The 115343-nt window shown below is 43.5% G+C and carries 99 protein-coding genes, 7 tRNA genes and 3 rRNA genes (2 of these 109 cut by a window edge); 82 read left to right on the plus strand and 27 right to left on the minus strand.

Annotation, left to right across the window (positions count from 1 at the left end):
- From DXX92_RS01310 to DXX92_RS01390, 17 genes are all read left to right on the plus strand, one after another.
- A 16S ribosomal RNA gene (locus tag DXX92_RS01310) occupies positions 1 to 1372 on the plus strand; it begins 171 nt to the left of the window's first position.
- Positions 1373 to 1464: 92 nt separating this feature from the next.
- Positions 1465 to 1540 (plus strand) — tRNA-Ala (locus tag DXX92_RS01315).
- A 128-nt stretch (positions 1541 to 1668) separates the two neighbouring features.
- Positions 1669 to 1745: transfer RNA gene (locus DXX92_RS01320), tRNA-Ile, on the plus strand.
- Positions 1746 to 2133: 388 nt separating this feature from the next.
- Positions 2134 to 5010 (plus strand): 23S ribosomal RNA (locus tag DXX92_RS01325).
- A gap of 104 nt (positions 5011 to 5114) precedes the next feature.
- A 5S ribosomal RNA gene (rrf, locus tag DXX92_RS01330) occupies positions 5115 to 5229 on the plus strand.
- Together the 16S, 23S and 5S rRNA genes with 2 tRNA genes alongside form the textbook arrangement of a ribosomal RNA operon.
- 386 nt (positions 5230 to 5615) lie before the next feature.
- Positions 5616 to 6812, plus strand: a complete 1197-nt coding sequence (locus DXX92_RS01335; RefSeq protein WP_115998777.1) for an outer membrane beta-barrel protein — start codon at positions 5616 to 5618, stop codon at positions 6810 to 6812.
- 50 nt (positions 6813 to 6862) lie between these two features.
- Positions 6863 to 7345 carry a polysaccharide biosynthesis/export family protein gene (locus DXX92_RS01340; RefSeq protein ID WP_116002254.1) on the plus strand — a complete coding sequence of 161 codons (483 nt, stop codon included), beginning with the start codon at positions 6863 to 6865 and terminating at the stop codon, positions 7343 to 7345.
- Entirely contained in the window at positions 7342 to 9504 is a 2163-nt protein-coding gene (locus tag DXX92_RS01345; protein ID WP_115998778.1) for a GumC family protein, read from the plus strand. Before DXX92_RS01340 ends, DXX92_RS01345 begins: the two co-directional genes overlap by 4 nt.
- Before the next feature lie 101 nt (positions 9505 to 9605).
- A complete protein-coding gene (gene murB / locus DXX92_RS01350; protein WP_115998779.1) occupies positions 9606 to 10631 on the plus strand; it encodes a UDP-N-acetylmuramate dehydrogenase in 1026 nt (341 codons plus the stop codon).
- A complete protein-coding gene (gene birA / locus DXX92_RS01355) occupies positions 10631 to 11629 on the plus strand; it encodes a bifunctional biotin--[acetyl-CoA-carboxylase] ligase/biotin operon repressor BirA (RefSeq protein ID WP_115998780.1) in 999 nt (332 codons plus the stop codon). The genes murB and birA overlap by 1 nt, the downstream gene beginning before the upstream one ends.
- Positions 11619 to 12383, plus strand: coding sequence for a type III pantothenate kinase (locus DXX92_RS01360; protein WP_115998781.1), 765 nt, complete (start codon positions 11619 to 11621; stop codon positions 12381 to 12383). The genes birA and DXX92_RS01360 overlap by 11 nt, the downstream gene beginning before the upstream one ends.
- Positions 12384 to 12556: 173 nt before the next feature.
- Positions 12557 to 12632: transfer RNA gene (locus tag DXX92_RS01365), tRNA-Thr, on the plus strand.
- 42 nt (positions 12633 to 12674) lie between these two features.
- A tRNA-Tyr gene (locus DXX92_RS01370) sits at positions 12675 to 12759 on the plus strand.
- A 30-nt stretch (positions 12760 to 12789) separates the two neighbouring features.
- A tRNA-Gly gene (locus tag DXX92_RS01375) sits at positions 12790 to 12864 on the plus strand.
- 19 nt (positions 12865 to 12883) lie between these two features.
- Positions 12884 to 12959, plus strand: a tRNA-Thr gene (locus DXX92_RS01380).
- Positions 12960 to 13032: 73 nt separating this feature from the next.
- The gene (gene tuf, locus DXX92_RS01385; protein ID WP_115998782.1) at positions 13033 to 14217 is read left to right on the plus strand and encodes an elongation factor Tu; all 1185 of its coding nucleotides are present in this window, start codon (positions 13033 to 13035) and stop codon (positions 14215 to 14217) included.
- Between the two features lie 665 nt (positions 14218 to 14882).
- Positions 14883 to 15851, plus strand: a complete 969-nt coding sequence (locus tag DXX92_RS01390) for a prolyl hydroxylase family protein (protein WP_115998783.1) — start codon at positions 14883 to 14885, stop codon at positions 15849 to 15851.
- Positions 15852 to 15919: 68 nt separating this feature from the next.
- On the opposite strand, the gene DXX92_RS01395 is transcribed toward DXX92_RS01390, so the two are convergent.
- Complete coding sequence (locus DXX92_RS01395; RefSeq protein WP_115998784.1) at positions 15920 to 16543, minus strand: YrbL family protein; 624 nt, start codon at positions 16541 to 16543, stop codon at positions 15920 to 15922.
- Between the two features lie 267 nt (positions 16544 to 16810).
- On the opposite strand from DXX92_RS01395, the gene DXX92_RS01400 reads away from it, so the two are divergent.
- From DXX92_RS01400 to DXX92_RS01465, 14 genes are all read left to right on the plus strand, one after another.
- Positions 16811 to 16887: transfer RNA gene (locus DXX92_RS01400), tRNA-Trp, on the plus strand.
- A gap of 84 nt (positions 16888 to 16971) precedes the next feature.
- A complete protein-coding gene (secE, locus tag DXX92_RS01405) occupies positions 16972 to 17352 on the plus strand; it encodes a preprotein translocase subunit SecE (protein WP_115998785.1) in 381 nt (126 codons plus the stop codon).
- A gap of 3 nt (positions 17353 to 17355) precedes the next feature.
- Positions 17356 to 17934, plus strand: coding sequence for a transcription termination/antitermination protein NusG (gene nusG / locus DXX92_RS01410; RefSeq protein ID WP_115998786.1), 579 nt, complete (start codon positions 17356 to 17358; stop codon positions 17932 to 17934).
- 207 nt (positions 17935 to 18141) lie between these two features.
- Complete coding sequence (gene rplK / locus DXX92_RS01415; protein WP_115998787.1) at positions 18142 to 18570, plus strand: 50S ribosomal protein L11; 429 nt, start codon at positions 18142 to 18144, stop codon at positions 18568 to 18570.
- Between the two features lie 4 nt (positions 18571 to 18574).
- Entirely contained in the window at positions 18575 to 19270 is a 696-nt protein-coding gene (gene rplA, locus DXX92_RS01420; protein ID WP_115998788.1) for a 50S ribosomal protein L1, read from the plus strand.
- A 353-nt stretch (positions 19271 to 19623) separates the two neighbouring features.
- On the plus strand, positions 19624 to 20118 hold the full coding sequence (gene rplJ, locus DXX92_RS01425) for a 50S ribosomal protein L10 (protein WP_115998789.1): 495 nt from the start codon (positions 19624 to 19626) through the stop codon (positions 20116 to 20118).
- 84 nt (positions 20119 to 20202) lie between these two features.
- A complete protein-coding gene (gene rplL, locus DXX92_RS01430; RefSeq protein ID WP_115998790.1) occupies positions 20203 to 20571 on the plus strand; it encodes a 50S ribosomal protein L7/L12 in 369 nt (122 codons plus the stop codon).
- 334 nt (positions 20572 to 20905) lie between these two features.
- The gene (rpoB, locus tag DXX92_RS01435) at positions 20906 to 24934 is read left to right on the plus strand and encodes a DNA-directed RNA polymerase subunit beta (protein ID WP_115998791.1); all 4029 of its coding nucleotides are present in this window, start codon (positions 20906 to 20908) and stop codon (positions 24932 to 24934) included.
- A gap of 102 nt (positions 24935 to 25036) precedes the next feature.
- Positions 25037 to 29272: a DNA-directed RNA polymerase subunit beta' gene (rpoC, locus tag DXX92_RS01440; RefSeq protein WP_115998792.1), complete on the plus strand. Its 4236-nt coding sequence runs from the start codon at positions 25037 to 25039 to the stop codon at positions 29270 to 29272.
- A gap of 413 nt (positions 29273 to 29685) precedes the next feature.
- Complete coding sequence (gene rpsL, locus DXX92_RS01445; protein ID WP_074499547.1) at positions 29686 to 30060, plus strand: 30S ribosomal protein S12; 375 nt, start codon at positions 29686 to 29688, stop codon at positions 30058 to 30060.
- Between the two features lie 84 nt (positions 30061 to 30144).
- A complete protein-coding gene (gene rpsG, locus DXX92_RS01450) occupies positions 30145 to 30618 on the plus strand; it encodes a 30S ribosomal protein S7 (RefSeq protein WP_115998793.1) in 474 nt (157 codons plus the stop codon).
- Positions 30619 to 30816: 198 nt separating this feature from the next.
- Positions 30817 to 32913, plus strand: a complete 2097-nt coding sequence (fusA, locus tag DXX92_RS01455; RefSeq protein WP_115998794.1) for an elongation factor G — start codon at positions 30817 to 30819, stop codon at positions 32911 to 32913.
- Positions 32914 to 33084: 171 nt separating this feature from the next.
- Positions 33085 to 34269, plus strand: a complete 1185-nt coding sequence (gene tuf / locus DXX92_RS01460) for an elongation factor Tu (RefSeq protein ID WP_115998782.1) — start codon at positions 33085 to 33087, stop codon at positions 34267 to 34269.
- A gap of 1047 nt (positions 34270 to 35316) precedes the next feature.
- Positions 35317 to 36333 carry an energy transducer TonB gene (locus DXX92_RS01465; RefSeq protein ID WP_115998795.1) on the plus strand — a complete coding sequence of 339 codons (1017 nt, stop codon included), beginning with the start codon at positions 35317 to 35319 and terminating at the stop codon, positions 36331 to 36333.
- 18 nt (positions 36334 to 36351) lie between these two features.
- On the opposite strand, the gene DXX92_RS01470 is transcribed toward DXX92_RS01465, so the two are convergent.
- The gene (locus DXX92_RS01470; protein WP_115998796.1) at positions 36352 to 36828 is read right to left on the minus strand and encodes a Crp/Fnr family transcriptional regulator; all 477 of its coding nucleotides are present in this window, start codon (positions 36826 to 36828) and stop codon (positions 36352 to 36354) included.
- 220 nt (positions 36829 to 37048) lie between these two features.
- Complete coding sequence (fusA, locus tag DXX92_RS01475; RefSeq protein WP_115998797.1) at positions 37049 to 39133, minus strand: elongation factor G; 2085 nt, start codon at positions 39131 to 39133, stop codon at positions 37049 to 37051.
- A gap of 446 nt (positions 39134 to 39579) precedes the next feature.
- Here fusA (DXX92_RS01475) and DXX92_RS01480 point away from each other — a divergent pair, with 446 nt between their 5' ends.
- From DXX92_RS01480 to DXX92_RS01540, 13 genes are all read left to right on the plus strand, one after another.
- Positions 39580 to 41523, plus strand: coding sequence for a RecQ family ATP-dependent DNA helicase (locus DXX92_RS01480; protein WP_115998798.1), 1944 nt, complete (start codon positions 39580 to 39582; stop codon positions 41521 to 41523).
- 271 nt (positions 41524 to 41794) lie between these two features.
- Positions 41795 to 42106, plus strand: coding sequence for a 30S ribosomal protein S10 (rpsJ, locus tag DXX92_RS01485; protein ID WP_115998799.1), 312 nt, complete (start codon positions 41795 to 41797; stop codon positions 42104 to 42106).
- 14 nt (positions 42107 to 42120) lie between these two features.
- The gene (gene rplC, locus DXX92_RS01490) at positions 42121 to 42759 is read left to right on the plus strand and encodes a 50S ribosomal protein L3 (RefSeq protein WP_115998800.1); all 639 of its coding nucleotides are present in this window, start codon (positions 42121 to 42123) and stop codon (positions 42757 to 42759) included.
- Between the two features lie 18 nt (positions 42760 to 42777).
- The gene (rplD, locus tag DXX92_RS01495; RefSeq protein WP_115998801.1) at positions 42778 to 43383 is read left to right on the plus strand and encodes a 50S ribosomal protein L4; all 606 of its coding nucleotides are present in this window, start codon (positions 42778 to 42780) and stop codon (positions 43381 to 43383) included.
- On the plus strand, positions 43380 to 43682 hold the full coding sequence (rplW, locus tag DXX92_RS01500) for a 50S ribosomal protein L23 (RefSeq protein WP_115998802.1): 303 nt from the start codon (positions 43380 to 43382) through the stop codon (positions 43680 to 43682). Before rplD ends, rplW begins: the two co-directional genes overlap by 4 nt.
- A gap of 11 nt (positions 43683 to 43693) precedes the next feature.
- Positions 43694 to 44518: a 50S ribosomal protein L2 gene (rplB, locus tag DXX92_RS01505; protein ID WP_115998803.1), complete on the plus strand. Its 825-nt coding sequence runs from the start codon at positions 43694 to 43696 to the stop codon at positions 44516 to 44518.
- Positions 44519 to 44549: 31 nt separating this feature from the next.
- Positions 44550 to 44828, plus strand: coding sequence for a 30S ribosomal protein S19 (gene rpsS, locus DXX92_RS01510; protein WP_115998804.1), 279 nt, complete (start codon positions 44550 to 44552; stop codon positions 44826 to 44828).
- A gap of 11 nt (positions 44829 to 44839) precedes the next feature.
- Positions 44840 to 45172, plus strand: a complete 333-nt coding sequence (rplV, locus tag DXX92_RS01515; RefSeq protein WP_115998805.1) for a 50S ribosomal protein L22 — start codon at positions 44840 to 44842, stop codon at positions 45170 to 45172.
- 11 nt (positions 45173 to 45183) lie between these two features.
- A complete protein-coding gene (rpsC, locus tag DXX92_RS01520; RefSeq protein ID WP_115998806.1) occupies positions 45184 to 45876 on the plus strand; it encodes a 30S ribosomal protein S3 in 693 nt (230 codons plus the stop codon).
- Between the two features lie 10 nt (positions 45877 to 45886).
- Entirely contained in the window at positions 45887 to 46300 is a 414-nt protein-coding gene (gene rplP, locus DXX92_RS01525; RefSeq protein ID WP_115998807.1) for a 50S ribosomal protein L16, read from the plus strand.
- Positions 46300 to 46491, plus strand: coding sequence for a 50S ribosomal protein L29 (gene rpmC / locus DXX92_RS01530; RefSeq protein WP_115998808.1), 192 nt, complete (start codon positions 46300 to 46302; stop codon positions 46489 to 46491). Before rplP ends, rpmC begins: the two co-directional genes overlap by 1 nt.
- Positions 46491 to 46739, plus strand: coding sequence for a 30S ribosomal protein S17 (rpsQ, locus tag DXX92_RS01535; RefSeq protein ID WP_115998809.1), 249 nt, complete (start codon positions 46491 to 46493; stop codon positions 46737 to 46739). The genes rpmC and rpsQ overlap by 1 nt, the downstream gene beginning before the upstream one ends.
- Before the next feature lie 669 nt (positions 46740 to 47408).
- Positions 47409 to 48539 (plus strand): ABC transporter substrate-binding protein, encoded by a 1131-nt coding sequence (locus DXX92_RS01540; protein WP_115998810.1) that lies wholly within the window; start codon positions 47409 to 47411, stop codon positions 48537 to 48539.
- Between the two features lie 133 nt (positions 48540 to 48672).
- Here the strand turns inward: DXX92_RS01540 and yiaA are convergent, their stop codons facing one another.
- Positions 48673 to 49116, minus strand: coding sequence for an inner membrane protein YiaA (yiaA, locus tag DXX92_RS01545; protein WP_115998811.1), 444 nt, complete (start codon positions 49114 to 49116; stop codon positions 48673 to 48675).
- Positions 49117 to 49306: 190 nt separating this feature from the next.
- A complete protein-coding gene (locus DXX92_RS01550) occupies positions 49307 to 50065 on the minus strand; it encodes a helix-turn-helix domain-containing protein (protein WP_115998812.1) in 759 nt (252 codons plus the stop codon).
- A 136-nt stretch (positions 50066 to 50201) separates the two neighbouring features.
- Between DXX92_RS01550 and DXX92_RS01555 the strand changes: the two genes are divergently transcribed.
- A complete protein-coding gene (locus tag DXX92_RS01555; protein ID WP_245961377.1) occupies positions 50202 to 50582 on the plus strand; it encodes a hypothetical protein in 381 nt (126 codons plus the stop codon).
- A gap of 81 nt (positions 50583 to 50663) precedes the next feature.
- Positions 50664 to 51434 (plus strand): DUF2145 domain-containing protein, encoded by a 771-nt coding sequence (locus DXX92_RS01560; protein ID WP_115998813.1) that lies wholly within the window; start codon positions 50664 to 50666, stop codon positions 51432 to 51434.
- A 65-nt stretch (positions 51435 to 51499) separates the two neighbouring features.
- On the opposite strand, the gene DXX92_RS01565 is transcribed toward DXX92_RS01560, so the two are convergent.
- Positions 51500 to 53683, minus strand: coding sequence for an OsmC domain/YcaO domain-containing protein (locus DXX92_RS01565; RefSeq protein WP_115998814.1), 2184 nt, complete (start codon positions 53681 to 53683; stop codon positions 51500 to 51502).
- Between the two features lie 158 nt (positions 53684 to 53841).
- On the opposite strand from DXX92_RS01565, the gene DXX92_RS01570 reads away from it, so the two are divergent.
- The 18 genes from DXX92_RS01570 (at position 53842) to rplQ (ending at position 62858) form a co-directional block, all read left to right on the plus strand.
- A complete protein-coding gene (locus DXX92_RS01570) occupies positions 53842 to 54033 on the plus strand; it encodes a hypothetical protein (protein ID WP_115998815.1) in 192 nt (63 codons plus the stop codon).
- 327 nt (positions 54034 to 54360) lie between these two features.
- Positions 54361 to 54729: a 50S ribosomal protein L14 gene (rplN, locus tag DXX92_RS01575; protein WP_115998816.1), complete on the plus strand. Its 369-nt coding sequence runs from the start codon at positions 54361 to 54363 to the stop codon at positions 54727 to 54729.
- A gap of 12 nt (positions 54730 to 54741) precedes the next feature.
- On the plus strand, positions 54742 to 55056 hold the full coding sequence (gene rplX / locus DXX92_RS01580; RefSeq protein ID WP_115998817.1) for a 50S ribosomal protein L24: 315 nt from the start codon (positions 54742 to 54744) through the stop codon (positions 55054 to 55056).
- 14 nt (positions 55057 to 55070) lie between these two features.
- Positions 55071 to 55610, plus strand: a complete 540-nt coding sequence (gene rplE, locus DXX92_RS01585; protein ID WP_115998818.1) for a 50S ribosomal protein L5 — start codon at positions 55071 to 55073, stop codon at positions 55608 to 55610.
- Positions 55611 to 55621: 11 nt separating this feature from the next.
- Positions 55622 to 55927 carry a 30S ribosomal protein S14 gene (rpsN, locus tag DXX92_RS01590; protein WP_115998819.1) on the plus strand — a complete coding sequence of 102 codons (306 nt, stop codon included), beginning with the start codon at positions 55622 to 55624 and terminating at the stop codon, positions 55925 to 55927.
- 13 nt (positions 55928 to 55940) lie between these two features.
- Positions 55941 to 56333: a 30S ribosomal protein S8 gene (rpsH, locus tag DXX92_RS01595; protein ID WP_116002256.1), complete on the plus strand. Its 393-nt coding sequence runs from the start codon at positions 55941 to 55943 to the stop codon at positions 56331 to 56333.
- A gap of 11 nt (positions 56334 to 56344) precedes the next feature.
- Positions 56345 to 56878 carry a 50S ribosomal protein L6 gene (gene rplF / locus DXX92_RS01600; RefSeq protein WP_115998820.1) on the plus strand — a complete coding sequence of 178 codons (534 nt, stop codon included), beginning with the start codon at positions 56345 to 56347 and terminating at the stop codon, positions 56876 to 56878.
- A gap of 9 nt (positions 56879 to 56887) precedes the next feature.
- Positions 56888 to 57241 (plus strand): 50S ribosomal protein L18, encoded by a 354-nt coding sequence (rplR, locus tag DXX92_RS01605; protein ID WP_115998821.1) that lies wholly within the window; start codon positions 56888 to 56890, stop codon positions 57239 to 57241.
- Between the two features lie 9 nt (positions 57242 to 57250).
- A complete protein-coding gene (gene rpsE / locus DXX92_RS01610; RefSeq protein WP_115998822.1) occupies positions 57251 to 57757 on the plus strand; it encodes a 30S ribosomal protein S5 in 507 nt (168 codons plus the stop codon).
- A 6-nt stretch (positions 57758 to 57763) separates the two neighbouring features.
- Positions 57764 to 57943 carry a 50S ribosomal protein L30 gene (gene rpmD, locus DXX92_RS01615; protein WP_115998823.1) on the plus strand — a complete coding sequence of 60 codons (180 nt, stop codon included), beginning with the start codon at positions 57764 to 57766 and terminating at the stop codon, positions 57941 to 57943.
- A gap of 2 nt (positions 57944 to 57945) precedes the next feature.
- The gene (gene rplO / locus DXX92_RS01620; RefSeq protein WP_115998824.1) at positions 57946 to 58380 is read left to right on the plus strand and encodes a 50S ribosomal protein L15; all 435 of its coding nucleotides are present in this window, start codon (positions 57946 to 57948) and stop codon (positions 58378 to 58380) included.
- 8 nt (positions 58381 to 58388) lie between these two features.
- Complete coding sequence (gene secY / locus DXX92_RS01625; RefSeq protein ID WP_115998825.1) at positions 58389 to 59711, plus strand: preprotein translocase subunit SecY; 1323 nt, start codon at positions 58389 to 58391, stop codon at positions 59709 to 59711.
- A 19-nt stretch (positions 59712 to 59730) separates the two neighbouring features.
- A complete protein-coding gene (gene rpmJ / locus DXX92_RS01630; protein ID WP_074496180.1) occupies positions 59731 to 59847 on the plus strand; it encodes a 50S ribosomal protein L36 in 117 nt (38 codons plus the stop codon).
- A 150-nt stretch (positions 59848 to 59997) separates the two neighbouring features.
- Entirely contained in the window at positions 59998 to 60354 is a 357-nt protein-coding gene (gene rpsM / locus DXX92_RS01635) for a 30S ribosomal protein S13 (protein WP_115998826.1), read from the plus strand.
- Between the two features lie 14 nt (positions 60355 to 60368).
- On the plus strand, positions 60369 to 60758 hold the full coding sequence (rpsK, locus tag DXX92_RS01640; RefSeq protein ID WP_076420861.1) for a 30S ribosomal protein S11: 390 nt from the start codon (positions 60369 to 60371) through the stop codon (positions 60756 to 60758).
- 22 nt (positions 60759 to 60780) lie between these two features.
- Entirely contained in the window at positions 60781 to 61401 is a 621-nt protein-coding gene (gene rpsD / locus DXX92_RS01645; RefSeq protein WP_115998827.1) for a 30S ribosomal protein S4, read from the plus strand.
- A gap of 24 nt (positions 61402 to 61425) precedes the next feature.
- Complete coding sequence (locus tag DXX92_RS01650; protein WP_115998828.1) at positions 61426 to 62415, plus strand: DNA-directed RNA polymerase subunit alpha; 990 nt, start codon at positions 61426 to 61428, stop codon at positions 62413 to 62415.
- Positions 62416 to 62453: 38 nt separating this feature from the next.
- Complete coding sequence (gene rplQ, locus DXX92_RS01655) at positions 62454 to 62858, plus strand: 50S ribosomal protein L17 (protein ID WP_115998829.1); 405 nt, start codon at positions 62454 to 62456, stop codon at positions 62856 to 62858.
- Between the two features lie 280 nt (positions 62859 to 63138).
- Here rplQ and DXX92_RS01660 read toward each other — a convergent pair whose 3' ends face one another.
- Both DXX92_RS01660 and DXX92_RS01665 read right to left on the minus strand, forming a co-directional pair.
- Positions 63139 to 65268: a response regulator gene (locus DXX92_RS01660; protein ID WP_181901668.1), complete on the minus strand. Its 2130-nt coding sequence runs from the start codon at positions 65266 to 65268 to the stop codon at positions 63139 to 63141.
- Between the two features lie 312 nt (positions 65269 to 65580).
- Complete coding sequence (locus DXX92_RS01665) at positions 65581 to 66480, minus strand: cytochrome-c peroxidase (RefSeq protein WP_245961378.1); 900 nt, start codon at positions 66478 to 66480, stop codon at positions 65581 to 65583.
- 240 nt (positions 66481 to 66720) lie between these two features.
- On the opposite strand from DXX92_RS01665, the gene DXX92_RS01670 reads away from it, so the two are divergent.
- Both DXX92_RS01670 and DXX92_RS01675 read left to right on the plus strand, forming a co-directional pair.
- Positions 66721 to 67620: a phosphoribulokinase gene (locus DXX92_RS01670; protein WP_115998832.1), complete on the plus strand. Its 900-nt coding sequence runs from the start codon at positions 66721 to 66723 to the stop codon at positions 67618 to 67620.
- Positions 67621 to 68874: a hypothetical protein gene (locus DXX92_RS01675; protein ID WP_115998833.1), complete on the plus strand. Its 1254-nt coding sequence runs from the start codon at positions 67621 to 67623 to the stop codon at positions 68872 to 68874.
- A 95-nt stretch (positions 68875 to 68969) separates the two neighbouring features.
- On the opposite strand, the gene DXX92_RS01680 is transcribed toward DXX92_RS01675, so the two are convergent.
- From DXX92_RS01680 to DXX92_RS01730, 11 genes are all read right to left on the minus strand, one after another.
- The gene (locus DXX92_RS01680) at positions 68970 to 69374 is read right to left on the minus strand and encodes an OsmC family protein (RefSeq protein WP_115998834.1); all 405 of its coding nucleotides are present in this window, start codon (positions 69372 to 69374) and stop codon (positions 68970 to 68972) included.
- 69 nt (positions 69375 to 69443) lie between these two features.
- Positions 69444 to 69791, minus strand: a complete 348-nt coding sequence (locus DXX92_RS01685; RefSeq protein ID WP_115998835.1) for a DUF3802 family protein — start codon at positions 69789 to 69791, stop codon at positions 69444 to 69446.
- Between the two features lie 354 nt (positions 69792 to 70145).
- On the minus strand, positions 70146 to 70946 hold the full coding sequence (locus tag DXX92_RS01690) for a DUF1338 domain-containing protein (protein ID WP_115998836.1): 801 nt from the start codon (positions 70944 to 70946) through the stop codon (positions 70146 to 70148).
- A 357-nt stretch (positions 70947 to 71303) separates the two neighbouring features.
- Positions 71304 to 72773 carry a succinylglutamate-semialdehyde dehydrogenase gene (gene astD, locus DXX92_RS01695; protein WP_115998837.1) on the minus strand — a complete coding sequence of 490 codons (1470 nt, stop codon included), beginning with the start codon at positions 72771 to 72773 and terminating at the stop codon, positions 71304 to 71306.
- 74 nt (positions 72774 to 72847) lie between these two features.
- A complete protein-coding gene (gene astA, locus DXX92_RS01700) occupies positions 72848 to 73864 on the minus strand; it encodes an arginine N-succinyltransferase (protein ID WP_115998838.1) in 1017 nt (338 codons plus the stop codon).
- Positions 73865 to 74047: 183 nt separating this feature from the next.
- Positions 74048 to 75262, minus strand: coding sequence for an aspartate aminotransferase family protein (locus DXX92_RS01705; protein ID WP_115998839.1), 1215 nt, complete (start codon positions 75260 to 75262; stop codon positions 74048 to 74050).
- A 458-nt stretch (positions 75263 to 75720) separates the two neighbouring features.
- Complete coding sequence (locus tag DXX92_RS01710; protein WP_115998840.1) at positions 75721 to 76866, minus strand: HDOD domain-containing protein; 1146 nt, start codon at positions 76864 to 76866, stop codon at positions 75721 to 75723.
- A gap of 93 nt (positions 76867 to 76959) precedes the next feature.
- The gene (locus DXX92_RS01715; RefSeq protein WP_115998841.1) at positions 76960 to 77550 is read right to left on the minus strand and encodes an anthranilate synthase component II; all 591 of its coding nucleotides are present in this window, start codon (positions 77548 to 77550) and stop codon (positions 76960 to 76962) included.
- A 340-nt stretch (positions 77551 to 77890) separates the two neighbouring features.
- The gene (locus DXX92_RS01720) at positions 77891 to 80134 is read right to left on the minus strand and encodes a TonB-dependent receptor (protein ID WP_115998842.1); all 2244 of its coding nucleotides are present in this window, start codon (positions 80132 to 80134) and stop codon (positions 77891 to 77893) included.
- 361 nt (positions 80135 to 80495) lie between these two features.
- Positions 80496 to 82379, minus strand: a complete 1884-nt coding sequence (gene pxpB, locus DXX92_RS01725; protein ID WP_115998843.1) for a 5-oxoprolinase subunit PxpB — start codon at positions 82377 to 82379, stop codon at positions 80496 to 80498.
- A 58-nt stretch (positions 82380 to 82437) separates the two neighbouring features.
- Positions 82438 to 83172 carry a 5-oxoprolinase subunit PxpA gene (locus tag DXX92_RS01730; protein WP_342768022.1) on the minus strand — a complete coding sequence of 245 codons (735 nt, stop codon included), beginning with the start codon at positions 83170 to 83172 and terminating at the stop codon, positions 82438 to 82440.
- Between the two features lie 381 nt (positions 83173 to 83553).
- Between DXX92_RS01730 and DXX92_RS01735 the strand changes: the two genes are divergently transcribed.
- Positions 83554 to 84750, plus strand: a complete 1197-nt coding sequence (locus DXX92_RS01735) for a sensor histidine kinase (protein ID WP_147301912.1) — start codon at positions 83554 to 83556, stop codon at positions 84748 to 84750.
- A 69-nt stretch (positions 84751 to 84819) separates the two neighbouring features.
- Positions 84820 to 85356, plus strand: coding sequence for a response regulator transcription factor (locus DXX92_RS01740; protein WP_115998845.1), 537 nt, complete (start codon positions 84820 to 84822; stop codon positions 85354 to 85356).
- A 7-nt stretch (positions 85357 to 85363) separates the two neighbouring features.
- Here the strand turns inward: DXX92_RS01740 and ybaK are convergent, their stop codons facing one another.
- Together ybaK and DXX92_RS01750 are read right to left on the minus strand one after the other, a co-directional pair.
- The gene (gene ybaK, locus DXX92_RS01745; protein ID WP_115998846.1) at positions 85364 to 85831 is read right to left on the minus strand and encodes a Cys-tRNA(Pro) deacylase; all 468 of its coding nucleotides are present in this window, start codon (positions 85829 to 85831) and stop codon (positions 85364 to 85366) included.
- Between the two features lie 42 nt (positions 85832 to 85873).
- Positions 85874 to 87829, minus strand: a complete 1956-nt coding sequence (locus DXX92_RS01750; RefSeq protein ID WP_115998847.1) for a hybrid-cluster NAD(P)-dependent oxidoreductase — start codon at positions 87827 to 87829, stop codon at positions 85874 to 85876.
- A gap of 260 nt (positions 87830 to 88089) precedes the next feature.
- Between DXX92_RS01750 and mpl the strand changes: the two genes are divergently transcribed.
- The 7 genes from mpl (at position 88090) to DXX92_RS01785 (ending at position 98844) form a co-directional block, all read left to right on the plus strand.
- Positions 88090 to 89538, plus strand: a complete 1449-nt coding sequence (gene mpl / locus DXX92_RS01755) for a UDP-N-acetylmuramate:L-alanyl-gamma-D-glutamyl-meso-diaminopimelate ligase (RefSeq protein ID WP_116002258.1) — start codon at positions 88090 to 88092, stop codon at positions 89536 to 89538.
- On the plus strand, positions 89538 to 90191 hold the full coding sequence (locus DXX92_RS01760; protein ID WP_115998848.1) for a flavin prenyltransferase UbiX: 654 nt from the start codon (positions 89538 to 89540) through the stop codon (positions 90189 to 90191). Before mpl ends, DXX92_RS01760 begins: the two co-directional genes overlap by 1 nt.
- A gap of 348 nt (positions 90192 to 90539) precedes the next feature.
- Positions 90540 to 93701 (plus strand): amidohydrolase family protein, encoded by a 3162-nt coding sequence (locus DXX92_RS01765; RefSeq protein ID WP_116002259.1) that lies wholly within the window; start codon positions 90540 to 90542, stop codon positions 93699 to 93701.
- Between the two features lie 451 nt (positions 93702 to 94152).
- The gene (locus DXX92_RS01770) at positions 94153 to 96198 is read left to right on the plus strand and encodes an alkaline phosphatase D family protein (protein WP_245961379.1); all 2046 of its coding nucleotides are present in this window, start codon (positions 94153 to 94155) and stop codon (positions 96196 to 96198) included.
- 47 nt (positions 96199 to 96245) lie between these two features.
- The gene (locus DXX92_RS01775) at positions 96246 to 96674 is read left to right on the plus strand and encodes a PaaI family thioesterase (RefSeq protein ID WP_115998850.1); all 429 of its coding nucleotides are present in this window, start codon (positions 96246 to 96248) and stop codon (positions 96672 to 96674) included.
- A 32-nt stretch (positions 96675 to 96706) separates the two neighbouring features.
- Complete coding sequence (locus DXX92_RS01780; protein ID WP_181901669.1) at positions 96707 to 97726, plus strand: MBL fold metallo-hydrolase; 1020 nt, start codon at positions 96707 to 96709, stop codon at positions 97724 to 97726.
- A 32-nt stretch (positions 97727 to 97758) separates the two neighbouring features.
- A complete protein-coding gene (locus DXX92_RS01785) occupies positions 97759 to 98844 on the plus strand; it encodes a ferredoxin--NADP reductase (RefSeq protein WP_115998852.1) in 1086 nt (361 codons plus the stop codon).
- 192 nt (positions 98845 to 99036) lie between these two features.
- Here DXX92_RS01785 and DXX92_RS01790 read toward each other — a convergent pair whose 3' ends face one another.
- From DXX92_RS01790 to DXX92_RS01805, 4 genes are all read right to left on the minus strand, one after another.
- The gene (locus tag DXX92_RS01790) at positions 99037 to 101136 is read right to left on the minus strand and encodes a spermidine synthase (protein WP_115998853.1); all 2100 of its coding nucleotides are present in this window, start codon (positions 101134 to 101136) and stop codon (positions 99037 to 99039) included.
- Positions 101137 to 101323: 187 nt separating this feature from the next.
- Positions 101324 to 102484: a hypothetical protein gene (locus DXX92_RS01795; protein WP_115998854.1), complete on the minus strand. Its 1161-nt coding sequence runs from the start codon at positions 102482 to 102484 to the stop codon at positions 101324 to 101326.
- A 54-nt stretch (positions 102485 to 102538) separates the two neighbouring features.
- Positions 102539 to 102991 carry an NfeD family protein gene (locus DXX92_RS01800; RefSeq protein WP_115998855.1) on the minus strand — a complete coding sequence of 151 codons (453 nt, stop codon included), beginning with the start codon at positions 102989 to 102991 and terminating at the stop codon, positions 102539 to 102541.
- 19 nt (positions 102992 to 103010) lie between these two features.
- Positions 103011 to 103949 carry a slipin family protein gene (locus tag DXX92_RS01805; RefSeq protein ID WP_115998856.1) on the minus strand — a complete coding sequence of 313 codons (939 nt, stop codon included), beginning with the start codon at positions 103947 to 103949 and terminating at the stop codon, positions 103011 to 103013.
- Positions 103950 to 104220: 271 nt separating this feature from the next.
- On the opposite strand from DXX92_RS01805, the gene DXX92_RS01810 reads away from it, so the two are divergent.
- From DXX92_RS01810 to DXX92_RS01825, 4 genes are all read left to right on the plus strand, one after another.
- Positions 104221 to 105237 (plus strand): nuclease-related domain-containing protein, encoded by a 1017-nt coding sequence (locus tag DXX92_RS01810; protein WP_147301913.1) that lies wholly within the window; start codon positions 104221 to 104223, stop codon positions 105235 to 105237.
- Positions 105238 to 105513: 276 nt separating this feature from the next.
- Entirely contained in the window at positions 105514 to 107358 is a 1845-nt protein-coding gene (locus DXX92_RS01815) for an assimilatory sulfite reductase (NADPH) flavoprotein subunit (RefSeq protein ID WP_115998858.1), read from the plus strand.
- Complete coding sequence (gene cysI, locus DXX92_RS01820) at positions 107358 to 109124, plus strand: assimilatory sulfite reductase (NADPH) hemoprotein subunit (RefSeq protein WP_115998859.1); 1767 nt, start codon at positions 107358 to 107360, stop codon at positions 109122 to 109124. The genes DXX92_RS01815 and cysI overlap by 1 nt, the downstream gene beginning before the upstream one ends.
- The gene (locus tag DXX92_RS01825; protein ID WP_115998860.1) at positions 109117 to 109905 is read left to right on the plus strand and encodes a phosphoadenylyl-sulfate reductase; all 789 of its coding nucleotides are present in this window, start codon (positions 109117 to 109119) and stop codon (positions 109903 to 109905) included. Before cysI ends, DXX92_RS01825 begins: the two co-directional genes overlap by 8 nt.
- A gap of 81 nt (positions 109906 to 109986) precedes the next feature.
- Here DXX92_RS01825 and DXX92_RS01830 read toward each other — a convergent pair whose 3' ends face one another.
- On the minus strand, positions 109987 to 111141 hold the full coding sequence (locus DXX92_RS01830; RefSeq protein ID WP_115998861.1) for an AraC family transcriptional regulator: 1155 nt from the start codon (positions 111139 to 111141) through the stop codon (positions 109987 to 109989).
- Positions 111142 to 111347: 206 nt separating this feature from the next.
- Between DXX92_RS01830 and DXX92_RS01835 the strand changes: the two genes are divergently transcribed.
- Both DXX92_RS01835 and DXX92_RS01840 read left to right on the plus strand, forming a co-directional pair.
- Positions 111348 to 111785, plus strand: a complete 438-nt coding sequence (locus DXX92_RS01835; RefSeq protein WP_147301914.1) for an SRPBCC family protein — start codon at positions 111348 to 111350, stop codon at positions 111783 to 111785.
- Between the two features lie 18 nt (positions 111786 to 111803).
- On the plus strand, positions 111804 to 112613 hold the full coding sequence (locus DXX92_RS01840; RefSeq protein ID WP_116002260.1) for a sterol desaturase family protein: 810 nt from the start codon (positions 111804 to 111806) through the stop codon (positions 112611 to 112613).
- Positions 112614 to 112626: 13 nt separating this feature from the next.
- Here DXX92_RS01840 and DXX92_RS01845 read toward each other — a convergent pair whose 3' ends face one another.
- Positions 112627 to 113538, minus strand: a complete 912-nt coding sequence (locus DXX92_RS01845) for a TIGR03899 family protein (RefSeq protein WP_115998863.1) — start codon at positions 113536 to 113538, stop codon at positions 112627 to 112629.
- Positions 113539 to 113800: 262 nt separating this feature from the next.
- Between DXX92_RS01845 and DXX92_RS01850 the strand changes: the two genes are divergently transcribed.
- Positions 113801 to 115343 carry the 5' portion of a bifunctional diguanylate cyclase/phosphodiesterase gene (locus DXX92_RS01850; RefSeq protein ID WP_342768024.1) on the plus strand. The gene runs 710 nt beyond the window's last position, so only the first 1543 of its 2253 coding nucleotides appear in the window; its start codon is at positions 113801 to 113803; the stop codon falls past the right edge of the window.

The following is a 115343-nucleotide window of genomic DNA, read 5'->3' on the forward strand; positions in this document are numbered from 1 at the left end:
ATACCGCATAATGTTTACGGACCAAAGCGGGGGACCTTCGGGCCTCGTGCCAAAAGATTAGCCCAAGTGAGATTAGCTAGTTGGTGGGGTAAAGGCCTACCAAGGCGACGATCTCTAGCTGGTTTGAGAGGATGATCAGCCACACTGGGACTGAGACACGGCCCAGACTCCTACGGGAGGCAGCAGTGGGGAATATTGCACAATGGGGGAAACCCTGATGCAGCCATGCCGCGTGTGTGAAGAAGGCCTTCGGGTTGTAAAGCACTTTCAGTCGTGAGGAAAGGTTAGTAGGTAATATCTGCTAGCTGTGACGTTAGCGACAGAAGAAGCACCGGCTAACTCCGTGCCAGCAGCCGCGGTAATACGGAGGGTGCGAGCGTTAATCGGAATTACTGGGCGTAAAGCGTGCGTAGGCGGTTTGATAAGCCAGATGTGAAATCCCGGGGCTTAACCTCGGAACTGCATTTGGAACTGTTTGACTAGAGTACTGTAGAGGGTGGTGGAATTTCCAGTGTAGCGGTGAAATGCGTAGAGATTGGAAGGAACATCAGTGGCGAAGGCGGCCACCTGGACAGATACTGACGCTGAGGCACGAAAGCGTGGGGAGCGAACAGGATTAGATACCCTGGTAGTCCACGCCGTAAACGATGTCAACTAGCTGTTTGTGTTCTTGAAACGTGAGTAGCGTAGCTAACGCGCTAAGTTGACCGCCTGGGGAGTACGGCCGCAAGGTTAAAACTCAAATGAATTGACGGGGGCCCGCACAAGCGGTGGAGCATGTGGTTTAATTCGATGCAACGCGAAGAACCTTACCATCCCTTGACATCCAGAGAATTTTCTAGAGATAGATTAGTGCCTTCGGGAACTCTGAGACAGGTGCTGCATGGCTGTCGTCAGCTCGTGTTGTGAAATGTTGGGTTAAGTCCCGCAACGAGCGCAACCCCTATCCTTATTTGCCAGCGAGTAATGTCGGGAACTCTAAGGAGACTGCCGGTGATAAACCGGAGGAAGGTGGGGACGACGTCAAGTCATCATGGCCCTTACGGGATGGGCTACACACGTGCTACAATGGCGTATACAGAGGGCAGCAAGACCGCGAGGTGGAGCGAATCCCAGAAAGTACGTCGTAGTCCGGATTGGAGTCTGCAACTCGACTCCATGAAGTCGGAATCGCTAGTAATCGCGAATCAGAATGTCGCGGTGAATACGTTCCCGGGCCTTGTACACACCGCCCGTCACACCATGGGAGTGGGTTGCAAAAGAAGTGGCTAGTTTAACCTTCGGGAGGACGGTCACCACTTTGTGATTCATGACTGGGGTGAAGTCGTAACAAGGTAACCCTAGGGGAACCTGGGGTTGGATCACCTCCTTATCTTGAAGTAAAACGCACCATGTTGAGTGTTCACACACATTGCATTGATAACGAACGTATAAGAAGTAACCCTTTACTGATGCAGTAGATGAGGGGCTATAGCTCAGCTGGGAGAGCGCCTGCCTTGCACGCAGGAGGTCAGCAGTTCGATCCTGCTTAGCTCCACCACTTATCATCAGTACTGGCTCGAACAAAGAGCGCACCCCGCCACGTATTGAAAGCGGTGAGGTCGGCCTGTTTTTTTCAAGTCTGCCCAGACCTAGTCATAGGTGAAGGTGAACTCTTGAAACAATTAAAGGTCTGTAGCTCAGCTGGTTAGAGCGCACCCCTGATAAGGGTGAGGTCGGCAGTTCAAGTCTGCCCAGACCTACCACTACTTCTTAACAAAGAATGAGAAACCAAACTTAAGGTGTTCATATGTTTCGTAAGAGAAGCGAACAATTTACGTTTGGTTTTTTAAACCACGATTTAAGCGAATGTGCCTTAAATTGAGTTCTTTAACAATTTGGAAAGCTGATATATATCCCGAATATATTTCTTGTTTTACATAAGAAAAATATTCGAATGATGATTACAGTGTCGCGCTGTAAACATCAAACCTGATAAATGATTTTTCCTTATCATTTATCAATCTAATTCAAGCATACTCCATTACTGTTCTTTTTAAGAATGGATAATGAGTACGTGAAAATGTCAGTCATACATTAGCATCAAGATTTGTCTCTTGATGACTTAAATACGAAAACTATTTGGGGTTGTATGGTTAAGTGACTAAGCGTATATGGTGGATGCCTTGGCAGTTAGAGGCGATGAAAGACGTGTTAATCTGCGATAAGCCTAGGTAAGGTGATAAAAACCGTTATAACCTAGGATTTCTGAATGGGGAAACCCACTTGCATAAGCAAGTATCATTAAGTGAATACATAGCTTAATGAGGCGAACCGGGAGAACTGAAACATCTAAGTACCCCGAGGAAAAGAAATCAACCGAGATTTCCTTAGTAGCGGCGAGCGAACGGGAATTAGCCCTTAAGCTTATGGGCGTTAGTGGAACAAGCTGGAAAGCTTGGCGATACAGGGTGATAGCCCCGTACACGAAGACAAACATAAGTGAAATCGAGTAGGTCGGCACACGTGAAATGTTGACTGAACATGGGGGGACCATCCTCCAAGGCTAAATACTCCTAACTGACCGATAGTGAACCAGTACCGTGAGGGAAAGGCGAAAAGAACCCCTGTGAGGGGAGTGAAATAGAACCTGAAACCGTATACGTACAAGCAGTGGAAGCCTTCGGGTGACTGCGTACCTTTTGTATAATGGGTCAGCGACTTATATTCTGTAGCAAGGTTAACCGATTAGGGGAGCCGTAGCGAAAGCGAGTGTTAACTGCGCGTTTAGTTGCAGGGTATAGACCCGAAACCCGGCGATCTACCCATGGGCAGGTTGAAGGTTGGGTAACACCAACTGGAGGACCGAACACACGTATGTTGAAAAATGCGGTGATGACCTGTGGGTCGGAGTGAAAGGCTAATCAAGCCGGGAGATAGCTGGTTCTCCCCGAAATCTATTTAGGTAGAGCCTCGGACGAATACCATTGGGGGTAGAGCACTGTTAAGGCTAGGGGGTCATCCCGACTTACCAACCCTTTGCAAACTCCGAATACCAATGAGTACTATCCGGGAGACACACTATGGGTGCTAACGTCCGTAGTGAAGAGGGAAACAACCCAGACCGCCAGCTAAGGTCCCAAAGTCATAGTTAAGTGGGAAACGATGTGGAAAGGCATAGACAGCTAGGAGGTTGGCTTAGAAGCAGCCATCCTTTAAAGAAAGCGTAATAGCTCACTAGTCGAGTCGGTCTGCGCGGAAGATGTAACGGGGCTAAACTATGCACCGAAGCTGCGGATTCAAAATTTATTTTGAGTGGTAGGGGAGCGTTCTGTAAGCCGTTGAAGGTGTGTTGAGAAGCATGCTGGAGGTATCAGAAGTGCGAATGCTGACATGAGTAACGATAAAGGGGGTGAAAAACCCCCTCGCCGAAAGACCAAGGTTTCCTGTCCCATGTTAATCAGGGCAGGGTAAGTCGGCCCCTAAGGCGAGACCGAGAGGTGTAGTCGATGGGAAACAGATTAATATTTCTGTACTTCTTTATATTGCGATGGAGGGACGGAGAAGGCTAAGCAAGCATGGCGTTGGTTGTCCATGTGAAAGTATGTAGGCTGAGAACTTAGGCAAATCCGGGTTCTTAAGGCTGAGATACGAGACGAGACTCTACGGAGTTGAAGTTGTTGATGCCCTGCTTCCAGGAAAAGCTTCTAAGCATAGATATAAAGGAACCGTACCCCAAACCGACACAGGTGGTTAGGTAGAGAATACTAAGGCGCTTGAGAGAACTCGGGTGAAGGAACTAGGCAAAATAGTACCGTAACTTCGGGAGAAGGTACGCCGGCTCTGGTGATGGGACTTGCTCCCTAAGCTGAGGTCGGTCGAAGTAACCAGGTGGCTGGAACTGTTTATTAAAAACACAGCACTGTGCAAAATCGAAAGATGACGTATACGGTGTGACGCCTGCCCGGTGCCGGAAGGTTAATTGATTGGGTTAGCTCTGCGAAGCTCATGATCGAAGCCCCGGTAAACGGCGGCCGTAACTATAACGGTCCTAAGGTAGCGAAATTCCTTGTCGGGTAAGTTCCGACCTGCACGAATGGCGTAATCATGGCCACACTGTCTCCACCCGAGACTCAGTGAAATTGAAATTGCGGTTAAGATGCCGTATACCCGCGGCTAGACGGAAAGACCCCGTGAACCTTTACTATAGCTTGACAGTGAACATTGCTCCTACATGTGTAGGATAGGTGGGAGGCTTTGAAACTTGCACGCCAGTGTGAGTGGAGCCAACCTTGAAATACCACCCTTGTATGCGTGATGTTCTAACCTAGGCCGATTATCTCGGTTGGGGACACTGTCTGGTGGGTAGTTTGACTGGGGCGGTCTCCTCCCAAAGCGTAACGGAGGAGCACGAAGGTTGGCTAAGTACGGTCGGACATCGTACGGTTAGTGCAATGGCATAAGCCAGCTTAACTGCGAGACAGACACGTCGAGCAGGTGCGAAAGCAGGTCATAGTGATCCGGTGGTTCTGTATGGAAGGGCCATCGCTCAACGGATAAAAGGTACTCCGGGGATAACAGGCTGATACCGCCCAAGAGTTCATATCGACGGCGGTGTTTGGCACCTCGATGTCGGCTCATCACATCCTGGGGCTGAAGTCGGTCCCAAGGGTATGGCTGTTCGCCATTTAAAGTGGTACGCGAGCTGGGTTTAGAACGTCGTGAGACAGTTCGGTCCCTATCTGCCGTGGGCGTTTGAGAATTGAAGAGGGCTGCTCCTAGTACGAGAGGACCGGAGTGGACGAACCTCTGGTGTTCCGGTTGTTTCGCCAGAAGCATTGCCGGGTAGCTACGTTCGGAACTGATAACCGCTGAAAGCATCTAAGCGGGAAGCAGGCTTTGAGATGAGTTCTCACTGGGACTTTAAGTCCCCTGAAGGGTCGTTGGAGACTACGACGTTGATAGGTCAGGTGTGTAAGGGTTGTGAGGCCTTGAGCTAACTGATACTAATTGCCCGTGAGGCTTAACCATACAACACCCAAATGGTTTTGTAAGACTGACAGAATAAAGAAAATCACGTACTAACGTGTGCTGAATAACGATATATATTAATTTCCAAATTGTAACTTTTTTCGCCTAGCGACAATAGCGTTGTAGAACCACCTGACCCCATGCCGAACTCAGAAGTGAAATGCAACTGCGCCGATGGTAGTGTGGGAGGTCCCATGTGAGAGTAGGTCATCGCTAGGCATCTAATTAGAGAAACCCGTAGCTAACGCTACGGGTTTTTTTGCTTATATAGCCTTTAAAAATTTTACTGCAGCATTGCTCAGTGATATTACTCTTTTAGCACCACCTTAGCACTCGACAAACATCTATGTAGAGAATGTGCTCATGAATTAGAAAAGATCGGAATAACAGATATTGAGATCCCTTGTCTACTATAGGCTAGCTTATCCATGCCGTTTTGAGTCTTTTAGCTAAGAGCACAGCGAACTTATATATTTAGCCTCTGAGCAAAGAGTAAACAGAGTAATTGATACATAAGTACAATTGACTAGAAGGAGCAAAATACGGGTTAGAAAAGCATTTCATTTAACAAGCCATTAACGCATAATGAAAATAAAAAATAAATTATGCAGTACTTATATTCATTTTTAGCTATATCTTTAATAGCTTCTTTTCCTGCTTTTGCAGAGAGCGTCAAGCGCACAGATTCTAATTTTAACTTTCCCTTCGTAGAGGGTAATCAATTAGATATCGAGCTTGGGCTTGAAACTGATCATATCGATAACTTCCTTAATCAAAAACAAGATAAGCAATCGACGACAGCATATGCGTTAAGTGCCCATGGTTTTGCTCAATTTCATGATGATGACCATTTGCTGCAAAGCTATGCCAATATCGATACCAAGTTTTTTGATAATTTTGAGGAAGACGATCACACTGACGTGACATTACTAGGAAAATATTTTTATCGACTGATGCCAGCACATCGACTGTTAATTTCCTCATCGTTTGATAAGCGCTACGAATATAGGGGCACAGGTCTTTCTAGAGGAATAGCAAATACTTTCAGCAAGGGTGATACTAAAGAAAATACGTTAGTTAATCTTGGCTATCAAATTGGCAATCTAAATAGCGTAAGTCGTTTTAACGCGATTATTGGCTCAGAGCAAAGTGAATATTCAACGAGAAGAGCTGTGACTAATATTTATGATTACCAGCGACTATTTACTCAATTAGATCTTGATTACCTTATCACTGGTAAATCGTATTTGGCCTTTGATTTAGGTTTTAATGACTTTGCTTATGATAACAACAGAGCTTCAGATAGAACTGAGGCTAGAGCTTTAGTCGGCGCAAAATGGTCACCAAACCAAGCGAGTAGCTTAGCCATTTTACTTGGCTACCAAGCCGTAGACTTTGAGAGCCTTGATAGAAAAGAACAGGATTTTGCTTGGCAAGGCAGTTATGACTGGAGACCGACTGAGCGTTTTCGTTTATCGCTAATAACAGCTAGGAAGTCAGAGGTAGAAAACGAGCAAGAAAGTGAAGCAAAGATAACCGACACATACCAAGCTAGCTTAACCTACTTATTTAATGAGCGTTGGCAATTTAATACGTTAGTTCAATTTGAGCGTAAAGACACTTTGCTACGCAACGCTAGCAGATTAGACAAAGAACTACAGCTTAGCTCAAGTGTGAGCTATCAACTCAATTCAAGTTTTACAATAGTTGGTCGATATCAATATATAGAAAGCAATAGTGACTTTTCTCCTTTTGATTATGAGCGTCAACAATTAGGTGTAAGCTTGAGCTACGATCTTTAATACTTATGCGACTAAAAAACATACTGATTTTGCTGTTGAGTACGGTTTTTATGTATACTGCGGTTGCTAGCTCTTTTAACTATGAGTTAGGAGCCGGAGATAAAATTCTTATCACCGTATATGATGAGCCTGACCTGCGTACCGAGGTTAAGGTGAATAAATCTGGGCTAGTATCATTTCCATTTTTGGATGATATTAACGTGTTGGGTATTACGCCTGAAGCGCTCGAAAAAAGAATAACGGACGGTTTAAAAGGGGATTACTTAATTCACCCACAGGTATCCGTATCGATAGTTGAATATCGTCCCTTCTTTATTCATGGAGAAGTTAAGCGCCCTGGTGGGTATGCATATCAAGACGATTTAAGATTGGATAAAGCGTTGGCACTTGCTGGAGGTTTAAGTGCTAGAGCATCAAAATCTGCATGGCAGATTACGCGAGAAGTTGACGGAAAAACAATAACAATAACCGCTGATATCGCGACCATAGTGTTGCCTGATGATATCATTAAAATAGAGCAGAGTTTCTTTTGAGCAATATAGACAGTACTGCCCAAACATATGCTTTTAGTGATGATGACGTATCGCTTAAAGAGTTGCTAAGTCCACTTTGGAATCGCCGTTGGCAAATACTGTCGCTTACCTTATTAATCACACTAATTGTTGCTTTTTACGCCAGTATATTAAAGCCAAAATATCAAAGCAGCGCTATTTTACAAATAGGTAGTAGTTTAGCCGCTAATACGCTATCCATTAACGAAGCCTTCAATAGTACTAATGCGTCTGATGAGCTAATAAAAACTCAATATGAAATACTGCGTTCTCGAAAGTTTGCAGAACGTGTTGTCTCAGAACTCAACTTAATGCAGCACCCCGAATTTAGGGTGAATAAATTTAATGAGAAGCTGCCATTTCTTAAGCAAGATATTAGCAAGTTACCTATACCAGCCCTGCCTGATGTGGTTGATCGTTTTCGAACGCAACTGACAATTAGCCCAATCGCATCGACAGAGCTAGTGAAAATAACCTTCAAGTCTTATTACCCCGAGCTGTCTATGCAGGTGGCGAATCAGGTCGGCCAAACATATTTAGAGTATCAAGACGAGATACACAGCTCGACTAAAGAAAATACCTCGCAATGGCTTGTTGATCAACTTGAAGAGCTAGGGAAAAAGCTAGAATCTTCTGAGCTCGCTTTACAGAACTTTATAGAAGCAGAAGGTTTGGTCGATGTTAATGGTATTTCAGGCCTAGTAAGTGATGAAATTGGCGCCTTAACCGCGGAGAGTATAGCGGCTGAGAAAGCACTTGATGATTTGAAGGTGACGCACCTATTCATTGAAAAGCATATCAATGAGCCAGAAAAGCTAGCTGGCCTTAAAGAGATCAATACCAATAGCACGTATTTGCAGCTCAAAAGCAATGAAGAGCGTGTTAGTCGAAAGCTGTCTGAGTTGTCGCGCCGCTATGGTCCTAAGCACCCTAAACGTATTGCGGTAGATACAGAATTAACAACTTTACAATTAAGAATTCTTGAGCAGATTAATACACGAGTACAGTCAATAGAAAAAGATTATCTAACGACTATTGAAAAGGTGAAGGCGACTAAGCAGCGTTTAGCGAAAGCCAAGTCTGACTTTCTTCGTTTGAGCCGACTAAAAAATCAATTCTCTCAACTCCAGCGTGAAGTAGAAACGAATAAAGAATTGTATAGTAGTTACCTTGTGCGCTTAAAAGAAACAGACGCAATGGGCAACTACACAGCAACGTTTTACGTGCGTTTTCTGGATAAAGCCATTATTCCAAAGTCACCATTCTCACCACGCAAGTCGTTATTTGTCGCGATCAGCTTTGTGCTCTCTTTTATTGCTATTTCTATTTACATTGTGATGAGAGAGTTATTGGTTGATACCTTAAATTCTCGACGCAAGCTTGAAAGCTTTAATGAAGCACCAGTATTAGCCGTACTGCCTCGGTTTAAGCAACGCACAACCAAAGGTGAAGATAAGTACATTACTGATAATCGCTTTGTCGAGGCAGTTCGTACATTGCGCACCTCGTTATTATTTAATAGCGAGAAAAAACCACCTAAGGTGATTGCCGTTACATCTTCTGTGCCGAATGAAGGCAAGTCCACCGTGGCATTACATCTTGCGCGTTCTTACAGCGAAATGGAAAAAGTGTTACTGATAGAGGCCGATATGCGTCACCCAACGGTAGCTAAAAACCTTAACTTAGATCCGTTCCGCCCGGGCTTATCAAACTTATTGGCGAAAACGCACCAGATAAATGAGTGTATTGTCAGAGACAAACATGCCAAATTAGATATTCTAACCTCAGGTATCTCACCTGCTAACCCATTAGCATTTTTATCGATGAAGCGCTTTGATATGCTGATCAAAGTGTTTGGTAATTTCTACGATCGCATTATTATCGAGACACCACCGGTTAATGCAGTGAGCGATGCGGTGATTATCTCTCGTTTGGTGGAAAGTGTGCTTTATGTGGTGCATGGTACTAAAACTAAACGTGAACAAATTACTTCTGGGTTAAGAATGCTTAACCAAGTGAAAGCACCCATTGAGGGGATAGTGATCAACCAAAGTGAGAGCATAGACACTTCCCGATACCAGAATAAGTATTACAATGAGCGTGCTAACATAATAAAATTACCGGTACGTAAACAGGCATAACCTGTTCCTAATATCTAACCGAGCTTGCATAGTATTTCGCACAGTAGTTTGCATAGGTATCAAAATCGGTTCAAAACACGACATTACGAAGTTTTCACTTTATGCAAAACCTGCTTGCTGGCAGTGTCCGGCACCTCAACAGTATGGCAATAGATAGCCATTGCTCTAAATTAATCGAAATTAGCACACTGGCTGAGCTAGCTGAATTAACTATCCCTGATGAACCCTTTTATATTTTGGGCGAGGGTAGTAATACCTTATTTGTCGAATCAAATACGCCAACCTTGTTAAAGCCAAAGCTAAAAGGTATTGAGGTGACTGAGCAGCAAGATAAGTTTGTGCTAAACATTGGTGCTGGTGAAAACTGGCATGAGTTGGTCGAATACACAGTAACCCAAGGTATGCCAGGGTTAGAGAACCTAGCGCTTATTCCTGGTAGTGTCGGTGCAGCACCTGTCCAGAATATTGGTGCTTATGGCGTTGAGTTAGCTGACTTTTGCCATAGCGTTACTTGGTTTGATTTTGCGACAAAACAGCTTCAAACATTATCGGCAGCCGAGTGCCTATTTGGTTACCGTGAGAGTGTTTTCAAACATGCGCTTAAAGGAAAGGGTATTATAGCGTCAGTCACGCTAGCACTACCGAAAAACTGGCAACCTGTGCTCTCTTATGCTGGATTAAATACATTGCCTGAAAATGTCGACGCTAAAACTATCATGGCTAAGGTAATTGACATTCGAAATAGCAAGCTGCCTAACCCTATTGAATTACCAAACAATGGTAGCTTCTTTAAGAATCCCATAGTTGATACAAAGCATTTTGAACAGTTACAGCAAGATTACCCTGATATGCCTTTTTATACACAGACCAATAACCAAGTAAAACTTGCAGCTGGCTGGCTGATAGAAAAGGTTGGCTTAAAAGGTTACCGAGCAGGTGATGCAGGGGTACATGAAAAACAAGCTTTGGTACTCGTTAATTTTGGTCAAGCATCAGGTGAAGATATAGTGCAGCTAGCGCAACTGGTGATTGCTAAAGTCTTCGCAAAATTTGCTGTGCAACTAGAGCCTGAAGTTAGGCTGATCGGTAAAGGCGGTGAGTGTTCACTTACTGATAGTGTCAGCTAATGTCTAAATCTGTTCGAGAAAAACTGATCCAAGCACTGGCCAGCGGTAAATTTGTCTCTGGTCAAGATATTGCTGATGAGCTTAGCGTGTCACGCGCGGCGATTTCCAAGCAGGTAACTGTGCTGCAACAAATGGGGTTAGATATTTTTAAAGTACGCGGCAAAGGTTATCAACTAGCCAAACCTCTCGTCTTATTGGATAAGGTATCAATTAGCGATGCGCTTGCGCAGCTTTCAGCATCCAATAGTGTAGAAGTACATACGCTGATAGATTCAACCAATGATTATTTGTTGCGTAAATTACCCAACCAAGTAGAGCCGGGGCAGGTTTGTATTGCCGAATATCAAAGTCAGGGGCGTGGTCGTCGTGGTCGTCAATGGATTTCACCATTTGGCTCACACTTATACCTGTCTTACTATCACTATTTAGCGGATGGCATGTCATCCGCTATGGGACTAAGTTTATTAACTGCACTGGCTATTAGCGATGCAATCAATGCGCTTTACAATGTTCAAGTGCAATTAAAATGGCCAAATGATGTTTATTTAGATGGGGTAAAACTCGCTGGCATTTTAATTGATCTAGAAGGACAGGCCAGTGGTGCTTGTCATAGCGTGATAGGCATTGGCTTAAATCTAAATATGCCAGAGCAAGCCGCAAGTGAAATTAATCAACCTTGGACAGATCTGCAGCGTCATCTATCCCAATCAGCTGAATCGCAAATCGATCGAAACCAATTAGCGGTTGCGATAATTGTCGCGTTAAACCAACGATTGGCTCAACAAGAGGCGCAAGGTATAGATGCTATGTTGGCTGACTGGCATCAACAGGATTTATTTCTAAACCAGCCTGTACGCTTGATCACTGGCGATAAAGAGCAACAGGGTATTTGCCGTGGTGTTAACGCTCAGGGGGCACTGTTATTTGAACAAAGTGGTCAAGTAAAGCCTGTATATGGTGGTGAAGTGAGTTTACGAGGCAGTAACTTTGAGTCATAAATCTATTGCTAAGCAGCTTCTAATTGATATCGGTAATACCCGTACCAAGTACTGCTTTGTCATTAATGGCGAATTACAACCTGTAAGTTACTGCGATAATCAAGGCTTATCAGCACAGTGGTTTAGCCAACATTGGCTTGATGTAGAGCAAATCGTCTTTGCCAGTGTGGCTCAGCAAGGCTTCTCAAGTCTGTTGACTCAATGGGCAGAGCAAAATCGTATTCCTTGTTTGCAAGTTACTTCACCAGTGCAAGCTTTTGGTGTCGTTAATGGTTATGACAATCATCGGCAACTAGGGGTAGATCGCTGGCTAGCGGTTCTTGGCGCCCATAAACGCTTTCCTAACCAAAACTGTATTATTGTAGATGCAGGTACAGCAACCACTATTGATTACTTAGATAGGGCAGGGCAGCACCAAGGGGGCTGGATTCTGGCAGGTATCGAGACTTTATTTACCAGTATTCAAGCCAATACTGCGAATGTACAAGGTGAACAATTAGATATTGAAAAGCTAGCGTTTGGCCAAAATACCAATGACAACTTAGCGCAAGCAGCGTGGGCATCAACACTAGGGCTAATTCAACAGGCAATTCAATTAGCTGAGCAGCAAGGTGCTTCTATTGACCAAGTTTTTTTGACAGGTGGCAATGGCCAGCAATTAGCTGAAATGTTAGCAGCACAGCATATTCCGACTAGCTACCTGCCTTTGTTAGTCTTTGAAGGTTTAAGTTGCTATTTAACGGATAGTGAATAAAAGGCAAAGCGATTAAACTTTGCGCTGTTATCACTGGTTTAGTGTAGTTAGATGTTTATTAGTAAAAGCTTTCGCGTAAAAAAGCAGCAAACAAACCAAAATCGTAAGTTTTTTAAAAACAGCTATTGCAAGCACAAAAACATTACACTAGAATGCGCACCACTTAATGTAGTGCCGACTTAGCTCAGTTGGTAGAGCAACTGACTTGTAATCAGTAGGTCGCCAGTTCGACTCCGGCAGTCGGCACCATTAATTTTCTTCTTGCCAGCAAGAAGAAAGTAAAAGATTATTGGAGGGGTTCCCGAGTGGCCAAAGGGATCAGACTGTAAATCTGACGGCTCCGCCTTCGGTGGTTCGAATCCACCTCCCTCCACCATTTTTTGCAGAGATAGTCTGGTTATAGTAAGCGGGTGTCGTATACTGGCTATTACCTTAGCCTTCCAAGCTAATGAAGCGGGTTCGATTCCCGCCACCCGCTCCATCTTTGTAAGTATGTGTGTGCTGATATAGCTCAGTTGGTAGAGCGCACCCTTGGTAAGGGTGAGGTCGGCAGTTCGAATCTGCCTATTAGCACCAGTTCTTAGATCCTCTATTCCCTCGCTATCTTTTAAATTCATTTATAACTTAATTTACCTTGAGGTATTTAAAAGTGGCTAAAGAAAAATTTGAACGTTCGAAACCGCACGTAAACGTTGGTACTATCGGACACGTTGACCACGGTAAAACTACTTTAACAGCTGCTATCTCTGCAGTACTAACAAAAACTCACGGTGGTGAAGTTCGTGATTTCGCTCAAATCGATAACGCTCCAGAAGAGCGTGAGCGTGGTATTACAATCAATACTTCTCACATCGAGTACGATACAGAAACACGTCACTACGCACACGTAGACTGTCCAGGTCACGCCGATTATGTTAAAAACATGATCACTGGTGCTGCTCAAATGGACGGCGCAATCTTAGTATGTGCTGCGACTGATGGTCCTATGCCACAAACTCGTGAGCACATCCTTCTTTCTCGCCAAGTAGGTGTACCTTACATTATCGTATTCTTAAACAAGTGTGACATGGTAGACGACGAAGAGCTACTTGAGCTTGTAGAGATGGAAGTTCGTGAACTTCTTTCAGAATACGACTTCCCAGGTGACGACTTACCAGTAATCCAAGGTTCTGCATTAGGCGCACTTAACGGTGAAGCACAATGGGAAGAGAAAATCCTTGAGCTTGCTAACCAGTTAGACACTTACATTCCAGAGCCAGAGCGTGCAATCGACGGTGACTTCATCTTACCAATCGAAGACGTATTCTCAATCCAAGGTCGTGGTACTGTAGTAACAGGTCGTGTTGAGCGTGGTATCATCACAGTAGGTGACGACGTAGAAATCGTAGGTATCAAAGAAACTACAACTACTACTTGTACTGGTGTTGAAATGTTCCGTAAGCTTCTTGACGAAGGTCGTGCGGGTGAGAACTGTGGTGTTCTTCTTCGTGGTACTAAGCGTGACGAAGTACAACGTGGTCAAGTACTAGCTAAGCCTGGTTCAATCACTCCACACACTAAGTTCGAGTCTGAAGTTTACGTACTTACTAAAGACGAAGGTGGCCGTCACACGCCATTCTTCAAAGGCTACCGTCCACAGTTCTACTTCCGTACAACTGACATCACTGGTGCTGTAGAGCTTCCAGAAGGTGTAGAAATGGTAATGCCAGGCGACAACTTGAAGTTTGTTGTTGAGCTAATCAACCCAATCGCGATGGACGAAGGTTTACGCTTCGCTATCCGTGAAGGTGGCCGCACAGTAGGTGCTGGTGTTGTATCTAAAATCATCGACTAATATCGATAGATTCTAGAATACACAACGAAGAAGGTCGCGCAAGCGGCCTTTTTTGCGTTTAGGGTTTAGTAAAGTGGTGATGCAACTTAAAGCTGGCAAAGTAGGTGCTGATGTTGTATCGCTATACCTAAGAGAAGCATCGACTAAACTCGATAGATGCTAGAATACACGTTGAGAAGGTCGCGCAAGCGGCCTTTTTTGCGTCTAGGGTTTAGTAAATTGTGGTGCTATTTAAAGCGGCTGAAATAATACGCTGATGCTAGTTGCTGGCGTTGTATCGCTACACCTAAGAGACGCATCGACTAATATCGATAGATTCTAAAATACACGTTGAGAAGGTCGCGCAAGCGGCCTTTTTTGCATTTGGCGTATAGTAAATTTTTGTTGCAACAGAGCCAATGGTATTAGGCACTGGCGTTGTATCGCTATACCTGAGACATGCATAAACCAGTATCGATAGACTCGAGAATATACGCTGAGAAGGTCGCGCAAGCGGCCTTTTTTGCGTTTGGGGCTTAGTAAAATTGTAGGGCTAGCCAGATTTGCTAGAGGGGGCACTGAATTTGTCGGTTTGAGAATATGGTGATAGCGACAATTTGAGCTTAATCATCTAAGTATCATCTTTAGGTGTTTATCTTGCTGAAATTCCTTTAAGCTTGCCAGCTATGCGCTTATTAGAATGTTTAGAAGAAAAGAATGCCGGTTACCTGCAAAAGAAAACCGTGCTAGCTATCGCCAATCGCGATCAGCAATTTTCCTTAGAATGGTTTGTTCATACCGTTAGAAGTCCTGCATTATTTGAAGAGCAAGTGTTGGCCTGTGCATTCGCACTTAAGTGGCAGCTGATCTCCCTTGAGCAGCTTGCTAGTTTGTTTGGCGATAATGCTCCTGAATCTGTTGACCAAAAATCTGTAGACCATGTATTAATCGACAACTCAGTATCAACTGAGTCAATAGACCTTAATATACTGTATCGAACGCTGGGCTATGTCAGCGCAATTGTGAATTGGCAGGGAGAAAAGAGCTGTCACGATAATATTGCGGCTACAGCGATATCAAAGCTCCCTGAGAATTTGTTTAACAATGTCCGTCAGCAAGTCACGCCGCAGTTAAAAGATGTTACCTTATTTGGTGCTCAGGGCGCTGGTAGCAAAGATGCGTCTATTCGCAATAACAGTAATTTCTATACACCATTACCTAATGTATCGCTTGAGTTAGCGATCATGGAACGCCTAACTGCGAACATGGTTGGTACAGACATTCGTTATGCCGAGCCGCCAGTTATCTTACGTTATTTACCGGGCCAATATTATCATTGGCATTATGATCATATTTACCCTCATAACGATAACATCCAGCAGCAAATTACCCAGTTTGGCCAACGTGTAACAACGGGCATATTAAACTTAAACGATGATTTCGCTGGCGGGCAAACTGAGTTTAAAGTACCTCAACTGTCGTTATCACCCATAACAGGACAAATCATTGCTTTTAGTAATGTTGATGATAACGGTGAACGATCGGTACAAAGTATTCATCGCGGTGCACCTGTTGAATCGGGTGAAAAATGGGTGATGACGCTTTGGTTTAGAGATAAACCTTTTTGGCTTCGCAATTGCTTGCTAGATGGCTAGCAAGCGCTAAACTGTGATTGCTGAATGCAGAGTGTAAATACAATCTGACTTCCGTTATTTTCTTACTATTAGGCATTTAATACATCATCAATTAGAGACTCAGATAACCCTTCGTATTTTGCTTGCATATCAGTGAGCATTTTATGCCATTTACGTCTGATTTTTCTTATGGTTAATGCGGTTGTTAGTTCTGAAACTTTAAGCCATTCCGAGTTACCTATGTCGTCGATTATGGTTAATTTAAAGTTGTCTGGCGCGCCGGTAAGCACAATATTTCTGGGCAATAGTGATGTTGTCACTATTCTGTTATTTACCATGTAAGCGAATAACGCTCTTAGTGCGATTACTAGCTGATTTTGATAGTCGTGAACAAAGTTTTCCTGCTGTAAGTAGTGCTCTAAATTCCTGGCGATTTCGCCACCAGTATCGCGAATCACTTGGTAAATACTACCTGTGCCTAGATTGGTTTGAACATCACCGTGGTACTGGCATAAATGCGACCATGAAATGTTATTTTTGACTAATTTTTTGTAGTAAGTATTTTCACGTTCAATACTACGCAATATTCCTCGTTGCCTTTTTAGTTGATTTTGCAATGGAATTTTCACACATAGATCAGGGTTGCGAGGATGCAAATAGCACTTTCGAGTGGTACCTTGAGCGAAATATAAGGTGTTATCTAAAATGAGCACGGTATATCAATAGAATTAGTCATTATGGTCTTGAAAGTGTGGGCAATTAACGGTTTATCAAGATCTCGATGTTGTTAATGCGATATTTTATTCTCAAATTAAGCATTGGCATTGGGCAAATATCGCTTGAGTAAAATACTTGACTCAGTATAATGTCGCTTCACTTCTCGTGTTAGTCTTAATTTTTCCCAAACAAACTAAGAATCACCCGACAAGTGTAACCAAATTTTGGTTGAGAACTTCTATATGAAGTTCGTTAAAAGACGAAGGGGTATAGTTCCAATTGGTAGAACAGCGGTCTCCAAAACCGACGGTTGGGAGTTCGAATCTCTCTACCCCTGCCAAATTTAAGTACAACGGTTGTACTGTAGCCTTTGCTTTTGCAAAGGTTGGTTTGTCTAGCTAGACGGAAAATACAGGTCGAATTTATGAATGCAAGTGCAGAAAACCAAGAAACTGGTTCTCTTGATGGAGTAAAGTGGGGCGTAATCTTCCTGCTATTAGGTGGTGCCGTTGTCGGTAACTTTTACTTTGCTGAGCAGTCAGTTCTGTTCCGCGCAATTGGCGTTGTTGCAGCGATTATTGTTGCCGGTCTAGTTGCCATGCAAACCGAAAAAGGTCGCACTTTTGTTGCCTTTGCCAAAGAGTCTCGTACGGAAGTACGCAAAGTTGTTTGGCCAACACGTCAAGAAGCCGTGCAAACAACAGGCATCGTATTAGTTGCTACCCTTATTATGTCATTATTGTTATGGGGTCTAGACTCAGTATTGTTCTGGGTAGTAGGTTTCATCACTGGTTTACAGGTATAGAGAATGTCTGAAGAAACGTTAACTGAAAGCGTAACTGGCGAAAACAAACCAAAACTACGTTGGTATGTTGTACAAGCGTTTTCAGGCTATGAAGCGCGTGTTCAAAAAACACTTTTAGAGCACATTGAAATTCACGGCTTAGAAGATAAGTTCGGTCAGGTACTTGTACCTACTGAAGAAGTTGTGGAAATGCGCGCTGGTCAAAAGCGTAAGTCAGCACGTAAATTCTTCCCAGGCTATGTTCTAGTTGAAATGGCAATGGATGAAGAAGCATGGCACTTAGTGAAGTCTGTACCACGTGTACTTGGTTTTATTGGCGGTACTTCAGATCGTCCAATGCCGATCACTAAAAAAGAAGCGGATCGCATTTTACAGCGTCTTGAAGAAACAGATGCACCTAAGCCGAAAACATTGTTTGAAGTGGGTGAAGTGGTTCGTGTTATCGATGGTCCATTTGCTGACTTCAACGGTGTGGTTGAAGAGCTTGACTATGAGAAGAACCGCATCAAGGTATCGGTACTTATTTTTGGTCGTTCAACACCAGTTGATTTGGAATTTGGCCAAGTTGAGAAGAGCGAATAATATTATTTTATAGCTCTTTGCGATAAGCATAAAAAAGATCTTGAAACGGCAGCGTTGATTAATTTATAATCCGCTGCCGTTTTTATTTGAGCGAATGAAAATTTGTTCTAAAAACGCAAATTTATTAACCGGGGAGCTAACACATTTCCTATGTGTCGTGTTCGAAAGAACTAGCGATAACCACCCATAACAAAGGTATTTTTAAAGATGGCTAAAAAAGTCCAAGCTTTAATCAAGCTACAAGTAGCTGCTGGTGCAGCTAACCCGTCACCACCAGTTGGTCCAGCTCTTGGTCAACACGGTGTGAACATCATGGAATTCTGTAAAGCGTTCAACGCAAAAACAGATTCTTTAGACAAAGGCGCTCCAGTTCCAGTAGTAATTACTGTATACAATGACCGTTCTTTCACGTTCGAAACTAAGACTCCACCTGCATCTTACTTACTTAAGAAAGCTGCTGGTATCAAGTCAGGTTCAGGTCGTCCTAACACTGAAAAAGTAGGTACTGTTACACGTGCTCAACTTGAAGAAATCGTTAAGATGAAAGAACCAGATCTTACAGCAGGCGACATGGACGCAGCTGTACGTACTATCGCGGGTTCTGCTCGTGCAATGGGCTTAGTGGTAGAGGGTTAATCGAATGGCTAAATTATCAAAGCGCGCTCGTCTTATCCGTGAAAAAGTAGACGTATTAAAAGATTACGAAATCAACGAAGCTATCACTCTTCTTAAAGAACTTGCTACTGCTAAGTTCAACGAAAGTGTAGACGTTGCTGTAAACCTTGGCATCGATGCTCGTAAATCAGACCAAAACGTTCGTGGTGCTACAGTATTACCACACGGTACTGGTCGTTCTGTTCGCGTTGCTGTTTTCACTCAAGGTGCAAACGCAGACAAAGCGAAAGAAGCTGGTGCTGACGTAGTTGGTATGGAAGACCTTGCTGAGCAAGTTAAAGCAGGTCAAATGGACTTCGACGTAGTAATTGCAACTCCTGATGCAATGCGCGTAGTTGGTCAGTTAGGTCAAATCTTAGGTCCACGTGGCCTTATGCCTAACCCGAAAGTTGGTACTGTAACTCCTGACGTAGTTGCTGCGGTTAACAACGCAAAAGCTGGTCAAATCCGTTACCGTAACGACAAAAACGGCATCATCCATACAACTATCGGTAAGGTTGATTTCGAAGACGCTAAGTTACAAGAGAACTTAGAAGCATTGTTGGAAGCGCTTAAGAAGGCTAAGCCAGCAAACGCTAAAGGTCAATTCATCAAGAAGATTTCAGTATCTACTACTATGGGTGCTGGCGTTTCAGTTGAACAAGGTTCGCTAAACTTCTAATCTTCTCGAGTAGAAACTTTACAGGGGTGAATTATTGAACTATAATTTTGCCCCTTTATTTTGGTAGGAGCTGGGCGACTTATCCAAATTAACTCGTTTAAACGGGTTGAATCGGTTAAATCAAACAGTCCCGTCAAAGACCGTAGGTGAGTAGTAAACGGTTAAATACTGCGTATTAAACTGGCTTACGTATTCTTAATTAATGCCTGCGTAGATGGTGATTACCGTGAAATTTCCTTAAATTTCTGGTCCTCGCCGTAATGGCCTAGACGGATTGGTCTGTGTAATAGCATGACTAATTGGTTTAGGGGATATGAATTACCGGTTTAACCGGTGAACCAGGAGTAAAGCCAATGGCTATCAATCTTGATGACAAAAAAGCAATTGTTGCTGAAGTTCAAGAAGCTGCCGCTGGCGCTCAGTCAGCTGTTGTTGCCGATTCTCGCGGTGTAACAGTTGAAGCGATTACTGCATTGCGTAAGCAAGCACGTGAAAACGGTGTATGGATGAAAGTTGTTCGTAACACCCTAGCACGTCGCGCAGTAGAAGGTACTCCATTCGAGTGTTTGAAAGATTCATTCGTTGGTCCTTCACTAATCGCATTCTCTAGCGAGCACCCAGGTGCTGCTGCACGTATTTTCTCTGATTTCGCCAAAGAAAACGAAATCTTTGAATTAAAAACTGCAGCGTACGAAGGTGATGTAGTAGACGTAGCTATGTTAGCTAAGTTACCTACATACGACGAAGCTATCGCTAAGTTAATGAGCGCAATGAAAGAAGCATCTGCAGGCAAACTTGTTCGTACAATTGCAGCAGTTCGCGATCAGAAAGAGTCAGAAGCTGCGTAATTTTACATTACACATACGCGGTTTTTGTTTTAATAGTTATTTATCAAACAGTTTTAAACTGTTTTATTTGTAGGAAATTGAATTATGTCTATTTCTAAAGACGATATCCTAAACGCTATTGCTGAAATGTCAGTAATGGAAGTTGTTGAATTAGTAGAAGCAATGGAAGAGAAGTTCGGCGTAACTGCTGCAGCTGCTGTTGTTGCTGCTGGTGGTGATGCAGGCGGTGCTGCTGCTGAGCAAACTGAATTCGACGTAATCCTAGAAAGCTTCGGTGGCAACAAAGTTGCTGTAATCAAAGCTGTTCGTGGTGCTACAGGTCTTGGCCTTAAAGAAGCAAAAGAAGTTGTTGAATCAGCTCCTAAAGCTCTTAAAGAAGGTGTTGAGAAGGCAGAAGCTGAAGCTCTTAAAGCTGAACTTGAAGAAGCAGGCGCTACTGTTGTTATCAAGTAATCTGTCACCTGACAGATTAGCTGCCTAATCAGGCAATGGCTGGTGATTTAAACGTCACCGGCCTTTTTGCGCTAAATAACGCTAAAATTTGAAAAGCCTTACCTTAAAGGTTTTTTTTCTAAGCGAAACAGTGCAGTATTGTAGGTTAGCTTAATTTATAACCTACACTACAACTAAAAATTTAGACTTAAGCCAAGTTGATTGAGTATTTGCCATAAACCTCGGGCAAGTGCCTAATCAACTTGGCATTTAATGTCATAGCAAAAAGCCCGCTTTAGCTTTTGTCGACAAAGTTAAGGTGGATTCGGTACAACCCAGCTAGCTGAGGAACCCCATGGGATACTCCTACTCTGAAAAGAAACGAATTAGAAAGGACTTTGGTAAAAGTGCACAGGTTATGGATTATCCATTCCTGTTGTCCATCCAACTCGAATCTTTCCGTAAGTTCATTGATATTGACCCTACTGGCGAAACCGGCTTAGAAGCCGCATTTCGTTCAATTTTCCCGATCAAAGCATATTCTGGTAGTTCAGAATTACAATACGTTAGCTACCGTTTAGGTGAGCCATTATTTGACGTTAAAGAATGTCAAATCCGTGGTGTTACTTACTCAGCGCCGCTACGCGTAAAATTACGTTTGGTAATTTACGATAAAGAAGCACCAGCTGGCACCGTAAAAGATATCAAAGAGCAAGAAGTTTACATGGGCGAAATCCCATTAATGACAGAGAACGGTACGTTCGTTATTAATGGTACAGAGCGTGTAATCGTGTCTCAGTTACACCGTTCACCTGGTGTATTCTTCGATCACGATAAAGGTAAAACTCACTCTTCAGGTAAAGTGTTATACAACGCACGTGTAATCCCTTACCGTGGTTCTTGGTTAGACTTTGAGTTCGATCCGAAAGACAACTTATTCGTTCGTATTGACCGTCGTCGTAAGTTACCTGCATCGATTATTTTACGTGCATTAGAATACTCGACAGAAGAAATTCTAGCGATGTTCTACGACACAACGTCTTACGAAATCAAAGGCGACAAGTTAATCATGGAACTTGTGCCTGAGCGTTTACGTGGTGAAACGGCTACATTTGACGTGAAATTACCAAACGGTGATGTACTTGTTGAACAAGGTCGTCGTATTACTGCGCGTCACATTCGCACACTAAGCAAAGAAAACGTGACTGAGCTTGAAGTACCAGCAGAATACATTGTTGGTAAAGTGTTATCACAAGGCTACGTTGACGAGTCAACTGGCGAAGTGATCGCCGAAGCAAATGCTGAGATCACACTAGAGCTACTAGCAGCGCTTAGCCAAGCAGGCCACAAGCAACTTAATACGCTTTACATGAATGAATTCGATGTTGGTTCATACATGTCAGACACTGTGCGTATTGATAGCACAACTAACCGTTTAGAAGCGTTAGTTGAAATCTACCGCATGATGCGTCCTGGTGAGCCACCAACAAAAGACGCAGCTGAAGGCTTATTCGCTAACTTATTCTTCTCATTAGAGCGTTACGACTTATCAACGGTTGGTCGTATGAAGTTCAACCGTCGTGTTGGTCTGAAAGAGTCAACTGGTGAAGGTACGTTATCTAACGATGACATTATCCGCGTAATGAAAACCTTAATCGCGATCCGCGATGGTAAAGGTGAAGTGGATGATATCGATCACTTAGGTAACCGTCGTATCCGTTCAGTTGGTGAAATGGCAGAAAACCAATTCCGTGTTGGTCTAGTACGTGTTGAGCGTGCGGTACGTGAGCGTTTATCACTAGGTGATTTAGACGCAGTTATGCCACAAGACTTAATCAACGCTAAGCCTATTTCTGCTGCGGTTAAAGAATTCTTCGGTTCATCACAACTTTCACAGTTCATGGACCAAAACAACCCGTTATCAGAAGTAACGCACAAGCGTCGTATTTCTGCATTAGGCCCAGGTGGTTTAACACGTGAGCGTGCAGGCTTCGAAGTACGTGACGTTCACCCAACGCACTACGGTCGTGTTTGTCCTATCGAAACGCCGGAAGGTCCAAACATCGGTCTAATTAACTCATTATCATGTTATGCGCGCACTAACGATTATGGTTTCCTAGAAACACCATACCGTAAGATTGTCGATGGCGTAGTAACTGATGAAGTAGATTACCTATCTGCAATTGAAGAAGGTAACTATGTAATCGCACAGGCAAATGCTGAGCGTGATGAAGAAGGTCGTTTAACCAGTGACTTAGTACCGTGTCGCCACAAAAACGAATTCACGCTAATGTCGAAAGATACTGTTCAGTACATGGACGTATCGCCACAGCAAATCGTTTCTGTTGCTGCATCACTTATCCCGTTCCTAGAGCATGATGATGCTAACCGTGCCTTGATGGGCTCGAACATGCAACGTCAAGCTGTACCTACCTTAAAAGTGGACAAGCCACTTGTTGGTACGGGTATGGAGAAAATTGTAGCGGTTGACTCTGGTGTAACAGCCGTTGCTAAACGTGGTGGTGTTATCGATTACGTTGACGCTTCTCGTATCGTTGTAAAAGTTAACGAAGATGAAATGATCCCAGGTGAAGCGGGTATCGACATCTACAACTTAACTAAGTACACACGTTCTAACCAAAATACGTGTATTAACCAACGTCCTAACGTACACATGGGTGATCCGGTTGTACGTGGTGATGTTTTAGCTGATGGCCCGTCAACAGACATGGGTGAATTAGCACTTGGTCAAAACATGCGTTTGGCGTTCATGCCTTGGAATGGTTACAACTTCGAGGATTCGATGTTGCTTTCTGAGCGCGTTGCGCAAGAAGACCGTTTCACGACAATTCACATTCAAGAATTAAGCTGTATCGCTCGTGATACTAAACTTGGCTCTGAAGAAATTACTTCTGATATTCCAAACGTTGGTGAATCCGCGTTAAGCAAGCTAGATGAGTCTGGTGTTGTTTACATTGGTGCGGAAGTAAAAGGTGGTGACATCTTAGTAGGTAAAGTAACGCCTAAAGGTGAAACGCAATTAACGCCAGAAGAAAAACTTTTACGTGCGATTTTCGGTGAGAAAGCAGCTGATGTTAAAGACAGCTCATTACGTGTACCTAACTCAGTATCAGGTACAATCATCGACGTACAAATCTTCACTCGTGACGGTGTAGAAAAAGACAAGCGTGCATTAGAAATTGAAGAAATGCAGCTGAAAGAAGTTAAGAAAGACTTAGGTGACGAGTTCTCTATTTTAGAAGACGGCATCTACGCACGTGCTAAGAAGCTATTACTAGCTGCTGGCATGAACGAGTCTGAGCTTAACAGCATGTCACGCGACAAGTGGTTGGTACAAAACCTTAGCGATGAAGGTCAGCAATCTGAGCTTGAGCAAATCGCTGAGCAGCACGAAACCATCAAAGCGGAATTCGACAAGAAGTACGAAACTAAGCGCCGTAAAATCACTCAAGGTGATGACTTAGCGCCAGGCGTACTTAAGATTGTTAAGGTTTACTTAGCCGTTAAACGTCGCATCCAGCCTGGTGATAAAATGGCGGGTCGTCACGGTAACAAGGGTGTTATCTCAAACGTTGTACCGGTAGAAGATATGCCATACGACGAGAACGGTGTACCAGTTGATATCGTGCTTAACCCACTAGGTGTACCGTCGCGTATGAACATCGGTCAGATCCTAGAAACTCACTTAGGTATGGCGGCACGCGGTATCGGTGAGAAGATTGATCGCATGATCAAGGCGCAACAAAAAGTTGAGAAACTACGTAGCTTCCTAAAAGAAGTATACAACTTAGGTGAATCTCGCCAAGACGTAGATATCGACAACTTCTCTGATGATGAAGTAATGCGTCTAGCGCAAAACCTTCGTGAAGGTTTACCAATCGCAACACCAGTATTTGACGGTGCGAGCGAGCGCGAAATTAAAGACTTATTCAAGTTAGCAGACATGCCAGAAAGCGGTCAATTCACGCTAACTGACGGTCGTACTGGTCGTAAGTTTGAGCGTCCTGTAACCGTAGGTTACATGTACATGCTGAAACTAAACCACTTAGTGGACGACAAGATGCACGCCCGTTCTACTGGTTCTTACTCACTAGTAACTCAGCAGCCACTAGGTGGTAAAGCTCAGTTCGGTGGTCAGCGTTTCGGTGAGATGGAGGTATGGGCACTTGAAGCATACGGTGCTGCCTACACGCTACAAGAAATGCTTACGGTTAAGTCGGATGACGTTAACGGTCGTACTAAAATGTACAAAAACCTTGTTGACGGCGATCACCGTATGGAACCAGGTATGCCTGAATCATTCAATGTATTACTTAAAGAGATCCGCTCTTTAGGTATCAACATTGAGTTGGACGCAGAATAACTGGCCAAGAGCTACTAGCTGACTGGTATAAACATTACCGTTAGCATACGAGGAGGGGAGTTATTCCCCTCTAAAAAGGTTAACTCCGACAGGAGATAGAGTGTGAAAGATTTACTTAAGTTTCTTAAGCAACAAAATCAAACTGAAGAATTCGATGGTATTCGCATCGGATTGGCATCACCAGACTTGATCCGTTCTTGGTCATTCGGTGAAGTAAAAAAGCCTGAAACAATTAACTACCGTACGTTCAAGCCAGAGCGTGACGGTTTATTCTGTGCCCGTATTTTCGGCCCAGTAAAAGATTACGAATGTCTTTGTGGTAAGTACAAGCGCCTTAAGCATCGCGGTGTAATTTGTGAAAAATGTGGCGTTGAAGTTACATTAACAAAAGTTCGTCGTGAGCGTATGGGTCACATCGAACTAGCAAGCCCAGTAGCGCATATCTGGTTCTTAAAATCATTACCATCACGTATCGGTCTTCTTTTAGACATGACACTACGTGACATCGAGCGTGTTCTTTACTTCGAATCATACGTAGTAACAGAACCTGGTATGACAACGCTTGAAAAGAGCCAAATCTTAACAGAAGAAGAGTACCTAGACGCACTAGAAGAGCACGGTGACGAGTTCGACGCGAAAATGGGTGCAGAAGCGGTATTAGCGCTTCTTCAACAAATCGATTTGGAAGGTGAAATTTCACAAATGCGTGAAGAGTTACCTGAGATCGGTTCAGAAACTAAGCGTAAGAAAATCACTAAACGCTTGAAGTTAATGGAAGCATTCGCTCAGTCTGGCAACAAGCCAGAGTGGATGATCATGTCTGTTCTGCCAATTCTTCCGCCAGATTTACGTCCACTAGTGCCACTAGACGGCGGCCGTTTCGCAACATCTGATTTGAACGACCTTTACCGTCGTGTTATCAACCGTAACAACCGTTTGAAGCGTCTTCTTGATCTAGTAGCACCTGACATCATCGTACGTAACGAGAAGCGTATGCTGCAAGAGTCTGTTGATGCTTTATTAGATAACGGTCGTCGTGGTCGTGCAATCACAGGTTCTAACAAACGTCCATTGAAATCACTTGCTGACATGATCAAAGGTAAGCAAGGTCGTTTCCGTCAAAACCTTCTTGGTAAGCGTGTTGACTACTCAGGTCGTTCTGTAATCACTGTAGGTCCAACGTTACGTTTACACCAATGTGGTCTTCCTAAGAAAATGGCACTTGAGCTATTCAAGCCATTTATCTACGGCAAGTTAGAAGCACGTGGTTTAGCAACAACGATTAAAGCGGCTAAGAAATTAGTAGAGCGCGAAGGCGCAGAAGTATGGGATGTATTAGACGAAGTAATTCGTGAACATCCAGTAATGCTTAACCGTGCACCAACACTTCACAGATTGGGTATCCAAGCGTTCGAACCAGTACTTATCGAAGGTAAGGCAATCCATTTACACCCATTAGTTTGTGCGGCATATAACGCTGACTTCGATGGTGACCAAATGGCGGTTCACGTACCGTTAACGTTAGAAGCGCAATTAGAAGCGCGTGCGTTAATGATGTCAACGAACAACGTATTATCACCAGCGAATGGTGACCCAATCATCGTTCCTTCTCAGGACGTTGTATTAGGTCTTTACTACCTAACGCGTGACCGTGTTAACGGTTTAGGTGAAGGTATGGTATTCGCTTCAGCTGCCGAAGCAGAAAAAGCGTACCGCACAGGTGTTGCTGAGCTTCACGCTCGCGTTAAAGTGCGTATCACTGAACACGTTCGCAACGAAGCGGGTGAGTTAGTTGCCCAAACTACGTTAAAAGACACCACAGTTGGTCGTACTATTTTATGGCAAATTTGTCCTGAAGGTTTACCGTTCGAGCTAATCGACCAGCCTTTAGGTAAAAAGCCAATTTCACGCTTAATTAACCATGCATACCGTAACTTAGGTCTGAAAGAGACAGTTATCTTTGCTGACCACATCATGTACACAGGTTTCCACTACGCGATGATCGCGGGTGCGTCCGTTGGTATCGACGACATGGTTATCCCAGATGAGAAGTACACTATCATCGACGGTGCGGAAGAAGAAGTTGCTGAAATCCAAGAGCAGTTCGACCAAGGTCTTGTAACTGCGGGTGAGAAATACAACAAAGTAATCGATATCTGGTCATCAGCTAACGAAAAAGTTTCGAAAGCAATGATGGACAACTTATCGAAAGAAAGCGTTGAAAACCGTGACGGTGAGATGGAAGAGCAAGACTCATTCAACTCTATCTTCATGATGGCTGACTCGGGTGCTCGTGGTAGTGCCGCTCAGATCCGTCAGCTAGCGGGTATGCGTGGTCTAATGGCAAAACCAGATGGTTCAATCATCGAAACGCCAATCACTGCGAACTTCCGTGAAGGTCTAAACGTACTTCAGTACTTCATCTCAACTCACGGTGCTCGTAAAGGTCTTGCCGATACCGCACTTAAGACAGCGAACTCTGGTTACTTAACCCGTCGTCTAGTAGATGTTGCACAAGATTTAGTTGTAACTGAGCATGACTGTGGCACACACGAAGGTCTAACCATGACACCGCTAATCGAAGGTGGTGACGTTGTTGAACCATTACGTGAGCGTGTACTAGGTCGTGTTGTTTGTGAAGATGTCTTAATTCCAGGTACTGAAGATGTATTACTACCACGTAACACACTAATTGATGAAAAATTATGTGACGTGTTAGAAGAGCACTCAGTTGACCAAGTTAAAGTACGCTCAATTATTACGTGTGCGACTGACTTTGGTATTTGTGCCCACTGTTACGGTCGTGACCTAGCACGTGGTCATATGATTAACCAAGGTGAAGCAGTTGGTGTTGTTGCAGCACAGTCAATCGGTGAGCCAGGTACACAGCTAACCATGCGTACGTTCCACATTGGTGGTGCGGCATCACGAGCGTCGGCAGAAAACTCTGTACAAGTGAAGAACACTGGTACGCTTAAACTGCAAAATGCTAAGTTCGTTAACAACTCTGAAGGTCACGTAGTTATTACTTCACGTTCTTCTGAGCTGACAGTTATTGACGAGTTAGGTCGTGAGAAAGAGCGTTATAAAGTGCCTTACGGTGCAGTACTAGCGAAGAAAGACGGTGAAGCGATTGAGGCAGGTGAAACAGTAGCAAACTGGGATCCACATACGCATCCAATCATCACTGAGGTAGCAGGTAAGATCAAATTTGTTGACCTAATCGAAGGTTTAACAATGACGCGTCAAACGGATGAGTTAACGGGTCTATCTAGCACTGTTGTTACTGATCCAAACCAACGTAGCTCTGCGGGTAAAGAAATGCGCCCAATGGTTAAGCTAGTTGATGCTGCAGGTAACGATGTGATGATCGCGGGTACTGATATTCCAGCACAATACTTCTTACCAGGTAACGCAATCGTTAACCTAGAAGATGGTGCAGAAGTTGGTATCGGTGACGCATTAGCACGTATTCCACAAGAGTCTTCTAAGACTCGTGATATTACCGGTGGTCTACCGCGAGTTGCTGACTTGTTCGAAGCGCGTAAGCCGAAAGAGCCTGCAATTCTTGCTGAGAAGACGGGTATCATTGGTTTCGGTAAAGAAACGAAAGGTAAACGTCGTCTATTGATCACGCAGCCTGATGGTACGGTATACGAAGAGATGATTCCTAAGTGGCGTCAACTTAACGTGTTCGAAGGTGAATCTGTACAGAAAGGTGAAGTTATTGCCGATGGTCCAGAGTCGCCGCATGATATCTTACGTCTACGTGGCGTAGCTGATGTTGCTAACTACATCGTGAACGAAGTTCAAGACGTTTACCGTCTACAAGGTGTAAAAATCAATGATAAGCACATCGAAGTTATCGTTCGTCAGATGATCCGTAAGTGTGAAATCGTTGATGGTGGTGATTCAGAATTCCTGAAAGGCGAACAAGTTGAAGTGGCACGCGTTAACATCGCAAACCGTGAACTTGAAGCCGCAGGCAAGCAACCAGCTGAATACGAGATGCAAATGATGGGTATTACTAAAGCATCACTTGCAACTGAATCATTTATCTCAGCGGCATCGTTCCAAGAGACAACGCGTGTACTTACTGAAGCTGCTGTAGCAGGTAAGAAAGACGGTTTACGTGGTCTGAAAGAGAACGTTATCGTTGGTCGCTTAATCCCAGCAGGTACAGGTTACGCTTACCACCAAGACCGTATGCGCAAGCGTAACGCGGCGATGGAAGAAGAAGTAACAGTATCAGCTGACGAAGCAGCACAAGCACTAAGTGACGCACTAAATGCTGACTTAGACGCTGAGTCAAACGATCAAAACGATCCAGTGTTATAAACCATAGCACTGAATGATGACTGAAAAGGCCGCTCAACTGAGCGGCCTTTTTTATATGTGAATATCTCTTTTGTACCACAGCTTGGTAATTTAAGTATTACAAGTATTTCAAATAGGCTTTCTCGCCTGAATAAATAAATGCTCGATATTGCTAAGTCGCAACTAATTCAAGCACCGTCTATCACCCTTAATTCACCATTCGTTTCCCCAAAGATCCTTAAATATCCTCAAAAAGGATCCTTAATCGCTTTTTGCTTGACAGTTCAAAGCTTGACCATTAGAATTCTGCGACCTTTTAATCTGTGCCTAGTTGCGTAGTTTTTAAAAGGTTTGATTTTTACACGTTTAAGAGGGTGTGAAGTTGGTAGGTACTACTGATGTTCGCACATGTTTTAACTTAATCAGGAGCTATAATGGCAACTATTAACCAATTGGTACGTAAACCACGTGTCAGACAAGTACAAAAAAGTAACGTACCTGCGTTACAAGCTTGTCCACAGCGTCGTGGTGTATGTACTCGTGTATATACTACTACACCTAAAAAACCTAACTCAGCACTACGTAAAGTAGCTCGTGTACGTTTAACTAACGGTTACGAAGTTACTTCTTACATCGGTGGTGAAGGTCACAACTTACAAGAGCATAGCGTTATCTTAATCCGTGGTGGTCGTGTTAAAGACTTACCTGGTGTTCGCTATCACACTGTTCGTGGCGCACTTGACTGTTCAGGTGTTAACGATCGTAGACAAGGCCGTTCTAAGTACGGTGCTAAGCGCCCTAAATCTTAACGGTTCTCCGTCAAGTAAGGCCAAACTAACTTTTAATTTTTAATTGTTTTGGGAATATCCTGAAGCTATATCGGAGAATTTAAAATGCCAAGAAGACGCGTCGTAGGGCAACGTAAAATATTGCCAGACCCGAAGTTCGGTAACGAATTATTAGCAAAATTCATCAACATCCTTATGGTTGATGGTAAAAAAGCTGTTGCAGAAAAAATCGTTTATGGTGCACTAGACATCTTAGCGGAAAAAAACAACGAGAAAGAACACCTAGACCTTTTCGAAGAAGCGCTAGAAAACATCCGCCCAGCGGTTGAAGTTAAGTCTCGTCGTGTTGGTGGTTCTACTTACCAAGTTCCAGTTGAAGTTCGTCCAGTACGTCGTAACGCACTAGCCATGCGTTGGTTAGTTGAAGCAGCTCGTAAACGTGGTGAAAAATCAATGGCTCAGCGTCTAGCTAACGAAATGTTAGATGCAGCTGAGAACAAAGGTTCAGCGGTTAAGAAACGTGAAGACGTTCACCGTATGGCCGAAGCGAACAAAGCGTTCGCACATTACCGTTGGTAATATAAAGGCAAGCGTAGTGACATCTTATTGTCACTACGCTTTTCTATACTTCCGATAGGGAGTTACTGGCGTCTTTACAGGCGACTAATTTTCAAAAGTGTTTATCTGCATTGAGTACTTTTTAAAGTTAGTTTAAGGCAACAAGTTAGCGATATTCAGTAATCGTTCAAAGGTTGCCCTAGCACAGAGGATACATAAGTGGCTCGTACAACACCTATTGAGCGTTACCGTAATATCGGTATTTGTGCTCACGTTGACGCAGGTAAAACAACAACAACAGAACGTGTACTTTTCTACACGGGTCTATCTCACAAAATCGGTGAAGTGCACGATGGTGCCGCAACCATGGACTGGATGGAACAAGAGCAAGAGCGTGGTATTACGATTACTTCAGCTGCAACCACTTGTTTCTGGAAAGGTATGGACGCGCAATTTGAAGATCACCGCGTAAACATCATTGATACTCCGGGTCACGTTGATTTCACTATCGAAGTAGAGCGTTCATTACGTGTGCTTGATGGTGCAGTACTAGTACTATGTGCGTCTTCAGGTGTACAACCACAAACCGAAACGGTTTGGCGCCAAATGGAAAAATACGCTGTGCCACGTATGGTATTCGTCAACAAGATGGACCGTATGGGCGCAAACTTCCTAAATGTTGTTGACCAAATTAAGAACCGCTTAGGCGCTAATGCGGTACCTATGCAGTTAGCGATTGGTAGCGAGGAAGATTTCACAGGGGTTGTTGACCTAGTGAAAATGAAAGCGATTAACTGGAATGAAGCCGATCAAGGCATGACCTTCACTTATGAAGACATTCCAGCAGATATGCAAGACTTAGCTGAAGAATGGCGTGAAAACCTAGTGTCAGAAGCGGCTGAAGCAAACGATGACTTGATGGAGAAATACCTAGAAGAAGGTGATCTGTCAGAGGAAGAAATCAAAGCTGGTCTTCGCCAACGTACACTTGCTAACGAAATCGTATTATGTGCTTGTGGCTCAGCCTTTAAGAACAAAGGCGTCCAAGCGGTACTTGATGCCGTAATTGAGTACTTACCAGCACCAACAGAAGTTGAAGCGATTAAAGGTATTAACGAAGACGAGTCTGAAGGTGTTCGAGAAGCTGATGACAATGCGCCATTTGCTGCATTGGCATTTAAAATCGCCACTGACCCATTTGTGGGTACGTTAACGTTCTTCCGCACCTACTCAGGTGTTGTTCAAACTGGCGACAGTGTTTACAACCCAGTCAAAGGCAAGAAAGAGCGCTTTGGTCGTATTGTGCAAATGCACTCAAACGACCGTCAAGAAATTAAAGAAGTTCGCGCTGGCGATATTGCAGCTGCAATTGGCTTAAAAGATGTGACTACCGGTGACACGCTTTGTGATAATAACAATATTATCACGTTAGAGCGTATGGAATTCCCAGAGCCGGTGATCTCCGTTGCTGTAGAGCCAAAAACAAAAGCAGACCAAGAGAAAATGGGTATCGCGTTAGGCAAGCTAGCGGCAGAAGATCCATCATTCCGCGTAGAGACAGATGAAGAGTCAGGCCAAACCATCATTTCTGGTATGGGTGAGCTACACTTAGATATCATTGTCGACCGCATGATGCGTGAATTCAAAGTTGACTGTAACGTTGGTAAGCCACAAGTTGCCTACCGTGAAAGCATTCGTTCAACGGTTGAAGCGGAAGGTAAATTTGTTCGTCAATCAGGTGGCCGTGGTCAATTCGGTCATGTTTGGTTGAAAATGGAACCAATCGAAGGCGATGGTTTCGAATTCGTTAATGAGATTGTTGGTGGTGTGGTTCCAAAAGAATACATCCCAGCAGTTGAAAAAGGTTGTAAAGAGCAGATGGAATCTGGCGTATTAGCCGGTTACCCGCTGCTTGGCGTTAAAGTCACGTTATACGATGGTTCATTCCACGACGTTGACTCTAACGAAATGGCGTTTAAAATCGCTGCGTCTATGGGCTTTAAGAAAGGTGCAATGGAAGCCAATCCTGCACTACTAGAGCCAATGATGAAAGTAGAAGTGACAACGCCAGAAGAGAACATGGGTGATGTGGTAGGCGATTTAAACCGTCGTCGCGGCATGATCGATGGGATGGACGAAGGCCCTGCTGGTATGAAGCTCGTTAACGCGCTTGTGCCATTGGCAGAGATGTTTGGCTACGCAACTGATTTACGTAGTGCAACACAAGGTCGCGCCTCTTATTCTATGGAGTTTTCTAAGTATGCAGAGGCTCCAAAAGCAGTAGCTGACTCAGTTATTGAATCCCGAGGGGGCTAGCCTTTTTTAAAGGTGAACTTTCTCGCACTTTAGTGGTGGTGCACAAGGCACTGGCATTGCTTTGACAAGAGAATTCGCATTCTCTACAATCAGTGCCTTGCTGCTCAGTGGTCAACAGTCGCTAAGTGCTAAAAATTAAATTTAATTGGTAATCTTTAAGGTACATGTAAAATGGCTAAAGAAAAATTTGAACGTTCGAAACCGCACGTAAACGTTGGTACTATCGGCCACGTTGACCACGGTAAAACTACTTTAACAGCTGCTATCTCTGCAGTATTAACAAAAACTCACGGTGGTGAAGTTCGTGATTTCGCTCAAATCGATAACGCTCCAGAAGAGCGTGAGCGTGGTATTACAATCAATACTTCTCACATCGAGTACGATACAGAAACACGTCACTACGCACACGTAGACTGTCCAGGTCACGCCGATTATGTTAAAAACATGATCACTGGTGCTGCTCAAATGGACGGCGCAATCTTAGTATGTGCTGCGACTGATGGTCCTATGCCACAAACTCGTGAGCACATCCTTCTTTCTCGCCAAGTAGGTGTACCTTACATTATCGTATTCTTAAACAAGTGTGACATGGTAGACGACGAAGAGCTACTTGAGCTTGTAGAGATGGAAGTTCGTGAACTTCTTTCAGAATACGACTTCCCAGGTGACGACTTACCAGTAATCCAAGGTTCTGCATTAGGCGCACTTAACGGTGAAGCACAATGGGAAGAGAAAATCCTTGAGCTTGCTAACCAGTTAGACACTTACATTCCAGAGCCAGAGCGTGCAATCGACGGTGACTTCATCTTACCAATCGAAGACGTATTCTCAATCCAAGGTCGTGGTACTGTAGTAACAGGTCGTGTTGAGCGTGGTATCATCACAGTAGGTGACGACGTAGAAATCGTAGGTATCAAAGAAACTACAACTACTACTTGTACTGGTGTTGAAATGTTCCGTAAGCTTCTTGACGAAGGTCGTGCGGGTGAGAACTGTGGTGTTCTTCTTCGTGGTACTAAGCGTGACGAAGTACAACGTGGTCAAGTACTAGCTAAGCCTGGTTCAATCACTCCACACACTAAGTTCGAGTCTGAAGTTTACGTACTTACTAAAGACGAAGGTGGCCGTCACACGCCATTCTTCAAAGGCTACCGTCCACAGTTCTACTTCCGTACAACTGACATCACTGGTGCTGTAGAGCTTCCAGAAGGTGTAGAAATGGTAATGCCTGGCGACAACTTGAAGTTTGTTGTTGAGCTAATCAACCCAATCGCGATGGACGAAGGTTTACGCTTCGCAATCCGTGAAGGTGGCCGCACAGTAGGTGCTGGTGTTGTATCTAAAATCATCGACTAATATCGATAGATTCTAGAATACACAACGAAGAAGGTCGCGCAAGCGGCCTTTTTTGCGCCCTGGGGTTTAGCAAATTGTGGTGCTATTTAAAGCGGCTGAAATAATACGCTGATGCTAGGTGCTGGTGTTGTATCGCTATACCTAAGGGAAGCATCGACTAAACTCGATAGAGTCTAGAATACACGTTGAGAAGGTCGCGCAAGCGGCCTTTTTTGCGTTTAGGGTTTAGTAAATTGTGGTGTTATTTAAAGCGGCTGAAAGGATTCGCTGATGCTAGGTGCTGGCGTTATATCGCTATACCTAAGAGAAGCATCGACTAAACTCGATAGGTGCTAGAATACACGCTGAGAAGGTTGCGAAAGCGGCCTTTTTTACGTTTAGGGTTTAGCAAATTGTGGTGCTATTTAAAGCGGCTGAAATAATACGCTGATGCTAGGTGCTGGCGTTGTATCGCTACACCTAAGAGATGCATCGACTAATATCGATAGACTCGAGAATACACGTTGAGAAAGGTCGCGCGAGCGGCCTTTTTTGCGTTTGGGGTTTAGCAAATTTTTTGGTGAACCCAAAGCAGGCAATTTAGGTGCTGGCGTTGTATCGCTGCACCTGAGACATGCATAAACCAATATCGATAGACTCGAGAATACACGTTGAGAAAGGTCGCGAAAGCGGCCTTTTTTGCGTCTGGGGTTTAGCAAATTGTGGTGCTATTTAAAGCGGCTGGAATAATACGCTGATGCTAAGTGCTGGCGTTGTATCGCTATATTTAAGACATGCATCAACTAATATCGATAGACTCTAGAATATATAACGGAAAAGGTCGTAAGAGCAGCCTTTTGCGTTTGGGATTGTAAAGGTGTACGCCAATTATTAGGGCGTAATCTTGAAACACGCAGGTTCTAGTGTTGGAATAATACCAATATTGGCTCAATCGCCTAGGCTTGAAGAATAATAACTGATTTTAACTAGTTTTTATCTGGTGTTAGGATACCTGTAAAGTAAGCTATTGTTTTGCTTGTCGCACCTTTTACTCATGGATGATGATTAATGCGCTATATTCTTTGTTTATTGTTCTTGTCTTTTGCTTGCTCCTCGCAAGTCTTTATCCCTGCCAAGTTATTGGATAATGCCAATAAAAAGTATCGTGAAGATAGCTTTGCGTCTCGAGTAGAATCGTATGCTTACATAAGTTTTGTTATCAATAAAGAAGGCAAAGCAACTGACATAGTCCTTATAGACAAAAGTGACTTTAGAGATATTTCGGGGGTGGCAAAGCAATGGCTTAAAAACCTAACTTACCAGCCAGCGAGAATTTATGATAAGCCTATCAATAGTGAGCAAAGACTACTATGGCGTTATGACAAAGCGCTAAGTAGTGGCTCTAACGATGGAATATCACCTCGCTTTGCTCAGTCATATGAGAAAACTAAGTCATTAGTCAAAGACAATGACGTTAAGGCAGAACATGAGTTGAACAACGTAAAGCAAGCTACGAAGAACTTAACTGAACAAGCATTTTACGCATTTATTAGTAGTTTTGTTTATGCACAGGCAAAGGATTGGCCTCGCTATGGCGAGCACGTGTTTGATGCTTGGATGCTAAAAGACTTCTTAGATAATCACTCGGCTTACACGGCAACAAAAAACTTATTCGATTATGCACTTTACAAGCAAGATCATCGGCTTGCACTGGAAGTCGCTAACTCCTTTAAAACCTTATCAGGAATTGAGATATCTGCTCAGGTTTACCAGTCTTATTATGATAGCGTGCAGCAGAGTATCGAGCAGCACAAGGAAATAACCAAGCGCTATTCTATCAGTGAAGAGTCTCCTGCTTATCACGCTATCACCAGGCGAGAAGTTCAACTAGAAACAGTTAGTGATAATGTGGAAGCTCAACTTCGCTGTAAAAACCATGTCGAAAATGTTTCCATAACAGAAATGCTATTAATTCCTTCAACAGCAATTGATTGTCGCTTGCTTGTCCGAGCAACGGAAGACACCGAGCTAACTATAGTTGAAAGCGGGGCTGTGCATATTAAGTTAGGCGAGATATTGGATTAGGGTGATCGCTAAGTGCGATCAGCTTTCAGGGGAGTACTTGTGATGAAAATCTTGGATTTGTCCGCTAAGGTATACAATTCGCTCTGCCATTCCTTCAATAACGGCATCTTTAAATTTGTCCTTCAAAGCATGTGGCAGGCCATGCAAGGTGTCTTGATCCATACAAAGCACAATAACTTCGTTTAAGGCTTTAGCAGTAGCACTTTTAGGCCTTTTCTTAATAAAGCTACCTTCACCTATAAACTGACCTGCTTTGATAACACCAAGCGCTTGAGAGCCTCCTTGTTTAAGTATTTCTACTTCACCGGATAGCACGATATAGAAATGACTGTTGTGATCTAACTCAGATTGCACAAATTGATTTGGCTTACAGTTATAGACTTTACTTTTTTGGAGCAGTAACTCACGCTGCGCTATGGTAAAGCCCTTAAAGAAATTTATGCGACCAATTATCTCAAGTAGTTTTAGTTTGGAAATTTTATTAAGCGGTAACATAGCGTTAAACCATTACATCACTAGCAGCTTATTTTGCCGAGCTAAATTGATTAGTCAATGGCTATGCTAATTAGTGAGTGTAATTTTACTATTCCAAAATAGATAACATTGCCAGAAGCAGCGCTAATTGAAATTTCTGGCTTTCATTGTGTAGTTGAAAAACAGATATAAAAAAGCCCCGCATTAGCGAGGCTTTTTCGAAACACTTTAAAAAACTAAATTACTTAGCTTCTTTACGTGCCTTAACTTCAGCAATAACTTCTTCTGCTACGTTGTTTGGAGCAGCTGAGTAGTGGCTGAATTCCATTGAGAATTGACCACGACCTGAAGTGATTGTACGTAAGTGACCGATGTAACCAAACATTTCTGATAATGGCACGTCTGCTTTAATGCGAACGCCAGTAGTACCAGCTTCTTGGTCTTTGATCATACCACGACGACGGTTAAGGTCACCGATTACGTCACCAACGTTGTCTTCTGGCGTGAACACGTCAACTTTCATCACTGGCTCTAGTAATTGAGCACCAGCTTTAGGCATTGATTGACGGAATGCACCTTTTGCTGCGATTTCGAAAGCTACTGCTGACGAGTCAACTGCGTGGTAGCCACCGTCGTATAGTTCAACTTCAACGTCAAGCACTGGGAAGCCAGCAACTGGACCTTCTTCCATCATGCTTGCGAAACCTTTTTCGATCGCAGGGAAGAATTCTTTAGGAACGTTACCACCAACAACTGTTGAAGTGAACTTGAAGCCAGTGTTTGGCTCGCCTGGCTTGATGCGGTAGTCGATCTTACCGAACTGACCAGAACCACCAGATTGTTTCTTATGTGTGTAAGAATCTTCAATCGCTTGCGTGATAGTTTCACGGTACGCTACTTGTGGCTTACCAACTTCTAATTCAACACCGTAAGTACGCTTAAGGATGTCTACTTTGATGTCTAAGTGAAGTTCACCCATACCTTTAAGGATGGTTTCACCTGAGTCTTCGTCAGTTTCAACTTGGAACGTTGGATCTTCAGCAACCATCTTACCGATCGCGATACCCATCTTCTCAGCACCACCTTTCTCTTTTGGAGAAACAGCGATTGAGATTACTGGCTCTGGGAATACCATCGCTTCAAGAGTACAAGGTTGTTTCACGTCACATAATGTGTGACCAGTTTGAACGTTCTTCATACCTACGATTGCAAGAATGTCACCCGCTTGTGCTTCAGTAAGCTCGGTACGGTCTTCCGCTTGCATCTCTACCATACGGCCGATACGCTCAGTTTTACCTGTGAATGAGTTAAGTACTGTGTCACCTTTCTTAAGACGACCAGAGTAAATACGTACGAACGTAAGTGCACCGAAACGGTCATCCATAATTTTGAATGCTAATGCACGGAACGGCTCTTCAGCGTCAACTAGTGCGAATTCACCAGTAGGCTCACCTTCTTCGTCAGTTAGTGGCTGTGGTGGAACTTCAGTTGGCGACGGTAAGTAGTCAACAACAGCGTCAAGAAGAAGTTGCATACCTTTGTTCTTGAATGCAGAACCACAGTATGTAGGGAAGAACAATAGTTCGTTAGTACCTTTACGGATACAAGCTTTGATTTGCTCTTCAGTCGGCTCAACACCTTCCATGTATTCCATTAATAAGTCATCGTCTGCTTCTAGTGCAGTTTCGATTAACATTTCACGGTACTCAGCAGCTTGGTCTACCATGTCTGCAGGAATGTCTTGAACTTCGTAGTTTTCTGGTTGACCTGAGTCATCCCATACATAAGCTTTTTGGCTTAATACGTCAACAACACCAACGAAGTTATCTTCTTCACCAATTGGTAAAGTCATAACTAGTGGGTTTGCGCCAAGTACGTTTTTCACTTGGTCTTTAACGCGGAAGAAGTTTGCACCTAAACGGTCTAACTTGTTAACGAAGATCAAACGAGCAACTTTTGACTCGTTCGCGTAACGCCAGTTAGTTTCTGATTGCGGCTCAACACCACCAGAACCACAGAATACACCAATACCACCATCAAGAACTTTAAGAGAACGGTAAACTTCAACAGTGAAGTCAACGTGACCCGGGGTGTCGATTACGTTAAAACGGTGCTTTTTCCACTCACAAGTTACAGCAGCAGACTGGATAGTAATACCACGCTCAGCTTCTTGCTCCATGAAGTCAGTAGTAGATTCACCATCGTGAACTTCACCGATCTTGTGGATCATACCTGTAAGTTTCAAAATTCGTTCAGTTGTTGTGGTTTTACCAGCATCAACGTGAGCGAAAATACCAATATTTCTGTATTTTGATAAATCTGCCATTTTCTTGCTCTGCTTGTACCTAATTAAAATCAATTAGGGGTTAGTGATTAAAAACCGCGCGAGTATACCAGAACTTAACGAAAACCAACATAGAAAAAGTTGAAATTAATCGTTTCACCGCTGAACTGTATCAATTTAGCGGATTCTTGCAGGTAAATAAGTGCTAACCACGTTTCAGCTAATGCTATAGTAATCAGCTAACTATGAATGCTATGGGCTGGGTAAAACGGAGAACACTGTGGTTCAGCACTAACCCTAGAGTATCTGCCTATTATAGGTATGGTTGATCAGATGATCTCATCACCAATGCACTCTAACCATATCTGGAATGATAAAATCCGGAATGATATAAGCTCAATGGCACAAGTATTAACTGAGCAAAATATGAACGTCGCGTTTAAGCGCTGCAAAACAATTGCGCATAACAATAGCAAAAGGAACTTGTGATGAATTTAACCCCGTCACTACAACAGTATTTCGGCTTTGACCAATTTAGGGCAGGGCAAGAGCAAGTCATTCAGCAACTTTTGGCTGGCAATTCTTCATTGGCGATATTTCCAACCGGCTCGGGTAAGTCCTTGTGCTATCAATTAGCTGCGCTGCATTTACCGCACTTAACCTTAGTAGTCTCACCTTTACTAGCCTTAATGAAAGACCAATTAGCATTTTTGCGCAGTAAAGGTATTAATGCTGCCAGTATTGATTCAACATTAAGCTACGAGGAGTACCAGCGAGTAGTGCAGGGGCTTAATAACGGCGAAATCAAAATATTGATGGTTTCCGTTGAGCGATTCAAGAATGAACGCTTTCGGCAACTGATTAATCGCTTATCTATTTCTATGCTCGCCGTTGATGAAGCGCATTGTGTGTCAGAGTGGGGGCATAACTTTCGACCGGACTATCTCAAACTGCCTAGCTACGCCAAAGAGCTTAATATTCCATTAACGCTACTATTAACTGCAACCGCGACTAAACAAGTTAAGCAAGATATGGCAGAGCGCTTTGCCATCGCATCAGAGCATATCGTGCAGACAGGTTTTTATCGGCAAAACTTGGATTTATCAGTGGTTGCTTGTTTAGAAGAGCAAAAGCAGGCGCAGTTATTACAGGTGGTTTCTCAACAGCAACGAAACAGCTGTGGTGTGGTTTATGTCACCTTGCAACAATCTGCCGAACAGGTGGCGAGTTTTCTTTTACAGCAAGGTATAAATGCAAAAGCCTACCATGCGGGGTTAGATAATGAAGTGCGCAGTGATATTCAGCAACGGTTTATGGCAGGGGAAGTTCAAGTGGTTGTGGCCACCATTGCCTTTGGTATGGGGGTAGATAAAAGTGATATTCGCTTTGTGATTCATTATGACCTGCCCAAATCGATTGAAAACTATAGCCAGGAAATTGGTCGTGCGGGGCGCGATGGTCAGCCAAGCAATTGTATTGTGTTAGCGAATCTTGATGGCTTAACCGTTTTGGAAAACTTCGTTTATGGTGACACGCCAGAGCAAACTGGTATCGAACATGTACTTAATGATATTCGCGAAGAGCAGGAACATGGTAATTGGTCCCTGCAATTACATCGCTTATCGACGGCCAGCAATATTAAGCAGTTACCACTAAAAACTTTGTTAGTGCAACTTGAGTTGGCGGGTGCACTGCAATCCAGCTATAGCTACTTTGCCGAAGTAAAGTTTAAGTTTGTTAGCACGGCGCAAGAGATTGTTGCCATGTTTGAGGGCGAGCGACAACAGTTTCTACAAACTATTTTCGATTATTCCGCGGGTAAGAAAGTTTGGTATCAGCCAGATTTTGATGCCATCAGCCACCATAGCGGTAGCGATCGCAAACGTATATTAACTGCACTTGAATACTTAGCCGATAAAGGGTTAATCGCAATCGAAACCAAACAAGTAACCGATGTTTATCGAGTGAATCAGCAAGCGCTTACTAATGAAGGGTTAGCTGAGTACCTAGCAGATTACTTTGCCAGTAATGAAAGCAAAGAGATCGCGCGTTTAAGTCGATTAGTGGCGTTTTTTAATTCTGCTGATTGTTTAACCGCGCAACTCGCCAATTATTTTGATGATAACCAAGCGCCTGAGCATTGTGGCCATTGCAGTGTCTGTCGAGGTCAGGTGGCCAACCTTGCACTATCTGCGCAAAGCGTGTGGCCAGAAGATGACGTAATTAAAGCTGCCGCTAGTGAATTGGTAGCGCATTTATCCCCTAAAGTTGAGCAACCTATTTCAATCACCACGATAAGTCGATTCCTTGCTGGCATGACAGTGCCGATCTTCGGTCGCCATAAAGTGAAATCGTTGAGTGGTTTTGGCTTATGTCAGCAATTGCCTTATGCCGAGGTTAAACAAAAATTGAATCATTTACTTAGCGCATGATGCTACGTGAACTTAATAGCTCGCTTGAAACCACCATTTAAATTAAGTGTTGCACTTTTAAGCAGTTTAAGTATAATGCGCGTCCACGTTGGCGAATGCCTACGTGAGATGTAAAGGTTACTTAGCCATTGCCTTTAAGCAAAGCCAAGTAATTCTTGCTATACAGCGACTCCGATTGGGAGTCGAATGAAATAATCGGTACACCCCCCTTCAATCACTATGAAGGCGATGGGCTGTACTTTGTTCGTTCTTTTATTAGGGGATTTGATAAATGTCAAATCAAAGAATTCGCATTCGTTTGAAAGCGTTCGATCATCGTTTGATTGATCAATCTACAGCAGAGATCGTTGACACTGCTAAACGCACTGGTGCACAGGTTCGTGGTCCTATTCCATTACCAACGCGCAAAGAGCGTTTCACTGTTTTGATTTCTCCACACGTTAACAAAGATGCGCGTGACCAGTACGAGATTCGTACTCACAAGCGTTTAATTGATATCGTAGAACCAACTGAAAAGACTGTTGATGCATTAATGCGTTTAGACTTAGCAGCTGGTGTCGACGTTCAAATTAGCTTGGGTTAATAGGGGGTTTTAACATGACTATAGGTCTAGTTGGACGTAAAGTTGGTATGACTCGCATCTTCTCTGAAGATGGCGTTTCAACTCCAGTAACTGTCCTAGAAGTTGAAGCTAACCGTGTTGCTCAGGTAAAAACTGTAGACAACGATGGTTACTCAGCGATTCAAGTTACTACTGGTGCTAAAAAAGCTAACCGTGTAAACAAGCCAGCAGCTGGTCACTTTGCGAAAGCAGGTATCGAAGCAGGTCGTGGTTTATGGGAATTCCGTTTAGCGGAAGGCGAAGGTGCAGAATTAGCAACTGGTAGCGAAATCACTGTTGAGCTATTCAACGATACTAAATTAGTAGACGTGACAGGCACTTCAAAGGGTAAAGGTTTCCAAGGCGGTATCAAACGTTGGAATTTCCGTACTCAAGATATGTCACACGGTAACTCATTGTCTCACCGTTCAAACGGTTCAATCGGTCAATGTCAAACACCAGGTCGCGTATTTAAAGGCAAAAAAATGTCTGGTCACATGGGTGCTGCGAAAGTTACTACGCAAAACCTTGAGTTAGTTCGCGTAGATGCTGAACGTAACTTGCTTCTTATTAAAGGTGCAGTTCCGGGTCACGTAAACGCTGACGTAATCATCAAGCCAGCTGTTAAAGCCTAACGTCTGAGGAGAATTTTGATGGAATTAGCATTAAAAGACGCGTCAGGCGCTGTTGAAGTTTCAGAAGCAACGTTCGGTCGTGAATTCAACGAAGCTTTAGTACACCAAGTAGTTGTTGCTTACGCAGCAGGTGCTCGTCAAGGTACTGTTAAGCAAAAGAACCGTTCTGAAGTTAGCGGCGGTGGTAAAAAGCCATGGCGTCAAAAAGGTACTGGCCGTGCACGTGCTGGTACAACTCGTGGTCCAATCTGGAGAACTGGTGGCGTAACTTTCGCTGCGCGTCCTCAAGACCACAGCCAAAAAGTAAACCGTAAGATGTATCGTGGTGCGATCCAAAGCATCCTTTCTGAGTTAGTTCGTCAAGACCGTTTAGTGGTTGTTAACGACTTCGCAGTAGATACACCTAAAACTAAAGAATTAGTTGCTAAGCTTAAAGGTTTAGAACTTAAAGATGTATTAATCGTTACACCTGAAGTAGACGAGAACTTATTCTTATCTGCTCGCAACTTATACAAAGTTGACGTTCGTGACGTTCAAGGCATCGACCCAGTTTCTTTAGTTGGTTTCGAAAAAGTATTAATGACTGCTGGTGCGGTTAAGCAAATTGAGGAGATGTTAGCATGATAAGCGAAGAACGTTTGTTGAAAGTGCTATTGGCACCAAACATTTCTGAAAAAGCAACAATGGCTGCTGAAGCAAACAACACAGTTGTTTTCAAAGTTGCTACTACTGCTACAAAAGCTGAAATCAAAGCCGCTGTTGAGCAACTTTTCGAAGTAAAAGTTGATGGTGTTCGTACTCTAAATGTTAAGGGTAAAACAAAGCGTACAGGTGCTCGTTTTGGTCGTCGTAGCGACTGGAAAAAAGCGTACGTTACTCTTGCTGAAGGTAGCGACATCGACTTCGTTGGCGCAGAAGCATAGGAGAAGTACAAATGGCTGTAGTTAAATGTAAACCAACTTCTCCGGGTCGTCGCCACGTCGTTAAAGTGGTTAACCCGGACTTGTACAAAGGTAAGCCTTACGCACCACTTTTAGAGAAAAACTCTAAGTCTGGCGGTCGTAACAATACTGGTCGTATTACAGTTCGTCACGTTGGTGGTGGTCACAAGCATCACTATCGCGTAATTGACTTTAAACGTACTAAAGACGGTATCCCTGCAAAAGTTGAGCGTTTGGAATATGATCCAAACCGCAGCGCAAACATCGCTTTAGTATTATACGCAGACGGTGAGCGTCGTTACATCTTAGCACCTAAAGGTGTTCAAGCTGGCGATTCAATCCAGTCTGGTGTAGATGCACCTATCAAAGCAGGTAATACGTTGCCACTTCGCAACATGCCGCTAGGTAGTGTAATCCACGCAATCGAATTGAAGCCTGGTAAAGGTGCTCAAATCGCGCGTGCTGCTGGTACTTATGCACAGTTAGTTGCTAAAGACGGCGCTTACGTAACTCTACGTCTTCGTTCAGGCGAAATGCGTAAAGTTGAAGCGGAATGTCGTGCAACTTTAGGTGAAATCGGTAACGCAGAACACATGTTACGTTCTCTTGGTAAAGCTGGTGCTTCGCGCTGGCGTGGTGTTCGTCCTACCGTACGTGGTGTGGCGATGAACCCGGTTGATCACCCGCACGGTGGTGGTGAAGGTCGTACTTCAGGTGGTCGTCACCCAGTATCTCCTTGGGGTGTACCTACTAAGGGTTACAAGACTCGTAAGAACAAGCGTACTGATAAGTTCATCGTACGTCGTCGTACTAAGTAATAGTACTAGTTATTAAATAAGAGGAAATACCATGCCACGTTCTCTCAAGAAAGGTCCATTTATTGACCTACACTTGTTGACGAAGGTAGAGAAAGCTCTGGAAAGCGGGAACAAGAAACCTATTAAGACTTGGTCTCGTCGTTCAATGATCATCCCAAACATGATCGGATTGACCATTGCTGTCCATAATGGCCGTCAACACGTACCTGTATTTGTAACTGATGAAATGATCGGTCACAAATTAGGTGAATTTGCACCAACTCGCACTTACCGCGGTCACGCTGCGGACAAGAAAGCGAAGAAGAAGTAAGGGGAAGTTAAATGGAAGCAATTGCTAAACATAAATTTGCCCGCGGTTCTGCGCAAAAAGCACGTTTAGTGGTAGACCAAATCCGTGGTCTTCACGTTGAAAAAGCGTTAGAAATCTTAGAATACAGCAACAAATCAGCTGCTGTTTTAGTTAAGAAAGTTCTAAACTCAGCGATCGCTAATGCAGAGCACAACGAAGGTGCAGACATCGATGAATTATTCGTTAAAACTATTATGGTTGACGATGGTCCTACGATGAAACGTATCAAGCCACGTGCGAAAGGTCGCGCGGATCGTATCCTTAAGCGTACTAGTCACATTACTGTGATTGTTGCTGATAGCTAGGAGATATTAGTATGGGTCAAAAAGTACATCCTACCGGTATTCGCTTAGGTATCACAAAGCCTTTCGCGTCTACATGGTTTGCAAGCACTAAAGAGTTTGCAGATAACATTCATGGCGATCACTTAGTACGTCAATACTTAACTGAAAAGTTAAAGCGTGCTTCGTTATCAAAAATCGTAATCGAGCGTCCAGCTAAGTCTATCCGCGTAACTATTCACACGGCTCGTCCGGGTGTTGTTATCGGTAAGAAAGGTGAAGACGTAGAAAAGTTACGTTTACACGTATCTAAAATCGCTGGTGTACCTGCGCAAATCAACATTGCTGAAGTACGTAAGCCAGAGATGGATGCACAACTAGTTGCTGATAGCATTGCTAGCCAACTAGAGCGTCGTGTTATGTTCCGTCGCGCGATGAAGCGTGCCGTACAGAACGCTATGCGTTTAGGTGCTAAAGGTATCAAAGTTGAAGTTAGTGGTCGTTTAGGCGGCGCGGACATCGCTCGTTCAGAGTGGTACCGTGAAGGTCGTGTACCATTACACACTTTACGTGCTGATATCGATTACGCAACTGCACGTGGTGAAACTACTTACGGTACTATCGGTATCAAAGTGTGGATCTTCAAAGGTGAAGTTATCGGTGGTATGCCTGCACAGGTTGAAGCACCAGCTAAGCCTAAGAAGCGCAACAACCGCAAGAGCAAGTAGGAGTTAAGTAATGTTACAACCAAAACGTACTAAATTCCGTAAGCAAATGAAACTGCGTAACCGTGGTCTTGCACACACTGGTAGCACAGTTAGCTTCGGTACTTACGGTTTGAAATCTGTTGAGCGTGGTCGTATGACAGCTCGTCAAATCGAAGCAGCTCGTCGTGCAATGACACGTCACGTTAAGCGTCAAGGTAAAATCTGGATCCGTGTATTCCCAGACAAGCCAATTACCAAGAAGCCTCTTGAGGTTCGTATGGGTAAAGGTAAAGGTTCTGTAGAATACTGGGTATGTCAAATTCTACCGGGTCGTGTTCTTTATGAAATGGAAGGTGTTCCAGAGGAATTAGCACGCGAAGCTTTCGAGCTTGCAGCAGCTAAACTTCCGTTCAAAACAACCTTCGTAACTAGAACGGTGATGTAATGAAAGCTAACGAACTTAAAGAAAAAAGCATTGAAGAGCTTAATGCTGAATTACTTAACTTACTACGTGAGCAATTTAACTTACGTATGCAAGCAAGTACTGGCCAGTTAGCTCAAACACACATGCTACGTACAGTGCGTCGCAACATTGCACGCGTTAAAACCATCATCACTGAGAAGGCAGGTGCGTAATGACTGATAAAATCCGTACATTACAAGGTCGCGTAGTTAGCGACAAGATGGACAAGTCGATCACAGTGTTGATTGAGCGTCGTGTAAAACACCCTATCTACGGTAAATTCATTACGCGTTCAACTAAGTTGAAAGCACACGATGAAGCTAACGTATGTAACGCGGGCGACGTAGTAACTATTCGTGAATGTGCACCAATCTCTAAGACTAAGTCTTGGACTTTGGTTGACGTAGTAGAAAAAGCTTAATCGCTTAACTACTAAATCACTTTAGTTATACTAAAAAGGCTCTGCTGTTAATTCAGCAGAGCCTTTTGTTTTTGGCATTTTATGAATCTGCAGCTCAGCCTAATAGCTCTATGACTAAGTCTTGGACTTTGGTTGACACTTATCGTCGCTAAAGTAAAAAAGCTTAGTCGCTTAACTACTAAATCACTTTAGTTATATTAAAAAGGCTCTGCTATTTATTTAGCGGAGCCTTTTGTTTTTGGCATTTTATGAGTGTGCAGCTCAGCCTAATAGCTCTATGACTAAGTCTTGGACTTTGGTTGACACTTATTGTCACTAAAGTAAAAAAGCTTAATCGCTGAGCTACTAAATCACTTTAGTTATATTAAAAAGGCTCTGCTGTTAATTCAGCAGGGCCTTTTGTTTTTAGGCATTTCGATGGCTGTAAAGTGTATTAGAGCCCTCGAGCGTCAATTGTCTGTGTCAAAAATGAAAAACCTATCGAAAAGATAAGCCTTTCATATGTGACTATTGCAGCGCCTTTACTATATTAATTGGGCTTAGACATAGTGGCTAATGTAGCGCTCTCGATGGAGCCTGTAATCGAGACAAGCAGAAGCCAATAGATAGATGGTCTATAGTTAACAATTAGCAAACGTGTTACTGATTGATCTACAAACGATTCTTTTCATGAAAACGTACACCCCCTGGATCTTAATTATATCCTTCTTACTTTGTAGCCCTGTAGCTGCAGCGCAAGATCTTGCAAAAGATTTTAAAGTTGTATTCATAAACCCAGGCCATGCTCAAGGAGATGCAACTGGGCGCTTTTGGTCGAATGTCAGTAAAATCATGCAAGCTGCTGCAGATGATTTGAATGTTGAATTAATTACTCTTTTTGCCAACAGAAATCATATTCAAATGAAGGCATTAGCGAATGAAGCATTGGAGTACAATCCTGATTACGCCATTATCGTTAATGAAAAGGGCAGCGGGCTCGCGCAACTTAAACTATTCGCTAAACATGAAATTCCCGTTTTTGCGCTATTAAATGGATTTAACAATAAAGAGCGTGAGAGCTTATCTGAGTCAGAGCAAAAATCTCTCATTGGTAGTGTTGTGCCGGATAACAGGAAAGCAGGTGAATATTTATTGAGTGAGTTGATTTCTTTGCTTGAAAAAAACTCAGACTCTATTAATTTGCTTGCCTTGAGAGGAGACTTTGCTTCTGCCGCGGCTATTGAAAGAGCACACGGTCTACAGCAGGTCTTATCAGCGCATAAGCAGGTCAGGTTAATAGATTATCCAGTTGCTAATTGGTCAAAGGCCGAAGCATATATAAAGGTAAAGGGCATTCTTCAACGCGCCCGTGTCGATATAATTTGGTCGGCTAATGACCCTATGGCTTTTGGTGCATTGGAAGCAGTACAAGACGCAAACTTACCTTATCCTGTAACGGTAGGTGGAATGAACTGGGACGAAACCAACCTAAATTCTACGCTCGACGTTTCATTGGGCGGACATGTCGTTTTGGGTGCTAAAGCACTTGCCATGCTATCTGACTATCACCAACAGGATATACAGCCCTGCGAGATGAATGTTGTAATCGACATTTTTCAATCGAGTTTAGAAGGGAATATGAGTCGCTTTTTGAAAAACCTTGTAAATGATAGCCTACATAAAATAGACTTCTCGCGCTTTTCTCAAAGGCATCCCGAAACTGCACTTTTTAGCCTAGAAACATTTATCTCACAAACTTACCTACCTTTACCTATAGAGCCATCAACTGATAATGCTTTGCTCAAAGGTAACTGCGCTTGAATAAATTAGTTAGTTTATCTATAACGCTTCACTAGCAAGGTTTTATAAAACCTTGCTGGATTTGTCAGATTAAAATCGCTTAGTTGCTGTGATGTATACCTTGCAACAAAGCAATGTCAGTATTTACAGTAGACTATATCGATTGTTCTTCTGCGGACTCTTGTTGTTCAATTGCTGTCGCTACCTGTGATGAAACAGCAATACTATCCCTAACATTTTTCTGTACAGTAATCGCCGCGAATCCACTGAGCAAATAAGCCATGGCATAAAAGCCTTTTTCACTTAGCAGTAAGTCAGCATTTATTAAACCTATAGTTAGCAGAGCAATTGCGGCGGCTGCCGCTACCCAGCACATCAGCACATAGGGTTTTGAAATGGTTTGACCTTCTAATTTATCTCTCACCGTTTTTTGTAGCGAGACGAAGGAAAACAGGCCAAAAATAAGAATAGCGAAGTAGTAGCCTTTTTCATTAAGTTCCATTTGAGCGTTTAGTAAGCCGATACAAAAACTTGCTATACCTGAAATTAACATTGCGATAGATACTAAAACAAATGCTTTGGTGGGTTTTCCGTTCATGTTCTTTTCTCCTTATTTATTCTTAATTGGCTAAAACCATGTGTGTTGACGGCAATGAGTATTGGTTGCCAGTGAACAAAAGTAAATCTGCATTTCCAAAGGCTAGGCTGATAAGACTGCAAGTAGCAATAAGCTAGACTTAGTCCCTTTATGAACTGCTCGGGCATTGCTAAATGCTAAGTTATAGCGATTATGGCATGCCATGGTTTGAGTTTGGCTTCCTGAACTGTTCAAATAGCGATGGCTCCCATGGGCGCATGGCGAAGAGCATCCCCATATGTTTACGCTTGTTGAGTGGCAGGTTACTGTCTTCGATATTGAGTTCGGCAGCTTCTTTGGTTAATTGGTTTAGTTTCCGTTGAATAATATCAATCGACGTTTGCGAATATCGTCCTCGCAGATAAAAGCGAAAGCTGTCTTCACTATCAAACTTGCTGGCCATAAAGCGATTAAGCACCTCTTTTTCCATAAATCTTTCTAACGGCCCGTTACTAATCCAACGAAAATCTTGAGCGATAAGCAGCTTGTAGTTGTTATTAGGCAATAGCTGAATCAGTTTGATTTTGTCCAATTTTACCATTAACCGAATGGCTTCATGCAGTTCGATATCATAGTGCTCAATAATTTCCTCAAACTTCCAGTAGTCTCTCACTAGTACAGCCATTAAAAGGAGTTTGGGGTTGTCGATAAGCTCCTGTTCTTGTTCAAAGGTGAGCTCTGTGATTTTTTCTTGTTGTTGCTTTGCTGAGAGAGCGAAAAGGTCTGACAGGGTTAGGTTGATGATATTGCAAATTTGTTCTAGCCGTTCGAGTGAAAAACTGTGATTTGCAAATACGCGTTTGATATTTGCCTCGCTCATATCTAGCACGTCAGCAATATGACGATAGGTAATACTGTGCTGCTTGAGTAGTAGCTTAAGTGTATCCGTTACTTGTTTTATCTGGCTCATTCCTTGTCCCGTATCACGCTAAAGTATCAGAATTTAATACTTTAAGTTGTTTTAATTAATACATCAAACAGCTTGATTTACAGGTCGCTCGCCTCTGACTAAGTTAAATAACAATTCAACTGTTAAGGAAAAACTGATGAACACATTTATCAACTCAATGCCTAAATTTGCTACTTGCGCTCTTTTAATTGGCGCTATGGTTACTTCTTCTGCGGCTTTCGCAGAGCCATCAACTAATCATGGTAGTAAAGCAAGCAAACACTCTGCTTTAGCCCTTTCCCATGGTGCGGCTGGCAGTGCGCAAGTTGCCAGCGCAGTAGTGGCAGTGCCATTGCTCGTCGGGGGGAGTGTAGCGGTTAGCGCAGGCGTTGCGAGTGTTGAGCTGGCAGAGGGAATGTCAGACGCGGCAACTAGCAGTGCTCGTAGCGTCAAACATCACCACCCAGTGGAGTTAGAAGTCACAGAAATCACGATCACCGTTGATCGTTCTCCCACTGAAGCAATGAAAAAGCAATAACGCCTTCGTTTAGTAGAGTCTACCTAACGAAACCGTAGTGAAAGGCAGTCGTCAATTATTTATGAGTAGCAGGAAGCAGATATGAAAAACTTATTTTTAGTCGTGTTAACGTTATTGGCGTTTAACGCGTTTGCTGGCAGCAACCAAGTCGCCGAAGCGAGATTTAAACCTGAGCAAATCGCTAAGTTTGCCAAAGACGTTGAAAAGTATGCGGCCAAACAAGGTGCTAGAGCCTTTATTATTGCTAGAGTTGGGCAGCCCCAATCGAAATTGCCAAAAGGCATTGAGTTTACTCATACGGCAATTGCAGTGTACTCCCAAATCACTGTAGATAATGGTGAAAAGGTAAATGGTTATGCCATTCACAACCTTTATCAAGATGGTGAAAATGGTGGGAAAAGCGCATTGGTAACAGATTACCCAGTTGATTTTTTCTGGGGTGCTTTCGACCTAAAAGCCGGCATAATTATTCCGACACCTGAGCTGCAAACCAAGATTATTGAAGTTATTACCAGTGGTAAGAATCAGTTACTACATAACCCTAAATATTCGTTAATTGCGAATCCGTTTAACAGTCAGTATCAAAATTGTACCGAACATACGCTTGATATTATTAATGCTGCGATTTACCAAACGACTGACAAGCGCCAGTTAAAAGCGAACGCGCGTGAGTATTTTGACCCACAACGTGTCAGAGTCAGTGGCTTTAAATTAGCCTTGGGCGGTTTGTTTGCTGATGGCGTAACGACTCGGGATCACAAAGGAAAAGTGAAAACAGCGTCTTTTGGCTCTATTGGGCGATATCTAGAAAAATATGAACTGGCAGGTGATACCCTTATCTTCAGAGGATAAAGTTGTAAAGCTAGAAGAAAAGCGCTACTTAATAAGAAGTAGCGCTGCTTAATAATACTGAAACGTTATAGGGCTTTTTCCGCCCTTGCTTGATGCAGCTTCTTATAGCTTTCAATCAAACGTAGGTGTGGCTCAATTCCTTCCAGTGCCATGCTGGTTTCAGTCAAGCCATGGAAGTTATCAGTACCATTAATGAGTCCTATTACTTCAGCCATACGATCTTCACCATACATACGAGTGAATGCCGTTTGGTAATGCTCGAATTCAAGCTCTTCATTTAATGCAACTTCCAGTGTGTTGTGTACCGCGCGGAAGAACATAGTGCGTTCCACGGTATTGTCGTTGTATTGAAGGAAGTCGCCAATGAGTTCAAAAGCTTGCTCTAAGCCACCAACTGCTAAGTAGATCAAAATTTTAAGTTCGATAATGGTGAGTTGTCCCCATACCGTATTCTCATCAAACTCAATGCCAATTAGCGTGCGAATATCAATGTAGTTATCTAACTGACTTTCTTCCAAGCGCTCTACTAAATCGATTAGTTCGTCTTCTGATAAGCGATGAAGGTTAAGAATATCTTCACGGTAGTGCAGGGCTTTGTTGGTATTGTCCCAAATCAAATCTTCGACTGGATAAACTTCCGAATAATCAGGTACTAAAATACGGCATGCCGTAGCGCCTAAATCATCGTAAGTGGCGATATAAACTTCTTTACCAAGTGATTCCAAAATGGCGAGTAGCTGTTGGTTCTCTTCTTCATTTGTGCCAGAGAAATCCCATTCCACAAACTCGTAATCTTCCTTGCTACTAAAAAAGCGCCATGAAATGACACCAGTTGAGTCAATAAAGTGTTCAACAAAGTTTTCTGGCTCTTGCACTGCCATACTATTGAACGTTGGTTTTGGTACGTCGTTTAAGCCTTCAAAGCTTCTGCCTTGAAGTAACTCGGTTAAACTGCGCTCTAATGCCACTTCAAAACTAGGGTGTGCACCGAATGATGCAAATACGCCACCCGTTCTTGGGTTCATCAGCGTCACGCACATTACTGGGAATTGACCGCCAAGCGAAGCATCTTTAACAACAACAGGGAAGCCTTGCTCTTCTAACCCTTGAATACCTGCAAGAATGCTTGGGTATTTCTCCAATACGGATAGCGGGACATCAGGCAATACAATTTCTTGTTCAATGATCTGGCGTTTAACCGCACGCTCAAAAATTTCCGATAAACACTGTACTTGTGCCTCAAAAATGTTGTTGCCGGCGCTCATACCGTTACTGAGGAATAAGTTCTCAATTAGGTTAGATGGGAAATATACGGTTTCACCATCTGAATGGCGCTGATAGGGCAGGGCAACAATACCGCGCTCAATATTACCTGAGTTAGTATCAATCAGGTGCGAACCACACAGTTCGTCATCGGGGTTGTAAATTTCTAGTGTGTAGTCGTCCAGAAGACCTGTCGGCAAGCTGTCATCTTCGGTTAGTTGGAACCATTTTTCATTTGGATAGTGAACAAAATCAGCATTCGCTATTTCCTCACCGAAGAATTGGTCGTTGTAAAAGAAGTTGCAGTTTAGGCGTTCAATAAATTCGCCAAGTGCTGAACATAACGCACTTTCTTTGGTCGCTCCTTTACCATTGGTAAAGCACATGGGTGAGGCCGCATCGCGAATATTCAGTGACCACACATTAGGCACAATATTACGCCATGAGGTGACTTCGATTTTCATGCCCAAGTTTTCGAGAATGCCCGTCATGTTCTCAATGGTTTTTTCTAGTGGCAAGTCTTTACCCAAAATGTAAGTCGAAGCGGCTTCATCCGGTGATACCATGATCATGGCTTGGTTGTCGGCGTCTAGGTTGTCGACTGTTTCAATTTTAAACTCTGGGCCGGTTTGAACCACTTTCTTAACGGTACAACGTTCAATTGAACGCAGAATTCCCTTTTTGTCTTTCTCAGAAATATCGTCTGGTAGCTCAACGTTAATCTGGAAGATTTGATTGTAGCGATCTTCTGGATCAACAATATTGTTTTGCGATAGGCGAATATTATCAGTAGAGATGTCTCTGGCCTTACAGTACACCTTAATAAAGTAAGCGGCACACAATGCAGAAGACGCTAAAAAGTAATCAAATGGGCTAGGTGCTGAGCCATCACCTTTATAGCGGATAGGTTGGTCAGCGATAACGGTAAAATCATCAAACTTCGCTTCTAAGCGCAAATTGTCAAGAAAGTTAACCTTGATTTCCATAGAGTATCCTAATAACACGCGAGTAACTTACGTCGATAAAGTTACTGCATTGCTGAGCAGCTAATAGACTGCGTTCAAGCGATAATAAGTATTCCTGTAATTATCGGTGTTTTTAGCCTAATAGTCTTGGAAAAATTGTTACTTTGTAAATAGTAAAGGTGACAATAGTAGTAGGGCTCGCAAACAATGAAACTAGCAAGAAGCCTGAGCAAATAGATACCTCGCAATCCATACTGAAAAATGTTACGGAATTCTCAGCAGGTGACAGCAAAAAAGACAAAGTACTAGCCATTAAAAATCGCCTCAATGCGCTATCTCTGGAGCAAACCTTCGAAAAAAAGCAAATATAGTGATGGAACACGAATTAGAGATTGAAGGCTCAGCGGCAAAGAAGTTCTTGTTAAGTATGATTAAAACCTAGTCAATAAAAATAGCTTTTGGGTAACCAATTGATACAGTTGTCTGTTAACTCATCAATGTAAAATGGCATAGCTAGCGGTAGTTAATTATCCATTTTCAGTCTTTAATTTCGCCAATTAATTTAATTGTTCAAATAAAGTACCATTTTGAAATGGGTGGTGTTATAATCTCGCGCCCGCCGAATTCCGGTTGGGTTTTAAAGGCAGTGACGGGTCAAATTTCTGGCCTTGAATTTATTAACAGCGGAGCACATATAAATGATCCAAATGCAATCACAGCTTGATGTTGCTGATAACAGTGGCGCAAAGCGTGTACAGTGTATAAAGGTCCTTGGTGGCTCGCACCGTCGCTACGCACGCATTGGCGATATCATCAAAGTTGCAGTGAAGGAAGCAATTCCTCGCGGCAAAGTTAAAAAAGGTGATGTTTTAAACGCGGTAGTGGTGCGCACTAAAAAGGGCGTACGTCGTTCAGATGGTTCTACCATTCGTTTCGACGGCAACTCGGCAGTAATGTTAAATGCTAACTTACAGCCAATTGGTACTCGTATTTTCGGGCCAGTAACACGTGAACTAAGAACTGAAAAGTTCATGAAAATCGTGTCACTAGCACCAGAAGTACTATAAGGAGTCACGATAATGGCATCTAAGATTCGTCGTGATGATGAAGTAATTGTACTTGCAGGTAAAGACAAGGGCAAAACTGGTAAAGTTACCAAAGTTCTTGTTGAAGACAGCAAAGTATTTGTGGAAGGCGTTAACTTAGTCAAGAAGCACCAGAAGCCTGTACCTCAGTTACAGCAAGCTGGCGGCATCATTGAAAAAGAAGCACCAATCCACGTTTCAAACGTAGCGATCGTTAACCCTGCGACGGGCAAAGCGGATCGTGTTGGTTTTAGAATTGAAGACGGCAAAAAAGTTCGTTTCTTCAAGTCTAATAACGAATTAGTTTAATATTGGAGTAAACGATGGCGAAACTGCATGATTTTTACAAAGATACAGTTGTAGCTGAACTTCAAAAGAAGTTCGAATACAAAAGTGTCATGCAAGTCCCTCGGATTGAAAAGATCACCCTAAACATGGGTGTTGGTGAAGCTATTACTGATAAAAAAGTATTAGAAAACGCCACAAATGATCTTACTGCAATCTCAGGTCAAAAGCCTTTAATCACGAAAGCACGCAAATCAGTTGCTGGCTTCAAAATTCGTGAAGGCTACCCTATTGGCGCAAAAGTAACTCTGCGCGGTGAGCGCATGTGGGAATTCTTAGAGCGTTTAATCTCTATTTCAGTTCCTCGTATCCGTGACTTCCGTGGCTTGAACCCTAAATCGTTCGATGGCCGTGGTAACTACAGCATGGGCGTGCGTGAGCAAATCATTTTCCCTGAAATCGACTACGATAAAGTCGATAAGATCCGTGGTATGGATATTACTATCACTACTACTGCGGCATCTGACGAGGAAGGTCGTGCTTTGCTGACTGCCTTTAACTTCCCGTTTAAGAAATAAGGTGTAGAGTTATGGCTAAATCATCTATGAAAGCACGCGAAGCTAAGCGCACTAAATTAGTCGCTAAGTACGCAGAAAAGCGCCGTGCACTTAAAGAAATTATCTCAAACGTAAACTCTTCTGAAGAAGAGCGTTGGGATGCAGTATTAAAACTTCAATCTTTACCACGTGATTCAAGTTCTTCACGTCAACGTAACCGTTGTAACGTAACAGGCCGTCCACACGGTTACTTACGTAAGTTCGGTTTAAGCCGTATCAAGTTGCGTGAGCACATGATGCGCGGTGAAGTACCTGGTCTTAAGAAAGCTAGTTGGTAATAAGGAGAAAGCAATTATGATGACTGATCCTATCGCGGACATGTTTACACGCATCCGCAACGGTCAAGCTGCAACTAAAACTGCAGTAACTATGCCTTCTTCAAAGCTAAAAGTAGCTATTGCTAACTTGCTTAAAGAAGAAGGTTACATTTCAGATTTCGCAGTAGCAGGTGAAGCAAAGCCTGAACTAACTGTTGAGTTGAAATACTTCGAAGGTAAAGAAGTAATCGAAACAATCAAACGTGTTTCTCGTCCAGGTCTACGTGTATACAAAGGTCGTGACGAATTACCACAAGTGTTAGCAGGCTTAGGTATTGCTATTGTTTCTACTTCTAAAGGTTTAATGACTGATCGCGCTGCTCGCACTGCGGGCCTAGGTGGCGAGATCATCGGTTTCGTAGCGTAAGGAGCAAGAATATGTCTCGTGTTGCAAAAGCACCTGTGTCAATTCCTGCTGGCGTTACTGTTACGTTATCAGGTCAAGACATTACTGTTAAAGGTCCACAAGGCGAACTTTCTCGCACTATCAACAGCTTAGTAAACGTTGCTCAAGAAGGCGACACTCTTACTACAACTGTTGCTGTAGAAAGCAAAGCGGCGTGGATGCAAGCTGGTACAGCGCGCGCTAACATCAACAACATGGTGGAAGGCGTAAGCAAAGGCTTCACTAAGAAATTAATTCTTAATGGTGTTGGTTACCGTGCAAAAGCTGCTGGTAAAGTGTTAAACCTTTCTTTAGGTTTCTCTCACCCAGTTGATCACGCTATTCCTGAAGGAATCAAGTGTGAAACTCCTAGCCAAACTGAAGTTGTACTTACTGGTGCAGACAAGCAGTTGGTTGGTCAAGTTGCTGCAAACATTCGTTCATACCGTGAGCCAGAGCCTTACAAAGGTAAAGGTATCCGTTACGATGACGAACACGTTCGCCGTAAAGAAGCTAAGAAGAAGTAGGGTAATACGATGGATAAGAAAACATCTCGTTTACGCCGTGCAAAACGTGCACGTGCAAAAATCAGCGAGTTGGGTGCGAATCGTTTAGTCGTATTCCGTACTCCTCGTCACATTTACGCACAACTTATCGCTCCAACTGGCTCTGAAGTAGTTGCTTCTGCATCTACTCTAGACAAAGAAGTGAAAGCACAAGTTGAAAAAACTGGTAACATCGCTGCAGCAACTGCTGTAGGTAAAGCAATCGCAGAACGCGCAAAAGCTAAAGGCATTGAGTCTGTAGCATTTGATCGCTCTGGTTTCCGTTACCACGGTCGCGTAAAAGCGTTAGCAGAAGCAGCTCGTGAAGCTGGCCTTCAGTTCTAGGAGTTGATCATGGCTAATGTAGAAAACACACAACAACAAACAGATATGGCTGAAAAGCTAATCGCTGTTAACCGCGTATCAAAAGTGGTTAAAGGTGGTCGTATTTTCAGTTTCACAGCATTAACTGTAGTTGGTGACGGTAATGGCCGCGTTGGTTTTGGTTACGGTAAGGCACGTGAAGTTCCTGCTGCAATCCAAAAAGCAATGGAAAAGGCTCGTCGTAACTTAGTAACTGTTGACTTGAAGGGTACTACTCTTCAGCACCCAGTTAAGGGTCGTCACTCAGGTTCTAAAGTTTACATGCAACCTGCTTCTGAAGGTACAGGTATCATCGCCGGTGGTGCGATGCGTGCAGTACTAGAAGTTGCTGGCGTTCAGAACGTACTATCTAAAGCGTACGGTTCTACTAACCCAATCAACGTTGTACGCGCAACTATCGGTGCTCTAGCGAACATGAAGTCGCCTGAGTCTGTAGCTGCTAAGCGTGGTAAAAACGTTGCTGACATCTTGGGGTAATCAAGCATGGCTAAAACAGTTAAAGTAACTCAAGTTAAAAGTTCAATCGGTCGCTTACCTAAGCACCGTGCGACATTACGTGGCCTTGGTTTACGTCGTATCAACCACACAGTAGAGTTAGAAGATACTCCTTCTGTACGCGGTATGATTAATCAAGTACATTACATGATTAAGGTGGAGGACTAATTATGCGTTTAAATACATTATCTCCTGCACCAGGCGCTAAATCAGCCAAGAAACGTGTAGGTCGCGGTATCGGTTCTGGTTTAGGTAAAACAGGTGGTCGCGGTCACAAAGGTCAGAAGTCTCGTTCTGGCGGTGGCGTACGTCCTGGTTTCGAAGGCGGTCAAATGCCTTTAAAACAACGTTTACCTAAGTTCGGTTTCACTTCTCGTAAGTCTTTAGTTCACGCTGAAGTTCGTTTACACGAGTTGAACAAAATCGAAGGCGATGTTGTTGACATTCACACGTTAAAAGACGCTAACCTTATCACGCGTAACATTGAAACAGTTAAGATCATGCTTTCTGGCGAGATCACTAAGCCTGTAACAATTCGTGGTATTGGTGTTACTAAAGGCGCACGTGCAGCCATTGAAGCTGCTGGCGGTAAAATCGAGGAATAATACAGACTATGGCTAAACCAGGTACGGATAAAGCTCAAGGTGGACTAACCGAGCTTAAGCAAAGATTATGGTTCGTGGTACTTGCACTTATCGTGTTCAGACTTGGATCATTTGTGCCAATCCCTGGTATTGACGCCGCTGTATTAGCTCAGTTGTTTGAACAACAAAAGGGCACCATCGTAGAAATGTTTAACATGTTCTCTGGTGGTGCACTTGAGCGTGCCTCTGTACTGGCACTCGGTATTATGCCGTACATTTCAGCTTCGATTATCATGCAGTTATTAACTGTAGTTCACCCAGCAATGGCTGAACTGAAAAAAGAAGGTGAAGCTGGACGTCGTAAGATCAGCCAGTACACTCGCTACGGTACTTTAGTATTAGCAACAGTTCAGTCAATCGCGATTGCTCGTGGTTTACCGGCTATGATGCCTGGCCTCGTGATTAACGAAGGCATGGGCTTCTACTTCACTGCGGTCGTTTCTTTGGTTACCGGCACCATGTTCTTAATGTGGTTAGGTGAGCAAATTACCGAACGTGGTATTGGTAATGGTATCTCGATTTTAATTTTCGCTGGTATTGTTGCTGGTATGCCATCCGCTGTTGGTCAAACAGCAGAGATGGCGCGTCAAGGTGAATTGCACTTATTAGTATTATTGCTAATTGCAGTGATTGTGTTCGCAGTAACCTTCTTTGTTGTATTTGTTGAACGTGGTCAACGTCGTATCGTTGTTAACTACGCGAAGCGTCAACAAGGCCGTAAGGTGTTTGCTGCACAAAGCACGCATTTACCATTGAAAGTGAATATGGCTGGTGTTATTCCACCAATTTTCGCTTCAAGCATTATCTTGTTCCCTGGAACATTGGCTAACTGGTTTGGTCAAGGTGATGGTGCGGTAGCTGATTTCTTCCAGAACTTGTCAATGGCAATTTCTCCGGGTCAGCCTCTGTATGTAATGCTACTAGCTGCTGCGATAATCTTTTTCTGCTTCTTCTACACGGCGTTGGTTTTCAACCCGCGTGAAACAGCAGATAACCTGAAAAAGTCTGGTGCGTTTATTCCAGGTATTCGTCCTGGTGAGCAGACTTCGAAATATATCGATAAAGTAATGACGCGTTTAACCTTAGCTGGTGCGTTATACATTACTTTTATATGTTTGGTTCCTGAGTTTATGATGATTGCGTGGGACGTTCAGTTCTACTTTGGTGGTACATCGCTACTTATCATTGTTGTAGTAATCATGGACTTTATGGCACAAGTACAAACTCATTTGATGTCTCATCAATATGACAGCGTGCTTAAAAAAGCTAATCTTAAAGGCTACGGCCGATAAGGTTTAACGGAGTAGTAAGATGAAAGTTCGTGCATCCGTAAAAAAGATTTGCCGCAACTGTAAAGTTGTTAAGCGTGCAGGTGTTGTTCGTGTAATTTGCAAGACCGACCCTAAGCACAAGCAACGCCAAGGTTAATTTACCCTTAGCTAGCTAAATCTTTTAGAAGTGGCATTATGGAGATATTTCTGTATAATGCCGCTTCGCTTTGCAAAAAGGTTCAGGTTGAGTATCCTAACGGGCTTTTCAACCTGTGGTTATTAATTTTTAAATATAGGAGATGTGTTAGTGGCCCGTATCGCTGGCATTAACATCCCTGATCGTAAGCATGCAGTAATTGCCCTTACTGCGATTTACGGTATCGGTTTAACTCGCTCAAAAGCAATTTTGGCGGCAACTGGTATCGCAGAATCTACTAAGATCAGCGAATTAGACGAAGCTCAAATTGATTTGCTTCGTGCAGAAGTGGATAAGTACACCGTTGAAGGTGACTTACGCCGTGAAGTTTCTATGAACATCAAGCGTCTGATGGACCTTGGCTGTTTCCGTGGTATTCGCCATCGTCGCAGTCTTCCTCTACGTGGTCAACGCACTAAAACTAATGCGCGCACCCGTAAAGGTCCTCGTAAGCCTATTAAAAAGTAACGAGGTAATTAGACATGGCTAAAACTCCAGTTCGTACGCGTAAGCGCGTAAAAAAACAAGTTGCTGATGGCATGGCTCATATCCATGCTTCTTTCAACAACACAATCGTAACTCTTACTGACCGTCAAGGTAATGCATTATCTTGGGCAACTGCTGGTGGTTCAGGTTTCCGTGGTTCACGTAAATCTACTCCATTTGCTGCTCAGGTAGCTGCAGATCGCGCTGGTAAAGCTGCGCAAGAGTTTGGTTTGAAGAATATTGAAGTATTCGTTAAAGGTCCAGGTCCAGGTCGTGAATCTGCAATCCGTGCCTTAAATGCTGCTGGTTTTAAAATCACCAACATTACTGACGTTACTCCTATTCCTCATAATGGTTGTCGTCCTCCTAAGAAACGTCGCGTTTAATTAGGATAGTTGGAGAAAGAAAATGGCAAGATATTTAGGTCCTAAGCTAAAACTTAGCCGTCGTGAAGGTACTGACTTATTCCTTAAGTCTGGTGTTCGCGCGATCGATACTAAATGTAAAATCGAAACTATCCCAGGTCAGCACGGCGCGCGTCGCGGTCGTTTATCTGACTATGGTGTTCAGCTTCGTGAAAAACAAAAAGTACGTCGTATCTACGGTGTATTAGAGAAGCAATTCCGTAACTACTACAAAGAAGCGGCTCGTCTAAAAGGCAACACAGGTGAAAACTTGTTACAACTTTTAGAAACTCGTTTAGACAACGTAGTTTACCGCATGGGTTACGCAAGCACACGTGCTGAAGCACGTCAGCTAGTGAGCCACAAAGCAATCGTAGTAAACGGTGTTGTTGTAAACATTCCATCTTTCACTGTTAAAGCAGAAGATGTGGTTTCAATCCGTGAAAAAGCTAAAACTCAAGCGCGTATCGTTGCTGCTTTAGAATTAGCTGAACAACGCGAGAAGCCAGTCTGGGTTGAAGTAGACAACAAGAAAATGGAAGGCGTGTTCAAGCGTGTTCCTGAGCGTTCAGACTTGTCTGCTGAAATTAATGAACAGTTGATTGTCGAGCTTTACTCGAAGTAAAGCTGAACTTTAAGAGAGGACACAATGCAGGGTTCTGTAACCGAATTCTTAAGACCACGTTTAGTAGATGTTGAAACTATCAGCCCTACTCGCTCTAAAGTTACACTAGAGCCATTAGAGCGTGGTTTTGGTCACACTTTAGGTAACGCTTTACGTCGTATTTTACTATCTTCAATGCCAGGTTGTGCTGTCACGGAAGTAGAAATTGATGGCGTATTACACGAGTACAGCAGTAAAGAAGGTGTTCAAGAGGACATCATCGAAATTTTGCTGAACCTTAAAGGACTAGCCGTTCGCTTAGAAGGCAAAAACGAAGCTGTTCTAACGATCACAAAGTCTGGTGAAGGCCCTGTTACGGCTGCTGATATTCAGCACGATGGTGATGTAGAAATTGCAAATCCAGAGCACGTTATTTGTCACTTAACAGGTGACGGCTCTATCAGCATGCGTATCAAAGTAGAGTTAGGTCGTGGTTACGTTCCAGCTTCTACTCGTCGCGAAGCCGAAGAAGAAGAGCGAGCAATTGGCCGTTTATTGGTTGATGCTTCATTCAGTCCTGTAGAAAGAATTGCTTATGACGTAGATTCTGCACGTGTTGAACAACGTACAGATCTAGATAAGCTAATTATCGACATGGAAACTAACGGTACGTTGGATCCAGAAGAAGCTATCCGTCGCGCTTCAACTATTTTAGCTGAACAGCTAGATGCGTTTGTTGAGTTACGTGATGTGACAGAAGTGGAGCAAAAAGAAGAGAAACCTCTATTTGACCCAATTCTTCTTCGTCCTGTTGATGACTTAGAGTTAACTGTTCGTTCAGCGAACTGTTTAAAAGCAGAAGCAATTCAGTATATCGGTGATTTAGTACAGCGTGCAGAAGTAGAACTTCTTAAAACACCTAACTTAGGTAAGAAGTCACTTACTGAAATCAAAGACGTGTTAGCGTCTCGTGGTTTATCTTTAGGTATGCGCCTAGAGAACTGGCCACCAGAAAGCATTGCTGATAACGACTAAATCGATATCGTAACCTAATAGTAGAGAAGGATTAACTTATGCGCCATCGTAAAAGCGGTCGCCAGTTAAACCGTAATAGCAGTCATCGCCAAGCGATGTTCCGCAATATGGCAAGCTCTTTAGTTAAGCACGGTGTGATCAAAACTACTGTTGCTAAAGCTAAAGAATTACGTCGCGTAGTTGAGCCACTAATTACATTGGCAAAAACTGACAGCGTTGCAAACCGTCGTTTAGCATTCGCTCGTACACGTGACCAAGAAGTAGTAGGTCTTTTATTCAGCGAACTTGGTCCTCGTTACCAAGAGCGTCCAGGTGGTTACACTCGCATTCTTAAATGCGGTTACCGTACTGGTGATAAAGCGCCTATGGCTTATGTTGAGTTAGTAGATCGTCCAGTTGTTGAAGAAGCAGCTGAAACAGAAGAAGCTAACACTGAAGCATAAACCACGCTTTAAGTGAAAGACTAAAAAACGGAGCTTAGGCTCCGTTTTTTTATGGCTGAAATTTGAGCTCAATTAACGAGGTGCCTCAGTTTTTCATTGCGAATGTGCTTCTTTCAACTATTCACTTTATATCTGCTTTGTATCTAGCTAAAACTAATTAACAGACAAATTTCACTGCCAGTCTTAGAACAAATCACTTGTTCACAATTCTCTGTATGAGCCTGAGATTAGCAAGGTTAGTTTTGATGGCAATTTTAAGCTTGTTATCCTGAGCAGAGGTTTATTGCTCTTCCGTGATTAAATGGTAATCATGTAGCAAGGCTTTAATTTTGTCCTTTTCATAAGGCTTGCTTAGATGGGCGTTCATGCCTAGTGCCAAATATTGTGAAACTTCCTGTTCAGTCACATTAGCTGTTAAGGCGACAATGGGTAGGGTTTCCTTATCGTAGTCCTTTCTGAGCGCTCTAGTGGCATCCATACCATCCATTACGGGCATTTGTATGTCCATCAGTACTAGTGGGTACTTAGTAACGGCAACAGCGTTGATCGCATCCTTACCATTTTCAGCTAAATCAACATTAACGCCAAATTCAGTTAGCAAGTTTTTAGCTACTAGTTGGTTGATCCGATTATCTTCAACCAAAAGTACGGTTTTTTTACGCTGATTTTCCGGCTGCGTTTTATTACTTACCTTTGCATCATCATTTGCCTCCTTCTTCTGTGTTGCCAAAGACGGAGGAGGGCTAGGAGTTATTTGCTTGGTGGCTATATGCTGATCGCACTTCTCAGTAAGTGCACGCTCTAGGCTAGCTATGGTCACAGGCTTTGCTAAATACTTAAAACTGCCGCTATCTTGTGTCTGAGCTCTAATGTACTCAGGGCTAAATGCGCTACAAATGATGGCACAACCAACAGCATCGGCATGATTATTCAGGTGATTGATTAGGTTCAAGCCGTTTTGCTTCGGTAAATGCCAATCCAATAGCACAATGTTGAAGTAAGATTCTTGTATCTTGGCTATAGCTTCAATTACTGTCGCTGCAATTACGACACTAGCCCCTAATCGTTTACACATCTGAGCAATAACTTGTTGCGTCACTTTGTTGTCTTCAACGAGTAGTAGTCTACTGCCCTGAAGGGGGAGGGCGTTTTTACTAGGAGAACCTGTTTGAACGGAATCTTGGATACTATTAGGTATGCGTTTTTGGGAGTCTACTCTAACTAGTTGATCGGCATTTTCGGTGTTAACTAGCTCTACTGGTAACGTTAAGGTAAAGGTCGAACCCTTACCCAGCTCGCTAGTAACATGGATATCACCATTCATTAATTTAGCTAACTTTTTACTGATGGCCAAACCTAGACCAGTCCCACCATATTTTCGAGTTGTCGAGTTATCTGCCTGAGTAAATCGTTCAAATAGACTCGCTAGCTGTTTAGCTGATAAGCCAATCCCCGTATCTTCTACCGCGAAGGCTATGGTATTGTCAGCGTTAAGTTTTACCGAAATTAATACATGGCCTTGGTCGGTAAATTTAATTGCATTGGAGGTGAGGTTTAGTAGAATTTGGCTGATCCTAACGGGATCGCTGATAATTTTTGCTGGTATTTGTTCATCGATATCAAAGATTAATTCAATACCTTTTTCTTCCGCCGGCCGACCAACTAATACACTTAAATTATCAAATACATCAATAAAGTCAAATGTCACATGTTCGATATTTAGCTTGCCTGACTCTATCTTAGAAAAGTCGAGAATATCGTTAATCACTGTTAGCAATGAATTAGCCGAAAATAATAACTTGTCTAGGTAATCTTTTTGCTCCCTGTTTAGTGGTGTGCTTAAACATAATTCAGCAAGGCCAATAATTCCCGTCATTGGCGTTCGAATTTCATGCGACATATTGGCTAAGAATTTACTTTTTACCTCAGCGCTTTCTCTATATTTTTCATTTTTAAGGGTGAGTTCTTTTTGCAAGCGCAGTAGCACTGTAATTACCAGTGTTAGGGCGGCAATAAGCATGGCTAAAAGGCTAATAAAGGTACTTTGTTCAGCTTGCTTAATCGTAATTGTTTGCTTATCTAGTGCCGCTTGAAGTGCACTATTTACATCAAGCGATTCCATTGCGAGCTTAAGTTCGTCAGACTTAATGGTGTTTTCGAGAATAAAGACAACATGCTGCATAAACAATCCCCAGCTATTGTCAGATGCTGTTCTAATGGCAACATCTTGGTCAATCGTTTGTAGGAGTTCTAATAACTCAGATTGCAATGCTTGATTCGGGGCAATAATAAATAGGAAAAGCCGTTTGGTTAATAAGCTAAGCTTGTTTAATTGGGGTGTTGAAAGCTCGGTTAATTTGGTACTGGCAACTAGTTGTCTCGAGGTTTTTAGCATAGTGACGAGTTGCATATAGCTACTTGAAAGTTCGTTGTACCTTTTAACTAAAAACCTAACTTCACTATCAGCCGGCAACTTAATTAAAAGTTGATCAATTTCGAACTGAAGTTGCGCATAAATGTCGTAGTGTCTTTGAGCAGCGAAGTTTGTATTAACCACCTCATTAGTGTGTTTAGGAACAAGCTGCGCAAGCTTGGAAAGGTGGTTTAAGGATTCATGCTCTTGAGATTTCGTATGATGTAGATTTACGCCAATTACTGAGCCGATACAAAATATCGCTAAGCAAACTATTTCAGGTAGGTACTTAAAAATATTCATGACAAGCTAGTGACTCATTGGCGCGGTAAAACTTTCTAATAAGGCAACCAAGTCATTAATATCTTCGCTTGATAACTCTCTGCCTAACTGTGTTTTGGCCATTATCTGTATTGCTTCTGGTAAGGTTTTAACTGCGCCATTGTGAAAGTAAGGGGCGGTTAAGGCGACATTTCTTAGGCTAGGTACTTTAAATACATATAAGTCGAGTGGATCGCTAGTAAGGTGAAACTTACCTTTGTCTGCCGCCAACTCAGCAGGAATATCACCCACTTGACCTAGTTTTTGAAATAGATTACCACCAATATTACGCCCCTGATGGCAGGCACTGCAGCCAAACTGCGTAAATTTATCTAGGCCACGAAGCTGCTGTGGAGTCAGTGCGCTTTCATCACCGAGTAAGTAGCGATCAATAGGGGCATTAGGGGTTATCAAAGATTGCTCGAAAATAGTCAGCGCTTGAACGATGTGTTCACTCTCAATATGACTTACGCCTAGGGTTTTAAAGGCGGTTGAGAAGTAGCTATCTTGGCTTAGTTTGTTGATCACCTCAGGCCAAGATGTCGCCATTTCAATGGGATTGTGAATAGGGCCGTCAATTTGTTGTGCTAGGCTATTGGCTCTGCCATCCCAAAATTGTTTAAAGTTAAAAACTGCATTAAGTACTGTAGGGGAGTTACGAGAACCGGATTGACTGCCAACGCCAGTAGAAACACTAAAGCCGTCATCACCACCAAAATCCAGCATATGGCAGGAAGCGCAAGAAATCGTATTGTCTTTGGAGAGTAGTGGGCTGTTAAATAAGGCTTTGCCTAATGAGGCCCATTGTTGATCGACAATATAGTTTGTCGGTAAAGGTTGAATCGCATGATCAACATTGACAAAGTCGTACTGCGTTTTGTTGAGCAAAGTTTCGCTTTTATCGTAGCTTATTGTTAAAAAAACAAAATAACTAAAGGGAATGGAGATAGCTAAAGCAATTCCAACGATAAGTGACTGATAATACCGCTTAACCATTAATCCGTTCTATGCCATTCAAATACCTCCTTAGTTTAGCTGAATAATAAACAATTAGAATGGCTTGACCTGAAAATTGATTGCCCGTATAACAAAACTCCTTGGCCTTAAAAGTGAATTAAGTGACTTTCAATGTCTTCACGTAATCCCATCATTGCTGTAACTGGTTCGTCAGGTGCAGGTACATCAACAACGACTGAGTCGTTCGAGCATATTTTTCGCACGTTAGATATTACCTCTGCCAATGTTGAGGGAGACAGCTTTCACCGTTATTCGCGCCAAGAAATGGATTTAGAAAAGCGTAAAGCTCGTGATGAAGGACGCAATATTAGTTACTTTGGTGATCAAGCCAATGACTTTGATGCACTAGAAAAACTCTTTAAAGATTACAGTGAAACGGGCAAAGGCCAAATGCGCCGTTATTTGCATACCTTTGACGAAGCTGTGCCCTATAACCAAATGCCAGGAACTTTTACGCCATGGGAAGATTTAGGTGAAGGAACAGATTTACTGTTTTACGAGGGCTTACATGGCGGCGTGGTAACCGACAAAAACGATGTTGCTCAGCATGTTGATTTACTGATTGGCATGGTACCGATTGTCAATTTAGAATGGATACAAAAAATTATCCGCGACACTAACAAGCGCGGCCATAGCCGTGAAGCGGTAACTCATAGCATTGTTCGTTCGATGGACGACTATATCAACTTTATTACACCGCAATTTTCTCGCACTCATGTTAACTTTCAGCGCGTGCCAACGGTTGATACTTCAAACCCATTTAGCGCTAAAGCCATTCCGTCATTAGATGAAAGTTTTGTCGTTATCCGTTTTCGTGATTCAACCCATATTGATTTTCCTTACTATTTGTCGATGATTGACGGTGCTTTTATGTCACGCGTTAATACCTTGGTGGTGCCGGGTGGTAAAATGGGCTTTGCAATGGAGTTAATTCTAACCCCGCTGATCAAAGAGTTGATGGACAAAAAAGCGGAAGCGAACAAACAGCTCGATTGGATGTCAGATCTATAAATGTTGGCGTTAGTGGTTCGCGTTGTTCTATGGATAGCACTGCTTTCCTCTAGCTTTACGCTGAGTGCCAATAACATTCTAATTACTGACTTACAAAAATCGGAAGATAATCAGTGGTCGGTTACCTATCGCAGTAAAACGCCAATCCAAAGCATTCAGTTTCATCATTCACCGGATGACTCGCGCTTTGACCGTTGGCAACTATTAGACAAAGGCTACGTTTTACGTAAGGTCAACGGTAAGGACTCTGTTTTTCGCAACGATAATACTCGCTTTACTTCGGTTTCATTCGCATTAACGCCAACCTACACACATCTGCCTAAGTCCTATGCGCCATTTGCGGTATTTTCAGACGGCTCGATATTGCTGCATAGCGGGCGTTTTTTTGCGTGTGCAGTTTTGTGCAGGGGTAATGAGCATACTTGGTATTTAACGCTGTCTGCGCCGCCTAGCGAGCGTATTATCCTCAATGGGCAATCAGCTTATGGCAAAGTTAGTTGGTATGATGATAATGATGGTCGAAAAGTATTTGTTGGCAACACAGAAGTCAACGACACTCGCTATTACATCTCGGTGATAGACAATGCCCTACCTGAAGAGGTTACTTCTGCCCTTCATCAATTCTTGCCAAAAGCAATCACCGCAATGGCGGAGCGTTTTCCTAAATTGCCACGCAAACCTATGCTTTTTGCCTCGTTTGAGCAAACCAGTGGTGAACGCTATGGCCGTCAAGGCGGGGTATTACCCGATCAGATCTTTATGCACTGGTACGGTCAGCTAAAGCAAACCAATCCTTATGATTTAATCTGGTTTTACGCCCATGAAGTGGTGCACCTTTATCAAGGTAGCTATGTACAACATATCAGCGCTCAAGACGCTTGGATACATGAAGGTCACGCTGAGTTTGTAGCGGGCGAGTTACTCATGACCTTTTACCCTGAGGCGAAAACTTTTGTTGAACAAAAGCGTCAACAGGCGAAGCTTAGCTGTGAAGTAAAGTTATCAGAAACTCTGGTGGATGAATTTGCTGAGCAGCAAGCCTATCAAGCACTCTACCACTGTGGCGCTTACTTTTATCAATTGTTAGCACAATATAGCGGCGTGCCAGATAAAATCAGTTTCGACTATTGGTTAGGATTGGGCTTTAAAGCACAAGCGGGTGGTCAAGTGAACAAGGCAACGGCATTAGCGGTTGCCAATCTTTTCCTCTCTGATGATGATTACCAGCAAGTGCTAGATACATTTGGATGGTAGTATAGCTGAGCTCTGCCCAGTTCGGCTCTGCTTAGCCCAGCTCGGCTTAGCTCAGCTCGGCTTAGTCCAGTTCGGTTTGGATTAGTTTTGTAAAACTACGCTTCTACAATTTCAAAGTCGTGAGTAATCTTGACGGTTTTATTGAGCATTAGTGCAACTGAGCAGTATTTGTCTGCTGATAAGCTGACAGCACGCTCAACATGCTTGGCGGCAACGTCTGTCCCAGTGATCACAAAATGTAGGTGAATATCAGAGAATAAACGTGGCACAGAATCAACACGTGTAGCGTCAATTTCGACACGACAGTCGGTGATCTTTTGACGTGCTTTTTGCAGAATACTGACCACATCAACTGATGAGCAGCTGCCAAGCGAGAGGAGAACATTTTCAAGTGGGCTTGGTGCGGTTTTACCGCCATTTGCGTCAAGTACCAATGAATGGCCACTTTCAGACTGTGCTAAAAACAGTTCTTCGCCAGCCCAAGTAACGGTTGCTTTCATAATTGCCTCTGTCGTTGTTATATCAGATGTAAATTCGTATTGAGGAGCCTGTTTGCCCCTCTAACGAGTTTAGTGAGGAAGGTGGTGAATTTCGGTATCAAATAGGTTTTTGATCAAGGTAGCAAATTCTTTAAGAAATACGCGCTGTTTATCAGAGACGGCATTGTTAACAACGGCTGATAAAATCTCTTCTAAATCATAAACAATAGAATCAACCTCGCGAATAATCATATTGCGTTGGTTAAAGGTTAAATCTTCGTTTTGGCTGCACACCAAAATGATCTGTTCGCTGAGCTCTTGCTCAATCACTTCCATTACGGTTTCACCGCTATTGCTGTTATTGGCGTTTTCAAACAAGCTTAAGTGTTCAGTGAGGTATTCAATGATATGAACATAACCTTCAGTATCGGTAACCATAATTCATCAAAGTTAATGTTAAATTGGCAGATACTTTACTCTTAATCGCTTGTCTGACGCAAGTTTGCCGGTAGCGTCGTAGGAAATTTATCGAAGGAAAATGTCGCTTGGTTAACACGGTGTAAATAACGCGTTTAGCTAAGGTAACCGAAGGGTTTGAGTGGTTAGGTAGTCATATCAATTGACTTTAAAACGCATCAAATGATTAGCGTAGAATTTGGTCGAGCAGAGGGAAATTTAAGGAGTAAAGGTCGCGCTACTACTGCATAAATTAATACAGTAACAGCGCGTATCGTTCGCTTATTGCTGAGCTAGTGGTTAGCTTTAAGGCTAAGCGACTGGAGAGTTGAGCAACTAGGCAGCAACGTTAGTGCTGGCGAAAATCTTGTCGGCAGAAGCTGCAACAAAGCCTGTGTATAACTCACCATTTTCTAGTGGGTAGCGTTTCGCAAATTCGTAAAAACAGCTAGGAATGCTAACGGTTTTATCAGTGAACGCTACTTCAGCGTGATCTGCCATGGTTGAAGACTGCTCTAGCTTCACCGTTTCGTCACCTTTAATTTCGCCACCAACACTGTTTAGCGTAAAACCAGCGTCTTTTAGTGAATCATTTACTGAAACGATAGTTTCATGGTTTTCTAGGTGGTTAATGCTTACCGTAAAGTGGTTTGCACGGTAACCCCATGCCGCAACCCAAGCTGCGTACTCACTTTCTGCTAATAGTGTTTGGTAGTCTTCATGGCTTACTTGCCACTGACGACCTGAGTATAAGAAGTTTTCTGCAGTAACTGCTTCTTCTGGCAATTGCTCAACTAACTTGTGGATAATCGCTTGTGCTTCAGGTGAGAATTCTTCAACTAATAATTCGCTGATAAATACTTTTGGCTGAGTGCTGTCAGCGTGCTCAAAATGCTTAGCGTAAAGCTTTTTCGCTTCAAAGTTGTACTCACCACACTCTTTGTAACCAAGCGCTAATAAGTGAGCTGCTAGCTTGTCTAAGCCAACCTTTTCAATGTTAAAAGTGCGGTAAGCAACGTGATCGTTAATCACATCGTTGCCCGAGCCTAATAACTGGTGAATTTTTTCCGCAGACGGAGTCACGGTTAAGTAGTGTTGCCAAATGTTGTTAAATAATTGTGTAACTTGCGCAGTCATAACAGTTCCTAATAAGAGGCGAATTAAACGCTAATAAATCATTAGTTAGGGTTAAGATCCCGTTATTAAATTCGTTGATAAAATGAATTCAAATAACGTGAATAAGAGGGCGTCAGGTCAGCGAGCGCTTAGGTGTAAAAGTTGAGCATGACGAAAGCAAACGCTAACTTGTCGTCAGTGATTTAGATTTGATCAATACTTTTGAAAAATGCTGGGCGAAAGCCTGCAGTTTTTAGTTGATACGTCAGCTTCATGGTCGATATTTTAATCAATCGTATGCCTGTTTACTATACCATTGCCATGCTAAAAGAAGGCATGATAAAGAAAGCGGGCATACGAAAGATTAATCAAGATCAATTAAATGCTTAATCCTGGGCTTAATGTTGCAGGCATCGCCACCTTGTCAGCTTCAACAGAGGCCACAGGGTACGCACAGTAATCTGCTGCGTAGTATGCCGATGCACGGTGGTTACCGCTATCACCAATACCACCGAAAGGTGCCGCGCCGCTGGCGCCGGTGATTTGCTTATTCCAGTTCACAATACCGGCACGAATGCGAGCGAAGAAGTAATCGTAATCGTCTTTGCTGTCGGCAAGTAGACCCGCTGACAAACCAAAACTGGTGTTGTTAGCTTCTACAATCGCTGCATCAAAATCTGTGTAGCGGAACACTTTCAATAGTGGGCCAAAGTGCTCTTCATCTGGTAATGCATCAATCGCAGTAACGTCAATAATACCCGGTGAAACAAAACCTGTGTCAGCTTCTAAGTGCTTCAATTCAACTAGGCTGTTACCGCCCAATTCAACTAATTGTGCTTGCGCTGCCACTAAACCTTGTGCCGCTTTGGCTGAAATCATTGAACCAATAAATGGTTGTTCTTCGGCATCGAAATGACCAATTTTGATATTCTTTGTCACTTCAACTAATTTGGCAATAATAGCATCGCCTTGAGCATCGTTTTTAATGAATAAACGACGGGCACAAGTACAGCGTTGACCTGTGGTGATAAAGGCCGACTGAATAATCTCGTGCACTGCACCATCAACATCAGCAACGTCTTTAACGATAAGCGGGTTATTACCACCCATCTCTAACGCTAAGATTTTACCCGGCTGGCCACCAAATTGTTCGTGTAGCAATTTACCTGTGGTTGAAGAGCCAGTGAAGAATAGGCCGTCAATTTGTGGGTGACTTGCTAGCGCTTTACCGGTTTCTAATTCACCTTGTACTAGGTTAATCACACCCGCTGGTAAGCCTGCTTTTTCCCAAAGTTTTAACGTGAACTCAGCTACTTTCGGGGTTAATTCACTTGGCTTAAATACCACAGTGTTACCTGCGATTAGCGCTGGCACAATGTGGCCATTTGGTAAGTGGCCTGGGAAGTTGTATGGGCCAAATACCGCAACAACACCGTGTGGCTTATGGCGAATAAACGCTTTTGCGCCTGGCATTGGGTTTTCAACGGTACCCGTGCGCTCGTGGTAAGACTTTAATGATAGGCCAATTTTACCCATCATTGCCGCTGCTTCTGTGCGGGTTTCCCACAATGGCTTGCCAGTTTCTTCAGCAATAGTACGCGCCATTGCTTCTTTGTTTTCTTCTAGCTGCTTGCCGTACGCTTCAATTACCGCGATACGGTCTTCTAAGTTTTGCATTGACCAGCTAGTAAATGCGGTGCGAGCGGCTTTAATCGCTTCATCTACTTGCGTTGCAGTAGCTGTGTTTCCTTGCCAAATGACTTCATTTTTTGCAGGGTTAAGCGAGGTAACTTCATGGCCTTGGCCAGCTTGCCATTGACCATTGATAAATTGAATTGCTTGCGTCATATGTATTTCTCTATGTTCTTGCTGTCGGTATCACTCTGTAATGTCGTAAGCAGAGCAACCACAAAGCAATAAGCTTAGTTAGCGACGATACGTACCCAGTCGCCTTCACCGATATTTAAGGCATCAGCAACCGCGTGGTTGATCACTACTTGATTAGCCGTTTCTCTAACCGAAGCATGCGCTTGTGTGGCACGAAAATCTTTCACCTTGGTATTACAGATAATGTAGTTCGTGGTTTCATCAACACCGCCAAAGATCACTTGATACTTTCGGCTTTCGTTGACGGTACGAATACTACCTTTGGTCGCTTCAACCGTTGGGCCGGCATCAAAGATGTCAACGTAGCCACGACGAGCAAAACCTTCGGCTTCCAGTAAGCGTAGCGCTGGAACAGTTTTGTCATGTACCTTGTTAATCACTTGCTGGGCGTCTTTGCTCAGTAGGTTGACGTAAATTGGATACTTCGGCATTAACTCGGCAATAAAAACTTTCTTGCCAATACCCGTTAGATAATCTGCGGTTGGAAAATCCATCGAGAAGAAGTGTTCTTCTAACCATGCCCAAAATGGCGAGCGGCCATCATCGTCAGACACGCCACGCATTTCGGCAATCACCGTGTCAGAGAAGCGTTCGCTGTGCTCTGCCATGAACAAGAAGCGGAAGCGTGAAAGGAAGCGGCCATTGTTATTCTTGCGGTGCGACTCACTTAAAAACAAGGTGCAAATTTCTGAAGCACCTGTGTAGTCGTTACACAAAGACAAGGTTTCGACGGTATTGTAAATGCCGAGCTCACGTGAGTTGTGAACCACTTTGCCTAAATGATAGTGATAAAATGCATCTTCTAAGCCGACTGCCGCTTCGATGCCGCTAGTACCGACAACTTGACCTGTTTCGGTATCTTCCATGACGAACAAATAGCCCTCATTACCCGGCTGAGTAACCTGACTATCAAATGAACTTACCGAATGGTTAATACGATTGGTGAGCAGTTCTTCGTTAACAGGGAGTGATGTAAAACCGTGTCCTGATTCGACGGCGATGCGATGCAAAGCATCATAATCGCTAGTTTGAATAGGGCGTATAATAATCATAAATCTGTCTCTGTAGAGAAATAACGCTTGCTGCTTTATTAAAATTAAGCTTCGGCAAGCGTTATTTAGTTGGCTTATTTTACTGGTTAAGTTTAACTGTTTGATTCAGCGCCTAAGCTTATGTACTTAGTTTATTTGCTTGGCTAAGGCGCTTAGCTTAATAGCTTAGTTCAGCTCGGTTGATTACTGAGCTAATTTTGCTACTGCTTTTTCAAAACGTGCTAAACCTTCAGCAATATCGGCATCAGGAATAATTAGCGACGGTGCAAAACGAACAATGCTAGCGCCAGCTACTAAGGTCATTACACCTTCTTCCATCGCAGCAACTAAGAAGTCTTTTGCACGGCCTTGGTATGCTTCAGTTAGCACGGCACCCACTAATAAACCTTTACCACGGATTTCTTGGAAAACATTGTACTTTTCGTTGATTGCCTTTAAACCATCAAAGTAAAGTTTTTCTTTTGCTTTTACGCCGTCTAATACCGCTTGGTCGTTAACCGTATCAAATGCTGCTTCACCAACTGCACAAGCTAGTGGGTTACCGCCGTATGTGCTGCCGTGCGTACCAATTTTAAGGTGCTTAGCAATCTCAGTTGTCGTTAACATAGCGCCGATTGGGAAACCGCCACCTAGTGCTTTAGCTGACGTTAAAATATCAGGTGTTACACCTAAGCCCATGTATGCATAAAGTTCACCTGTACGGCCAACACCGGTTTGCACTTCATCGAAAATTAATAGTGCATTGTGCTGGTTACAAAGCTCACGGACACCTTCAACAAATTCTTGTGTTGGTGAAACAATACCGCCTTCACCTTGTAGTGGCTCCATCATTACTGCACAAGTTTTGTCAGAGATTAGCTCTTTGAATGACTCTAGGTTGTTGTACTCAGCGTGTACTACATCACCTGGTTTAGGACCAAAGCCGTCAGAGTATGCTGCTTGACCACCAACTGTTACCGTGAAGAAAGTACGGCCGTGGAAACCTTGTTTGAATGAGATAATTTGTGACTTTTCTGCGCCAAAGTTATCTAGTGCCCAACGACGTGCAAGTTTTAATGCCGCTTCGTTAGATTCCGCACCTGAGTTTGCGAAGTAGATTTTTTCAGCGAACGTGCTGTCTACCATTTTTTTCGCTAAACGCAGTGCTGGCTCGTTGGTCATTACGTTTGATAGGTGCCAGATTTTCTCGCCTTGCTCTTTTAATGCACCAACTAGTGCAGGGTGGCAATGGCCTAAACAGTTCACTGCGATACCGCCAGCGAAATCGATAAATTCTTTACCTTCTTGATCCCAAACTCGAGAGCCTTCACCGCGTACTGGAATTACTGCTGATGGTGAGTAGTTTGGCACCATAACATCGTCAAATAACGCGCGGTCGACAGGAAAATGGTTCGACATTTTAATCTCCTCTACTTGTGGGCTTGTCTAATTAGTTTTTGCTCAGCTTCTTACGCTGAAAGGGCAAAATTAAGACCGACAGTATGGCAGAAAAATCCATCAATGTCTTGTTTGAGAAGGTTGCAAAGCCAGTAAATTCAAGGCTTGTAGAGATTTATGCATCAAGAGTGCATAACTATTTTAGTCGCCTAAAGGCAGTGATTCCTAGGCGTTCAAGGGAGGCAAAACGCTGTTGGCTAGAAATGCCTTATGAGCTGAGTTCATAACTAATCAAAAAAAAATCTGTGCAATTATCGTCAAAACGAGTGAAACCTTGATGGTAAATTCACCAACAAAGGGTGGAATGATTATCACTTAGTACTTTTCACTTTAAAAGGAAGTCGCAAGCAAACGTTAGGGGAGAAGCGTTTACCCATGAATGTAATCGGGGAAGGTAATTACGGCTGTTAGGCGTTAGCTTAACTGAAGTTCAGTTTAAGGTGATTGATATCGGTTTTCTTAAGCAACGCAATATCTGCCGGCGTTATTTTCGCAACAGACAATAATTGTTTTGCTTCGTCATTATTGATCAGTTCTTCTTTCGCTAAGCTGCGAAACATTACGTAAGCCTTTGCTTTCGTTACCAACTGTGCCAGTTCACTCATTGCCGAGGTGGTACGAGCGAAAGCTAGGTCGAATAATGGTTCGGTAATCGGCAGGCGGTCAAACTTCATTTGTTCAATTAGATCGGCACCCACCATATAACTACGCGTGCACAGCTGTTCTAGTAATAGCTCAGGTGATTGCTCTAGACTGACCAGCGCGTCATGCAATCGCTTATCGCGATTATCGTAAGCATCTTTAATTTCTCGGTTATACGAGTCACTAAATTTTTCAAGAAAACAGCGGGTGACAGCGAGTGTGCCAACATTGGATAACATGCCCGCGGTAAAGGCGCGATACCAGTCTATCCCTTGCGCTTCGCCTAATGCTCTAGTCGCTAAGGCAACTGATAAACTATCGTTCCACAATTTGCGCTTCATCAGCGGGTAAGGCGCTGTGCTAAGTGGTAACCAGTGTTTTAAAATAAAGGTTGGCATCACTAACTTTAAGTTTTCTAAACCAATATAGCTAACGGCCAAATTGGCTTGTGTAACTTTTACGTCTGCATTTTTGCGATACTGAGGTTTATTGACTAGGTTAATTGCTTCTTCAGCCAACCAATGCAAGCTGCTAACCAGCGGGGTAACGCGATTAAGTGAGGCTGCGCGCAATGAGAGAATTTCCAGAATAGCTGGCGCAGCATCTTCTATGGCCAGAAAACTCTGGTAAAAATTTTCTTTTTGCTCGAATTCAGTGTTAATTTCGCCAGCAACTTTGGTAAAGAACTTATTCATTACTTGATTGCGAAAATGTTGCTCACCGTGCTCTTTTATCGCCTTTTCTTGTTTTGCTTGCTCTTCAACTTCGAGTAACTCACGACGACGATGTGCTTGTTCACTGTCTTGGTGATTAAAAGTCACTAGGGTACCAGTTTGCTGCTGGGCAAATTCTTTCTTGATACATAGGCTAATATAGCGCTGATAAAGTACCCAAGTGGCGTCGTGTTGTTCAAAAAGCTGCATGAAGAGTAATTATTATTTTGGCTTACTGGCGATTATAGTTGTTTTTTATATCGACTAAGGCAATAAATTCATGAGGAATTTATGTTAGTCGCGTCATTCTCTGCGGTATTTTGCCAAGAAATTATTCAGGAGTATATGGCCTTGCTCGGTCAATATTGACTCGGGATGAAATTGCACGCTAGCAATTGGTAAGGTTTGATGCTCTAACGCCATGATCTCGTCAAACTCGCCGGTAGCGTGTGTAGTCCATGCTGTGACTTGCAGTTCACTAGGCAGTGATTGGCGATTAACAATCAGAGAATGGTAGCGAGTAACTTCCAGCGGCTGATTGAGATCCTCAAATAAGCCTGAACCCAAATGGCTAATATGACTCGTTTTACCATGCATAACTTGTCGTGCCCGTTCCACTTTAGCACCAAAATGCTGCGCAATGCATTGATGCCCTAAACATACGCCTAGAATGGGGATAATTCCGGCAAAATGGGCGATAGCCGCCAGTGAAATACCTGCTTTATCGGGATCACAAGGGCCAGGGGAAACCACTAAATATTGAGGGGCTAACGCTTCGATGTCGGCAATAGTAACTTCGTCATTACGAACCACTTTTACCTCTTGCCCGAGCGATTGAAAATAATGCACGAGGTTAAAGGTAAAAGAATCATAATTGTCGATCATTAACAGCACAGAAAAACCTCGTTATAACGCCCAATGGTAAAAGCTGCGCTATTTTAAACGTAATTCAGCGTTTGATGCGAGTGCCTATGATACTTCGCATAAATATTGGAATGCTCAGTTTGTGATAAATGGCTTTGCTGTAATGCGCTATTCAGCGCCTTATTTTGTGCTGGATTGGTAGTAGACAGTCTGCTGTCGATTCGTTGCGACATTGCTGTTTGGCAAAAAAGTAGTGGGGTAACCTAAAGAGATCCTTAGGGGCATGAATGATTAGTACGCTAAAGCAGCGCACCAATCATTGGGATCTTATCTCACAAAGCGAATGATGCTTTTGGGGAAGTAAATAGCGTTAGTAAGCCACACTGTAACTTAGGGTAAATGTTGTTCCTTGAGCGTTATAGCTGTCTCTAAAAGCAAAATCACGTACTAAGCTTTCGATCTGATCAAGTGCTGGGTTTGACGGCAGATCAATTTGCCCGTAAACACTGCCACTCCCTTGTTGGGCATAAGTTGGCAAGTAAACGCGATCAAATAGGTTTTTAATGCCTAGCTTAAAATCCCCCATGTCAGTGTTGTAATACATCGACAGATCAACCGTTGTATAGCCCTCTACTCCTGCACCATAGTATTGGTACCCTTCAAACGTGCCAAAAGCACCATTTTGTGGGATGGCTAAATTAACTCGCTCGCCAGCACCGCGTGAACCAATGTGATTAATTTGAATATTAGCGCCTAGCTTGTCGGTTAGCTCTAAGTTCGCGTAAAGGGTCGCTTTAAATGGGCTTAAACGCGAGTGGTTGAGATCAATCCAGCCGCTTGTTGGATGACGATACTCTCCTTCGCTGTGACTTAAGGTGCCACCGATATCTAAGGAGTCGGTGAAACTATAGGCGTAGCTAAATTCTGCACCGTAAGTGCGCTCATCGCGGGTCACTAAGGCATCAATAGCATCAGGATTAAACGTTCGGCTTAAATCATAAGTGAGTCTTGGGTCGACTTGCTGAAGCGATGCGTAAATCACTTGGTCGGTAATATCAACATAGCTTTGTGCATGTTCAGCATCGGTGTAGTAAAGGCTTAAATCAAAGCTAAAAGCGTTAATTTGCCCACGTAAACCAAATTCATAGTTGTCGGCTTCCACGGGTTGAAGTGCTTGGCGGTAGTTATCCACATCGTTAACGTTAATTGACCTTAATCGGCGCAGATCACCTAGGCCGTAGCCTTGTGAAAATGAGCCATAAACTTCGGTTTCTGTGAAGCGGTAAACAGCACCGACATTGAACACAGTTTTGTTGTAGCTTAATTCACCGCCATTAATTTGCTGACCAAAGAAAGGGGCATCGCCATAGCGACCTGTCGCGACATAGCTTGGAACATCCAAGTCAAAATTTTCATAACGTGCACCGACTTGCACCATAAAGTTGTCAAAATTGAATTGGTACTCTGCAAAGGGGGCTAAGTTGGTTTGTTCAACATCGCATATTTCACAAATACCACGACTGCTGTGCTGAGTTGTTTCATCTATTTGATAATCGATACCGTAAGTAAACACATCTTGTGAGCGTGGCAGCGATAAAGGTTGAGCAGCGAAGCGCAAGGCGAATTTGTCAGACTCAACTTTGACTGTGTTCGCCTGTGTATTCTCACTGTTGGCGACACTAAGCTCAATATTGACTTTGTGGTTGGATAATCTTTGATGATTAAACTCAAGTTGCAGATACTGGTTTTCGCTATAAGGTGCATCGCCAGTAAATGGCTTGCTCGGATCTACCACGACAACATTGTCAAAGATAGTTTTGCGGCCAAAGCTCAATTCATTTTCCAGTTTACGATAATGAGCATTGAGGGCTAAATCGGCGTTTTGGTTAAATTGGTAAGTGAATTTCAAGAGACCATCAATATCTTTTAGTTCGCCTAAACCACCTCTGCCTGCGGGGTCGGAAGGGATTTGGTTACCATTGCCATCAAAAATTTCACCACTTTCACGCCAATTCACCTGGCCAAGATATGAGAACTGATCGACAGTGCCAGAGATACGTTGGTTAAATTGATAACCATGTGAATCTGAATCATGAATTGAACCGTCAAACTTAACTTGGCTCCAAAATTCAACGTTTAGATCACTGGCTTGGTGAGTGACTAAGTTGATAACACCTGCAGATTCACCATTGCCATATACTGCGCTGGCGCCATGAATCACTTCAATACGAGCAATGTTTTCAACTGATATCGAGGCTAGTACGCGGCTGGTTTCACGCAAAGAATTAGACACGACAATGCCATCGATCATGACGATTGATTTGCGACCACGAAAACCTTGATAAGTACTTGATAGCATTTGTGTTTCGGGGCTGTAGCTGGGCACTAAGTTAGCAAGTAGTGACGAAACATCGGCACTAACCGCTGCTTGTGCCTGAATTTCTGCTTGGCTGATTAACTGCACTGTGCCTGGTAAAGAGGAAACGGGTACTTCAAAAGGTTTAGCGGTAATTTCTATCACTTCGATGTCGGAAGGCTGGGTTGCCGCTATGCTGGTTGCTGAGAAAAGAGAGACCATTGCTAGTGAAATAGCATTGAGATTAAGTGTTTTCACAATATTCCTTGTAATGCTTATTATCCGAGGGAACAGTGAGGATTAATTCAGTTCTCTAACTAGTGCATTAATCCGTCACATGTTTCGTAAGGAATGATAATCAGTATCATTCGCAAAAGATGATACTCGATTCCACCTAAATTAATGTAAACAAGTGTAAATATAATGTTAATGGGGGGGTTGTAGAGCTTGATGTTTAAGCGTTGGTTAATCCCCTTAATACCAAGCGAATCTAAAGGTTAGATTATGAATTGTCGGTGTAAGACGCTCGTTAACGGGAGATTAAACAGCGGATTTGAGAAGGGGAGACTACAAAAACAGTTAAAGCAGGCGGTTAACTAAGTTCAAGCAATTAGTTTTCTTAAAAGTTACCAAAACGCTGATAAAAAGCGGCGAGTTGCACTTGCGCTTGCGCCAGCGAAATTGGCTGAAAACGCACAGGGTAGTTTGGCTTTAATTGGGCGAGACGAAACAGATCGGTTTTCATCACGCTGCCGATACTTGGGTAGCCGCCGATGGTCTGCCTATCTTTCATTAGCACAATCCATTGTTTTGCGCTTGGTAGCTGAATTTGACCATAAGTGACCGGCTTGGAAATTGTGCCTGCGCTGTCACCCAAAGCTTGGTATGCAGATTGGCTGTTAGTTGATGAGTTCACAAATCCTTGGCGATTAAGGCGATAACCCATTTTGTTTGAGCTGATATCAATCGTGAATACTTGGTTCAGCAATGCTTCTTGTTGGTAATCTGACAAATTTTGCCAAGCTTTATTCGCAATAAACCTAGCAATAAAAGGTGATGCTTGTTCGCATGCCAATTCTGGCGCTGGATAGAAGGTTGAATAGCTACGCAGATTTTTGACAGGTTGAGCCGCTATCTGAGAAGTCACTTGAGAATCAACTTGTTGAGCAACGTCAGGTTTAGCTTTGGCTAACGGCTGATTGGCAAAGTATTCATTTACGATTGGCGCATTAAGTTTAGCTATCGCACTTTCAAACCATGAGCTAGTGGCAAAACCCCCTTTGATACTTAGATAGGCGTAATTGCCTTGCCTAAATGGCGCAATATTCAGGGTATCACCTGCTTGAATGCAGAGCCTTTGCCACATTGGCTTGGCTTCATTATTTAATATGAATGGCTGTTCATCACCAACAGCTGCGACCACTAGCTCGCATGCTTGATAGAATACGATTTCAACATCACCGAGCAGTATTTCCAGTGCTGCTTCAAAGCTGGTATTACCCAGTATTTGATTGGCTGTCATCAACGCATATTCATCAGCGGCGCCTGATGGGCTAACGCCATACTGGCTACAATGTTTACGTCCTAAGTCTTGCAGACTAACGCGAGCTGCGCCTTTGTTGACTGTCAGTAATGGCTTGTTAAGTAGCGGCGTGTGCTGTTGACGGCTATTCGCGCTTAGGTTCTTTTCTGGCGGTGAAGTATTTGATGTTGAGTTGTTGAGATCCTCGCTTATTGGACTAGCTATTGACTCTTGTTCTTTTGCTAGTGTACCGCCAAGTGCGATAAATTCAGCGCGGTCAATTGGTGTGAAGCGCACACTATCTCCCACTTTGATAACACTTTCGATGCCAGTATCCGTCACTTGATAAAGCGATACGGGACATTGCCCGATAATATGCCAGCCTCCTGGAGTAGCATCTGGGTATACCGCGGTTTGTTCACCAGCAATGGCAACTGCACCTGCTGGCATTTGTTTGCGAGGGATCGCTTTTCTGGGCATTTGCAGTTGCGAGTTTAGGCTGGCGAGATAAGCAAAGCCCGGTGAAAACCCTAGGGCATAGGCATAATATTCAGGTTCACTGTGTTTGGCGATTATCGCCTGTTGGCTTAATCCCGTGGTTTGCATCACCTCGGTTAAGTCCCAACCAGCTTGCTCGTCATAGTAAGTGGGAATACTAATTTGCTTACCCGCTAGTGGTTTATCATCGGCACTTGCTGGATTTGCATGCTCCTGTGCCGTTGCGTGACTTTCTGCACGATTAGCTAATGCTTGTTCGATCAGTGTTTGAAGTTGATTAGCAGAGAGCAGAGGGTAGCGGTAGTAAATCAGTAGTGAGTTAAAGCTTACTAACGTGTCGGTAATAAACTGACTTCGTTCATTGGTTAAATGTTGCTGAGCTTTGATAATTTGTCGGTGTTGCTGACGACACACTTGTTCGGGCCAACGCAATAGCAAAGTGTCTTCACTGATAAAATCGAATTCGATTGCGCTGATATCCATTAATTCAATCCTATAAAGTGATTTTATACTTGGCTAACATTAGTCTAATCAAGGTGGGTTAGTTAATGCTCGCTAACGTGCTGGCGATTTCCAATGCATTGTCTGTGTCTGAATGCACACAAATGGTGTCAACTTGCAGTGTTAACGGTTTGCCATTAATACTGAGTAGTTGTCCCGTTGCCGCTAACTGCTTAATTCTTTTGTAAACTTGCTTAGGCTCTGTAATGACCGCATTAGCGTCACTACGTGGCACCAACAAGCCATTGTCTTGATAATGGCGGTCGGCAAACGCTTCAAAACGCAATGTTAGCTGGAATTGCTCAGCGATTGTTTGCCATTGTGATGTATCAGTTAAGGCTTGTATCACCAACACTAAGTTTTGGTCGAACTGGCTGATAGCTCGGCAGATAGTTGTAAATAGGCTGATATCGCGCATCATGTCGTTGTAGAGTGCGCCATGGGGTTTTACAAATGCTAATGTTGCATTATTGACTTGGCAGATGCCTTGTAGCGCCCCCAATTGATACTGTAAATGAGCAATGAGTTCTTCACTTGTCATCGCTATTGAGCGGCGACCAAAGCCTTGTAAATCTGGGTAACTAGGGTGCGCACCAATACTGACGTGATGTTTCACCGCTAAGGCGACCGTTTGTTGCATCACCAGAGGGTCGCCAGCGTGAAAGCCGCAGGCGATGTTGGCTTCGTCAATTAATGGCATAACTGCCTCATCTCGGCCCATTGTCCACTGTCCGAAACTTTCACCTAAATCACAGTTAAGCTTAATTTTTTTCACGCTGAGCCTACATCGCGTTTACTGATTTGTTCATGTCTTGGTTATACCGCATTTCGTCATCTGGTGCGACAATTTGTCACATCCTCATATCAACCTACGATCATTAAAATAAGGCCAATAAAGAGATCGACTAGCCAGTGTTATGTTGGCATAGCTAACACTTTACTAGCACCTAGCCAACACTTGGCCGGTGATGGTATGCAAACTTGCAATGCGCCCATGGCTTGATTAGCCTTTGGCTTTAGTTGATAGATTACCTAGTTGAAGGCACAAGTGATTTCTGCACTTTTTTCACGGAACACTCCGCACAATGTTCCGAACTATGTTCCAAACAAAGTTCCGCAAAAAACCTCGTGGTTTTTTCTACCTTGGCTACTTTGGTTGACCTGCCTAGTAGCCATTTTTTTCTTTGGCGATGCGACCAATCCTATGGTTTGGGGAATTTGTTCTGGCTATGCATTGCTATTGGCGTTAATGACTCGCTATTTAGATGTGCGCGAGCTGGCGGCGCAAAGCCAATCTGATCTCATTAATCACCTATGGTCATTGTTCCCTTTTGTGCTCGATTTATGTTTTTACGGCGTGTTACTGCAAATGCATGGCGGTGCCAGTAACGCAGGCGTTTTTGTACTTTATTTACCAGTAATTGTTGCTGCCATGGAGATGAAGCGGCGCATTGCTTGGCTGGTTGCAGTCTTGGCAATTGCCATATATACCGGTTTAATGCTGCAAGGACATGCCGCTCATTTTGAACACCTATCGGAAAGTTTTACCAATCATTTATCTGGTATGTGGCTGACTTTTGTTATCTCCACCTTGCTGATGACTTGGTTTGTTACTCAGCAGCGCCAAGCGATTATTAGCCAGCAAAAACAAATTCGAAAATTGCGTGAACGCCAGTTAAGAGATGAGCAAATATTGTCAGTGGCAACCATGGGGGCAAATACCACGCACCGTTTGGCAACGCCATTATCAACGGCACGTTTGCTAGTTGATGAACTAAAGGAAAATCAAGCGTATGAGCAGGGGTTGGTGGACGAGCTCAGTGCTCAAATTCATGTTTGTCACCAAACTGTGCATACCATTGCCAAACAAGTGCGTAGTCATCAATCAGCCAATATGAAACTGGTCGCGATTGATGACTTTATTGAACAGACTTTGCAGTATTGGTGGATTAGCCGCAACGATATACGCTATCAACTAAATGTTGCACCTGAGTGCGTGAACTATGCGTTATCCACTGACTTTAATCTGCAAATGTCACTGACTAACTTATTGGAAAATGCCGCTTATGCTAGCCTTGCTAATCAGCAGGATGAAATCACCATTGATGTGAGCGTCAGCGCTCAGCAAGTGGTAATTAATATTGATGATCAAGGACAAGGCATAGATCCCAAACTCTTGTCACAATTGGGGCAAGTGAAGGTGGCCAGTAAATCACAAGGTATGGGTATGGGGTTGGCGTTAGCCAATGCCACCATTGAACGTTTTGCTGGGCAATTACAGCTATTTAATTTACCGAGCGGTTCTCGTAGTCAAGTGATTTTACCTTGTCAGGCGCTGGCCCTTGGCCATTGAGCATTGGTCATTGATGATGTTCTATTTTTTCAATCATGAACATAGCTGGGTAACGAAAAAGGCAAGCGCTTGAAGTTATTACTATTAGAAGATGATATTGCCTTTGCTGGCGTATTAGCACGACAGCTAACGCGCAAAGGCTTTGAGGTCGAGCATATCGACCAGCTTGATGCCTTATTACCTACCTGCCAGCGTTGGCAGCCAGATGCTGTGATTTTGGATATGAACTTAGGCAGTGAGTCATCATTGCCAATGATCACTCAAGTACGGGCTGCGTTGCCGAATAGCAAAATCATTCTGGTTACAGGATATGCCAGTATCGCCACCACAGTCACCGCGATAAAATCAGGTGCAGATGATTATCTGCCTAAACCGATTGAATTAAGCTCTTTATTGGCGGTGTTAGGTCAGGTGAACGACCAGTCCTGTGCGGACAATCTGCCTAATCCTGCGCAAACCTTAACCTCACCTGAGCGCATCGAGTGGGAGTATATTCAACGTGTGCTACAAGAAAACCAAGGTAATGTTTCGGCGACTGCGCGGCAACTAAATATGCATCGTCGAACTTTGCAGCGTAAGCTGGCAAAAAAGCCGGTAAATAGTTGATAGATTTCTACGCGATTAACGCACTAAACCCTGCATTTAATGATTTCTCTAAATCTTGTGGCGCTATGCCAATTTCCAAACCACGACGACCGGCACTTACGTAGATTTTTGCCTGCTGTTCAGCGCTGCTATCAATAAAGGTTGGTAGGCGTTTTTTCTGTCCAAGTGGGCTAACACCGCCAAGTACATAACCTGTGGTGCGCTGCACTTTATCAGGATTTGCCATCACGGCTTTTTTGGCTTTTGCTGCTTTGGCGATAAGCTTCAGGCTAAGTTTCTCACTCACGGGGATAATGGCAACGATTAGCTGCCCTTGCTCAGTTTCTACCACTAAGGTTTTAAATACGCTTTCGGCGGGCAGCTGTAATTTTTCAACTGCTTCCATCCCGTACGAGCTGGCATTGGCATCGTGTTGATATTCTAAAAGCTCAAACGCCAGTTTTTGGCGTTTGGCAAAGGTAACTGCTGGGGTCATATGATGGTTACTATACTTTTAACGTTATAAATGGGTTGCTAACTACTTTCTTGGTGCTTTACTGATGACAATATCGGTTTTGGGTACGCAGCTACAGGCAAGAATATAGCCTTGCTCTTGCTCGCCCGGCATTAAACCATCGGTGGCGAGTTGGCGCACTTCACCGCTGTCTAGTTTTACTTTACAGCTGCCACACATACCGCCGCGACAAGAATAAGGCATAATTAGCCCTGCCGCTTCGCCCTGATCTAATACGGATTCCTTGGTATTACCTAAGACAGCTTTATCCCATGACTCGAATCGAATATTGACCTGTGCTAGCAGTGACTCCGTTGCTGGCTTTTTATCGGTCGGGCGTGTGCCAAAGCTTTCAAAGTGAAATTGCGATTCTGGCAAGCCTGCGGCCATTAGCAGGTCCTTGGCACTGTCTCTAAACCCTTGCGGGCCACAGACCATAGCATCAAGGCTCCCAATATCTGGAATTACAGCCAGCATGCTAGCGCTTAGGTGCCCTTGAAAGTCTTGCCATTGGGGCAGAGCTGACTGCGTTAGGGTAAAGTGTAATTTGCAGTTGCCATGTTGCTTGGCTAACGCCGTGATTTCATCCAGGGCAATTAAGTCTTTTTCACTGCGGGCGCTATGGAAAAATATCACTTCACGGTTATCGCATTGGTCGGTTAATGCTTTTAGCATCGACAACATTGGGGTAATGCCAGAGCCTGCACTGAGCAATAAAATCCGTTGCTGGTTGATATTGCCTAAGTGGAACTTGCCATTCGGTGCTTTGGCCAGAATTTCATCGCCAACGTTAAAGTGATCATGCAAAAAATTGGAGACTTTGCCATTAGGCACACGCTTAACGGTAATGGTTAAGCTCTGATTTCGCGTTGGTGACGAGCTTAGCGTGTAAATGGCATTAACGGTTTTACCGTCGATAGTCAGTTTAAACGGTAAGTGCTGACCGGCTTGATAATGCTGAAAATTTTCAGGTAAGTTGCCGCTTTTTGCTTTGAATACGAAGGTTTTAACATCGTGGGTTTCGTCGTAAATATGCTGACAAACAAGGCTTGCTTGTTCCACACTTGGTGCTTGACCTGCTGTATCAGCTGTTTGTTTGTTAGTGCTTTGCTTCTTGTTTACGTTACTCTTTTTGTTGGCGTTGCTAAGGCTAATCGCTTTAACGTTAACAAACTCTGGGGTAAATTGGCGATCTAAAACAGTGACTTGATCACCAAAACGAATTTGCCCTTGATTAAGCGGAATTAAGTTTTGACCAAACAAGACATCGCCTTTGGCTATTTGGCGGTAGCTTTTTAATGTCGCTAATGGCTCTAACTGGCTGTGTTTTTCACCTGTATCTGGATCGACTGTAGTAAACACACATCGTGTGCAGGGTTTGGTTAGCTCAAACTCTACTTCACCAATGCGGATATGACGCCAAGTATCTTCCGCAAATGGCTCACAATCTTGTACAACGATATTGGGGCGGAATTGGCGCATTGAAATTGGCTGCTTTAAGCGACTGTTTAAGTCATCAAGCGAGGCTTGCGAGATTAATAACAAGGGGTAACCATCGGCAAAGGCGACCGGATTAGTGGTGTTTTTTACCTGACGATTAGATTGCTCACCGAAGAACAATAAGTGGCAAGGCTGCCCTAAAAACTGACTAAACCAATGGTCAACACTTTCATGACTGCGCTGGCCTAAAATGGTATCGCCCCACACAGTAACATGTTGGTATTCGTCAAGACACTGGCTATATCGCACTGCTAACAAGGGCATGTCTGGCGCGGTTAGCATCAGGCCATCTGGCGTTAAGTTAGCTTGCACTAAACATAATTTTGGCTGGGTGCGGGCGGTAATAAATTGGCCATTTTGATCGCAAATTACAAAGCGACGGTCGTAAGGTAAACCAATTGGGTCAACCCAACTGGATGATAACTGAATGCCAGCCGTTGATTTTATCGGATAAACGCTGATTTGTTGCAAGTGTGCCATTGCGCTTGTCTGCTCCTATTTCTTGCTCGCGTGCGCGCTTGCCTGCCAATTCTAATACGAAAGCCCACGCACTATTATTTCCATAAATCTTGGTCAATTAGCGTTAATAAAGCAATGACAAATCTATGAAATTCTTTGTGAATACTCGGTTATATTCTGGCTGAGTGGTGTCGTGCATAGCAAGGTGAAAGTATTCAATTGCTTGCCAGTCAGGTATATTGTCGGCTAATTGCAGTTAGGTGAAAATTATCAACAAACAAATGAAGCACATACATATTCTTGGCATTTGCGGCACTTTTATGGGCGGTATTGCCGCCATTGCAAAGCAACTGGGCTTTCGCGTCTCCGGTTGTGATGCCAACGTTTACCCACCTATGAGTACTCAATTGGAAGCTCTAGGTATTGAATTGATGCAAGGGTATGACATTGCTCACTTGAGTGATGAGCCGGATATGGTGATTGTTGGTAATGCGATGGCGCGCGGCAATCCTATGGTGGAATATGTACTTGATCGCAATATTCCGTATACCTCTGGCCCACAATGGTTGTTAGAAAATGTACTAAAAGATCGCTGGGTGCTAGCGGTGTCAGGTACGCACGGTAAAACTACAACCAGCAGTATGCTGACTTGGATTTTAGAATATGCCCATATGAAACCGGGCTATTTAATTGGTGGTGTGCCGCAAAATTTTGAGGTGTCAGCACGCTTAGGTGATGCGCCATTTTTCGTGATTGAAGCTGACGAATACGATACTGCCTTTTTCGACAAACGCTCTAAGTTTGTTCACTATCGCCCAAGAACGCTGGTGATCAACAATATGGAATTTGATCACGCGGATATTTTTAATGATATCAGTGATATTCAGCGCCAATTTCATCACTTGATTCGTATGGTGCCAAGTAATGGCTTGGTATTATCGCCAGCCAATGAAACTTACATTAACGAAACCCTTGAACAAGGCTGCTGGACGCCCACTGAGCAAGCATTTGGGTGCGTACAATCAGAAGAGAAAAGCGCAGGTTGGCAAGCAATAAAATTAACGGATGATGGCAGTGAATTTGAAGTTTGGTTTGCTGGCGAGTTGCAAGGTACTGTGCGTTGGTCACTGATTGGCGATTTCAATATCGACAATGCGCTGATGGCGATTGGCGCGGCGCGCCATGCAGGGGTGCCAAGTCATGTAGCGGTTGATGCGCTGGCGGAATATATCAATACTAAGCGCCGTTTAGAGCTGCGCGGTACTATCAATGATATAAAAGTCTATGACGATTTTGCTCACCACCCAACGGCAATAGCAAAGACCCTGAGCGCGATGCGTGATCACGTTGCCAGCCATGACAATAAGGGGCGAGTGTTAGCGGTACTGGAGCCAAGATCTAACACCATGAAAAGTGGTGTACATAAAGACACTTTGGGTAAATCACTTGCCCAAGCAGATGAAGTCTATATTTTCCAAGGGGAAAAGGTGCAATGGTCAGTGGCAGATATCGCCGAACAGTGTCAGCAAACTTGTATTGCTGAAGCTGATATTGATGCGCTGGTGGCAAAAGTTGCAGCAGCGGCGCAGCCAGAAGATCATATTGTGGTAATGAGCAATGGTGGCTTTGGCGGTTTTCATAACAAACTCCTTGCAGCATTAAGCCAAAAGCACGAACACAACGTAGAGCTAGCAGCAAAGAAAACGAATGAAAGGTTGAAACAGGTTTAATGACAGAGCAACTTAATACCATCGCGAAAGCTCAACATAAGGGCTTTGATAGCGCCGTTACCGTTGCTATTACCGGCGCATCCGGTGCTTGCTATGCATTACGTTTAATCGAATGTTTAGTGGCTGCCAATAAGCAAGTGTATGTCTTGATGTCGAGCGCGGCGCGTGTCGTATTTGATACCGAAGTCGGCTTAAAGCTGCCGGGCTCACCCGAAGCGCAAAGTGCGTTTTGGTGCCAGCACTTTAATGCTAAGCCTGAGCAAGTAATTGCTTTTGGTAAAGAACAGTGGTTCTCGCCAGTCGCCTCTGGCTCTGCCGCTCCGAAACAAATGGTGGTTTGTCCATGCTCAACCGGTACGTTGGCGGCAATTAGCCAAGGAATGAGTGATAACTTAATTGAGCGCGCTGCCGATGTGGTGATTAAAGAGCGCGGCCAGCTCATTCTAGTACCACGCGAAACGCCTTTTTCCACGATACACCTGCGCAATATGCTGAGCCTATCTGAGCTTGGCGCAACCGTGATGCCAGCAGCGCCGGGTTTTTACCATCAACCGGAATCTATTAATGATTTGGTGGATTTTATGGTTGGCAGAATATTGGATCATTTAGGTATCGACCAAAAAATTATGCCGCGCTGGGGCTATCAGGCTTAACTAAAGCAACGTTAACTAAAGCAACGTTAATTAAAGCAACGTTAATTAAAGCAACCTTAAAAAAGCAGCCTTAAGTAAGTCTGCACTGGCCATTACTGGCAGTAAAATTTAGTTTACTTTTGAATAAAGAATACAACCGCAAAAATATTTCTATTTATCGCAAAAACCTTATCTTTTTGCAGCCACTGTGCTTTAGTTAGTGGCTGTAAAAATAAAACATACTTCAAACTAATAACGTTTATAAAAACAGGTTACTCCAACATGTCTAAACGATTTTCTCGCCGCTTGATGCGTCAATCAAGTGCGTATAGCGCAAATAAACTTTCAACGATCGCCTTGGCCGTCGGTATGGCGTTCTCGTCAACCGCCTTTGCCGCTGATACAAAAGCAGATGAGAGCAAGTGGTCAGTTAACGATCCACAAGGCCAGTTTACTTCGACCAAAATCAATGTTGATCAAGGTACTTGGATGAACATCGATATCAGCCCTGATGGCAAAACCCTTGCCTTCGATTTATTGGGTGATATCTACACCATGCCACTTTCTGGCGGTAAAGCAACGCCATTAATGACAGATATTGCGTGGCAAATGCAGCCGCGTTTTAGCCCTGACGGCAAACATATCGCCTACACCTCTGATGAAGACGGTGGCGATAATTTATGGATCATGAATGCCGATGGCTCTGGTGGCAAAGCAATCACCACAGAGACTTTCCGTTTGCTAAACAGCCCAGCATGGTCGCCAGATGGTAACTATTTAGCCGGCCGTAAGCACTACACTGGCGCCCGTTCATTGGGCGCAGGTGAAGTATGGCTTTACCACAAAACCGGTGGTCAAGGGGTGATGCTAACTAAGCGTCCAAATCAGCAAAAAGATTTAGGCGAGCCAGCATTTTCACCTGATGGCAAATACGTTTACTTCTCACAAGATGAAACGCCGGGCAAAACTTTCCACTACTCGAAAGATTCAGAAAAAGGCATTTATAAAATTAAGCGCCTAGAGCTGGAAACTGGTGAGATTGAAGTGATTCTTTCTGGTCGCGGCGGCGCCATTCGCCCAACGCCGTCACCTGATGGTCGCTACTTAGCGTTTATTAGCCGAGATGATTTCCAATCTAAACTGTACTTGTACGATCTACAAAGTGGTGAACAAACGCTGGTCTATGACGACTTAGAGCGTGATATGCAGGAAACCTGGGCGATTCACGGTGTATACCCAACCATGGCGTGGACACCAGATAACAAGCACATAGTATTCTGGGCAAATGGTAAAATTAACAAGCTAGATATTGCGAAAAAATCTGCCAGCGTTATTCCATTTAAAGTGGAAGCTGAGAAAAAACTACAAACCGCTGTACGCTTTGAACAAACCATTGAGCAAGATGAATTCGACGTAAAAATGCTGCGTGATGTGGAAATTTCACCAGACGGCCGCCGCGCGGTATTTGAAGCCATGGGGCATATTTACACGCGCAGCCTGCCAAACGGTAAGCCTAAGCGTTTAACCAAGCAAAGCGAGCATTTCGAATACAACCCAAGCTTCTCACGCGATGGTAAGAAAATTGTTTACGTGACTTGGGATGATAACGACTTAGGCCAGATTCGCGTCGCATCAAGCCGTGGTGGTAAAGGTAAAGTGATCACGAAAGAGCCGGGTAAATATGTTGAGCCTAGCTTCTCACCTGACGGTAAAACCGTAGTTTACCGCAAAGTTTCAGGCGGCTTTATTACTAATCCAGTTTGGGGCTTAAATCCGGGTATTTACGCCGTATCAAGTAAAGGTGGCGAGCCTAAACTAGTGACTGAAAACGGTTTACAACCGCACTTTGGTAAGCGCAATGATCGCGTTTACGTGGTGCGTAACGGCGAGAAAACCCAGTTGGCGCGTATCGACTTAGACGGTCAGCACGACACCACGCTATACCAAGGGAAGTTTGCCACTGAATACAAGGTTTCACCTGATGGTGAGCACGTGGCGTTTGCCGAGCGCTTTAAAGTGTTTGTAACGCCATATATCGAACGTGGTGATGTTATCGATACTGGGCCAAAAGCTAGCAATCTACCAGTGAAAAAGCTATCCGTGCGCGCTGGTGAGGGGATTAGCTGGGGTGCAAAATCAAATGAGCTGTATTGGAGCTTAGGTGCTGATTTATACCAAACCAATGTGAGTGGTTTATTTGATATTGCTGATTCATCAAAAGAAGTAGACGCCGATAATAAAATTGAACCTAAACAAACTTATCTCGGCTTTAAGCACAAAGTCGATAAGCCATCAGGTACCGTTGCTTTTGTTGGTGGTAAAGTCGTGACCATGGAAGGCGAGCAAGTGATTGACAATGGTGTGGTTATTGTTGAAGGCAACACCATTAAAGCGGTTGGCGCTCAAGCAGATGTCGCGATTCCAAGTGGTGCGAAAGTGGTTGATATTACTGGCAAGTCAATTATGCCAGGCTTAATTGATGCGCATGCTCATGGCCCGCAAGGCTTGGAAGAAATTATTCCACAGCAAAACTGGAAGAACTACGCAGGCCTTGCCTTGGGTGTGACGACGATTCACGATCCTTCAAACGATACCACTGAGTTTTTTGCGGCCAGTGAAATGCAAAAAGCGGGTGATATTGTTGCGGCTCGTTTGTACTCAACCGGTACGATTTTATACGGGGCAACCGTTGCAGGTTACACCTCGCATGTCGATAGCTTAGATGATGCTAAATTCCACGTTGAGCGCTTGAAAAAAGCGGGTGCCTTTAGCGTGAAAAGCTATAACCAGCCACGTCGTAACCAACGTCAGCAGTTTATTCAAGCGGCGCGTGAGTTAGAGGTGATGGTAATGCCAGAAGGCGGCTCGTTATTGCAGCATAACCTAACCATGCTGGTTGATGGTCACACTACGCTAGAGCACTCGATCCCAACCGAACATGTTTACGATGATATTAAACAATTATGGTCGGCTTCAGGCATGGCGTACACGCCGACTATGGGCGTGGCTTATGGTGGCATTTGGGGCGAAAACTTCTGGTACGATAAAACGGAAGTTTGGAAGCATCCGCGCTTAAGCCAATATGTACCGTCTGAGTTTTTAGACCCACGTTCAATGCGTCGTCCAACGGCCCCACATCACCACTATAACCATATGAATGTCGCGCGTGTTGCCAAAGAAATGCAAGATCTTGGCGTCGAGGTTAACTCAGGCGGCCATGGTCAACGTGAAGGTTTAGCCATGCACTGGGAAATGTGGATGATGGCGCAAGGTGGTATGTCGCCGCTGCAAGCGCTGCGCACCGCTACAATGTCGCCAGCGATTACCTTAGGCCTAGATAAGCAGCTTGGCTCGATAAAAGCAGGAAAACTGGCTGATTTAATGATTGTCGATGGTGATATCACTCAAGATATTCGCATTAGTGACCGCGTTACTCATACCATGATCAATGGCCGTTTATATGATGCGGAAACCATGAATGAAGTTGGTAACTACGACAATAAACGTGAGAAGTTCTACTTTGAGCAGTAAAGTGCAACCAAAGTAAATCTTGTCTCGTCAGCCTTAACCTTAACTTAATTTAAGTTAAGGTAATCTATAAAAACCCGAGCTTGTCTCGGGTTTTTTACGTATTTTTAGTGTGCTTTTTATATGATTGTTAAGTGCTGAGGCAAAACCTTATCTAGAATGAATTATACCAATTGAAATAGAGAATTAGTTATTCAGCGAGAATTAAAAGGCTTAGAGGCAAGGCATTGATTGCAAAGAGTGGTTATTCCCTTGTTAAAATCAATAACGCAGCATATAAGTCTTTTAAACTCGCCCTTGGGAGCGTGTTAGCGCTCTGAATTGATCAATTCATTAATTCAATTGGTATTAATACTTGCTAACACAATAGTCTGGCAATCATTGGCTTACCTGCTAGACAGTCTATTGTTTTTAAAAGTAAATTATTCACTAAGAAAAATTACACTCTGTTGATTTGAGTTGCGATAAAAAGAGGTCACTTATTAACTTACCGCATTCTTTACCTGCATTATTGGCAGGGCCGATATTACGTGATTGTCACCAGCATCAATTTACCTTGTGGTTGGCCACCAAGGCCGCTTATCAATTTCATCTCGAATTAACTTATGATCAAGGTGAGGCTGAGAGCACACAGGTGCTATTCTCACAGCAGTTAACAGCAGAGCAATATCACCAGATACCTGTGGGTCAGCAATGTTTTATCAATGTGATTGATATCAAGCTGACGCAGCCACTGCCGACCAATGCCCTTATTCATTACGACTTAACGCTGATATCTGATGATGGCGAAGTTATTTTCTCACTTGGGAAAGATCTGCCAGAGCTTAGTTACTCAACGGGTGTTTCAGAGAATACCGTGCAAACACCAAGCTTTGCCATTAAACCGGATATTCGCCGTTTATATCATGGCTCGTGTCGCAAACCGCATTTTGCCGGAAAAGACAGCTTAGTCGAGCTAGATCACCAACTCGCCACTAGCGAATTTTCTGCCGAACAGCGACCGTCGCTATTGATGCTCAGTGGCGACCAAGTGTATATCGATGATGTTGCAGGCCCTATGTTAATTGCCATTCACCAGCTGATCGAAAAATTAGGCTTATTTGATGAATCATGGCAGCTTACCGATGAGCACTGCCTGACTAGTCGCTTCGGTAGCAGTAAAAATAGCGATAAAGAAGAGCATAGTATTCACAACAGCGAGCAGCTTTTTCATCATCCGCTTGGTTATTATCAACGTGAACAACTGCTGCCACATAGTAAAGCCAGCACTGGTTGGAAACGACGTTTATTCGGGGCGCGCAGATTACCTATTTTTAGTTCAGTTAATGCTAAAAACCACTTAGTCACGTTAAGTGAAATGATCGCCATGTATTTGCTCACGTGGTCGCCAACGCTATGGGCATTAGTGGATATTCCTAAGCAGCCGCCCGCCAATATTCCACCTGAAAACCATCAACTTTACCTCGATGAATTACAGGCGATTGAAGATTTTATCGAAGGCTTAAGCCAAGTTCGGCGAGCAATGGCACATGTGCCTGTGTATATGATCTTCGATGATCACGATATTACTGATGATTGGAACCTCACCCGTGGCTGGGAAGAAGCTGCCTATGGCAATCCGTTTTCCAAACGTATTATTGGCAATGCCTTAGTGGCCTATTATTTATGCCAAGGGCTAGGTAATCAAACTCATCGCCACAGTGAATTAATTGCTCAGCACAGCGCTTGGTTTACTGAGCAAGGGGTACAACAGCATGACCAACTGGTTGACACTATGCTGGCGTTTGACCAATGGCATTATCATTTGCCAACTAGCCCGAAAATGTTGGTACTTGATACCCGTACTCAACGTTGGCGCAGCGAAAGCAATGCCGGTAAGCCGTCAGGGTTAATGGATTGGGAGTCGCTAACTGAGTTACAGCAGCAACTTATTCACGAGCCGAGTGTAATTTTAGTGTCAGCAGCCCCTATTTATGGTGTGAAACTTATTGAAACCGTGCAGCGAGTATTTACCTTCTTTGGTAATCCGCTGGCGGTTGATGCTGAAAACTGGATGGCACATCGCGGCACCGCGAATGTGATGCTCAATATCTTCCGCAATCGCAAAACACCGCCACAATTTATTATTCTGTCAGGAGATGTTCATTACTCGTTTGTTTACGATGTTAGCCACCGCTTTATTCGCTCTAGCTCGTCGATTGTGCAGATTACCTGTAGCGGCATTAAAAATGCGTTTCCGCCGAAATTACTGCACACCCTTGAGCGCTTAAATTACTACTTGTATGGCAGATATTCACCGCTCAATTGGTTTACTAAGCGTCGCAGAATGCGTATTCGGGTTAGAAGACCAAGCGTTGCGGTTGATAAAACCTTGTATAACGGCTGCGGCATTGGCGTGCTTGAGCTTAATGCGGATGCCAGTGAAGTCACCACACGTTTGTTGATTGAGGGGGGCCAGCAGGTCAATTTCAAGTCACCAGCTCGCTCAAGCAACGAATAAAACAATACTCATAACACTTAACAATTAATAAGAAAAAGAACATATCAATGAAGCATTACCAACAATTAATTAGTATGTATGGGGCGGCGCCAATTAATGAATTTTATCATCCAACCCTGACTATCGATGAAGGGGTTAGCGAGGTAGTTATCGAACTGCAGCCTAAGCACTTACACTCTGCAGGCAGTGCCCATGGCTCAGTGTATTTTAAGCTACTTGATGATGCCGCTTTCTTTGCTGCTAACTCGCTGGAAACCGAAGTGTTTGTTGTTACTACATCGTTTACCACTTATATCACTAGGCCAGTCTCGCAAGGCAAAATGCGGGCTGTCGGCAAGGTGGTGAACGCTAACAAATCACAGTTTATTGTTGAAGCTGTGGTTTACGATGACCAAGATAGAGAAGTCGGCCGTGGCAATGGCCTGTTTGTTCGCAGCAAAAACCGACTTGTTGATGCTAAAGGCTATAGCAACTAATGAAAGCATTGATAAATATAAAGCTGCCCAGCATGTTAGCTGCACTTTTTATGGCCATAATATTTGGCCTATCATCTGGCTTGGCATCTGCAAACTCAATTACTGCGAAGCAACAGGCTTGGCTGAAAAAGGTTAATCAACACCCTTGGTATGCAGGTAGCCCAGATTGCACTAGCGATACCAAACCTGCGATTGAAATCCTTAAAGTTAATGAACGAACCTATATTTTTCGGCAGAACAAATGCCAGCACTTTGAAGCGCCGTTTATTTACTTGCTGCTCGGAGATAATAAAGCCTTGTTGCAAGATACTGGCGCGACAGAAAGTGCCAGAGACTTCCCGCTTTATCAAACTGTAAAAGGTATTTTGGATCGTTTTAAACGAGCGCATCAGTTAGATAGCTATCCGCTGATTGTTAGCCACTCGCATTCTCACAGTGATCACCGCGCTGCTGATAGCCAATTTATCAATAAACCAGACGTAGTTTTTATCGCACCAGAGGCTGAAGCCGTCAGGGCGTTTTTTAAATTTACTCAGCCCGAAAAATCACCAGCTAATAAAGCGGATAACAACCCCAACTATGTTGAACAGAATGCCATTCAGCAAAGTTACTTGCAGCTAGGTGATCGTCGCTTAATTGTGATGCCGATCCCCGGTCATCAAGCCGAAAGCATCGCGATTTACGACCCACAAACTGGCTGGCTGCTAACTGGCGATACCATCTATCCGGGGCGTTTATATATTCGCGATTGGCCGGCGTTTAAAACCAGTATTCGCTTGCTGTACCTATTCGCTCAATCACAACCTATTTCGGCGCTGATGGGCACCCATATTGAAATGTCGACAACCAAGGGTAAAGACTTCCCGATGGGCAGCACCTATCAGCCAAATGAATTGCCACTGCCGCTTGCACCAAGTTTACTTAACGAGCTTAATCGCGAGCTGATCAATCTAGGTGATGTTGCAGAGCGTAAAGTATTGGATAAAGTCATTATTTATCCTCTTGGTGAGCCGAGCTGGTGGCAAAAAACACTGGCATGGTTTATTAAGTAATATCAGGATGCACTAATAATCAGTAAGTTGTCATGGATTTTTTTAACCTAAAAGTCAGAGAAGTCATTAAGGAAACCAAATACGCTAAGTCGTTTTTGCTTGATGTACCCACCAACCTAGCTGGCAGTTTTAGCTGGCAACCAGGCCAGCACGTTAATATCAGAGTCAAGCTTGGCGATAAAAGCTATATCCGCAGCTATTCGTTGTCGAACTGCCCGCAGACCCTTGGTTTACGGTTAACGATAAAATCAGTTGAACTGGGCGCGGTTTCAAATTTTCTATTGAAGAACGTTAAAGCTGGCCAATATTTGGAGGTTAGTAAGCCTGGTGGTTTATTCAATTTGCCAAAATCGTCCATCAACCACGCTACGACCCAGCAAGATTTAAACGCGCCACAACACCATATTTTCTTTGCCGCAGGAAGCGGAATTACGCCAATTTTTAGCATGATCACGGCGCTATTAATGGCAAAACAAACACCGCGTAGCAAAGTGTATTTGATTTACAGTAACCATAATCAGCGAAGTACGATTTTTGCTGATAAGTTACAGGTATTAGTTGAACGATTTCCTGAACGCTTCACTTTAATGCAATGTCATTCAAAACCTAGTTGGTTTGGGCGTAAGCATTTGTGGCACAAGGGCCGAGTAACTAACACAGTAGTACAGTCGGTGTTGGGCGAGCTCACGCAAGCCAAGCAAGCGGTTTACTACTTATGTGGCCCCAGCGGTTTTATGGAAACAGTTAATCAGACATTGCAACAAGCTGGTATCGACAAACATTTTATTTTGCAGGAAAGTTTTGGGGCTGCTGGTAAAAATAGCACGATTAAAGCGTCTGCTAGTCGAGCTGCTGAGCTTAGTGTTGAACTCAGTGGCCAGCAACAAACCGTCAATGTAAAGGCGAATGAATCGCTGCTTGATGCAATGTTGCGAGCGAATATCGATGCGCCGTTTAGCTGCGAAGAGGGCGTCTGTGGTAGTTGTCAATGTCAGCTCATCAGCGGTGAAGTCGCAATGGTTGAAAACTTGTTCTTAACCGATGAAGAACAAGCCGAGGGTAGTATTCTTAGTTGCCAAGCAATTGCCCAGTCAACTCAAGTAAAAATTCGCCTCTAACTCTTTCATATATTTGTAATTGTCAAGCGCGACTGGACACTGTTAAGATAAATATAGCCAGGCGATATTAAGCCTAGTGCTGAATATTTTATCAAACCCATTAGGGGGCTAACGGGATTTGATAAGGTGTTTCATTACCTGGCTTTCTTCTTTTTGCTTCTTGCATTTACCCAAATAACGCAATCACAAAGACTATTTCAATACTGATAATAGATTGCTGTAATCGTCGCGCCAAAGCACATCCGCTTGATGCTCGCTTGGCCATTGGGAAATGTATTTTTTAACTTGGTAGCGCTTGAACAACTCAGTGTTGTTGGAAATTAATACCCATTGCGCGGCATTAGGTTCGCTGGCGGTAGGGGCGGTATAAAAATAATGCGTTTGCATGCCAATGGAGTTAGCTAAGTTTCGGGTTAGCGACGTTAAATCTAAATGACTATTGGAGATGTGAACTGCGAGTACGCCATTTTTCTTTAGGTGCGCTTGGTATAACTGCATCGCCTCAATAGTAAGTAAGTGCGCAGGAATGGCGTCGCCTGAGAAGGCATCGAGCACTAGCACATCAAAATTTTCACTTCCGCTTGTTTGCAGTGCGTGTTGCAGCAATAGGCGGCCATCACCTTGGTGCAAACTAATGTCAGCTTGGCTATTGGCTAAATAGCTAAAATACTGCTGAGCGTAATCGATAACCGCAGGGTTTAACTCGTAAAAATGGTATTGCTCACTGCGTTTGCCATAGGCTGCAAGCGTGCCTGCGCCGAGCCCTACCAAACCAACTTTAATGGGCGTTATAGCGCGTTTTAGTGGCATATAGTTTTCAAGTGCTAATGCCACACCGGTATTCTCGCGATAATAGCTTTTTGGTTGTTGTGCCAATGCCGGTTCAATGGCTTGGGTACCATGTGAGGTTGTGCCATCAATTAAGCGGCGTTCTGCTTGACCATTCACCGACGTTTCAACCACGGACAATAACCCATAGAAGTTACGCTCACTGGCAATTTGATGTTGTGTTAACTGCTTATCCAGTGACAGTTGAACACCGGATAAAGCGACTACAGTAAGCCCTAAAAAGCTCAACACTAAAGTACGAGGTATGGTGCCAAACGCTGTGCTAATGCCAGCTACTCCTTGTGTTGCATTTGCTAAGCTCACCATAAGCGCGAACACAATGGCAATAACGGTGATTGGATATTCGTAGAATTGATCAAAGGCTTGCGGTGCCGCTAGTGAGACCAAGGCATTGCCAAGCACTCCACCAAGCGCGATAATTAAATAAAAGAGCGTTAGGTGCTCAGCAGTTGGCGCTTGTTTGATCAGTTCACCATGACAAATCATGCAGCCGGCAAACAAAATGAAACTGAACATCAGCACTTGCGAGATAAAGTCAAATTGCGAGCCAACTACTGGCAGCATGATGGCCATTAACGCACAAATTAAATAAAACGCTAGCCAGTACCAACGCACATATAAGCGAGGGCTGTGAAAAGCGATAATAAAGGTTAGCAAATAAAGTGCGAGCGGCAACACCCACAGAAATGGCATAGGTGCAACGTTTTGCGTCATCGCATTAGTGGTTGAAACCAGCAGCATCACCCCAAGTGCAGAAAGCCCTAACCACAATGCAAGCGTACCTTTAGTTACGGCACGACTGGTATTTTTCTGCCGTTCGCTAGTGTCCTTATGATTATCCAGTTGAGCTTGTTTAGCGTTACTAACCCTTGATTTTTCGAGCTTTAGCGCCAATGCCATCATAGCAATAGCAAATGCAATATAGCCGCTTGACCAAACAAGGGTTTGTTGTGGTAAATCGAATACGGGTTCGAAGACAAATGGGTAGCTAAGCAATGCTAATAATGAGCCTACATTTGACAAAGAATACAAGCGATATGGCACCTTAGTTTCATCGCTAAAAGTTAACCAACGCTGTACTAATGGGCCTGTGGCCGACAAAGCAAAATAGGGGAGGCCAATGGCAACGGCTAAGGTGAGTAAAATATTAGTGATTGGCTCATTTATGCCAAACTCAAGGCTAGCTGCTGGTGTTGTAAAAGGTAAGCTTAATGCCGCTAAAATCAATACCGCGCCATGGGTTTGCCACTGTCGCGTAAATGATAGTCGCTGCAATACATGCGCATAGCTATAGCCAGCCAGCAGTAACAGCTGAAAGAACAGCATGCAGGTCGTCCATACCGTCGCGCTACCACCGTAGGCGGGTAAAATTACCTTGGCAATAAAAGGTTGCACTTGAAACAGTAAAAAAGCGCTTAGAAAAACGGTGAGCAAAAACAGCATGGTATTGGATTAGTGACAGAAAAAATAATGGCGCAATTATCTCGGTTAGTGTTGGGAAAAGCTAGCGAGTTAGATAATCGTGAAAAGCAGCGCTTATAACCTTGTGTGGTTTACTCTCATATCTACTGATAATAAAAAGCCAAGCGTTTGGCTTGGCTAATATTTTAAATAGTGGCTAACGCACGCGCTAATAAACGGCTTTAGGTAGCTCACCATCGAGTGCTCTGATTAGGGAGTTGGTAAATTCTTGAGAGGGTAGCTCCAGTTGCGCTTTTTTAACAATAAGCTCTGCTTCGTCTGTTCGATTATTAATAGCTAATATCGCGACTAGCCTTGATACGTCATAAATAAATCTATTGTTATGGAACAGTCGAATTTTATCTATTTTTTCTTGCGCTTGTAACCCTTTTGATTCTATCGCGTTAATTGAATGAAGATAACCAGAAACTAAGTCGGCGTAGTCAATTTGGGGCTTTGTATATTTGCTGTAAAGTTGGAAAGCTTGTCGTTCCGTCAAGGCTTCTCTAAACAGGTGAAAGTTAGCCGATGCGACATCTGGGTGGTTTTTATCTAACCAGAGAAACAGCTCGTATGTATTATCAGCTCGATGCAAAGCGTTATTGAGACTCCTGTACTCCAGCATTTCTTCAAACTTGTTTTTAGGGTTTTCAAGCAAGGTTTGTTTGAGATGATTAGTGGCATAACGCATTAGGGTTTTGGCGGGTGGATATAAGTCGCCTAGCTCTGCCCAAGCCGATAAACCATACGATGTTCTTACCGCACTGTAATGTTCATTAATGGACAATGCATGCCTATGAAACCAAATACGCTTAGCTAACGCGAGGTTATAATTTTTGTTGTTTAGATCTGCTTGTACATTACTTCTTAGAAGTTTTAAATCTATTGGGTTTGCTGGCGTAAACTTGGGTAAACTAGCTAAAATTGTTTCTGCCTCATTGCCCTTATTTACCCACTCACCAGCAACATTAACCAACTTACAGGGAAAGGCGTCAGAAAACTTTTTATTGTGTTGTTCACAAATCGCTAGGGCATCTGAATTGGCGATAGTTTGAGTGTCGCGCTTGGTCACATAACCCCATGCCCCACTAGGTGCTTGAGCAAAGCTTTTTGCACCAGTCGCTGATTGGTATTTGTCGCGATAGGCGGTATACGCGTCATAAGAGATTAATAAATCGGTGCCTTTGGGCGGCACAGAAAAGATCGCTGGGATCTCTGGCGTATTTTCGCTTGGGTTTTCATGATTAACTGTTTCACTAAGTTTAGTTGATTGCGGGGCGGCACAAGAGCACAGCAGTAGCGCTGCACTAAAAGCAATAAAACACTTCATAAAAAATCCTTTTTTAGTCACTATCCATTGTTTCTACAAATATTGTGGTGAATTTTAAGCTGGCTCAACCCAGAGCTCGCCGACTTCGGTGTCGATAACTACCACTTTAGCGCCAGCAGGAATCGTGCGTTTAGCTTTCACTTGCCAGTCGATACCTGACAATTTATGGGTCGTAGAAGATGTTGCATCAATTTCTTTATCAAGCACAAATTCCATACCGATAAAGTCGTTTTTCACCTTGTGGGTATCTTGGCGGTTTTGAAATCGCTTTAATGGTTTCCACAATATCGCCGCAAAAATCGTAGTAAAAATGGCGACGGTCAACACTATCGGCATCAATTGCACAGGGACAAGGCTAGTCAACACTAAGCTACCTGCAACCACTAAAGCGAGGCCGACAAAGGTCAGAATAAAGGTAGAAAAACCCAGTACAGCTACTTCAATAATTAGCAGCAAAAGGCCGAGCGTCACTAATGACTCACCGGCATTATTCGTAATAAGTTCCATATGATTTCCTTACCTTTGATTAAGGTTTCTGCTTCATCACATTAAGAATGCTAGTTGCTTGAGCAACGAGTGAGCCCGCTTCAGTTGAGCCATCAGGTAGCAGCACAACAGTTGAGTCTTTCGCTATCGCTTCTTTAGCGCCAATAGCTTTCGTCGCTAGTTCTAGTTCAACCGCTTTTTGACCTTCTTGGGTTGCCGCCTTCTCACCGATTTTCTCAATCGCTTCTGCTTGTGCATTCGCTACTTTAATTATTGCTTCTGCCTCACCTTCCGCTTTTAATACTTGCTCACGTTTATCGGCTTCTGCGGCTAAGATCTTAGCTTGCTTTTCACCTTCTGCTTTGTTGATTTCCGCTTGTTTTAAACCCTCAGATTCAAGAACGGTAGCGCGTTTTTCTCGCTCCGCTTTCATCTGTTGCTCCATTGCATTCATCACAGAATTAGGTGGCATAATATCTTTAATTTCGTAACGTAGTACCTGTACGCCCCAAGTACCCGCAGCTTCATTAATGGCATTCACAATGGCAGCGTTTATGGCGTCACGCTCTTCAAAGGTTTTATCCAGCTCCATCTTACCGATTTCAGAACGCATGGTAGTTTGCGCTAGCTGAGTCACGGCAAAGTTATAGTCATCAACACCATATGTCGCTTTTTGTGGGTCTAACACGCGGAAATATAAAACGCCATCGACGGTAAGGGTGATGTTGTCTTTAGTGATGGCACTTTGGCTAGGGACATCGACTGCTTGTTCTTTTAACGAGCGATCGGCACTGATTTGTTCGATAAAAGGCACTAAAAAGTTTAAGCCTGATTCTAAGGTTCGGGTGTATTTACCAAAGCGCTCAATCACATAAGCACGATTTTGCGGTACAAACTTAATCCCACTTTTCAGTACCACTAGCACAAAAATAAGCAGGGCAAACTGCACGGTAAACACATAATTTAAGATGATGTCCATCGAGTATCCTTTTTGTTAATAAATTCAAATTCCGTCTGTATTTCTCGCGCTATGTTAGGTGACTAATCGCACTAAGAAAATTTAATAATTACCATAAGCGAATAGTAAAGATATTGAAACGATTAGTTTTTATTTGTTGGCTGACAAAGGCAGGTATTGTTGCTGGCACTCTTATATCGATGTTTGTGAAAAGTTAAATTTTTTTTTGAAGATAAAACTCTTACGCCTTTATACTGGCTGGAAGTGATAGGACGTTATTAAGGAATAGTAAGTGAAATGGATTTTATGGTTGCTGACATGCATGTCGGCACCGCTATACGCAACTCAGCAATACCCAATTCAACAATATCAGATTCAGCAATACACTAAAGCTGAATGCATTTTTATTAAGCAGCAACTTGCTGACTATAGGCGTAGACTTGGCAGTAATTCTGGGTTATATCTGCAATCAAAAACAAGTTTTGATAAGCACTGCCAACACCCTGTTCGAAAGACTGTCCGCTTGTCTCAACCTTCGTCCAACCGAATAGCTAAAGCTGAATTCGTTGCTAAAGAAAATCATGTAGCTAGCGCCTTTCTGCCAGCTAAAGATACTGATTTAGCTGGGCAGCGCACGGAGCCACCGTCACCCTTTACTTTAATGTTTAAACCTTTGCTAATAATGTTACTTTTGGCTTTTTTAGGTTCACTAGCGCTGGCGTACTTCAAGAAAAAGCTACCGCAGATTAAAGGTCGTATCGGTGAAAATTTAGTAATTAAGGGCTTAGAAAAGCATCTAGAACGTGACGAATATACCATCATCAATGATGTCACCTTGCCGCTTGAAGATGGTGGAACCACGCAAGTAGACCATGTTGTTGTTTCTCGATTTGGCATTTTTATCATTGAAACTAAGAATATGAGCGGCAGGATCTTTGGTAACGAAAAACAGGCCAAATGGACGCAAACGATTCATTGCTCAAAACACCAGTTTCAAAACCCGCTAAGGCAAAATTATAAACACACCAAAACGCTGTCTGACTTATTGGGTTTACCGCACGAGCTTTTCCATTCGGTTGTTGTGTTTACCCGCAATGCTGAATTGAAAACCAAGCTGCCTGACAATGTTGGTCACTTGGACGAAATGGTGAGTTATATCAAAGCTTTTAATGAAGAAATCATTAACTATAAATTGAAAATAAAAGTGGTAAAGCATGTTGGAGTTGTGAAGCTAAAACAAGGGCGAAAGACCGATAAGCAACATGTTGACTACTTAAACGAAAAACATAGTGGTAGTTTGCATTCTTAGAACGTTGATATAAATTTGGTTTCAATAAGCTAAACAATGGCAGCGGTAAATGTTCGACATAAACAAGCAGACTGCTTGCTAGAGTTGAGAGCTTTGAGGAAAGTTCGAAATATCGAAGTACATTCACATTTCTGAGTTGATTCAGTGTCACTGGCTTTGTTGCAGTCTAATATCACTGCTATTCACTTTTGGAATAAAAAAGCGTTTTCTATTCTTTTTCTTTTAAGCCGCATTTGTCTATCCTTTGCCCATCTTTTTAAATGGGCGAAGTATTTCATGCTTACTAATCAGCAAAACTCGAATCCTACTTCTGGTGCGCCAGCTTCAGGTACTAGTGCATTAGATGCTAATCAGCTAGCGCAGCTGCAACAACTTACGCAAGGCTATTCGCCATTGCAACTTGCTTGGGCAAGTGGCTACTTAGCTGCGAAAAGCGAAATGTCACCAGTGGCAACTGCGGTTGCAGCGGCAACACAAACTGCCGTTAGTCAAACGTTAACTGTGCTTTACGCATCGCAAACGGGCAATGCGAAAGGGGTGGCAACTCAAGTCGCTGATGCTGCCAAAGCAGCAGGTATTGAAGTTGTCTTGAAAAATGTTGCGGATTACAAAGCGAAAGGCTTGAAAACCGAAACCCATCTATTAATTATCGCGAGCACCAATGGCGAGGGTGAGCCACCTGATGATGCTATTGAGTTCCACGAATTCTTAAACAGCAAGAAAGCGCCTAAGTTAGATAACCTGAAATACAGCGTATTAGCGCTGGGCGATTCTAGCTATGAGTTCTTCTGTCAAACTGGTAAAGACTTCGACTTACGCTTAGCTGAGCTAGGTGCAACACGTGTTGCTGATCGTGTTGATTGTGATGTTGATTACGATGCCGATGCCGATGCATGGCGCGTATCAATTGTTGAATCACTTAAAGATGAGTTGACTGCGCCAGCAGCCGGTCTTGCACCAGTAGTGCAACTGCCAGGTACTGAAGCGCCTGCGTCGGTTTACACTAAGCAAAACCCATATGCAGCTGAGCTATTAGTTAGCCAGAAAATTACCGGTCGCGATTCAGCGAAAGACGTTCGCCATATCGAAATTGATTTGGGTGAGTCAGGGCTTACTTACCGCGTAGGTGATGCACTGGGTGTTTACTTTGATAACGACCAAGCTTTAGTTGAAGAACTGTTAGCAGCGGTATCACTGACCGGTGACGAAACGGTTGAGCTACAAAAATCAGGTGAAACTTTATCGCTACCGATCAAGCAAGCCTTAGTTGAGCAGCTTGAAATTACTCAAACACCACTAGCGTTTGTTGAGTTCTGGGTACAGCACAGTGGCGACGAGCAACTGGCTGAGAAGATTGTTGATAAGAACACATTACGTGAGTTTGCTGCGAATCACCAAGTTGTTGACGTGATTAAAGCGGCGCCAACAGCAATTGAAGCGCAATTGTTAGCAGACAACTTACGCAAAATCACACCGCGCTTATATTCAATCGCGTCAAGCCAAGCGGAAGTGGATGAAGAAGTACACTTAACCGTTGGCGTTGTTAATTATGCATTTAATGACAATGAGCGTGTTGGCGGTGCTTCAGGTTTCTTAGGTCGTCGTTTGGAAGAGGGCGGTCAAGTACGTGTGTTTGTTGAGCACAACGACAACTTCCGTTTACCTGAAAATCCAGAAACGCCAGTGATTATGATTGGCCCTGGTACAGGTGTTGCGCCGTTTAGAGCCTTTATGCAAGAGCGTGAAGCAAATGATGCGAGCGGTGATAACTGGATGTTCTTTGGTGACCAAACCTTTACTCAAGACTTCCTGTACCAAGTGGAATGGCAAAATTACTTAAAATCTGGCCTGTTAACTAAGATGGACGTGGCTTTCTCGCGTGACCAAGTAGAAAAAGTGTATGTACAACATCGCTTGAAAGAAAATGCCGCTGAGGTATTTGAATGGTTAGAGCGTGGCGCGCACTTATATGTATGTGGCGATGCTAACCGTATGGCGAAAGACGTGCACAACGCCTTAGTTGAAATTGTTGCTGAGCAGTCAGGTAAAACTGCTGAGCAAGCTGAAGAATATTTAACAACCTTGCGTAAGGGCAAGCGTTATCAGAAGGATGTTTACTAATGAGTGATGTAAAAACATTTGAGCCACTACCAGCACAAGGCCCGCTTGAAGGTGAAGGCCCAATTAAGGTAGAAGGTAACTTAGCTGATAACGAACGTTTAAAGCGCGAAAGTAACTTTTTACGCGGTACCATTGCTGAAGATTTGCAAGACCGCATTACCGGTGGCTTTACCGCAGATAACTTCCAGTTAATTCGCTTCCACGGTATGTACCAACAAGATGACCGTGATATTCGTGCCGAGCGCCAAAAGCAAAAGCTAGAGCCAATGCACAACGTGATGTTACGTGCGCGTATGCCGGGAGGTATTATCAAGCCTGAGCAATGGTTAGCGATTGATAAGTTTGCAGAAGAAAGCACCACTTACGGCAGTATTCGTTTAACCACGCGTCAAACGTTCCAGTTCCACGGTGTGTTAAAGCCGAACATTAAGTTAATGCACCAAACGCTGAACAGCATCGGTATTGACTCAATTGCCACCGCAGGTGACGTAAACCGTAACGTACTGTGTACTTCAAACCCGGTTGAGTCTGAGCTGCACCAAGAAGCGTACGAATGGGCAACTAAAATCAGTGAACATCTACTACCAAAAACCAAAGCTTATGCAGAGATTTGGTTAGACGGTGAAAAAGTAGAAACGACTGAAGAGCCAATTTTAGGAAGCACTTACTTACCGCGTAAGTTCAAAACAACAGTTGTTATTCCGCCGCAAAACGATGTTGACGTGCACGCGAATGACTTAAACTTTGTTGCTATCAGCGACAACGGCAAGCTTATTGGTTTTAACGTGTTAGTTGGTGGTGGCCTTGCGATGACGCACGGTGACAAATCAACGTATCCGCGCCGTGCTGATGATTTTGGTTTTGTGTCGTTAGAGAAAACATTAGACGTTGCCGCTGCTGTGGTTACCACACAGCGTGACTGGGGTAACCGTGTAAACCGTAAGAATGCAAAAACTAAGTACACGCTAGATCGCGTTGGCGTTGATGTATTTAAAGCGGAAGTTGAAAAGCGCGCTGGTGTTGAATTTGCGCCTAGTCGCCCGTACGAGTTCACCGAGCGTGGTGATCGTTTCGGTTGGGCGGAAGGTATTGATGGCAAGTATCACTTAACCCTATTTATCGAAAACGGTCGTCTATTGGATTATCCAGGTAAGCCATTAAAAACGGGTGTACGTGAGATTGCGAAAGTTCATCAAGGTGACTTCCGTATGACCGCTAACCAAAACCTGATTATTGCTGGTGTTGCAGAAGCTGACAAAGCGCAAATCGAAACCTTAGCGATTGAGCATGGTTTATTAGACGCATCAACGTCAGAGCAACGTCAAAACTCAATGGCATGTGTGGCATTCCCTACCTGTCCATTAGCGATGGCAGAAGCAGAGCGTTACTTACCGGGCTTAGTTGACGATGTTGAAGGCTTACTTGCTAAGCACGATGTTGCTGACGAGCACATTATTTTGCGTGTTACGGGTTGTCCAAACGGTTGTGGCCGCGCCATGTTGGCGGAAGTTGGCTTAGTGGGTAAAGGCCCGGGTAAATACCAAATGTACTTAGGTGGTAACACTGGCGGTACGCGTATTCCTAAGCTTTACAAAGACAACATTGACGAGCAAACGGTATTAGCAGAGCTGGACGGTTTAATTGGCCGCTGGGTCGCTGAGCGTAAAACCGACGAACAAGGCCAACTAGAACGCTTTGGTGACTTCGTTATTCGCGCTGGCGTTGTTGAAGAAGTGATCATTAGTGTGAGAGATTTTCATGCCTAATATTCAGTCAGAAGCTGCTGCCTCTGTCGCTGAATTGCCCGTCGCTGGTGCGCCGGTTAGCGAGCTATCGCCCGCTACTGTGCCAGCCGCTTGGCTCAGCCAGTGGAACGAGCAGCTAGAAAAGCAAACACCAATAGAGCGTGTTGCTTGGGCAATGGAAAACTTGCCTGGTAATTTTGTGCTGTCATCAAGCTTTGGCATTCAATCAGCGGTAATGTTGCACTTGTTAACGCAAGTGGATCCAAACATTCCGGTGTTGGTGACAGACACTGGCCACTTATTCCCAGAAACTTATCGTTTTATTGATGAGCTAACCACTAAGCTCAACCTGAATTTGCAGGTGTACAGCGCTAAAGAGAGTGCGGCATGGCAGTTAGCGAAATATGGTGAGCAATGGGCGCAAGGTCCAGATGAGCTAAAACGCTATAACCAAATGAATAAGGTAGAGCCGCTTGAGCGTGGTTTGACTGACTTAGGTGCGGGTACTTGGTTCTCTGGTATTCGTCGTCAGCAATCGGATCACCGCGCGGGTTTATCGGTGATTAGCACCTTACGTGGTCGCTTTAAAGTACATCCCATTATTGATTGGTCAAACCGCGATGTGCATCAGTATTTAACGAAGCATGGTTTACCGTATCACCCGCTTTGGGACCAAGGATATGTATCGGTTGGCGATACTCACAGTACGCGTCCATTAACGGCAGATATGGATGAAAGTGATACCCGCTTTAACGGTATGCAACGTGAATGTGGTTTGCATACGGATGGTGATGGTATCTAAGTTCGTAAACCGAAACGCTCGCGCACTCTGTTTAACTGAGATTTGATTAAGGCTCTTTATTAAGAGCCTTTTTTGTGCGCGTTAGCTTTTGCTTTCTGAGTGTAAAGTTTGGGATTTTAGATACTTCGATGGTGAGCAATTAAACCAGCGATGAAAGGCTTTATTGAAGGAGCTTTGTTCACTAAAACCACAGGCAGCAGCAATATTACCAATAGATAGTTTACTCATATTTTGCCTATTTATCGGCTGAATATTATTGGCTGTTTGTTGGTTGTCCGCCAGGTTATTTTCGAAAAGCTTCTTTTCGACAAACTTCTGTCTGATAAACTGATTCAGCAGGGCTTCAGCTCTTGTTTTTCGCTCTCTATCAAAGAGCTCTGCATAACTTGTTCCTTGTGCTTTCAAATTGCGCTGTAGCTGCCTTGTCGATATTGCAAACTGCTGCGCAACTGTTGTGATTGAACAGTCGGTTAGATTTGGCAGTTCTGCCAGTAGCGACGTTACTTGAGAGCTAAATTTTTGGCTAATACCTTGTTTGGTATCTTGGTTATCGTTAAGGGCAGTGATTTGAGCAAGTTGCTGTTTCGACAGCTCAGCAAGTGAGGTAAACAAGGACGGGTTAGCACTTTGAAACCGAAGTTTTAAGTATGCCGTTGGAAATTCAACAGAGTTGCTATCGCAATTTACAAAGACGGGGCAGCCAAACCAATCCACTAAGCTTTGCTGCTCCGCACTTGACCAGCTGTCTTGAAAACAGACTATAGTAGGGCTGAGCTCGCGGCCAAGGATCTGCCTTGTTGAAGCCAGCCAGGCAGTAAAATTTCGCAAAACTACTTGCCGACTACAAGGCGCAAACGGTTGCCAACTAATGCGTGCTAGTTTGTGTTGCTGACTAAAGCTTGCTTGCCCGATATTGGCGACCAGTTGATCGTATTTTAATAACACATCAACCGCATCAGCGAGGGTGGTTGCCGATTCGATCAAATAGCCAAGTAAACCAAAATCGGCACTTTTAATATCTTTACCTAACTCAAAGCCAATTAACGGATGCGCTAACTCCTGCTCGGCAAATGCCAGCAAGTCACTGTACTGTTTAAGGGCAATGCGCTGTTCGTTATTGTTAAGATCAAAACCTACCATATCAATCTGCTCAAGCGCTTGCTTAGGCGGAATTCCTTGCCGCTCAAGAAAGTGCAGTATGCTTAAAAAGTAATGGGTTGAACTGGTAAATTCCATAATGAGGTGGTGGTTTGTTGCGAATTCCTGATGTCGCCTTAGGACAAAAAATTGGCGTGATGGCGCAAGTTTCCCATAGAAACTTTTATTATGCTAGTACACGTGTTGATAATTTAAGCGTCGATATTTTATGTCTCGTAGTTGAGGCGTTAAAAATTTACGCGGCAACAGTAAGCTTAATGAATAAGCCGACTTAACGAATAGTGGTGCAAAGCAATATGGTAAAAGTGAGTGTTCAACAACAAGTTCAGGCGAGCCGTCAGCAAGTGCTGGCAGAGCTGTTGGATCATGTGAATTTGTCTCGTTTTTTTGATGCAAAGTTTAGTCTGGTTCGCGCTCAGCAAGCTGGCGCTGTGACAGGCGGTATCGGTAGCCAGCGACAAATAAAAATGCTGGGCACTCGCTTTGTCGAAGAAATATTAGCGGCAGATGAAAACGGCGTGAGCTACAAGATTGTCGGTGACTGGCCTGTGAAAAATCATCGCGGTGATATTGCTTTATCTGAAACCGAGCATGGTACGACGGTGGTGGACTATCAAATTGTCTGTCAGGCGCCTTGGTTTATTCCGTCGGCTTTATTGCAGTATTTATTAACCAAGGATGTTGCTAAGGCAATGCAAAGGCTCGCTGCCTTATATAACTAAGTGTGGAATGTGTTAATCATGAGTGTTGAATTAATTTTAATAGCCCTAAGCCCGATTTTTTTACTGTTTATGGTGGCGGAATATCTTAAGTATCGCCACTTCTATGAAGTCAAAGATAGCCTTTCTAATATGGCGTTGGGCGCTAGTTACCAGGTAAGTGATACGCTGATCTTATTTTTACTGATGCCGGTGTTTATTTGGTTACATCAATTTAGTTTGTTTGAGATCCCGTTCACTGGTTGGACATTGCTGATTGGCTTTATTATTCAAGATTTTCTGTATTACTGGTTCCACCGTGCTTCACATTTTATTCACTGGTTTTGGGTTGCTCATATCGCCCATCATAGCTCAAACAAACTGAATTTTTCGACGGCATTTCGTCAAAGCGTGTTGTACCCAATCACCGGTATGTGGCTGTTTTGGTTACCGATGATTTTAGCGGGCTTTGAGCCAACTATGGTATTTGCGATTGTCGCCCTTAATTTAGCGTTTCAATTTTTTATTCATACGCAAGCGGTGGGTAAATTGGGCTGGATAGAAAAAGTATTTAACACGCCGTCGCACCACAGGGTTCATCATTCAACGAACCGCGAATACATAGATAAGAATTTCGCCGGCATATTAATTATTTGGGACAAAATGTTTGGCACCTTTATCGAAGAAAAAGACGAGGTGCCATGTAAATTTGGTATTGTTGGTGAACTGCCGGGCAATAATCCGATCAAGGCTAATATTGACCAAGGCTTACATATGCTGCGCAAATTAAAACAAGCCAAAGGCTGGCAACAAAAGCGTAGGGTGCTGTTTGGTTATCCAACTCATGAGTAGGGGCTACTAAGGTCTAGCCAAAACTATAGTGATGACTTAACTGGGCTTTAAGGTGTTCGAGAAACTGGTTGTCGGGTTTATCGGCAATCAGTTGTGCTAATTCAGCACCTATCGGGGTGAGTTTATAGCAGGTTAATGCGCAGCGCTTTTTCTTTGCTTTGATTGCTAGCGGCAAGCCATTGTACTTTAGGTTTAATACACCGCCTGAGCTGCTTGTTTCTAGTTCTGTTTCTTGAGTAAAGACTAAGTGATGCTCTGCTAGGGTTAACACGTCTCCATAATTGAAACCAAATTGACTTAAACCCACGTGTTGTTCGCGCTTACTATCAAATAAATTTAATAATCCTGGTTGTTGATAACAGCCCGTAATAATTCGAATATTTTTCTTATTGCTGTCGCTAACCGCTAGTGCGCACGCTTTGCCAAATAACTTCGCTTCGTGCAGGCTCATATTCTTAAATGCTTGTAAGGCTTTAAGGGAAAAAGAGCCAGGTTGGCTAATTTCGCCGGCGAGTATTTTCGCCCAAAGCTCTTGCATAGCGGGATTACTCACACGTTCGGCAAGCTCGATAAAGCTATCAAACCAATCGGCGTCTGTGCGCTCTGCGACTTGGTCGCCCGCGCAATAGTGGATCGATTTTTCAACAATCTTTTCCATGTTTTGTTGGCGGCGCAAATGGCTAATTCGAACGCGACGACCACTTCTGTCTTCGATTGGCATTTGTTTATCAGCAGGCTTTAAACTGCCATCAAGGGCAAATAACTTTGCTAAATTAAGCAATTGCACTTGTGCGCTCATTTGACTGCTTTTTTTGCTTTGGCTATTTGGTTGCTCTTGTGTGGTGACAGTTTTGCTCGCACTGGCTGAGTTGTCGACATCTGCATCGATTACCGCTGGCGTATTGGAAGTTTTTTCATTATTCATGCGATAAGATCACATTCAGTTAAAATTACTGTGCTATTGTTTATTCTTAGCTAGATTTATATAACTTTCAAATGCTTATTTTGTTTTGCATGTAATCACTTCAGCAGCAGTCAGCAGGTAATCTAGAACTGGTCAGCCATATGTGAGCAGTTTAGCAATTGTTTAGTTGAATATTGTGGACGTGACTTTTATTATGTACTTCACGCAGATAGTGTAATCCAAGTTATTGTCAATAATAATTTCTTAGGACAGATCCTAACCAATGCATTGTTGGTTAGCAGAGGGCAGTATGCAGGCTTCAGAACATACCAATGACGACTTCTTGTTTATTGATGACAGTGAAGACGACCAAATTGTCGATGAAACATGTGGCGAGACATGGAAGGTATTAATCGTAGATGATGATCCTGAGATTCATTCTGTTACGCAATTAGCCCTGTCAGACCTCACCGTATTAGGTCGCCGATTAGAATATCTTCATGCCTATTCAGGTGAAGAAGCAAAAAGCATTATTGAGCAAGACCAAGAAATTGTTTTGGTACTTCTTGATGTTGTAATGGAAACCGATGATGCCGGCTTGCAAGTTGTTAAACATATTAGAGAGCAGCTTAAGCGCGAAGACATTCGTATTGTGCTTCGTACCGGTCAGCCAGGTTACGCGCCTGAAGAAAGTGTTATCAAAGATTACGACATTAACGACTACAAAACTAAAACGGAATTAACTCGCCGTAAATTAGTGACTACAGTTTATGCCGCTATTCGCTCGTATCAACAAATTACTGCGGTAAGTCAAGGTCGTGCCGGCCTAGAAAGAATTATTAACGGTGCTTCTAACCTACTTGAAATTCACACTATTCATGAATTTGGTCTGGGTGTATTAACCCAACTGAAATCATTGATTAAAGGCTATGTCAAAGGAACATTCTGTGCTCGTGGCCATGGCATTATCGATGGCGCAGATGATCTTGGCTTGTATATTCTGGCGCAAGAAGGCTGGGAAAAGAGCGCAATAAACGACAAAATCGAGCAAGTGGGTTGTGTGCAGCTAACGGAAGCAGTTAATGCTTGTTTTCAACATAAAGAGCATTTGAAAACGGACGACCATATTGCCTTATACCTTGGCCACGGTGGTTATCGAGCCGTTATTTATCTTGAGTTGGATTGCCCGATTTCAGAAATTGACTTTCAATTAACGGAAGTGTTCCTGTCGAACGTTGCAATTGCCTACGAAAATGTTCACTTGTTCCAAAAGTTGCGTAACGCTGCTTATAAAGACTGGCTAACTGAATTGCCAAATCGCTTGCAGTTCTTGAACATGCTCGACCAGTTCTCAGCGGACCAATCGCAAAATACGGTAGCAGCGCTCGTTGATATTAATCACTTTAGTGATATCAACGATGGCCTAGGCCAAGATATTGGTAATCAGCTATTACGTGCTGTCGCGCTTAGGCTGCACAGTACCGATAAGTCATTGTCGGTGGCTCGTGTTGGTGCTGATGTGTTTGGTTTAGTTGGCTCTGAGGAGCTACTTACGCCTCAGCTATTGGCTGATATCTTCAGTCACCCATTTGAAGCTGGTGAGCAAACATTACCAATTAATGTTTGTATTGGTTTATGTCGTAAGCGCGATGCGGGTCAAGGCGGTGTTAAGGTATTAAACCAAATTAATATCGCACTAAACCTTGCCAAGAAAAACCGCGAAAAGAATATTCAGTACTATCAGCAAGAAATGGAAGATCAAACGCTATGGCGTTTGGGTATGATCCGCCAGTTGCGTACCGATTTTTCTGAAAATCGTTTGGCGC

The organism is Thalassotalea euphylliae, assembly GCF_003390395.1.
Taxonomy (GTDB): domain Bacteria; phylum Pseudomonadota; class Gammaproteobacteria; order Enterobacterales; family Alteromonadaceae; genus Thalassotalea_F; species Thalassotalea_F euphylliae_C.

Excerpts from the sequence above, each read along its gene's own strand:
- DXX92_RS01335 (WP_115998777.1), top strand. The coding sequence starts at position 5,616 with ATGCAGTACTTATATTCATTTTTAGCTATATCTTTAATAGCTTCTTTT.
- DXX92_RS01340 (WP_116002254.1), top strand. The coding sequence starts at position 6,863 with ATGTATACTGCGGTTGCTAGCTCTTTTAACTATGAGTTAGGAGCCGGA.
- murB (WP_115998779.1), top strand. The coding sequence starts at position 9,606 with ATGCAAAACCTGCTTGCTGGCAGTGTCCGGCACCTCAACAGTATGGCA.
- birA (WP_115998780.1), top strand. The coding sequence starts at position 10,631 with ATGTCTAAATCTGTTCGAGAAAAACTGATCCAAGCACTGGCCAGCGGT.
- DXX92_RS01390 (WP_115998783.1), top strand. The coding sequence starts at position 14,883 with ATGCGCTTATTAGAATGTTTAGAAGAAAAGAATGCCGGTTACCTGCAA.
- secE (WP_115998785.1), top strand. The coding sequence starts at position 16,972 with ATGAATGCAAGTGCAGAAAACCAAGAAACTGGTTCTCTTGATGGAGTA.
- nusG (WP_115998786.1), top strand. The coding sequence starts at position 17,356 with ATGTCTGAAGAAACGTTAACTGAAAGCGTAACTGGCGAAAACAAACCA.
- rplK (WP_115998787.1), top strand. The coding sequence starts at position 18,142 with ATGGCTAAAAAAGTCCAAGCTTTAATCAAGCTACAAGTAGCTGCTGGT.
- rplA (WP_115998788.1), top strand. The coding sequence starts at position 18,575 with ATGGCTAAATTATCAAAGCGCGCTCGTCTTATCCGTGAAAAAGTAGAC.
- rplJ (WP_115998789.1), top strand. The coding sequence starts at position 19,624 with ATGGCTATCAATCTTGATGACAAAAAAGCAATTGTTGCTGAAGTTCAA.
- rplL (WP_115998790.1), top strand. The coding sequence starts at position 20,203 with ATGTCTATTTCTAAAGACGATATCCTAAACGCTATTGCTGAAATGTCA.
- rpoB (WP_115998791.1), top strand. The coding sequence starts at position 20,906 with ATGGGATACTCCTACTCTGAAAAGAAACGAATTAGAAAGGACTTTGGT.
- rpsL (WP_074499547.1), top strand. The coding sequence starts at position 29,686 with ATGGCAACTATTAACCAATTGGTACGTAAACCACGTGTCAGACAAGTA.
- rpsG (WP_115998793.1), top strand. The coding sequence starts at position 30,145 with ATGCCAAGAAGACGCGTCGTAGGGCAACGTAAAATATTGCCAGACCCG.
- tuf (WP_115998782.1), top strand. The coding sequence starts at position 33,085 with ATGGCTAAAGAAAAATTTGAACGTTCGAAACCGCACGTAAACGTTGGT.
- DXX92_RS01465 (WP_115998795.1), top strand. The coding sequence starts at position 35,317 with ATGCGCTATATTCTTTGTTTATTGTTCTTGTCTTTTGCTTGCTCCTCG.
- DXX92_RS01470 (WP_115998796.1), bottom strand. The coding sequence starts at position 36,828 with ATGTTACCGCTTAATAAAATTTCCAAACTAAAACTACTTGAGATAATT.
- fusA (WP_115998797.1), bottom strand. The coding sequence starts at position 39,133 with ATGGCAGATTTATCAAAATACAGAAATATTGGTATTTTCGCTCACGTT.
- DXX92_RS01480 (WP_115998798.1), top strand. The coding sequence starts at position 39,580 with ATGAATTTAACCCCGTCACTACAACAGTATTTCGGCTTTGACCAATTT.
- rpsJ (WP_115998799.1), top strand. The coding sequence starts at position 41,795 with ATGTCAAATCAAAGAATTCGCATTCGTTTGAAAGCGTTCGATCATCGT.
- rplC (WP_115998800.1), top strand. The coding sequence starts at position 42,121 with ATGACTATAGGTCTAGTTGGACGTAAAGTTGGTATGACTCGCATCTTC.
- rplD (WP_115998801.1), top strand. The coding sequence starts at position 42,778 with ATGGAATTAGCATTAAAAGACGCGTCAGGCGCTGTTGAAGTTTCAGAA.
- rplW (WP_115998802.1), top strand. The coding sequence starts at position 43,380 with ATGATAAGCGAAGAACGTTTGTTGAAAGTGCTATTGGCACCAAACATT.
- rplB (WP_115998803.1), top strand. The coding sequence starts at position 43,694 with ATGGCTGTAGTTAAATGTAAACCAACTTCTCCGGGTCGTCGCCACGTC.
- rpsS (WP_115998804.1), top strand. The coding sequence starts at position 44,550 with ATGCCACGTTCTCTCAAGAAAGGTCCATTTATTGACCTACACTTGTTG.
- rplV (WP_115998805.1), top strand. The coding sequence starts at position 44,840 with ATGGAAGCAATTGCTAAACATAAATTTGCCCGCGGTTCTGCGCAAAAA.
- rpsC (WP_115998806.1), top strand. The coding sequence starts at position 45,184 with ATGGGTCAAAAAGTACATCCTACCGGTATTCGCTTAGGTATCACAAAG.
- rplP (WP_115998807.1), top strand. The coding sequence starts at position 45,887 with ATGTTACAACCAAAACGTACTAAATTCCGTAAGCAAATGAAACTGCGT.
- rpmC (WP_115998808.1), top strand. The coding sequence starts at position 46,300 with ATGAAAGCTAACGAACTTAAAGAAAAAAGCATTGAAGAGCTTAATGCT.
- rpsQ (WP_115998809.1), top strand. The coding sequence starts at position 46,491 with ATGACTGATAAAATCCGTACATTACAAGGTCGCGTAGTTAGCGACAAG.
- DXX92_RS01540 (WP_115998810.1), top strand. The coding sequence starts at position 47,409 with ATGAAAACGTACACCCCCTGGATCTTAATTATATCCTTCTTACTTTGT.
- yiaA (WP_115998811.1), bottom strand. The coding sequence starts at position 49,116 with ATGAACGGAAAACCCACCAAAGCATTTGTTTTAGTATCTATCGCAATG.
- DXX92_RS01550 (WP_115998812.1), bottom strand. The coding sequence starts at position 50,065 with ATGAGCCAGATAAAACAAGTAACGGATACACTTAAGCTACTACTCAAG.
- DXX92_RS01555 (WP_245961377.1), top strand. The coding sequence starts at position 50,202 with ATGAACACATTTATCAACTCAATGCCTAAATTTGCTACTTGCGCTCTT.
- DXX92_RS01560 (WP_115998813.1), top strand. The coding sequence starts at position 50,664 with ATGAAAAACTTATTTTTAGTCGTGTTAACGTTATTGGCGTTTAACGCG.
- DXX92_RS01565 (WP_115998814.1), bottom strand. The coding sequence starts at position 53,683 with ATGGAAATCAAGGTTAACTTTCTTGACAATTTGCGCTTAGAAGCGAAG.
- rplN (WP_115998816.1), top strand. The coding sequence starts at position 54,361 with ATGATCCAAATGCAATCACAGCTTGATGTTGCTGATAACAGTGGCGCA.
- rplX (WP_115998817.1), top strand. The coding sequence starts at position 54,742 with ATGGCATCTAAGATTCGTCGTGATGATGAAGTAATTGTACTTGCAGGT.
- rplE (WP_115998818.1), top strand. The coding sequence starts at position 55,071 with ATGGCGAAACTGCATGATTTTTACAAAGATACAGTTGTAGCTGAACTT.
- rpsN (WP_115998819.1), top strand. The coding sequence starts at position 55,622 with ATGGCTAAATCATCTATGAAAGCACGCGAAGCTAAGCGCACTAAATTA.
- rplF (WP_115998820.1), top strand. The coding sequence starts at position 56,345 with ATGTCTCGTGTTGCAAAAGCACCTGTGTCAATTCCTGCTGGCGTTACT.
- rplR (WP_115998821.1), top strand. The coding sequence starts at position 56,888 with ATGGATAAGAAAACATCTCGTTTACGCCGTGCAAAACGTGCACGTGCA.
- rpsE (WP_115998822.1), top strand. The coding sequence starts at position 57,251 with ATGGCTAATGTAGAAAACACACAACAACAAACAGATATGGCTGAAAAG.
- rpmD (WP_115998823.1), top strand. The coding sequence starts at position 57,764 with ATGGCTAAAACAGTTAAAGTAACTCAAGTTAAAAGTTCAATCGGTCGC.
- rplO (WP_115998824.1), top strand. The coding sequence starts at position 57,946 with ATGCGTTTAAATACATTATCTCCTGCACCAGGCGCTAAATCAGCCAAG.
- secY (WP_115998825.1), top strand. The coding sequence starts at position 58,389 with ATGGCTAAACCAGGTACGGATAAAGCTCAAGGTGGACTAACCGAGCTT.
- rpmJ (WP_074496180.1), top strand. The coding sequence starts at position 59,731 with ATGAAAGTTCGTGCATCCGTAAAAAAGATTTGCCGCAACTGTAAAGTT.
- rpsK (WP_076420861.1), top strand. The coding sequence starts at position 60,369 with ATGGCTAAAACTCCAGTTCGTACGCGTAAGCGCGTAAAAAAACAAGTT.
- rpsD (WP_115998827.1), top strand. The coding sequence starts at position 60,781 with ATGGCAAGATATTTAGGTCCTAAGCTAAAACTTAGCCGTCGTGAAGGT.
- DXX92_RS01650 (WP_115998828.1), top strand. The coding sequence starts at position 61,426 with ATGCAGGGTTCTGTAACCGAATTCTTAAGACCACGTTTAGTAGATGTT.
- rplQ (WP_115998829.1), top strand. The coding sequence starts at position 62,454 with ATGCGCCATCGTAAAAGCGGTCGCCAGTTAAACCGTAATAGCAGTCAT.
- DXX92_RS01660 (WP_181901668.1), bottom strand. The coding sequence starts at position 65,268 with ATGCAACTCGTCACTATGCTAAAAACCTCGAGACAACTAGTTGCCAGT.
- DXX92_RS01670 (WP_115998832.1), top strand. The coding sequence starts at position 66,721 with ATGTCTTCACGTAATCCCATCATTGCTGTAACTGGTTCGTCAGGTGCA.
- DXX92_RS01675 (WP_115998833.1), top strand. The coding sequence starts at position 67,621 with ATGTTGGCGTTAGTGGTTCGCGTTGTTCTATGGATAGCACTGCTTTCC.
- DXX92_RS01680 (WP_115998834.1), bottom strand. The coding sequence starts at position 69,374 with ATGAAAGCAACCGTTACTTGGGCTGGCGAAGAACTGTTTTTAGCACAG.
- DXX92_RS01685 (WP_115998835.1), bottom strand. The coding sequence starts at position 69,791 with ATGGTTACCGATACTGAAGGTTATGTTCATATCATTGAATACCTCACT.
- DXX92_RS01690 (WP_115998836.1), bottom strand. The coding sequence starts at position 70,946 with ATGACTGCGCAAGTTACACAATTATTTAACAACATTTGGCAACACTAC.
- astD (WP_115998837.1), bottom strand. The coding sequence starts at position 72,773 with ATGACGCAAGCAATTCAATTTATCAATGGTCAATGGCAAGCTGGCCAA.
- astA (WP_115998838.1), bottom strand. The coding sequence starts at position 73,864 with ATGATTATTATACGCCCTATTCAAACTAGCGATTATGATGCTTTGCAT.
- DXX92_RS01705 (WP_115998839.1), bottom strand. The coding sequence starts at position 75,262 with ATGTCGAACCATTTTCCTGTCGACCGCGCGTTATTTGACGATGTTATG.
- DXX92_RS01710 (WP_115998840.1), bottom strand. The coding sequence starts at position 76,866 with ATGCAGCTTTTTGAACAACACGACGCCACTTGGGTACTTTATCAGCGC.
- pxpB (WP_115998843.1), bottom strand. The coding sequence starts at position 82,379 with ATGGATATCAGCGCAATCGAATTCGATTTTATCAGTGAAGACACTTTG.
- ybaK (WP_115998846.1), bottom strand. The coding sequence starts at position 85,831 with ATGACCCCAGCAGTTACCTTTGCCAAACGCCAAAAACTGGCGTTTGAG.
- DXX92_RS01750 (WP_115998847.1), bottom strand. The coding sequence starts at position 87,829 with ATGGCACACTTGCAACAAATCAGCGTTTATCCGATAAAATCAACGGCT.
- mpl (WP_116002258.1), top strand. The coding sequence starts at position 88,090 with ATGAAGCACATACATATTCTTGGCATTTGCGGCACTTTTATGGGCGGT.
- DXX92_RS01760 (WP_115998848.1), top strand. The coding sequence starts at position 89,538 with ATGACAGAGCAACTTAATACCATCGCGAAAGCTCAACATAAGGGCTTT.
- DXX92_RS01765 (WP_116002259.1), top strand. The coding sequence starts at position 90,540 with ATGGCGTTCTCGTCAACCGCCTTTGCCGCTGATACAAAAGCAGATGAG.
- DXX92_RS01775 (WP_115998850.1), top strand. The coding sequence starts at position 96,246 with ATGAAGCATTACCAACAATTAATTAGTATGTATGGGGCGGCGCCAATT.
- DXX92_RS01780 (WP_181901669.1), top strand. The coding sequence starts at position 96,707 with ATGTTAGCTGCACTTTTTATGGCCATAATATTTGGCCTATCATCTGGC.
- DXX92_RS01785 (WP_115998852.1), top strand. The coding sequence starts at position 97,759 with ATGGATTTTTTTAACCTAAAAGTCAGAGAAGTCATTAAGGAAACCAAA.
- DXX92_RS01790 (WP_115998853.1), bottom strand. The coding sequence starts at position 101,136 with ATGCTGTTTTTGCTCACCGTTTTTCTAAGCGCTTTTTTACTGTTTCAA.
- DXX92_RS01795 (WP_115998854.1), bottom strand. The coding sequence starts at position 102,484 with ATGAAGTGTTTTATTGCTTTTAGTGCAGCGCTACTGCTGTGCTCTTGT.
- DXX92_RS01800 (WP_115998855.1), bottom strand. The coding sequence starts at position 102,991 with ATGGAACTTATTACGAATAATGCCGGTGAGTCATTAGTGACGCTCGGC.
- DXX92_RS01805 (WP_115998856.1), bottom strand. The coding sequence starts at position 103,949 with ATGGACATCATCTTAAATTATGTGTTTACCGTGCAGTTTGCCCTGCTT.
- DXX92_RS01815 (WP_115998858.1), top strand. The coding sequence starts at position 105,514 with ATGCTTACTAATCAGCAAAACTCGAATCCTACTTCTGGTGCGCCAGCT.
- cysI (WP_115998859.1), top strand. The coding sequence starts at position 107,358 with ATGAGTGATGTAAAAACATTTGAGCCACTACCAGCACAAGGCCCGCTT.
- DXX92_RS01825 (WP_115998860.1), top strand. The coding sequence starts at position 109,117 with ATGCCTAATATTCAGTCAGAAGCTGCTGCCTCTGTCGCTGAATTGCCC.
- DXX92_RS01830 (WP_115998861.1), bottom strand. The coding sequence starts at position 111,141 with ATGGAATTTACCAGTTCAACCCATTACTTTTTAAGCATACTGCACTTT.
- DXX92_RS01840 (WP_116002260.1), top strand. The coding sequence starts at position 111,804 with ATGAGTGTTGAATTAATTTTAATAGCCCTAAGCCCGATTTTTTTACTG.
- DXX92_RS01845 (WP_115998863.1), bottom strand. The coding sequence starts at position 113,538 with ATGAATAATGAAAAAACTTCCAATACGCCAGCGGTAATCGATGCAGAT.